A 113,462-nucleotide genomic window follows, 5' to 3' on the forward strand; every position below is an offset into this window, starting at 1 on the left:
AGCGCCGCGATCAGGTCCATCCAGCCTTTTTCCGGCGCGGTGCCGGCGCTGCTGCCCAGCACGATCGCGTCCGCGGCGGACGGCCCGAACAACGCGATCTTGCGGCGCCGAATTTCGTCGCCGGCCAGCCGTTCGGCAGCCTGCCGGCGCACGCCGTGCTTGACGACCGTGACGTTTCCATACGGCGACTGGCGCGCCAGCATGCCTGCCACGTAATCGCTGACCGCGATGGTGTGGTCGGTGGCCAGCCGGGCGCGCAGCACGTTGCCGAAGCTGTCGGCGCGATAGGTGTTGTGCTTGGTGAGCACCACCGCGGGCCGATACCGGCAGCCGAGCAGCGCGAGCATCACCTGCCGGTGATCGGCGGCCCCATTGACATGGATGACGTCGAAGCGCTCGGCGACGATCCGCTGGCGCAGCCGGACGACTTCCTGGCACAGCCGGTTCCAGCGTGGCTTGAATTCCATGTCGAAGATGGCCACGTCGGGACTGTCCTTCAACAGTCGCGACAGGCGGCTGCCTTCCGGCGACGCGACGGTCACGCGATGATGCCGGCTCATCGCGCCAGCGAGATCGCGGACGTAGGTGTCCTGGCCGCCGCCATAGTCGCCGTGGAAGTTGGTGTACAGAATGTTCATCACGATGCCGCCTTTCCTCGCTCAATCATTGGGCAGGACTGCTGAGAAAATAAATGCCCCAGCCCGTAGAAAGCAATGACTCGAACCCGGTGCCGCGTTGCCGATGCGTGATTGCGCATCGACGCCCGGGCGTGGCGGCAACGCGAATCGTTTCAAAATATTACAGAAGCATTACGTGCCGTAGTGTCAAGGTCTGCGCATCTTTGTGAGGATGTGTCGCGATCGCTGGCGGTGTCGTCACGCGGTGTGACGCCGCCGGGGAGGCGGGGGAAGTCCGGCGACGCGTGACCCGTGGCGGCCCTGGCGCGGACGACGATATGGCGCGATTACCCCCAGGTCGCGCAGGAAGCGGGCTGGATCGCGACAAAACCCGCCTTTTCGACGACATCCGGACGCAGATCAACCTGACTGACTTTCAGATTTGAAAGCCGGGGGGCCATTTGCGTTAGAATGCCCCCCCTTGTCCGCCATGGCGACCGCCAACGGCGGACTTGTCGCACCCAGAGAGACGTGGGTTTCGATTCGTAGCCGGGCGCGAAAGATGTGCCAGCCGTTAGCAACATAAGCTTTGTGATTTGGATTACTAATGAAGAAGAAGCACAACATCACCAAGTACATCGTTGTCGCGATGATTCTTGGTATCGCAGTGGGTTACGCCTGTCATAGCGCGTTTCCCGACCCGAACATGGCGAAGGAGGTCGCCGGCTACGTGTCGTTGCTGTCCGACGTGTTCCTGCGCCTGATCAAGATGATCATCGCGCCGCTGGTATTCGCGACACTGACCGTCGGCATTGCGCAGATGGGTGACGGCAGCGCGGTGGGCCGCGTCGGCGTCAAGGCGTTCGGCTGGTTCTTCATCGCATCGTTCACGTCGTTGCTGCTCGGCCTGCTGACCGCAACGATCCTGCAACCGGGCAGCCATCTGAGCCTGCCGCTGCCGGCGTCCGATGCGTCCCTCGGCCTGAAGACGGGCGCCTTCACGCTGAAGGACTTCGTGGTCCACCTGGTGCCGAAGTCGATCGCGGAAGCGATGGCGAACAACGAAATCCTGCAGATCGTCGTCTTCTCGATCTTCTTCGGTACCGCGCTGTCCGCGCTCGGCGAATCGGGCAAGCGCCTGACCGGTGTAATCGACGATCTCGCGCAGGTGATGCTGAAGGTGACGGGCGCCGTGATGTGGTTCGCGCCGGTCGCGGTGTTCGCGGCGCTGGCGTCGACGATCACGACCCAGGGGCTCGGCATCCTGCTCACGTTCGCGAAGTTCATGGCGAGCTTCTATCTGGCACTGGCGCTGCTGTGGGGCGTGCTGACGCTCGCCGGCGTGGTGTTCCTCGGCAAGCGGGCATTCACGCTGATCCGGCTGATCCGCGAGCCGTTCCTGCTGTCGTTCGCGACGGCGAGCTCCGAAGCCGCCTATCCGAAGCTGCTGGACGCGCTGGACCGCTTCGGCGTGAACCGCAAGATCTCGAGCTTCGTGCTGCCGATCGGCTATTCGTTCAACCTCGACGGCTCGATGATGTACTGCACGTTCGCGGTGCTGTTCATCTCGCAGGTGTACGGCATCCATCTGCCGCTGGGCACGCAGATCACGATGCTGCTGATGCTGATGGTCACGTCGAAGGGGATGGCGGGCGTGCCGCGCGCGTCGCTGGTCGTGATCGCGGCGACGCTCAACCAGTTCAACATGCCGGAAGCCGGGTTGCTGCTGATCATGGGCGTCGACATGTTCCTCGACATGGGGCGTTCGGCCACCAACGCGGTCGGCAACTCGATCGCGGCGGCCGTGGTCGCGAAGTGGGAAGGGCAGCTCGACGATCCGCGCGACGATGACGATCCGGGCAACGGACGCGTCATGAAGGTGAAAGTGCCGGAAACCTCGGCATCGGCATGATGCGCGGCAGTGCGGCAGCGCAGCGTTAGTAGCGCGTTGCCTGCCCTTTGAGCATGGATGATCGCCGGCCTGGATTCGATACGGATTCAGGCCGGCGATTTTGTTTGGTGCCGTGATTCCGCCTTGAATGCGGTGGTTTTGCCCGATTCCCTGAAACCGGCATTCGCCGTTTCAATCAGTCGTCGTTGAACGCGCGGCGATATTCCCGCAGGCACGAGCCTGATTTTCTCCTCCCCGATTCGACGTGTAAGTGACCATTCACTGTCGCGCCGTCGCGCGCGCCATCAGCGTGGATGGGCGCGACCGGCAATGCAATCGAAGCCGAACCGGTGAAAAGCGCAACGTCGCGAGCGATTCGCAATTTTTTTCTATTTATATAACGCTATTCTCGCGCTGCGCATTATCGAACGCATGCTGCACGTAATACCGACTGCGCCGGATGATTCAGGGGAAGAATTTACGCATCGCGGTTTTCAAGCCATCCGGCCGGCCCTTCAGGTGAAGGTTCGCACCATTCAGGAGAGCATCCGTCATGGTCGCCAGACAACGGTTTCAGGCTGCGCTTTTCGCCGCAGCGATCGCCGCGATTACCCCTTCCGTTCACGCACGCAACACCACCGACTGGCTGGCGAACACGTACGGCACGCTTGCGGCCCACGTCGGCAACGTCGCGCGCGCGATGTGGGTTGCGCCCGAAGGCGTGATCTATACGGCGTCGATGTGGGACGAGGATGAAGGCGGTGTCGCGATCTACCAGAACGGCAAGGGCGCCGGCTCGATCGGCACGCACTCGGAGTTCCAGGGCAGCGCGATCACAGGCAACGCGACCTCGCTGTTCGTCGCGCTGCAGCCCGGCAAGACCTACGGCAGCGGCGCGGTGGGGCGCTACAACCGCGCGACGAAGTATCGCGACCGCGTCATCCAGGTCAGCGCGGCGACCAACCAGCCGCGCATCGACGTCGTCACCGGGCTCGCGACGGCCGGCTCGCTGCTCTATGCGAGCGACTTCTACGGCAATCGCGTGCGCGTGTTCACCACCGACGGCGTGTGGCAGCGGGACATCAGCGTATCGGCGCCGGGCGCGCTCGCGGTGGACGCGGCGGGCAACGTGTGGGTCGCGCAGAAGAGCGCGGGCTCGATCGTCGGCTTCAGCCCGACCGGCGCGCTGCTGAACACGATCCGGATGCCGGCCGGGTCGCAGCCGTCGGCGCTGTATTTCGATGCGGCGGCCGGGCAGCTGCTGGCGGGCGACGAAGGCCCCGACCAGAACATCAAGCGCTATACGGTGGCGGGCCGGCCCGCGCTGGCCGGCACGTTCGGCGTGCGCGGCGGTTATCTCGACACGACCACGGGCATCAAGGGGCAGGTCGGTGCGCAGCGCTTCACGCGCATCGTCGGGATCGGCAAGGACACCGGCGGCAATCTCTATGTGCTCAACAATCCGTGGGGCGGCAGCTGGGATCTCGGCCGCAACGGCGCGACCGACATTCATGCGTACAGCAGCACCGGCAGCCTGCGGTGGACGCTGCAGTCGCTGAACTTCGAAGGGATCGCCGCGCCGGACCCGGTCACCGACGGCGCGCTGTTCTACGGCGCCACGCACGTGTACGGCGGCGGCGCGGGCGGCACGTTCGTCGCGAACACGGTCGATCCGTTCACGTATCCGTCCGATCCGCGCATCAACATGAGCGACACGCAGCGCGACGAGCATTTCGGGCTGCTCACGTCGGTCGGCGCGAACCGGATCCTCGTCGCGGCCGGCCAGAACCCGCCGGTCTTCTACTTCTTCCACTTCAACGCGGCGAACGGCTACATCGCGATCCCGGACGGCTCGATTCCGGGCCCGGCGTTCAACACGACGCGGCGCGTGACGAGCGGCTTCAGCATCGACAGCAAGGGCGGCGTGTGGGCCGGCCTCGACAAGACCGGCGCGATTACCCACTATCCGCTGACCGGCTTCGACGCGAGCGGCAAGCCGTCGTGGGGGCCGGGCGTCGCGACTCGCGTGCCTGACAGCATCCAGCCGCTCACGCGCATCGTGTATCTCGCGGACAGCGACACGATGGTGCTCGCCCAGGGCGCCATCGGGAGCAACGACTGGACGTCGATCGGCACGCGCATCGAGGTGTATCACGGCTGGAGCGCGGGCAACACGACGAAGCCGGACCCGGTGATCACGCTGCCGCACAGCGGCGCGAAATCGATCGACGCGGTGGGCAACCATCTGTTCGTCGGCTACTGGTTCAGCAGCAGCGGGCCGCTGTGGCCGAACGTCGACGCGTTCAACCTCACCACCGGCAATCTCGACACCACGCTGGTCAACGCGAGCCCGGCAACCGTCGATACCAGCAGCGCGATCGATGCGATGTACAGCATCCGCGCATACCGCCGATCGAACGGCGAGTACGTGGTGATGAAGAACAACGTGAAAGGCAACAGCATCACCGTGTACCGGTGGACGCCCTGACGTTGATGAGGCATGCGCGGCCGCCTCGACCTCGGTCGGCGGCCGGGCTGGCGAAGCCATGATGTGATTCATCGCGGTTTCGCGCGATTTCCATGGCGCTTCCACTGAATTTTCACATCTCACGTTCGTAATGACCGGCGTGCGCAATGCGCGCTTCACCGCCCGCCGGGCGGCTGTCCCCAACCACAAGACGCGAAAAATCGCTTCCGGGCACAATGACAGCGGCACCGGCAGGCACTGCGCGTGCCCATGACGATGAACCGAATCGACTGGATGGTTGCACCGGCGCTTTGCCGCGCCGGAGCATGTGCGCGGCCGTCCCATGCCGCGTTTTTTGAGCCGAAGTGACGAAAAGATGAAGACGAAAACCACACCGAACCGCCTGTTGCTGATCGCTGCGCTGGCTGGCGCGCTGAGCGGTACTGTCCACGCAGAGACGGCAGCGACCACGGCGACCACGGCGACCGTTGCGACGGTCAACGGCACGCCGATCATGCAGGCGGACGTCGATACGTTGCTGCGCGCGTCCGGGCAACCCGACTCGCCGCAGATCCGTCAGGCGATCAAGAATCAGCTGATCACGCGCGTGCTGATTCAGCAGGCGGCCGAGAAGGCGAATTATGCCGACAAGCCCGAGGTCAAGGCGGCGGTGCAGCAGGCGAAAGTGAATGCCGAAGTGCAGCTTTACCTGCGCGACAACGTGAAGCCCGCGCCGGTGACCGACGAGCAGGTCAAGGCGCGCTACGACGAACTCGTGGCCGCGCTCGGCAAGAACGAATACAAGCCGCGCCTGATCGTCGTCCAGGATCCGATGACGGCCGCGACGGTGCTGAGCGAACTGAAGGCGGGCAAGTCGTTCGACGGGCTGGCGCGCCAGTACAGCATGGCGCCGAGCCGCGATACCGGCGGCGAGTTGCCGTGGGTGAGCTTCAACACGCCGGCGACGGAAGGCAAGACGTCCGGCTTGCCGCTGCCGGTCGCGCAGGCGCTCGAGAAATTGAAGGTCGGCGCCGCGACGAACGATTCGATCCCGGTCGACGGCGTGCGGGCGATCGTGAAGCTGGATGCGAAGCGGCCGACGCAGGTGCCGGGCTTCGCGACCGCGAAGCCGGGGCTTCAGCAGCAATTGCAGGCGGCCGCCGTGGAGAAGGCGAGTGCGCAGATGATCGGCAACTTGCTGAAGGACGCGAAGATCACGCAGTAATGCGTCGGCGTCGACACGCCGGACGTCACGCGCGCCAGATCATGCTCGCGCTCGTGTCGGTTTCCGATTCGCTGTGGAAACCGAGCCGTTCGTAGAGCCGCCGCGCCGGGTTGCCGTGCAGCACGCTGAGCGACACGGGCACGTGCGCGTGTGCTGCGTCGTTCAGTAATGCGCTTAGTACGGCTTCGCCGATACCCCGGCCCTGGTGCGCGGGGAGGATCTGGATCTGGTGCACGTGCCACTCATCGGTGGCGCGTGTCACCTTCAGCAAGCCGATGGCTTCGTCGCCTTCGCAGACGATCATCGCATCGTCGAAATTCGCGCGAATGCGCCGGTCGTGCGCTTCGTCATCGGTCGGCGCGCCCACGCGTTGCAGGTGCTCGGTCATCGTGAGGCGACGCAGGTTCAACAGGAACGGCAGGTCGGCGGCAGACGCCGGGCGCAGGCGGATTGCGTGTGTCATCGGGCGGACTCGTTCGTTCGGGAATTCGGGATCGTCGACGGGAAGGTCGCCCCCCGCAGCGAATCATTCCCGATGGCGGGCAGCCGGTCAAAGGGCACAGCGCCAAATCTGGCGCGCATCCGCGGCCGATCATCCGGCGTGCCGGCCGGACGCCTTGTGCGCATCCGCGAGATTGGCAATCAGCGTGTCGATCACCACGCGTTTCAGGCTCGCGAGCGCGGAACGCGCATCGCCTCCACCCGCATGGACGCACACGTCGACTGACGGCAGCGGCGGCAGGCCGTCGCGCTCGCCGAGCTGCCGCAGCGTCGGCGGCACCCCCACCATCGTTCTTGCCGTAATGCCCAGTCCGCCCGCGACGCCGGCCCACAGGCTTTGCAGGCTGCCGGTCGTGTAAGCGAGCCGCCACGGGATCCCGGCGGTGTCGAGCGCATCGGTGCCGGCCTTGCGGAACAGGCACGGCGGTTTGTACAACGCGAGATCCAGCGGCGCGCCGGCGCGCGGACGCACGTCGATGCCATGCGGCCCGATCCACGCCATCGGCAGCGTGACCAGGTGTTCCGCGTCGACGCGATGCCCGCGGCCCATCGCGAGCACGATGTCGAGTTCGCCGCCATCGAGCCGGTCGAGCAACGCGCCGTTGCCGTCGACGACGATGTCGACGCGCACGCCCGGGTGCGTGCGTTTGAACTGGCCGAGCGCGACGGGCAGCCACGATTCGGCGAAGTCGCCAGGCAGCCCGAATCGCACGGCCCCGTCGATCGCCGCGCCGCGAATCGCACCGACCGCCTCGTCGTTGAGTTCGAGAATGCGGCGCGCATAGGACAGCATCAGTTCGCCGGCTTCGGTCGGCACGAGGCCGCGCCCCTGTCGGCGAAACAGCGGCTGGCCGATCTGCGTTTCGAGCTTGCGCATCTGCTGGCTGACCGCCGATTGCGATCGGCCGATCCGGTCGGCGGCGCGGTTGAGGCTGCCGAGCCGATCCGCGGCGATCAGCGTGCGGAGCGCATCCATGTCGAGATTCGGAAGCGTCATGATTCGGTTTTTCTTATAGATCGATTTCGAGTTATCGTATTTATTGCACATTTCCGTCGCTACCATCAAGTGAACCGGTCGTTCCGGTTCACGGGGATGCGCGCGAGACGCGGCTGCGGATGCCTGTGAGGTGGCTTCCCTTCTTTCCGACAAGGACTGTGAATGAACATCCGCTCGATATTCCGCCAGGGCCTTCCCGGCATGCTGCTGGCCGCATCGATGATTCCCGGCGACGCATCGGCCGCGCCGTCGCTCGCGGGGACGTGGACGCTGGTCGCGGCGGACGTACAACATCCCGACGGCACGGTCGGCCGCGACTATGGTGCCGATCCGAAGGGGCTGCTGCTGATCGACATGCACGGGAACTATTCGCTGCAGATCTTCAGGTCGGAGCGCCCGCGCTTCGCGTCGAACGACAAGGCGACCGGCACGCCGGACGAATTCCGTGACGCCGTGCTCGGCTCGAGTACCCACTACGGCAAGCTGACCGTCGATCCGGCGAACCACACGCTGGCATTTCACATCAGCAACGCGTCGTACCCGAACTGGATCGGGCAAACGCAGACGCGAAGCTATCAATTGAAGGATGGTGAGTTGAGCTACCGCGTGCCGCCGCGTGCCAACGGCGACATCCCGATCTCGGTGTGGCGACGGGCGGATTGAATCGGGAGGGCGTTCGACGCGAGTGGCATACGGGTGCGATCGCCGACGTCGCGCAGCAGGGTGAGGACGGACAGGTCGATTTCGAGTGCGTCGCCGTCGACGTGCAGGATGGCGGTGTGTTCCTGCATCTGCACCTGCCGGATCTCGCGCCCGCGCAGCCATTTTAGGGCGGCGAAGAGCCCCTTTCTCGCCCTGGGCGCGGCGATGCCGAGCGCGGTCAGGATCGTGACCGCATTGGCGGGCGCCGTGCCTTCGTTGCCGCTCAGCATGTCGCGCATGCGGCCGAGCAGCGAGGTCGCGAGCGTGAAGTCGATGCCGACGCTGCCGGTCTTGAAGCTGCCGCGCACATTCACTTGCGGCCGAACCTGATTGCCGCACAGCGCGCGGGTCGACGCGTCGAGCAGATCCCCGATGGCAAGCAGCGCGGGCGCGAGTTCGCGCACGTCCATCTCGGACGATTCGAGTGCGGGCCCGTCGTACGTGACGCGGAATCGGCTCATGGCGTCGAGGGGGCCGGGATCGGCCGGGCCGGTACGGTTTTCATCGCGAGCGGTCATGTGGAAAGTTGGCTGATGACGTGGACGATACCCGAAGCGCATGCTTTCGGATGCCTTTCATGTTGGGTGCTAACCACCGGCCGCGGGCGATTTTGGCCGTCCGGCCAAGACGACGCCCGGACGCGTCCCGGCCGTACCCGGCACACGCCGAACTTTTCCGATACTTGCCCGGTCACAACCGCCAGCTTGCGGGCGCGCCGGCACCCGCAATGCGCTTCCGGCCCCGGTATTCCCCGGCCCGCCCCGTCCGCATATCATTCGCACATCGCGCACCTGCCGATCGCAGGCGCAGCACACAGGGATTCTCGATGGACACCAAACGATCGCGGCCGGGCCTCGTCGCCGCGCTGCTCTGGGCGGCGCTGTATCTCGCGACCGGCTACATCTCGCACCAGTTCAACGGCCCCGTCCGGCTGACGGGCTACATCTGGCTGCCGGCCGGCGTGACGGTCGGCGCGTTCATGCTGCGGCCGATGCGCGGATGGCTGACGCTGGCCGGCGCGTTCCTGGTCGGGCAGCTCGCGCTGACCGGGATCGAACACGGCAGCCTGGTCAACGCGGTGCTGTTCACGGCCGACGAGGTCGGCGCGGCCGCGCTTGCGGTGTGGCTCGTCCAGCGCGTGCGCTTTTCGCTCGAAGGGCTGTATTTCCTGCGCTCGGTGATCCTCGCCGGCTTGATCGCGGGCGTGATCGGTGCGATCGGCGGCGCGGCGTGGTACACGATGGTCAAGGGCGCGCCGTTCTTCGACGTGTGGTCGGTGTGGGCCGCGTCCGATTTCGTCGGCGTGCTGCTGGTCACGCCGGTGCTCGCGTCATGGTCGCGCTTTCGCGCGCACCGCTCGGGCGACCACGAGCGCTTCGATCTCGTGCTCGGCCTGGTTTCGTTCGTGCTGCTCGCGATCGTCGCGCTCGTGATCTTCGACGGCGACACGTCGCAGAAATTCGGCACGGGCGCCGGCTTCGCGCTGACGTATATCCCGCTGTTCCTCACGGTCGCGGTGACGCTGCTGCTCGGCGGCCGCGCGGGCTCGTCGTCGGTGCTGGTGCTCGCGCTGATCGTGATCGAGCAGACCGCGCAGGGCGACGGCCCGTTCGCGTCGTTTCACGAGCATTACGGCAGTGCGCTGCTCGAGGCGCAGCTCTATCTGGCGGTCGCGTCGCTGCTGGTGCTGACGGTGAGCACGCTGAAGACGACGCGCGAACGCGTGCACGAACATGCGGCGGTCCTGCAGAACAACATGGAGCTCGCGCTCGCGAGCGCCGGCCAGATCGCCTACGTGCTCGATCCGGAATCGGGGCGGATCGAGTGGAGCGGCGACGTCGAGCGCGTGTTCGGCGTCGGCGTCGATGCGGCACAGATCGCGAGCGTGCCGGGCGTGCTCGAACGCGTGCAGCCGGGCGATCGCGATGCGCTGCGCGACTACTGGAATGCGGAGATCGCCGGCGAGGATCGCGCGTCGCTGTCGCTGCGTATCGTGCAGCGCGACGGCGGCACGCGGACGATCACCGATCACGGCGCGCCGCTGCTCGATTCGAATGTCGACGTGACGGTGGTGGCGGGCGTCTGGCAGATCGAGCGCGTGTGGCCGGCGGACGAATGAGCGGAGACGCGTCATGACGGGCCGCACGGGCGTCCTGCTGATCCACGGGCTCGGCGGCACGCAATACGATCTCGGTTCGCTGCACAAGGCGATGCGGCGCGCGGGCGGCGATACGCACATGATCACGCTGCCGGGGCACGGCACGCGCCCCGAGGATCTGGTCGGCGTGCGCGCGGAAGCCTGGCTCGACGCGGTGACCGGGCAGTATCGCGCGCTGGAAAACGAGTACGACACGCTGCATGTCGCGGGCATGTGCATGGGCGCGCTGGTTGCGCTGCTGCTGTGCCATCGCGTGCAGCATGCGCGCGGCCGGCTCGCGCTGCTGGCCACGCCGGTGTTCATCGACGGCTGGTCGACGCCGTGGTACCGGGCGTTGCGGCATGTGCTGTACCGCGTGCCCGGTGTCGCGGAGCGGATGCGCGTCGAGGAAGGCGATCCGTTCGGCATCAAGAACGCGACGATCCGCGCGATCGTGAAGAAGAAGTTCGAGCGGCAGGACAGTTTCCACTATGCGTGGGTGCCGCTCGCATGCGTGCGCCAGGTCGACCGGATGCGCGACTGGGCACTCGACGCCGCGGCCGGCACGCCGTGCCCGACGCTCGTGCTGCATGCGCGCGAGGACGAACTGACCAGCCTGCGCTCGGCCGATTTCCTGCTGGAAAAGATGCCCGATGCGCGCGGGATCGTGCTGGAGAACAGCTACCACATGATCTGCGCGGACAACGACCGCGACGACGTCGCGCGCCACGTGCTCGAATTCTTCGGGTTCGATCCGGTGCATGCGGTCAGCCCGGCGATGGCGCGCAGGATGGGGCGGCTGGAGACGTGACGGCGAAGCGCCCGGCGCGGGATGCCCGATATCGGCCGCTCCCGGCGCGCATCGGTTGACGCATGCGCGCCGGGGCGTCGCGCATTCAGACCGCTTCCGTCGCGCGGCGAGCCAGCAGGGTCGAGGCGGCCAGCTGGCTGCGTACCGCATCGATGGCCGCGTCGTCTGGCGCATGGCCTTCAAGGTAGATGAAATCCACCGTCGAGATGCCGATGACGGCCAGCACCTGCTTCAGGTACGGGGTCAGGAAATCGGGCTGCCGTGCCGCTGCCCCCGTGCAGATGCCGCCGGAGCGCACCAGCACGAGCACGGGACGATCGGCGAGCAGGCCGAACTTGCCTTCCGGCGTGGACGTGAACGTGCGGCCGATACGCAGCACGTAATCGATCCACTGCTTCAGCACCGCAGGTACCGTGAAATTGTGCATCGGCGTGCTGATCAACAGGCCGTCGCTGCGCTCCACTTCCGCGATCAGTTGTTCGGAGCACGCGAGCGCGGGATCGGAATTCGGCTGCCGCGCGACCAACGCATGCGCATAGGCGGCCGAGATCGCAGGCAACCCGGGTTCGCCGAGGCTGCGCGACACGATCCGTGCGTCGGGGCGGGCCGCCTGCCATTGCGCGATGGCGTCGCGCGCGATGCGCGCGCCCAGCGAATGACTGCCATGCGGACTGGCATCGACAAAAAGAAGGTTGTTCATCAGGGCGCCTGCAGAGACTGGCTGAAATGCATGCCGCGGGACAGCATCCCCTGGCGGAAATAGAAGCGCTGCGCGAGCGCGTTGGACAAGCCGGTATCGAGTATCAGGTACATGCAGCCGTGTTGTCGCGCGTCGTCGCGCACCGCATCGAGCAGCCGCTCGCCCAGCCGTTGACCGCGCGCGTGCTCGGTCGCGACCAGATCGTCCACATAGACGAAGCGGCCGTACACCGTGTTTTCAAGGTGACGGTATCCCGCCAGCGCGACGACCGCATCGTCGGGGCTGGTATCTCGTGCGGTCAGCAGCACATAACCTTGTTCGGCCTGGCGGTGCATCTGCCGCACGAACGCATCGACATCGGTCAGGTGCGGGCGCAGCTCGCGCATCACGTCGAACGCCGACCGGTAATCCTCGTCCGTCACGGCGCGTTTCAAATGGATCTCTGGCATCACGATTGCTCCAAGGTAACGTCGTTACTTTACGAACCGGATGACGTATCCTGAAGGGTCAAAAAATGACTATTTGACTGGGACATGAACTTCGACGATCTGATGCCGGACCGTCATCTCGACATGCCGGTCTATCGGCAGTTGTACCGGCGCTTCCGCGATGCGATCGAGACGGGCAAGCTTGCGCCGGGCAAGCGCGTGCCGTCGGTACGGAGTCTGGCCAGCGAACTCAATCTGGCACGCGGCACCGTCGAAGCGGCCTATCAGATCCTCATCGGCGAAGGGTACCTGGTCGCACGCGGGCCGGCCGGCACCGTCGTGTCGCCCCAGTTGCCGGATGGCCGGCAGCCGCGCGCCCTCGCAGCCAGGCCGGACGAACCGCCGCGCGGCGATCCGGCGGCGCGCGAGCCGAAGCCGTTCCAGATGGGCATTCCCGCGCTCGATGCGTTTCCGCGCATGCCGTGGATACGGTTGACGGGGCGTCATGTGCGGACGATGGCGACCCCGTCGCTCGACTACGCGCCGCCGCAGGGGCTCGACGCGCTGAGGCGCGCGCTGTCCGCCTATCTCGGCGTGTCGCGCGGCATCGACTGCTCGGCCGGGCAGATCTTCATCACCGCGGGGTATCGCGGTGCGCTGGATCTGATCTGCCGGACCCTGCTGCGTCCTGGCGACACCGGGTGGTTCGAGGATCCCGGCTATATCCACGCCCGGCGCCTGCTCGAGCACGCGGGCATGCGGCTCGTGCCGGTGCCGGTCGACGACGACGGCTTGTGCGTGGAAGCGGGGCAACACCGTGCGCCCGAAGCACGTTTTGCCGTGGTCACGCCGACCCATCAAAGCCCGCTCGGCACCGCGCTGTCGCTGCCGAGACGCCTGGCATTGCTCGACTGGGCCCGTCAGCAGCGGGCCTGGATCGTCGAGGACGACTACGACAGCGAGTTCCGTTACCACGGCCGCCCGCTGCCCGCGCTCAAAAGCCTGGATCGCCACGACCGCGTGCTTTACACCGGATCGTTCAGCAAGGTGCTGTATCCGGGCTTGCGGCTGGGCTATCTCGTCGTGCCCGACGCGCAGGTCGAGGCCTTTCGCGACACCGCCGGCTGGCTCGGCGGCAGCGGCCAGATGCTGATGCAATCCGTCGTCGCCGACTTCATGGAACAAGGGCACTTCGCGCGCCATCTGAAGAAAATGCGCGCGCTCTACGCAACCCGCCGCGCGTGGCTGGTCGATGCGCTGGTCAAGGTCTTCGGCGATACGCTGCATGTGCCACCCCGCGCGGGCGGCCTGCATGTCGTGGCGTACTGGCGCACGGCTATCGACGATCGCGCCGTCGCACGCATGGCCGACCTGCAGGGGTTTTCCATCCAGCCGCTGAACGACTGGAGCCCGAGCGGCCGGATGCCGCCCGGCATGTTGCTCGGCTTCACGAACCTGACGTCGGCGCAGCAGGCATTGACCCAGGTTCGACGCCTGCACCGGCTCGTTCGCGCGTGAACTGCGTGTGGCGGTAACGCACCGGTAGGGCGCCGGAGTACGTGCGACTGGCGCCACGGTTTTGTGACTGTGTGACCAAGTTACTGCGACTGCCCTACGCATTGTCGACTACACCTCGTGACGTCGCCGTCCGGATTCATACGTCGTAGGTCGCGTGTTCGCGTAGGGTGCACGGCCGGTACCATGCTGTTCCGACTTTCGACCGAGTCGACGTAACCGACCTGGCTTGCAACTCCGACGGCGGCTGCCGGCCATCTACGGCCGTTCGTCCACGCGGCCACGAGGACATTGGAACGTCGGCTTGACCAACCATAGCGGTCGTTCGTTGGGCAATGCAATTCGACGGCTCGTTTGCCTTAACCGTACCGGCGACGTTACAGCCGGCACCGGTTCAATTTGTCGGGCCACTTGTTCACCATTGCCTTCACGCCATCCTGACGCCGGCGCAGGTTGTGGCGACTGGCTAGCGCGCCGCTATCAGTCATTCTTTGCAGACTTCCAAATCATTGGCTGGATTTTTATCTATTGCGGTGGAACGCGCTGGCACATGTCCGAATGGTAAGCGCCTCGCCAAGGCCGTTTCCCGTTCCGCACGCTTGGCATGCATGATCCCGGGCTAACCTGGGCATCGCATGAGATCGCGTCCACGATCGCCAATCATGGAGACGATCGCGATTTGTCCGCCGGTGTCCGAGCTTGGCCGAGTCCCAGCATTGAAACACATCGCGTTTTCGCCGGAAGCCAATATCGACGAGCGCAAAGAGGCTCTTCGTCTACGCTCCACGGTTTGGCGAGATCCGCGCCGTGTCGTGCATGAAACATATTTCGATTTTCCCAACCAAGCCATAACCAATCGCCGGCTTTTTTTCAATGAAATCAATGCACAAACACGTCGGGCACGCCTATAGCTTGGATACGCAGGCGCCGGGGAGGGGCGAGGGTTAGTGCGTTTGTAGACAAAGCCCGCATACCTCCAGTCAATTGGACTTGATCGGTGCGCGCGTCATGAGCACGACGTATCCGAACAGTCTGTCGGTAGCCTTCGCGGCAGCTTTGGCCCTGGCTGCGACAGATTGCGAGGTGGGCCATGTCCCAGGAAGGGGATCAAGATGGAATCCGCACGCAAAGTAAATAGCGGTGGGCGCTACTACGTTCACCGCGTCCTGATGGCTTTCGCCCTTTTGGCTGTCGCGGCCTTCCAGCCTGCCTCCGCCCAAAGTGTCACCATACAGGACCTGGGCACGCTCGGTGGCAACTCTAGCCAGGCTGCCGGGATCAACAATCGCGGCCAAGTGGTGGGCCAAGCGGACATCGCGAGCGGGGACACGCATGCCTTCTTGTTTGAAGGTGGGGTGATGACCGACCTCGGCACGCTCTCCGGTAGCGGATCCAGCCAAGCTTACGCAATTAACGAGCGAGGCCAAGTGGTCGGAAGTTCGACTATCAGGAGCGTCGGGCCTACGGACGCTTTTCTGTTTGAAAAAGGGGTGATGACCGGCCTGAACATCGCTATTGACAGCCGCGTCGACGCTACCGGCATCAACAATCGCGGCCAGGTGGTCGGCAACTCTGGCCCCAGACACGGTCGTCCACATTCAGCGGCTTTTCTGTATGAAGACGGGGGGGTGACCTGGCTCCCCGGTGCCGCTTTTAGCGTAGCGACCGGGATCAACAACCGCGGTCAAATCGTGGGTTGGGCGGTTTTCACAACCGGGCCCGCACATGCTTTTCTGTTTGAAAGCGGGGTGATGTCAGACCTCGGCACGCTCCCCGGTGGCGCTTATAGCGCGGCTTTCGGGATCAACAACCTCGGCGAGGTGGTCGGCGAGGCGAGCACCGCGAACGGGCCCCTGCACGCCTTTCTGCTTCGCAACGGGGTAATGTCCGATCTCGGTACGCTCCCCGGTGGCACTTATAGCGCAGCTTTCGGAATTAACAACCGTGGTGCGGTGGTCGGCGAGGCGAGCACCGCAAGCGGAGCCTTGCATGCTTTTCTGTTTCAAGGCGGGGTGATGTCCGATCTCGGTACGCTCCCGGGTGGTACCTTCAGCCGAGCTTTGGGGATTAACGATCATGGACAAGTGGTTGGCGTCGCGAATACTGCGAGCGGAGCCATGCACGCTGTTCTCTGGACGCCATAGACGGAAACAGGCTTGCCGGGATGTGCGTGAACACCATCGTGTTGAGCAAGCTCGGTAAGCACCTCACGACGGCCATCCACAACGTGGGTGCGTCGATTGCCCAGAACGGGAAACACGCTTTTCTGTATGACAACGGGGTGATGGCGGACCTGGGCGTGCTGCTCATGACTGGAAGACGGCGATGAACCAGTTCGCCATCCTCTACGAGGATCGATTCGTTCGACCATCCGTGTGAATCTCAACCCGCCTTGAACACGGAAATTCTGACACCCCCAGCGACGGAGTCAATCGCGCGGTGCTATGGAGCCGTTAGCATTTTCGGGGTGCCAGTCAAGATCATTGAACGGCAAAGCGGCCAAGGAGCCGGAGCATGATTGACCCGTCATGACCTAACTGAGCGGCCCCGGTTTTCGTGCCAAAGGCAATGGCAGTCTTCGGCTTTCGTGATCCGCAATTTAAGCGGTTCCGATAAAAGAGATTGCCATTCACTGCGAGCCAACGGCTCGAGCACGCGCCGGCGAATCCAGCAAGCGAATGGCCGCTGTGCCACCGGAAGAGACAGCGAGGCGAGCTGTTGTCGAATGAGCGAGAAGGGTCGACTGCAGCCAATCGGGCGCAACGAAAACCCACTACTTTGGCGCCGCGGTAAACCAATCGCACGAACTCTGACGCTCCGCCCCGGCACCGGTGGCGCAACTGGAAGTAAGTCGCTGATTTTCCGCGCACACCGTTGCCGATACTCTGGCGTCCTACGACACCGGCAACCCGGGCCGCGCACGCCGGTTGTCATCGGCGCGTGACGCCGAGCCGGGGTGACGCCGTTACCCGGCCTCCGGTCGCCGCGCGATCCGGGCGCGGGTGGCAGGCGACGCAAGACAGGTGGCCACCGCTTCGTAGCCGGGTGCGCCGGGGTACGGTGCGACGCGGGCAGGCGGGCTATGGTTGGCGGGACACAGAATGATCGCTTCGTCGGGCCCGACAGCCGACAGATCCAGCATCGCCGACGAGCGGGTCAGCATGAACAGCGGCCGCATGCCGTCGGCCCTGGCGCGTCGGCGAAGGCACGCTATCAGCGCCGCCTGCGTCGGCTGGTCGAGCTCCTGTTCGATCATGTCGACGACCCGAGCGCCGGCGCCGTCCGCCTCGAGGCCGGCGAGCAGCACGGTCAGCGCCGCGGACGGCGTGGCGCCTTCGTCCGCGAGCCATGCCGACGTGCGCTCGACGCGTGCCTTCAGCGCCGGATCGGCCTGCAACGCGGCGAATGCCGCCGCGCCACCGTCGTCCAGCCGGTCCAGCCCGATGAACGCGGCGCCGGGCAATGCCTCGGCCAGCCGATGCGCGAGACGGGTCTTGCCGCTGCCCAGCGAACCGATGATGTAGTTCAACGGACGGATATCGCGCCACTCGAACCATTCGCCGCCCCACGGCCAGGGGAGGCTGAATGCGACGCCAGTGGCCGCCGGATCGAGCAGGCGAGTCAATTCGCCGTCGTCGGGCATCCGGCCGCGCGCGAGATCGGCGCGGATCGCGCGAACCCTGTCGACCTTGCCGACCAGATCCTGAATGCCGCGCTCGAGCGCCGCTTCATGGATCGCCAATGCGTCGCTCAGGCTGCGGGCGTCGCCGTCCAGCACGCTCGCGACCTGGGCGAGACTCAGACCGAGCGCGCGCAGCGCCGCGATTTCGGCCGCACGCGCCAGATCGTCCGGGCCGTAGGCCCGGTATCCGGCCACCGTCCGCCGGGGCGTGACCAGTCCTTGCCGCTCGTACAGCCGCAGCGCCTTGACCGATACGCCGAGCCGCGTAGCGGCTTCCGATGCGCTCAGGCCGCGCGTGACATCGCTCATGGGGCACCTTCGGGTCGTCGATTCGTGACGACCAGCATAAAGGCGATCCCTGGGGCCGGGTCAATCGGGGGCCTGCATGTTTCTGGCCGGCCGCGATGCGGGAGCGCGCGCGTCGAGCCGCCGATGAACGGCGCCGCATATCTGGGAGAATGCGGTTGCGCCGGTTCACGGCCGTCGCGGCAACGGCAGGGGATTCAACAGGTGAAGAATTGACCGACAACGAACAACTTTCGCTCCACCGCGAGAGCCGCTTCTGGCGGCTGTCGCTCGTGAGAGGGTGGATCCAGGGACATGGCCGCGACGGCTATTCGTTCCGCCTGCTGCTGTGGCCGCCGGTGATCGTGTTCGTGCTCGAATTCGTCTGCATGATCTTCGATGCGCTGTACACCAGCATCGCCGTCAGCGCCGTCGCGACGCTGTTCCTCGGCTTCGCCGGGTACCACGGCGCGCAGCGCGAGTGGCTGGTGCCGTCCGCGATCACGCGCGCGCTCGTGAAGGCACGCATGAAGAAGGCGGCCGAGCGGTTCTCGTCGCTCGGCGTGGGCGCGACCGTGCTCGCGATCTTCGTCGCCGCGACGTCGCTGTCGCTCGTGATGTCGGGGCAGCCGGTGCTCGACAGCGTCTCGAAGGATGCGGTGTCGATCTTCATCGCGCTGGTGTTCCTGCCGGTATACGTGTCCGGCGCGGTGCGCAAGCTGGCGATCGCGCGGATCGAGGAAGTGGAGGCGCTGCGCAACGCGACCCTCGGCACCCGCCTGAAATTCGACCGGGCCGGCGCCGTGCGCGCGGTCGTCGTGCAGGGCGCGGCCGGGAAAGGGACGGTGTCGGTGCTGGAGTACACGGTGCTCGGGTTCAACCCGCCGCTCGAACAGGTCGGGCGCGAACCGCGCGCGTGACGGCGTAAAGGCAGGCGGCGTCTCAGGCCGGAAAGCGCTCGTTTTCAGGCGTTGGCGCGAGGTTGTCGGGCCACTGCACTTCGAACAGCGTGCCGCCGGTGCCGGTCGGCACGCAGACGGCTTCGCCATGATGCGCATGGGCGATCGCCGCGACGACGGCGAGCCCGAGGCCGCTGCCGCCCGGCTGCGTGTCGTCGGCGCGCCGGAAGGCCTTGAACACGTGCGGCGCGAAATCGGCCGCGATGCCGGGGCCGTCGTCCTCGACGCGCAGCCGGCACATTCCTGCTTCGATGCGCGTCTGGATCCGGATCGCGCCAGGCACAGCATGGCGGCGCGCGTTTTCCAGCAGCGCCAGCAGCGCCTGACGGATGCGCACCGGGTCGCAGCGCATGGGCCGCGTGTCGAGATCGAGCACCGGATGCTGGCCGGCGGCCTGCAGCGCGTGCGCAAACACGTCGACCACGGCGAGCACCTCGGCGGCCAGATCGGCGTCGCGGATCTCGATGCTCAGGTGGCCGCCATCCGCGAGGCTGACCACGCGCAGATCCTCGATCAGCCGCGTCAGCCCTTCGACCTGCGCGAGCAGGCTGCGGAACTGCGCTTCGTCGGGTTTGAACACACCTTCGGCGAGCCCCTGCAGGCGCCCGCGCAGCACCGTGACGGGCGTGCGCAGTTCGTGCGCGATCGCGGCGTTCCAGATCGCCTGCTCGTTGGTCACGCGCTGCAACTCGTCGGCGAGCGCGTTGAAGTTGTCGGCGAGCAGCGCGGCTTCGTGCAGCGAGCGGTCGCCCGCCACCGCGCGTGCGTCGAGATCGCCGCGCGCGACGCGGCGAATGCTGTCCGTGACCGAGTTCAGCGGCACGAGAATGCGGCGCGCGAGATTGACCGCGACCGCCACCGACAGCGCGAGGCCGGCCAGCGTGGTCGAGATCAGCCACCCCCACTCCGGCGCGGTCGGCATCAGGTTCTTCGTGTCGAAATACGTGGACCAGTAATTGAACGCGATGTAGTAGAAGGTGTACGCGGTCACCACCACCAGCACCGTCACGCCGAACGCCATTCCGGCCATCGTCAGCGCGATCTGGCGGCTCAGGCCGTCGAGCTTCAATCGCCGCTCCACAGCTTGTAGCCGACGCCGCGCACGCTCGCCGGCACGCCCTGCACGCCGAGGTCGTCCAGCTTCTTGCGCAGCTTGCTGACGTGGCTGTCCACCGTGCGTTCCAGCGTATCGCCTTCCGGCAGGCAGGTGGCCATCAGCTCGGCGCGGCTGAACACGCGGCGCGGCGCGCGCGCGAGTTGCGCGAGCAGCTTGAACTCGGTGAGCGTGAGCACGAGCGTGTGGCGTGTGCCGCCGGCCTCGACCGTCGCTTCGTGGTGCTCGAGATCGATCTCGAACGGCGCGACCCGCAGCACGCGCTGTTCTTCCTGGCGCGAGCCAGCCATCGAGCGGCGCAGGACCGCCTGCGCACGCGCGACGACCTCGGCCGGGTTGAACGGCTTGACCACGTAGTCGTCGGCGCCGATGCGCAGCCCGGTGAGCTTGTCGATGTCCTGGTCGAGCGCGGTCAGCATGATGACGGGCGTGTCGCCGCGATGACGGATTTCGGCGAGCACCTTCCAGCCGTCGACGTGCGGCATCTGCACGTCGAGCAGCACGAGGTCGGGCTTGAGTTGCAGGTGCAGTTCCAGTGCGCGGCGACCGTCGCCGGCGTGCACGGTGCGCAGGCCGCCGCGCGCGAGATAGGCGGTCAGGATCTCGGCGATCTCGGGTTCGTCCTCGGCGATGAGGACCAGCGCCTGGGTGTCCTGGCCGGCGCTGGAAGGGGTCAGGAGATCAGGCTGGGCCATTCGTGTAAGTCCGTCGGGGTTTCCATCGAATCGCCATACTACCGCATGGGAAAGGCCGTCGATCAGAGGCGGGGCGGCGGCGCGCGCCGGACCGCGTCAGCGGATTGCTTCGAAGGCGGGGCCTCGCCGAATCCGGCCGGTCGGCTCGCGCTTCAACGGGGTGGCATGCCGGTACCGCGTCACGCGCGATCGCGCTTGCCGTGCATCGCCATGATGGTTTGCCGTGCCGCACCCGCGTTAGTCGCTATTTCCCGATCCGTGGAAACGGCGGCCCACCGCAATTCACCCAATGAATACCCCCGGATTCAGAAAATAAAGTTTAAAAATGCGTCCCCGCCCCCTATGCTGAATCCTTCTGATCTGGCGGGCATGCGATGGCTGAACTTTTTCTGGTACGGCACGGGCAGGCGTCCTTCGGCACGGACGACTACGACCGGCTGTCCGCGGCGGGCGAGCAGCAGAGCGTCTGGCTCGGCGAATACTTCGCGCAGCAAGCGCTCACATTCGACCGCGTGATCTGCGGCACGCTGAACCGCCACGCGCAGACGGTCGACGCGATCCTGCGCGGGATGGGCCGGGAAGGCACGCCGGTCGACCGCCATCCGGGCCTGAACGAATACGACTTCCACGGCCTGTTCGCCGCCGCCGCGCACGACTACCCGGCGCTCGCCCGCCTCGCGGCCGGCTCGATGAAGGAACATTTCCGCGCGCTCCGGCAGGTGCTGCAGCTCTGGTCGGAAGACAAGCTCGGCGATTCGGCGCCCGAGACCTGGGCGCACTTCCAGCAGCGCGTGGCCGAGGCCCGCGCGGCCATCCGCCACGGCGGTGGTCAGCGCGTGCTGGCGGTGAGCTCCGGCGGCCCGATCGCGGTCACCGTTCAGCAGGTGCTCGCGGCACCGCCGTCGAGCGCGATCGCGCTGAACCTGCAGATCCGCAACAGCAGTCTTTCGCAGTTTTTCTTCAACGCCGATGCGTTCCACCTCGCGTCGTTCAACGGCATCCCGCATCTGGAGGATCCCGAACGACACGCGCTGCGAACCTATGGCTGACCCACGAACGATCGCGACGATGACGAACCCTACCCAGCAACTCGACGTAGCCCGCCTCACGCGCTATCTGGAAGCGCACGTGCCGGGCTTCGAAGGCCCGGTCGACACGGAGAAGTTTGCCGGCGGCCAGTCGAATCCGACTTTCCTGCTGCATGCGAAGAGCGGCCGCTACGTGCTGCGCCGCCAGCCGCCCGGCGAACTGCTGAAGTCCGCGCACGCGGTCGACCGCGAATTCCGCGTGCTGAGCGCGCTGTCGGGCACCGCGGTGCCGGTCGCGCGTCCGTATCACCTCTGCGAAGACCGCGACGTGATCGGCAGCATGTTCTACGTGATGAGCTTCGAGGACGGCCGGATCTTCTGGGATCCCGCACTGCCGGAACTGCCGAAGGCCGATCGCGCGGTGTGCTACGACGCGTTGCTGCGGACGATGGCCGCGTTGCACGACGTCGATGTCGACGCGGTGGGCCTCACCGACTACGGCCGCCCCGGCAACTACTTCGAGCGCCAGATCGGCGTGTGGACGAAGCAGTACCGCGCGGCGGAAACGGAGCGCCTCGACGCGATGGAAACGCTGATCGACTGGCTGCCGAAGGCGTGCCCCGCCGACACGGGCCGGCCGACGCTGGTGCATGGCGATTTCCGGATCGACAACCTGATGTTCGCGCGCGACAGCTATCGCGTGCAGGCCGTGCTCGACTGGGAACTGTCGACACTCGGCAACCCGCTCGCCGATCTCGCGTATCTCTGCATGTGCCTGCGGCTGCCGTCCGGCGGGCAGGTGCGCGGGCTCGCGGGCCAGGATCGCGCCGAACTGGGCGTGCCGGACGAAGCGGCGATCGTCGCGCGCTATTGCGAACTGCGCGGCATCGAGCCGATCCGCGACTGGCACTTCTACCTCGCATTCAGTTTCTTCCGGCTCGCGTCGATCGCACAGGGCGTGAAGGCGCGCGCGCTGCAGGGCAATGCGTCGAGCGAGCAGGCGCTGCGCGTCGGCGAGATGACCGGGCGGCTGGCCGAACTGGCCGTCGGCGTGATCGACGCGCATCGCTGACGTCGCGGGTTTCACCGCGCGGCGGCACGACAACACATCAACGGAGGAGCGCAGCAACATGGCAACGAATCTGTTCGACCTGACGGGCAAGATCGCCCTGGTGACGGGCGCGAGCCGCGGCATCGGCGAGGAAATCGCGAAACTGCTCGCGGAGCAGGGCGCGCACGTGATCGTGTCGAGCCGCAAGCTCGACGACTGCCAGGCCGTGGCCGACGAGATCGTCGCGGCAGGCGGCCGCGCCGAGGCGCTGGCCTGCCACGTCGGGCGGCTCGAGGACATCGCCGCGACGTTCGAGCATATCCGCGGCAAGCACGGCCGCCTCGACATCCTGGTGAACAACGCGGCCGCGAACCCGTATTTCGGGCACATCCTCGATACCGACCTCGCCGCGTACGAGAAGACGGTCGACGTGAACATCCGCGGCTACTTCTTCATGTCGGTCGAGGCCGGCAAGCTGATGAAGACGCACGGCGGCGGCGCGATCGTCAACACGGCGTCGGTGAACGCACTGCAGCCGGGCGACCGGCAGGGCATCTACTCGATCACGAAGGCCGCGGTCGTCAACATGACGAAGGCGTTCGCGAAGGAATGCGGGCCGCTCGGCATCCGCGTGAACGCGCTGCTGCCGGGCCTCACGAAGACGAAGTTCGCGGGCGCGCTGTTCGCCGACAAGGACATCTACGAGACCTGGATGGGGAAGATTCCGCTGCGCCGCCATGCGGAGCCGCGCGAAATGGCCGGCACGGTGCTGTATCTCGTGTCGGACGCGGCGAGCTACACGAACGGCGAATGCATCGTCGTCGACGGCGGCCTGACGATCTGAGCGCGCGATGAAGATCGACAGCTACGCCGGACAGGCCGTGATGATCACCGGCGCCGCGAGCGGCTTCGGCGCGTTGCTCGCGAGCGAGCTGGCCGCGATGGGCGCGCGCGTCGCGCTCGGCGACCTGAACGGCGACGCGCTCGAACGCGTGGCCGCGCCGCTGCGCGCAGCCGGCGCCGACGTGATCGCGCAGCGCTGCGACGTGCGCGTCGAGGCTGAGGTGGCGGCGCTGGTGCGTGCGGCCGCCGAGCGTTTCGGCCGGCTCGACGTCGGCATCAACAACGCGGGCATCGCGCCGCCGATGAAGGCGCTGATCGACACCGACGAAGCCGATCTCGACCTGAGCTTCGCGGTGAACGCGAAGGGCGTGTTCTTCGGCATGAAGCATCAGATCCGACAGATGCTCGCGCAGCGCGCAGGCGTGATCCTGAACGTCGCGTCGATGGCCGGGCTCGGTGGCGCGCCGAAGCTGGCGGCCTATGCGGCGTCGAAGCATGCGGTGGTCGGGCTCACGAAGACGGCGGCCATCGAATACGCGCGCCACGGCATTCGCGTGAATGCGGTGTGCCCGTTCTACAGCACGACGCCGATGGTCACCGACAGCGATATCGGCGACCGCCAGGACTTTCTCGCGCAGGGCTCGCCGATGAAGCGGCTCGGTCGGCCCGAGGAAATCGTCGCGACGATGCTGACGCTGTGCGCGAAGGAAAACACTTATCTGACCGGGCAGGCCGTCGCCGTCGACGGCGGTGTCTCGGCCTTCTGACGGAACCGGACGAACGAATTCGAGGAGTCGATCATGGACTTTGGCTACACCCCGAAAGTGGAAGAACTGCGCAGCCGCGTGCGCGCATTCATGGACGCGCACATCGTGCCGCGCATCCGCCAGTGGAACGAGGAAGTGCACGCGGGCCAGTATCCCGTGTCGTTCATGGAGGAACTGAAGGAACGCGCGAAGGCGGAAGGGCTGTGGAACCTGTTCCTGCCGCACCTGAAGGACGACGAGCCCGGCATGGGCCTGACGAACCTCGAATACGCGCCGCTCGCCGAGATCATGGGGCGGGTGGGCTGGGCGTCGGAAGTGTTCAACTGCAACGCGCCGGACACCGGCAACATGGAGCTGCTGCACATGTTCGCATCGCCCGAGCAGCGCGAACAGTGGCTGAAGCCGCTGCTGCGCGGCGAGATCCGCTCGGCGTTCGCGATGACGGAGCCGGATGTGGCATCGTCGGATGCGACGAACATCACGACGCGCATCGAGCGCGTGGGCGACGAGTACGTGATCAACGGCCGCAAGTGGTTCATCACGAACGCCGCGCATCCGAACTGCAAGATCTTCATCGTGATGGGCAAGACCGATCCCGAGGCCGCGTCGCACCAGCAGCAGAGCATGATCCTCGTGCCGCGCGACACGCCGGGCGTGACGATCGTGCGCAACATCACGGTGGTCAATCACTACGCGCCGGAAGGGCACTGCGAGATCACGTTCGACAACGTGCGCGTGCCGGCGAGCAACCTGCTGGGCGAGGAAGGCAGCGGCTTCGCGCTCGCGCAGGCCCGCCTCGGGCCGGGCCGCATCCACCACTGCATGCGTTCGATCGGCGCGGCCGAGCTGGCGCTGGAGCTGATGGTCGACCGCGCGCAGTCGCGCGTCGCGTTCGGCAAGCCGCTGAACAAGCACGGCACGGTCGGCGAATGGATCGCGCGCTCGCGCATCGAGATCGAGCAGGCGCGCCTGCTCGTGCTGAAGGCCGCGTGGATGATCGACAAGGTCGGCGCGAAGGCGGCACGCAAGGAAATCGCGATGATCAAGGCGCTGGTGCCGACCGTCTATACGGACGTGTGCGACCGCGCGATGCAGGTGTTCGGCGCGGCGGGGTTGAGCCCCGATACGCCGCTCGCCGACCTCTGGACCTGGGGCCGCGCGCTGCGCTTCGCAGACGGCCCGGACGAGGTGCACCTGCAGGCGATCGCGCGGATGGAACTCAAGGACGGCGAGCCCGGTTCGACGGCCCCGTACCTGACGCCGCCGCTGCGCGGCTGAGCGTCTCGCCACGATGCGCAGGGCCGTGGACGAACGGGAGGCGCACGCCGTAAGATGCCGGCAAGGAGATCCGGCGATGCGCCTTTCGAAGATTGACCTGAACCTGTTCGTCGTATTCGACGCGATCTACACCAAGCGCAACCTGACGCGGGCGGCCGAGGTGCTGAATCTCACGCAGCCGGCCGTCAGCAACGCGCTGGCGCGGCTGCGCAAGACCCTGAACGATCCGCTGTTCGTCAGCACGCCGGCCGGGATGATGCCCACGCCGCTGGCCGAGAACATCGTCGGCCGCGTGCGCGAGGCGATGCAACTGCTCGATTCGAGCGCGCACGAAGGCGACGTGTTCGATCCGGCGTCGTCGACGCGCGTGTTCCGGATGAGCATGAGCGACCTGACCGAAGCGCTGCTGCTGCCCGCGCTCGGCGAACTGCTGCAGACGCATGCGCCGGGCATGCACGTGCGCAGCTACACGATGGATCGCCGCGAAGTCGCGACCGCGCTCGCGAACGGCTCCGTCGACATCGCGATCGACGCGCCGCTGATCGGCGATCCGCATCTGCACCAGGCGCTGCTCGTGCGCGACCGCTATGCGTGCATGATCCGCGACGATCACCCGTTCAAGGGCGACACGCTCACCATGGACGACTACCTTGCGATGGGGCACATCCACGTGTCGAGCCGCCGCAAGGGCAGCGGGCACGTCGACGCGGAACTGACGCGCCTCGGGCTGCGCCGCACCATCCAGATGCGCGTGCAGCACTACATGGTCGCGCCGCTGATCGCGATGCGCGGCGATCTCGCGCTGACGGCGCCGCTGCGGCTGCTGCAGCGCTATCCGGCGCGCATTCTCGAACTGCCGTTCGAGATGCCGGGCCTCGAATACTTCTGCTACTGGCATCGCAGCGCCGATCAGGACCAGGGCAGCCGATGGTTGCGCGAGCAACTGATGACGCTGATGGGCGGGATCGGCGAACCGCAGTGATGCGCGTGCGGCGGCCGTCGGCGAATTCGACGTCAGCCAGACTGCACGCCGGGTGGATGGCGTGATGGCACGGCAACCGGCCCGCCTGCGATAACCGCGCGTCAACGACGTGCATGCGCGGCCGCTTCGACCGCATCGCGAAATCGCTGCAGCGCGGGCAGGCTGGCCATCGTCGCGAGGTGAATCAGCGCGATTTCCCCCACCGGCATGACCGGAAAACCACCGACCCTCCGGATCACGCCCATGCGCGCATAGTGCAGCACGGCCGACTGCGGCGCGACGGTCAGCGCGCCGAGCGCGTCGGCCATCTGCAGGTTCGTGTGAAACGACATCGATTCGACGAGCGGGCGCGGCGGCATCAGGCCGTGATCGACGAACAGCGCGTCGAACGCGCGGCGGGTATCGGTGCCGGCGTGCGGGACGATCCAGTCTTCGCGCTGCAACTGCTCCGTCGACACGCGTCGCGCATCGGCGAACGGATGCGCGAGCGGGCACGCGATCGCGAGCGGTTCTTCGTACACGGGGAGGATCGTGACGTCGAGCCCGTCGAGCTTCGATAGCGCTTCCGCGTCAGGGCGGCTGATGATGCAGTCGATCCTTCCGGCCGACAGCGCGTCCAGCAGCCCCGAGACGTTCGATTCCATGACCGTGAACCGTGGCGCGGGTGCGTCCCGCGTCAGGTTCCGCATGATCTGCGGCAACAGCGCGACGCTGACCACGGGCAGCATGCCGATGCGCAGCAGCGGCCGGCCTTCGTCGTTGCCGTCGCCGGCCAGCGCGACGTCGAATTGCGCGAGCGCGATCCGCAGGCGCTGCAGGACGGCTTCGCCATCGGCGGTCAGCCGTCCGCCGCGCGCGCCGCGCGTCACGAGCATCGTGCCGAACACCGCTTCCATCTCCTGCAGCATTTTCGTGATCGCCGGCTGCGACAGGTGCAGCACGCGTGCGGCCGCGGCGAGCGAGCCGCCGTCCGCGACCAGCTCAAGCATGCGCAAGTGTCGCAGCCGCAGGAAATTACCCGCATTGCGTCGCCCGGAAATCAGGTCGGGATTCATGTTTTCGGAATGCTGGTTCATGAATCTTCAATTTTCATGAAAGCGCAACCTGCCCACAATAGTGACTCGACCTAATGGAGAGAGACATGCGCAAGGGGTTGGGGCAAGCAGGGGACCGGCAATGGCAGCCGACCGGGGCGTCGACGCGTCGGGCGGCGGCGAAAGGAGCGCGGGCATGACGGCATTCAAACCGCTCGCCGGGATTCGCGTGCTGGATTTCACGCACGTCATCGCGGGCCCGCTGGCGACGTTCCATCTGGCACAACTCGGTGCCGAGGTCGTCAAGATCGAGAATCGCAACGGCGGCGACGTGATGCGCCGCGGCAACGGGCGGATGGGCTTCGTTGCGCTGAACGCCGGCAAGCGCTCCATCGAGCTGGACCTGAGCGACGCAGGCGACCGCGACCAGGCGCTCGAACTCGCGCGCGAAGCCGACGTGCTGGTCGACAGCCTGCGGCCGGGCGTGCTCGACCGGTTCGGCCTGGGCGACGGCGCGCTGCGGGCGCGGAATCCCGGGCTCGTCTACGCTGCGATCAGCGGCTGGGGCAACACCGGGGCGTGGCAGGGCCGGCCGGCCTACGATCATGTCGTCCAGGCGGCGACGGGCATGACGCTGATGGCCGGCCGTGAAGGCGAGCCGCCGGTCAAGACGGGCTTCCCGGTGGTCGATGCCGGCACGGGGCTCGTCGCTGCGATGGCGATCCTGGCCGCGCTGCGCGAGCGGGATGCATCCGGTCTGGGGCGGTATCTCGACGTGTCGATGACCGGCGCCGCGTTGCAGTTGATGTATCCGTTCGCGTGCCAGGCGCTCACGGCCCGCGTTGCGCCGCCGCGGGTCGGCAACCAGGGATACTCGGGCAGTCCGGCGGCGGACCTGTTCGCCACGCAGGACGGCTGGGTCGCGCTTGGCGCCAATACGCCGCGGCAACTGGCGGCCGCGCTCGGGATACTCGGGCGCGCCGACATCGCACGCGATCCGCGCTATTTCGATCCGCCGCTCGATGCCGGCGGGCCGGCCGCGTTCCTGCGCGCCAGCGACCCGGTGGCGTTGCGCACCGCGCTGGCCGCCGCGATCCGTGAATGGCGCGCGGCCGACCTCGAGGCGGCGTGCGCCGGCGTGGGCGTGGCCTGCGCGAAGGTGCGCACGATCGTCGAGTTCGTGGACGACGCGATGAACCACGACGCGCTTGAAACCGTCATGTTGTCCGACGGCGACTGCAGCGTGCTGTCGCCGGGCCTAGGCTATCGCGTGCACGCGGCGCGTCCTGACGGAGGGACGTCCGCATGAACACCGGAGTGGAATGCTCGACGGACGGCGGCGGCATGGCCGCGCGCAGCGAAGCGGAGCGGGTGTTCGCGCGCATCACGAGGCGTCTCGTGCCGCTGTTGTTCCTGTGTTATCTGACCGCGTTCGTCAATCGCAACAATATCGGCCTCGCGAAGCTGCAGATGCAGGGCGCGCTCGGATTCACCGACGCGGTGTACGGCGTGGCGGCCTCGGCATTCTTCGTCGGGGTCCTGATGTTCGAACTGCCGAGCAACCTGATGCTGCGGCGGGTCGGCGTGCGCCGCACCCTGCTGCGGATCATGGTGCTGTGGGGCACGGTTGCGGCCGCGACGCTGTTCGTCAGGACGCCGGGCCAGTTCTACACGCTGCGCTTCCTGCTCGGCGCGTTCGAGGCGGGATTCTTCCCCGGCGTCGTGGTGTATCTCACGTTCTGGTTTCCGCCCGAGCGCCGCGCGAAGGTCATTGCGCTGTTCATGACGGCCGCTGCCGCAGCCGGGCTCGTGACCGGGCCGGTGTCGGGCTGGGTGCTGAACGCGATGAATGGCGTGGCGGGGCTCGCCGGCTGGCAATGGCTGATGCTGCTGGAAGGCGTGCCGAGCATCGTGCTCGGCGTGATCGCGTTCCGGGTGCTGCCCGAAGGCCCCGAACAGGCCCGCTGGCTGTCGCCCGACGAGCGCCGCATCGTGCAGCAGGCGCTGGGCGTGCCTGAGGGCCGGCATGCCGCCCGCCATCCGTTGCGTGCTGCGCTGCGGGAGCCGTGCGTCTATCTGCTGGGCTTCACGACGTTCTCGATGGGGTGCGCGACCAACCTGCTGATTTTCTGGCTGCCGTCCATCATCGAGGCGACCGGCGTCACGAACCTGCAGCACGTCGGCCTGTACGTCGTGATCCCGAACCTGATCGGCACGATCGCGATGGTCTGGTATGGCCGCCGTTCGGATCGACGCCGCGAGCGTCACCTGCATTTCATCGTCGCGGTCGGCGCGGGCATTGCCGGGCTGTGCACGATGGCCGTCTCGCACGGTGCGCTGCCCGGCGTCATGGCCGGCGCCATCCTGGCAACCAGCGGCATCGCGTCTGCGTACCCGGTGCTCTGGGCGATCGCGACCCGCCTGTTGCCGCGCGATGCCGCCGCCGGGGTGGCGCTGATCTCGAGCATGGGCGCGGCATCTGGCGTGAGTTCCGCGCTGTTCGGCGCGATTCGCGTGCGGGCGGGCAACCTCGACCCGGCGCTCTATCTCGTCGCACTCGCGCTCGTCGCCGTGGTGCTGCTGTTTGCCTGTGTCATTCGCCCCAAGGCCGCCGAAGCGGCACTCATCAACCAGGAACTGCGCTCATGAATCAGATGTTCACGGATACGCAGCCGGCGCTCGGGCCGGCACCTTTTTTCGACACGGCGGAACTGCTCGACGAATCGACGCTGAAGCCGGAGATCGTCTCGGATGGCGTGCGCGACAGCCGGCATCGTGCCGGTCGCCGGGTTCGCGTCATCGAGCTGACCTTCACCAGCCAGCAATGGCACGGGCTCGTCTGGCGGCATCCCGCCCGCATCTACGTGCCCGACGGTTATGACGGCGACGGCGCAGCCGGCATCATCGGCACGGAGCGCCAGTGCTTCGAGCCTGGGGAATGGGCCCGGCGCGTCATTCCGGGCACGACGCTCGATACCGAGGGCGAATACGCGGAAGGCACGGCGCTCGACCTCGGGATGCCGATCATGATCTTCGCGAACCCGGCCGATTGCCCGTTCGGCCTCGACGAATCGGATTTCACCGGCTATGCGCTGAAGAAGATGCTGGAAACCGGTGACCTGACCTGGAACGGGTACTACCCGATCGCGAAGGCATATCTCCGCGCCATCACGCTGCTGCATTCGCTCGCGGGCATCGGGACGAAGCGGGCCGTCCTGCTCGGCAATTCGAAGCGCGGGGTCGGCGTGGCCATCGCGTCGGGCGCGGACCCGGACCGGGTGGCGGGCGTGATGGTGTGCGGCTACCACGGCGGGAACAACCTGTATCACCTGGCAACGAAATTTGCCGAGTTCGGGCCGCACGTCGCCGGGCCGTCGGAGTCGCGCGCCGGCCCGGGCTTTCAGGGCGCGGAGACGATGCTGCGCGCGCTCAACAATCCGGTCGGTTTTCGCATGCTGATGCATTTCGATCCGTATCTGTGGCGTGACCGGATCAAGGCCGCCTATCTCATCGCGCTCGGCACGAACGACGAGTTCTTCGCGCTCGGCGCGCCCAACAGCATGATGACCGAGATGCCGGGTGACAAGGCCTATCTCGCCGTCGACAACGTGCGTCATTCGTGGGTCTCCACGAAGCATCTGGCGGCGTGGCGGATGTGGCTGGCCCGCACCTTTGCCGGCCGTCGCGTGCCGCGCATGCCGGTGGTCCGGCACGAGACGGCCGGCGACCGGCTGGCCGTGGCCGCACGCGTCGAGCCGGAGCACGTGTCGGGTGTCAGGCTGTTCCACGCGTTTCACCCGGTCTCGCAGGACTGGCGCAGCGCCACGTGGCAGTCGACGCCGATGGCGGCGCGTGACGGCGAGTGGCACGCTGCGCTGAACCTGCGGGCGGGTCACAACCTCGCGTGGTACGTCGAGGTCGAGCACGACGGCGCTGGCGGGCCGGGATACGTCAGCTCGCTCGTGCAGAACGTCGGGCGGCCGGCAGAGTAATCCAGGAGGGCGGGAATCGGTGCGCGCGGGCACGCGGAGCGCCGATCCCGGTAACAACGTGAAGCGATCGGCAACGAGCATCGATCGATTAATTCGGTATGCGAATCATGAAGTGAGGCAGTGACCAACATATAAAGCCAGGCACTGGCAGGAGGAGACGGATGAGGAAATTCGCATGGATGGCATTGCTCGGCGCGTTGCCGGGCATCAGCGTGGCGCAGTCGAGCGTGACCCTCTACGGGCAGATCGGCGGCGGGATTCGATGGACCAACGGCATGCAGGGCGGGAGCGCCGTGGGGTTCAACAACAACATGATCTCGGGAAACGATTTCGGCATTCGCGGAAAGGAGGATCTGGGCGGCGGATTCAAGGCGCTGTTCGTGCTCGATGGCGCCTTCAGCAGCGGAACCGGCGCGGTGAAGACGGCCGGCACGCTGTTTTCGCAGGCGGCGTACGTGGGTGTGACGGGCGGCTTCGGGCGCCTGACGTTCGGGCGCCAGTTCAATGCGGCGACCGACTTCGGGATCGTCGTGGATCCGGCGGGCGGGCGCGGCCAGTCGCTTGCCATCGAGCCCGGTGTGCTGTGGGTCGGCAATCCGTTCACGCTCGATTCCCGCTTCAACAACACGATCAAGTACATCCGCGAACTGGGCGGTCTGCGTGTCGCGGCGAGCTATTCGCCCGGCGGCGTCGCCGGCAATACGCGCGCCGGAACCAATTTTTCTGCTGCGGCGATGTATCAGTACCAGACGGTGCTCGGCGGTGCGTCCTATGCGAAGACGTACAGCGCGGACGCGTCGCAGTCCGCGCAGACCTGGATGGCGGGCGGGACCTGGCAGATCGGTGCGGGCCGGCTCTATGCGAGCTACTCGGCCCTGGACATATCGAGCGCGAACCCGAGCCGGCCGCACCGTCGCGACAAGATCCCGTCGGTGGGCATCGTCTATCAGGCCACGCCGTTCCTGCAGTTCACGGCCGGCATGTACGACGACATCGGCCGCAATCTCGGTAACCGGCGCGACGCGGACGGGCACAAGCTCACGACCTATGCGGTCGTCGAATACTTCCTGTCGAAGCGCACCGAGATTTATGCGGAGTTCGATCGCAACGGTTTCTCCGGCGCATACCGCACCGATCCGACCAATATCGCGGCCATCGGCTTGCGGCCGGGCGGCAGTGGCGTGACGGGGGCGTCGATCGGCCTGATGACGAAATTCTGAGCGTCGGGTCGACGCCATTTTCCGTGTGTGAAGGGAGACTCCATGAAAGCAGTGCAACGTGTATTGATCGCGACCGCCTTGGCATGCGGCATCGTCGCCGTAGCCGGTCCCGCGCGGGCCGCATCGGACCTTGGGTCGCCAACCCTTGCCAGCGGGGCACCGGCGGACCAGGCGCGCCGGGCCGACGACCGGCGCCTGACGCGCCGTGTCAGCGCCGCACTCGCACGAACACGCGGGCTGAACGCGACGCGCATCGTGGTGCGTGCCCGGAGCGGCGTCGTGACGCTGCGCGGCGGTGTGAGCGACGGTCAGCAGGCCGCGATGGCCGTGGACGCGGCCCGGCAGGTCGACGGAGTGACGCAGGTGACGAATCAGCTGCGCCTGGGCGAGCAGATGCCGTGATCGGCCCGGGCCGCCCCGATGCGGAACGATCGGACGTGGCCCGCGCATCCGGTGAGCGGACGCCGCCGGCCGGGTCGTGCGCATGCCGCTAGCGTGATGGGGTATTGCCGAGCGCCCGCGCCAGCACCTTCGCCACATGCACGACCTGCGTCTGCGCGCCGTCCTGGATCTGATGCCGGCAACTCGTGCCGTCCGCGATGACGATCGCGCCACGCATCCGCGCGGCCCACGGCGCATAACGCGGCAGGTACGCAACGAGCCGTTCACGCAGCGTCGTGCCGTGCTTGCGGTTCCACGCATGCCGCGCCTCGATCTTGAAGCGCGCCATGTCGACCCCGGTCGGGCAATCGCGCTTGCAGCCCTTGCACGACACGCACCGGTCGAGCGCGGCCTTCACGTCGTCGCCGGCGAGGCCATCGGCGCCGAGCTGGCCCGTCACCGCGAGCCGCAGCGTGTTCGCACGGCCGCGCGTCACGTGCTGCTCGTCGCGCGTCACGCGGTAGCTCGGGCACATCGTGCCCGCGTCGAACTTGCGGCAGTGGCCGTTGTTGTTGCACATCTCGACGGCCGACGCGAGCCCGTGAGTGATGTCGGCGCCGGAGCCGGGGGCGGTTTCGTCACCTGTCAGCGGATTGCGCGTGACGTTCCATGCCGACCAGTCGAGCGCCGGTTGCAGCGGCAGCGCCGTGTAGCCGGGCGCGAAACGAAAATGCTCGCGTGCCGGCTGCAGAACGACCTGCCCGGCTACTACAGCCGCAACCAGGAAATCCACGACCGCATCAACGAGGCGGCGCGCAACTCGGCGCTGCGCGCGACGTATCAATCGATCAATCGCCGGATCATGTCGATGCGGTTCCGCTCGAACCAGCATGTCGAGAAGTGGGATCGCGCGGTGCACGATCACGAGGAGATGATCAAGGCGCTGGAGGCGCGCGACGGCAAGGCGCTCGCGGCGATCCTGCGGCGGCATCTGCTGGAGAAGCGCGACGCGGTGTTGCTGCTGCACGCGGAAGTGGACGCGTAATCACACGCCGCGTGCACGCTGTCATGGCGCCTTGATGGCGTGTGTTCAGAACGCCGTGCGCAGGCCGAGCCCAGCCGAATCGCCGTTCCCGTAGCCGCTCGCGCGGTCGCGCATGTACGCGACGTAGACGTCGGTCCGTTTCGACAGCCGGTAGTCGTAGCCGAGCGCCCAGGTCGTTCGCGACGGGCGGTCGCGGCCGTGGCTTTTCGCGGCCATCACCGATGCGAGCACCGTGCCGAAGCCGAGCGGTACCGCCGCGCCTAGTTGCCCGCTATGCGTGCCGAGCCCGCCGCCGTCGATCGCGTCGTGCACGTACTGGTAAAGCGCGGTGAACTTCACGAATTTCAGGTCGTAGCCGACGCCGGCCAGCACGGCGTCCTGCTGCGTGAAGCCGGCGATGGATGCGTTCAGGTCGCCGGGCATCCGGTCGAATTTCGCCTGCTGGAACGCGAGCGTCGCGCTGAACGCGCGGTGCCCGTCGTAGGTGACGCTGCCGCCCCACTGGTTCGCGCCCGCGTGGCCCGGATCGTTGCCGGTCGCATAGATCAGGTTCGCTTGCAGCGCGTACTCGCCGGGTGTCGAAACCAACACCGAATTGCTCCAGCCGTTGTCGCCGACGAGGCCTTGCCCCGCGACGCCCTTGTACATCTGGTTCAGCGCCGGCGAAAAGCCGAACGACGTCGAGAACGGATTGAAGCGCACGACGGAGATGTAATACGGCGTCGTGTTGCGTCCGGCGCGCAGCGCGCCGTACGGCGTCGCGACGCCGACATACGCATTGCGCCCGAAGAACGTATCGCCGCTGAAGCGGCCGGCGCCGCCGTTCGACGGACGCATGAATGCTTCGAGCGCGAACTGCAGCGCGTAGCCGCCGCCGAGGTCCTCACGGCCGCCGATCCCCCAGAAGCTTGTCGTGAAGCCGCCCGAATTCATCGCATACGCGCGCGGCTTGCCGAGACTCTTTTGCGTACCGACGTAGACGTCGGCCAGCCCGTATAGCGACACGGACGACTGGGCCGCAGCTTCGTCGGCGATCGTGCAGGCGATCAGCGAGGCGCCGACGGCCGACAGCAGCCGGCGGTTGACCGCCGGTGCGAGCCGATGGCGCCACCCGTTCTTGTTCCGGTTTGAATGAGTAGGCATACTGATAAAATTGTCTGAAGGAAGTGGCGGCATGCCGATGCTTCGCCGCGTTTCGTTTGTCGAACGACCGACGGCAGGCATCACGCCTGACCGTCAGCCGTCGCGAACGTCAGAACGCGTGACGGATGCCCGCGCGGCCCACCGCCTGTTTCTGGTTGCCCGACGGGTTGAAACCCGCGATCTGCGCGACCGGCGCGTCGCCGGCCGCTTTCTGGAATGCGCCCATGACGTAGACGCTCGTGCGCTTGGACAACGCGTATTCGACGCTCAGGTTGAACTGGTGATACTTCGGCTCCGCGTTCGTCGCGTGGTCACGGCCCGTCGTGTACGTATAGCCTGCGCCGACCGTCACAGCCGGCGTCGGCGTGACGAGCGTCGACAGCTCGTAGTTCTGGAACGTCGCGTCGTGCCCCGCGCTGCCTTGCTGGAAGTTCGTGTTCGTGAAGTCGGCCAGTACCTTCAGCCACTGCACGACCTGGTACGACGCGCCCACGCCGAACACCTTCTGCGCGCGCGCCGCGTCGAGGTAGTTGCCGTAGATCGCGTTCGTGAAGCCCGGATAGTTCTGGTAGCCCTGCGTCGACACGCCCGGGTTGTTGATCCGCAGATAGCCGATGCCGAAGCCGACCGGGCCCGCCGCGTAGCTTGCACCGACGCTGAACGTCGCGTTGTCCGAGAAGCGGCCGGGCTGTCCGCCGAATGCATAGAGGCCGCCGAACGTGATGCCCGCGATCGTCGGGCTGCGGTACTTCACCGCGTTCGAGATCGGGAAGCCGTTGTCGGTGTTGTCCATGTCGTTCGGGTGCGCGAAGTAGTAGCCGCCGATGTTGCCGTTCAGCGTGAACGGCTCGACGTAGTCGACGATCGAATCCCACTGGCGGCCGAGCGTGAGCGTGCCGAGCTTCGTGTCGTTCAGGCCGACGTACGCGTTGCGCGAGAACGCGAGGCCGCTGCCGAGGCGGCCGGAGTTGATGTCGAAGCCGCTCTCGAGCCGGAAGATCGCGCTCAGGCCGCCGCCGAGATCCTCGGTGCCGCGCACGCCCCAGCGGCTGCCGGCCGTCACGCCCGACGCGAGCTGCACGAGGTGCTTGCCCTGCACGTTCGATACGTAGTCGACGCCGTCTTCGACGATGCCGTACAGCGTGACGCTGCTTTGCGCGTGGGCGGTGGCGGCCGCGGCGAGCGGCAGCGCGAACAGGATTTTTTTCATGATGGTGTTCCGGTGCGGGGTGGTTGAAAGGCAGCGAGCGGCGGCTGGATTCGGTTGCGTGCGAACGTGCGAGATGACGGACGTGCCGCGTGCCGCGATCGAACGACGATCGCGGCGGCGGGTGTGGCAGCTAACGGGTGTAACGAAGGAAGGGCGGTGCGTCGCTCAGTCGCGATACGCGCGCAGCAGCGCGTCGGCGGCGCGGAAGTCGGGGGTGAGCGGGCGGTCGCGCTGAAGGAACGCGACCTTCGCGCGCAGTGCGCGGTACAGCGGCTGCGTGGCCGGCGCGAGCGTGAACGACGGCTGCTTGCGCTGGCGCAGGTCGATCGCCTGCGCCGCCTCGATCAGTTCGAGACCGAGCAGCGTGTAGCTCGCGTCGATCTGCTTCTGTACGCGCTGCACGACGTCGGGCGCGTTCGTCGCGACGTCCTCGATGCCGCCGGCGACCGGCAGGTAGTCGAGCGACACGGGCATCGCGAGCGATTTCACCGTCATCGCGAGTGCGGTCGGCGGCTTCTCCATCGCGCCGAACGCGTGCACGGTGTCCTCGGTGCCGAGGAAGCGCGAGAGGCCGGTGAGGTGCGGGTCGTTCAGCTTGACGATGCGCTGCGCGGACGCGAGCGCGTTGTGGCCGAGCGCGAGCCCGAGCTGTTCGAACGCGAGCACCCACGGCAGCGGCTCGAAGTTCGCGCTAGGCAGCACCGCACCGCCGCCGTCGACATAGCCGGCTGCATCCTGCGCGCGGTTCGACTTTGGCGTGACGCCCACCGCGACGCCCGGGTTGTCGTCGCTCGAGTTCAGCTGCACCTGCAGCAGCGCACGCGCTTCGTCGGAGGTGCGATCCTCTTCGCCGAGCAGGTAGACGCCGGAGCGGAAGCTGAGCGGGTCCTGCAGCGGCCGGTCCGGATCGCGGTTCCACAGGCTGCTGCCCGCGAGCAGCGTGCGCAGTGCGGCGCCCGCGCGCAGCGTGGCCGGGAACGGCCGCAGCGCGAGCGTGTCCTCGCGGAACGGCGACACGTTGCCGTTCAGCCCCTGCAGGCTCAGCGCGAACACGAGCTTCGACACCTGCGCGAGACGCGCCATGTCGGTGAGCGCCAGCGCGCCCATGCCGGCCGAGTACGCGTTGGAACTCAGGATCGCGAGCGCATCCTTGCCGTACGGGCGAATCGTCGCGATACCGGCCGACTTCAGCGCATCGGCGGCCGCGATCTTGCGGCCCTGGTAGACCACGTCGCCTTCGCCGAGCATCGCGAGGCCGACGTGGCTGAGGATCGTGATATCGGCTTCGCCGATCGAGCCGTCCGCCGGCATCGCGGGCGTGACGCCGCGATTGAGGAACTGCGCGTACGCATCGACGATCGCGGGCTGCACGCCGGCGCCGCCGTCGAGCATCGCGTTCAGGCGGGCGGCCATCGCGGCGCGGGCCACGCGCACGCTCATGTCGGGACCGACGCTACCGGAGTGCGCGTGGATCAGCCCGATGTTGAAGCGTGTCGACGCGTCGATCACCTCCTGGCTCAGCTTGCCGTGCGCATCGACCATCTCGCGGTCCTTGTTGAGGCCGACGCCCACCGTCAGCCCGTAGATCTGCTGGCCGGCCGCGGCGGCCTTCAGCAGCACGTCGTGCGCGGCGACGACCCGCTGGCGGGCGGCCGGCGCGATCGACACGGCTTCGCCGTCGGCGATGCGTGCGATCGATTCGGGCGTGACGGACCGGCCGTCGAGCGTGACGTCCGCGAAGGCCGGGACGGCGGCGAAAAGCGCGAGCGCGATCGCGCTCCGCATGAGGAAGCGTTGCATGAAGCGGTTCTCCGAATTCAGGCGTGACGTGACGTGGAAGACAGCGCGGCGATCGACGCGAGCGCGATGACGCTCGCGACCATCACATACCAGGCGGGCGCGAACGGGTTGCCGGACCGTTGCGTGAGCCACGCGAGAATCGCGGGCGCGAACCCGCCGAAGATCGTCGTGGCGATGTTGTAGGACAGCGACATGCCGGTTGCGCGCACCTGCGTCGGGAACAGCTCCGACAGCGCGGCGGGCGCGACGCCCGTGAAGATCGCGACCATCACGCAGAACGCGCTCTGCACGACGATCAGCGCGGCCAGCGTGTGCACGTCGGCGAGCCAGTGCAGCAGCGGATACACCGACACGAGCATCAGCACGGCGCCGGCCGTCAGCACCTTGCGCCGGCCGAAGCGATCCGACCAGCTCCCGGCGCACACGCAGGTGACGGCCATCAGGCAGTTGCCGACCAGCGACGCGATGAACGCGTCACGCCCGTCGAAATGCAGCGCGCGCTGCACGTGCGTTGGCATGTAGATCACCAGCGCATACACGCATACGGCCCACAACACCGAGAACCCGGTGCCGACGACGAGCGCACGCGGATAGTCGCGCACGACCTGCAGCAGCGGCGCCTTGCGTTCGGCCGGCGCGTGCGCGGCACGCGCCATCTCCGCGCGGAAATGCGGCGTTTCGTCGAGCGTTTTGCGCAGCCACAGGCCGACCGGCGCGATCGCGAGGCCGAGGATGAACGGGATCCGCCAGCCCCAGTCGCCGATCTGTTCGCGCGACAGCGTGAGCGTCACGCCGGTCGCGACCAGCGCGCCGAGGATGTTCGACGCGGCCATGCTCGCCTGCAGCCACGATGCGTAGCGCCCCTTCTTGTCCGCCGGTGCGTGCTCGATCAGGAACGCCGCCGCGCCGCCCACTTCGCCGCCGGCCGAAAAGCCCTGCAGCAGGCGGCCGCACAGGATCAGCAGCGGCGCGCCGACGCCGATCGCCGTGTACGGCGGCGCGAACGCGATGATGCCGGTGCCGGCCGCCATCACGAGGATGGTCAGCGTCAGCGCGGCCTTGCGTCCCGCGCGATCGCCGTACACGCCGATCGCGAGCGCGCCGAGCGGTCGCGCGATGAAGCCGATCCCGAACGCCATGAACGCCTCGACCAGCTCGGTGCCCGTGTCGCCGCGATGGAAGAAGTTCTGCGCGATGTACACGGCAAAGAATGCGTACACGGAAAAGTCGTACCACTCCAGCGCGTTGCCGATCGACGCCGCGGCGATCGCGCGCCCGGCACTCGAGGTAGGGGGCGACACGGCGTCGGCCGTGTCGAGGGGAACCGCGGTTTGCTTCACTTCGATCTCCTGTCCTGTCGTCGTGCGAGCCGGCCGTTACAGCCGGATATGCGGAATCTGCTTGCGTTGCGCTTCGTCGAGCGCTTCTTCGTAGCCGGCGTCCGCGTAACGGATCACGCCGAGCGCGGTGTCGTTCGTCATCGACAGCGTCAGCCGCTCGTTCGCGGCCGCGCTGCCGTCGGCCACGACGGTGATGCCTGCGCTCGTCATGTAGCCGCTGTAGCCGCCGCCGCCCGAATGGATCGCGACGAGATCGGCCATCGACGAGCAGCTCATCATCGCGTTCAGCAGCGGCCAGTCGGCCACCGCGTCGGAGCCGTCGCGCAGGTTCTCGGTCATGATGTTCGGGTGCGCCATCGCGCCGGCGTCGAGGTGGTCGCGCGTGAACGCGACCGGCCCGGCCAGCACGCCGTCGCGCACCATCGCGTTGACCGCGAGCGCGAGCCGCGTGCGCTCGCCGTGGCCGAGCCACGCGATGCGTGCCGGCAGCCCTTCGAACGGTACGCATTCGCGCGCCTTGCGGATCCAGTTCGTGACGATCCGGTTGTCCGGGAAGTGTTCGAGCAGGTAGTCGTCGATGACGCGGATGTCGTTCGGGTCGTTCGACAGCGCGATCCAGCGGAACGGGCCGATCGCGCGGCAGAACAGCGGGCGCAGGAACGCCTCGGTGAACACCGGGATCTCGAACGCGCGTGCCACGCCGCCGTCCTTCGCATGCGTGCGGATCAGGTTGCCGTTGTCGAACACGATCGCGCCGCGATCCTTGAAGCCGAGCATCGCTTCGACGTGCCGCACGATCGACGCGCGGCTCGCGTCCATCAGCTTCGTGCGGTCGCTGTCGCGCAGCGCACGCACCTCGTCGAGCGTATAGCCCGACGGCACGTAGCCGTACACGAGATCGTGCGCGGCCGTCTGGTCGGTGACGATGTCGGGGACGACGCCGCGCGCGAGGATCGCCGGGAACACGTCGGCCGCGTTGCCGAGCAGGCCGACCGAGATCGGTTCGCGCCGGGCCTGCGCGTCGCGGATCAGCGCGAGCGCCTCGTCGAGATCGCGTGCCTGCCGTTCGAGGAAGCCGATCTGCAGCCGCTTGTCGATGCGCGTCTGGTCGATCTCGACGACGAGCGTCGCCGCGTTCGCCATCCGGCCCGCGAGCGGCTGCGCGCCGCCCATGCCGCCGAGGCCGGCCGTCAGGATGAAGCGCCCGCGCAGGTCGTTGTCGAAATGGCGCTCGGCGATCCGCGAGAAGATTTCGTAGGTGCCCTGGATCACGCCCTGCGAGCCGATGTACTGCCAGTCGCCGGCCGTGAGGCCGCCCCAGCAGATCAGGTTGCGTCGTTCCAGTTCGTAGAAGTGCTCGGCTTTCGCCCACTGGCCGATCAGGTTGCAGTTCGCCATCACGACGAGCGGTGCGCTCGCATGCGTGCGCAGCAGCGCGACGGGCTTGCCGGATTGCACGACGAGCGTCTCGTTCTCGTCCATCGTCTTCAGCGTGCGCACGATCGCGTCGTGCGACGGCCAGTCGCGCGCCGCGCGGCCAAGCGCCGCGTAGACGATCAACTGGTCGGGATCCTCGCCGACGGCGAGTACGTTCTCGAGCAGGCGCAGCAGCGCTTCCTGGCGCCAGCCCTTGCAGCGCAGCGTGGTGCCCGAGGTCACTTCGAAGGTGCGGGTCATCGGGTTCGTCATCGTGCCCCCCGTTCAGCGTGCGAGCGCATAGCCGGCGATCGAGATGCCGAGCGCGGCTTCGACCGGCGGATACACTGCCGGATCGAACACCGACGACGACAGCGGAATGTGCGCCTTCGCTACGCGCAGCACATGAATCTCCATCCCTTCCTTCAACTGGCCCGCGCTGACGGGGCGGCCTTCGGCATCGAGCGTCGTGATCACGTCCGGGTAGGTCGCGATCCGTTCGCCGTGCGCATCGTCCACCGCCATGTGTTCGTTCATCACGTGAATGACCGCGCGCTGCGTGCCGCTGCCGAGATAGACGAGGCCGACGTCGAATGCTTCGCGCGTGTATTCGAGCGTATTGCGCTCGACCTTGCCGCTCGCGATGATCTCGCCGTGCGTGGCCGCGCAGATCGCGTCGATCACCGCGCTGCCGCCGCGCCGCTCGGCGTCGATGATCGCTTCGCCGAGCGCGAGCGCGCGGCTGATGCCGCCGAGCGCCGCATGCTGGCGCACGTACGACGCGCGAATCGGGTTGCGGCAGCTCGCGATGAAGCCGCCGGCCATATCGGCCGCCTTGCGTAGCACCGGCGACACTTTCGCGGTCGCGCCGCGCACGACCACTTCCATATAGGCATGGTGTTCGCGGTTACCGCCGGCCGCGGCCTGGATCATTGGCGCCGTGCTCGACGCGAGGCCGAGCGAGCCCATGTCGCCGGTCGGATGCGCGCGGATGTCGCCCACCGCGTCGACCACCTTGGTGCCGAGCAACGCGGACGGCAGCCACGCGTTCAGCGTGCTCGACATCCCGTTCTGCCCGATGATGAGCCCCGCGAGCGGCGCGCCGAGCGCGTCCTGCACGAGCTGCGCGGCCTTCACGTAATCGGCGCCGAGCATCTGCCAGTCGGTGAGGCCGCCCGGCGCGCCGATCGCGGCGGCCGTGGCGATCCACGCGTCGTCCGGCAACTCGTCGATGCTCACCAGTTCGGGGCGGCCGATCGTGACCGCGAGCGTGCCGAGTTCACGGCCGTGGTCGGCCCAGCCGCCGCCGCCGCATGCGAAAACCGAACCGCCCTTGACGGCGGCTTCGACGTCCTTCGAAGACAGAATGCGTCCCATGTGTCGTTTGTCCTGAGAGGGGAAAAAGGCCCGTACGCGCCGGCCGGAAAGCCTTGTGTGGCGGTACTGTCCAAACGATTCTAGGGACGCCGAATATTGAGCGTTATTGCTATTTTATGGAGACTTCATAACGCAATGTTAAGCGTAGGGTAATCCCGGTGACGCTCGAGCGACGGTTGGCGAACGGCGCAATCCGCCACCGTCGGTACCGCGCCGAAACGCCGGCCGGACAACGGTTTCAGCCTGTTCGGGCAACGAAATTCACGCGGGCGCGGAGAGTGCGTGCAGCGTGTCGATGAACTCGTGCGCGAGGCGTGACAGCGGTGCCAGCACGGGGTGCAGCACGCTGACCGGCGCGGAAATGGTCGGCACGATCGGCTTCACGACGATCTGCGGCCACACGGGCCCCGCGACCGTCAGCTCGTCGATCAGCGCGATGCCGGTGCCGGCCTGCGCGAGCGCGCACGCGACGTGCGCCTGCTGCACTTCGATCTTGACCTGCGGCACGAGCCCTTCGTCGCTGAACAGCCGCCGCACCAGTTGCCCGAGCGGGATGTCGCTGCCATAGCCGATCAGCGGCTGGTCCGCGAGATCGCGCACGGCCAGCGTCTTGCGGCGCGCGAACGGGTGCGACGCGGGCACGGCCGCGACCATCCGGTTTTCATAGAGGCGCTGGCTTTCGACGTTCGGGTGCGTGTCCTGCAGGAACGCGATGCCGAGCTCGACCTGCTGCGTGAGCACCGCCTGCAGCAGCACGCTCGGGATCATCGTGTGCAGGATGATGCGCACGTCGGGAAAGCGTTCGTAGAACGCGGCGATCGCGCGCGGCAGCAGCGATTGCCCGAGATTGGGGCTGCACGCGATGCGCAGGTGGCCCATCCGGTTCTCGATCAGGTCTTCCGCGATTTCGTTGACGCGCTGCACGCCCTGGTACACCGCATTCACTTCGACGAACAGCCGCTGCGCTTCCGGCGTCGGGTAGAGGCGCCCCTTGATGCGCTCGAACAGCGCAAGGCCGAGCCGCTGCTCGGCATACGAAATGAGCCGCGAGACGGCCGGCTGCGAGACGTGCAGCAGCTTCGCGGCGCCGCTGATCGAGCCGGTCAGCATGATGGCGCGAAACACCTCGATCTGGCGCAGGTTCAGACGCACAGCCTTAACTCCATGTTATGTGGGGGTGATAAATCGGCATGAGACATTCTGGCAGAGCGCTGCCTAAACTGCTCGTGATCAAAAAAGCAGGAGGCGCAGATGAGCGAATTCGAACAGGTGGTGCGCGGCCGGTTGGTCGATGCGCGCGAGGTGGTCGACGACGGCTGGCTCGCGATCAGGAACGGGCGGATCGCCGCACGTGGCACGGGTGTGCCGCCGGCGGCGCGCGACACGATCGATGCGCGCGGGCAGTGGGTGCTGCCGGGCGTCGTCGACGGGCAGGTGCATGCGGCCAGCCAGGCGAACCAGGAGGGGTCCGGTCACGCGTCGCGTGCGGCCGCTGCCGGGGGCGTGACGGTGATGGTCGACATGCCGTACGACGATCCGGAGCCGGTCGCGTCGCGCGCGCAGCTCGACCGCAAGATCGCGGAAGCCGAGCGCGATTGCCACGTCGACGTCGCGCTGTACGGCACGCTCAACGCGAAGCACGGCCTGGAAGCGGCGGCCGGGCTGATCGACGGCGGCGTGTGCGCGTTCAAGTTCTCGACGTTCGAGGCGACGCCCGGCCGGTTCCCGCGCGTCGAGGAGGACGTGCTGTACGACGCGTTCCGGCTGATCGCGCCGTCGGGCCTCGCATGCGGCGTGCACAACCAGATGCAGGACATGACGCGCAAGAACATCGCGCGGATGATCGAGGCGGGCGACACGGGCTGGGACGCGTTCCTGCGCGCGCATCCGCCGCTGATCGAGAACCTCGCGACCGCGCTGATCTACGAGATCGGCGCGGAGACGGGCGCCCGCGCGCACGCGGTGCACGTGTCGACGTCGCGCGGCTTCGAGCTGTGCAACATGTTCCGGCAGGCCGGCCATCGCGCGAGCATCGAGACCTGCGTGCAGTACCTGATGCTCGACCACGAAACGCACACGAAGCGCTTCGGCGCGAAAACCAAGCACTACCCGCCGGTCCGGCCGCGCGCCGAGCAGGAGCTGCTGTGGACGCACATCGCGCGCGGCGAATGCACGTTCGTGTCGTCGGATCACGTGAGCTGGGGGCTCGAACGCAAGGGCGACCCGAACGTGTTCCGCAACGCGTCGGGCGGCCCGGGGCTCGAAACGCTGCTGCCCGCGTTCTGGACCGGCTGCGAACAGCATGGCGTTGCGCCGACGCGCGTGGCCGAACTGCTCGCGGCGAACCCGGCGCGGCATTTCCTGCTCGATGACCGCAAGGGATCGCTCGACGTCGGCACCGATGCGGATTTCGTGATCCTCACGCCGGAACGTTACGCATTCGATCCGTCGCGCAGCCTGTCGGCCGTGCAGTGGAGCGCGTTCGAAGGGATGGAATTCACGGTGCGGATCGCCGCCACCTACTGTCGCGGCGCGCTCGTGTACGACGGTGAACGCATCGTCAACCCGGCAGGCTCGGGCCGCTTCCTGAAGCCGCACGGCAGCCGGTCGATCGCTACGCAGGAGCAAGCATGAATCCGACGGATTTCCCTTTCCCGCCGCTGAACGCCGAACGCCTGAACGCGCGCGTCGAGCAACTGGCGCGCTTTACGCGGCCCGACGTCCCGTGGACGCGCCGCGCATTCTCGCCGCTCTTCACCGAAGCGCGCGCATGGCTCGCCGCGCAATTCGCCGAGGCGGGCCTCACGGTGTCGATGGACGCGGGCGGCAACCTGATCGGCCGCCGCGAAGGCAGCGGCCGTTGCACGAAGCCGCTCGTCACGGGGTCGCACTGCGACACGGTGGTCGGCGGCGGCCGCTTCGACGGGATCATCGGCGTGCTCGCGGGCATCGAGGTCGCGCATGTGCTGAACGAGCAGGGGGTCGTGCTCGACCATCCGTTCGAGGTGATCGACTTCCTGTCGGAAGAGCCGAGCGACTACGGCATTTCGTGCGTCGGCAGCCGTGCGCTGTCGGGCGTACTCGACGCCGGCATGCTGTGCGCGACGAATGCCGAAGGCGAAACGCTCGCGCAAGCGTTGCGCCGCATCGGCGGCAATCCGGACGCGCTGCGCGAACCGCTGCGCGCGCCGGGCAGCACGGCCGCGTTCGTCGAACTGCATATCGAACAGGGCCCGGTACTCGAGACGCGCGGCTTGCCGATCGGCGTCGTGACCAACATCGTCGGCATCCGGCGCGTGCTGATCACCGTGACCGGGCAACCCGACCACGCAGGCACGACGCCGATGGACATCCGCCGCGACGCGCTGGTCGGCGCTGCGCACCTGATCGAGGCCGCGCATGCGCGCGCGTCGGCGCTGTCGGGCAATCCGCACTACGTCGTGGCGACGATCGGGCGGATCGCGATGACGCCGAACGTGCCGAACGCGGTGCCGGGGCAGGTCGAACTGATGCTCGAAGTGCGCAGCGACAGCGACGCGGTGCTCGACGAATTCCCCGAGACGCTGCTGGCCGGTGCGGCCGCGCGGCTCGACGCGTTGCGGTTGAGTGCGCGTGCGGAGCACGTGAGCCGCGCACGGCCGACCGACTGCCAGCCGCTCGTGATGGACGCGGTCGAACAGGCGGCCACCCAGCTCGGCTATCCGAGCATGCGGCTGCCGAGCGGCGCGGGGCACGACGCGGTGTACGTTGCGCCGACCGGGCCGATCGGGATGATCTTCATTCCGTGCCTGGGCGGCCGCAGCCATTGCCCGGAGGAATGGATCGAGCCGCAGCAACTGCTCGACGGTACGCGCGTGCTGTATCAAACGCTCGTTGGGCTCGATCGTTCGCTGGCGGGCGCGGTGTAACGGCAGCCCGCCCGCGTGGTGGGGGCACTACGCCGGCCGTTGCCCCTCTCTCGGCCCGTGCCCCGTCCACCGCTTGAACGCGCGCCGGAAGTTGTGCGCATCGCTGAACCCGACTTCATGCGCGACGTCCTCGATCGACAGCCGCGGGTTGCTCAGCAGCGTGAATGCGCGCTTGCGGCGGATCGTGTCGATCACCGTCTGGTACGACACGCCCTGATCGGCCAGCCGCCGCCGCAGCGTGCGCTCGCTCATGCACAGTTGCGCGGCGATCGCCGCGAGCGACGGCGCATGGCGCAGGTCGCGCCGCATGATCCGTTCGATCGATTCGAGAAATTCGGTGCCTTCGGGTTCGGGCGGCAGCGCGTCCTGCAGGAATTCGAGCGCCTGGCGATGCGCGAGCGGATCGTGGGTCGCGATCGGGCGGTTGCCGAGCGCGGCGTCGCATGAAAACAGGTTCTGTTCCTGTTCGAACCGTACCGGGCACGGGAACACGCGCGCGTATTGCTCCGCATAGGCCGGCGGCGGGTAGCCGAGATCGATGACCTTCGGCTGGAACGCGGGGCCGACGAGCGAGCGCCCGATCTTCATGAAGCTGCCGAACGCTTCCTCGACGAGGAACGCCTCGATGTCCGATTCGATCAGCAGGTTGGTCGCGCGGATCGACAGCGTGCGCGCATCCGAGATCACTTCGAAGCGCATCAGCGGCCCTGTATGGCGCTGCAGCTCGATGCCGACCACGATCGCGTCCTTCAGCGTCGGGCTCGTCAGCATCGCGTAGCCGACCAGCCCGATCGACGCGATCGTCTCGCTCGTACCGAGTTCGAGGCCGAGCGCCCGCCCCGGCGCCATCTCGAGCGCGCGGCGGATCATCGTGCTCGCCTGGCGCAATGAAATCCGGCACGACGGATTCGACAGGTCCGCGACGTCGAAGCCGAGCCCCAGGCACAGCCGCTTGGGATCGATGCCCAGTTCCTTGCTTGTCTCCGCGAGGCACCGCAACAGATGGACCGGCAGATTCGCCGTCGTATAACGGTCGGGTTCGTCCATGGATGCTCCGTATTTTTTTCCATGGATTGTACTCGTCCCGCCCGGCCGGAGACCCGGTGCCGCCCCGGCCGCGATCGCCCACATCCGGTGCGGCCCCGCTTCAGAAGTAGTGGCGCAGGCCGACCGTCGCACCGAGCTGCGTGGTGCTCGTGCTCGGCGCCTGCCCGTTCACGCCGACCAGCTGCGCGCCGACCAGGCCGCCGCGATAGATCGCGTAGTCGACTTCCGCATAGAGCATGCTGCGCTTCGACAGGCTGTAGCCGGCGATCACCTGGAACTGGCGCGCGCGGCCGTCGAAGTCCGGCGTGTAGCCCGACTGCGTGGTCCACCACGCGTTGACGGCGGCCGTGAACGCCGACGTGAACTTGTAGGTCAGCCCCGCGAGCGCCATCTTGCGGCGCCGGAACCCGCCGGGCGTCGACGGATCGACCACCTGCGCGGGCGAGATGATGCCGAGCGCGGCGAGATCGGTCGAGCTGAACGGGCCGTTCACGAACGACGTGAAGTCGTTGTCGCGCGCGTTCTCGATATAGCCGGCGTTGACGGTCGCGTTGCCGAGCGTGACGGAGCCGCCACCGCCATAGATGTCGAATTTCGCGTGCGTGACGTCGTCCCAACTGCGCATGAACGACGCGCCGACCGTAAACGGCCCTTTGTCCGGCGCGTACGCGATCGCCGCGCCGGCCTGGCTGCCGAGCACGCCGCCGCCCGCCCGGCCGCCCGGCGCGTACTGCGCGAGCAGGTACAGGCTGCCGAGCTGCGCGCCGTACTGGATCATGTTGCTGGTGCGCGCGCCTGCGAGCATCGTCTGCTCCGGCTTGAACAGGTTGAAGTACGGATCCTGCGGGCCGGCCCACAGGTTCGAGCCGTAGGTCAGCGACACCATCTCGAACGGCACGTTGTACTGGCGGCCGAGCGTCAGCTGGCCGAGCGACGTCGACGTCAGCCCCACGTACGCGACCTGGAAGAAGTTCGGCGAGCCGGCCGGCACGATCGCGCCGCTGTTCGGGCCGAAGTGGCTTTCCACGTTGAACTGCGCGGACAGCCCGCCGCCGAGATCCTCCTGCCCCTTGAGGCCCCAGTAGCTTTCCGTCAGGCCGCCACCGTCGGCCATCGAGATCTTGCGGCCCGTCGATGCCGGCGTGCCGTCGGCGCCGTAGGACACGCCGTGCGTTTCGTAGCGGATGCCCGCATCGATCACGCCGTACAACGTCACGTTGCTTTGCGCGTGCGCGCCGGTACCGGCCAGGACCAACATCGCGCAGCACGCGGCGCGAACGCTATCGTGACGATTCATTCTTCTGGACTCCGCATCGAACAGGGGACGGACGGCTCGCACCGTCGGGAACGAATGTAGAAAGCCAAATTTGCGTGGGCCAAGGCCGCGGCGGCCATTCTCGTGGTGCGTCGCGGCCACGGCATGGCGCACTGCGGTCAGGGCGACGCGCTGGCCACCGCACCGGGCGCCGCGCGGCGCAGCGCGAGCCGCACGAACGGGGCGGCCGCCAGCACGGCCACGCACAGCACGTGGGCGACGCGCGTGCCGCCGAAGCGGCCGAGCAGCGCACCCGACAGCGCGGTGCCGATGCCGGCCGCGAAAAACGTGACGACGAGCGTGCGCGCGACCAGCGAGCCGTCCGGGTCGACATCGGACAGCATCCCGGTGAGAAACGGCACGATCACGAAGAACGCGCTGTTCAGCACGAACTGGCTCAGGAAGTACGCGCTGCCGCTGCGTGCGCTGAAGAACCATTCGATCGATGCGATCATCGCGAGCTGCGCGACCCAGATCAGCGCGAGGCGGTGCCGGTGGCTGGCCGGATGCGACGGAATCGCGGCGCCGACGAAGCCGAGCAGCGACGACACCGACAGCAGCACGCCGATCGTCGTGGGCGACAATCCGGCGCGCTCGCCGACGAAGCCCGCGATCGCCCACTGCGACGCCTGCACGCCGTAGACGAGCGCGGTCACGACCCAGATCGCGATGACCGGCCGCCACGGCAGCGTGCCGGCGCGCACGTGGGTCTGCGCGGGTGCGCTCGCAAATGCGTCGATGCCGCGGATCGCGGGCGCCAGCACGGCGACGACGGCCGCCAGCAGTGCGAACACCCAGTGCCCGAAGCCGGCCGGCAACGCGGAGATCAGCACGAGGATGCCGCCGTTGATGACGCCCGCGAGCAGGTTGATTTGCCCCCACAGGCGGTCGGTCGACGCGCGCTGCGACACGCCCGACGCGACGACGACGAACAGCATCCCTTCGAACAGCCCCGTCAGCCCGCGCGCGACCGCCGCCGACACGATGCCGGGCGCGACCGCGCTGAGCGCCTGGCCGGCGATCGTGCCGGCCAGGCCGGCCAGCGTGAACGACCGCGCGGCGCGCGCGATCCGGTGCGACAGCAGCGCGCAACTGATCGCGATGCCGAGGATCTCGGCGCTGACGAGCGCGGTCGCCGTGCCTTCGTCGAGCCGGAAGCGCGTCATCACGGCCGCGACGAGGAACGGCGACAGGATCAGGCCGTTGGTGGCGGCCGCGAACGCGAGCGCAAGACGGACGACGGCGCCGGTCGACGGATCGGGACGCGACTGCGCGGCTGCTTGCAGGGTGGCTGTGCTCATGAGGCCTCCGGGTTGGATCGCGGCCGATCCTGCGCGACGCCGGCCGTTTCGTGCATCGGGTGTGTCCCTTGGCGGCCCGGCGTGACGCGAGCGGCTGCAACTGCGCTTGCGCTGGCGTGTTGCGGCAGGCCGAACAGCGTGCGCAGGTACGGCGTCAGGAAGCGGCCGTGCGGATCCATCCGTTCGCGCAGTGCGAGGAAATCGTCCCAGTGCGGATAGCACGCCGCCAGCTCGGCGGCCTTCATCGCATGCACCTTGCCCCAGTGCGGCCGCCCGCCGTGATTGCGGCAGATGGCCTGCACGCCCGAGAAGTACGCGTCGAACGGCATCCCGCGATATTGGTGCACCGAGATGCGCACGCTGTCGCGGCCGTAGTCGGGGCTCAGCCAGATGTCGTCGCTGCGCACCCAGCGGTATTCGATCGGGAACATCAGCGGGAAGCTGCGGCGCGAGATGAACGCACGGATTTCGCGCAGCGCATCGGCGCCGCGTTCGGCCGGCACCGACCATTCCATTTCGTTGAAGCGCACGCGGCGCGCCGTCGACAGCATCGCGTAGCTCGCATCGACGTGCCGGCCGGCCGACACGGTCGATGCGCACAGCCGGCTCAGCGCCGGGCACAGCGACGGCACGCGCCGGCCGAGCCCGCACAGCGCGCCGAACACCGTGTTCTCGAGGAACGACTCGGACGCACGGCTCGCCCAGTGCACGGTGTCGGCCGGCTCGTCGGTCATGTTCCAGGCCTTGGTCAGCACGGTATCCGTGTGCGGGAACCAGAAGAACTCGAACGACCGGTGCTTCGCGATCAGCGTGTCCGCTTGCGCGAGGCAGTCGTCGAGACGCATCGCGCCGCGTTCGAGGCGCAGCTTGAACGCGGGCACGAGGCGCAGGCCGATCTCGGTCAGCACGCCGAGCGCGCCGAGCCCGATCCGGCCGCCCGCGAACAGGTCGGGATGCGTGTCGGCGCTCGCACGGATCTCGCTGCCGTCCGCGCACATGAAGGTCAGGCTGTCGATCTGCGTCGACAGGTTGCCGAGCGTGATGCCGGTGCCGTGCGTGCCGGTGCTGGTCGCGCCGGCGATCGACTGCACGTTGATGTCGCCGAGGTTCTCCATCGCGAGGCCGTGCGCGGCGAGCGCCGGGCCCAGCGCCCACAGCCGCGTGCCGGCATGCACGCGCGCGACGCGCCGGTCGCGGTCGACGTCGATCACGCCCTGCATCGCGTCGAGCGACAGGATCACGTCGTCGGTCTGCACGAGCGGCGAGAACGAATGACCGGCGCCGGCCGCGCGCACGGTGGCGCCGGCGGCCGCCGCGCCGCGCAGCACCGCCGCGAGTGCGGCGCGCGACGCAGGCGCCGACACGGTTGCATCAGGACTGCAGACATATCCCGACCAGTTGCGCCACATGGCTTTGTCTCCGTGGTTGTCGTTTGAATGGGATGAACGGGGTGATCGTTTTGAACGACGGGCCGCGCGGCCCGCTAGAAGAAGCTCTTGCCTTCGCCGCGATAGGTGGGCGCCTCGCCGACCACGCGGCCGCCGCGGATCAGCAGCAGCGTGTTGAAGCGTTCGCACAGTTCGCCGGCCTTCGCGTGGCGGAACAGGATCGGCTCGCCGATCGCCGGTGCGACGCCGCGCGGCACGCGCACGGGCGTTTGCACCTCGCCCGCGCCTTCGTTGTCGATCAGCGTGCAGCCGGCCGGCAGCCACGGCCGCGGCAGGCGGCTCTTGCCGGCCGGGCCCGATGCGATATAGCCGCCGCCCGAGCAGGTCACGATGCCCGGCTGCGGAATCCGCACGACCGGCAGCGCGAAGCCGGCGGCCGGCTGCGCATGAAACACCGCGTAGTGATCGAACAGCGCCGGTGCGTAGAGGCCGGAGCCGGCCGCGAGCTCGGTGACCGATGCGTCGCCGAGCGTGCTCTCGAAACTGCCGGTGCCGCCGCCGTTCACGAAGCGCAACGTATGGCCCGCCGCCGTGAGTGCCTGCACGGCCGCCTGGCGGCGCGCGTTGATCTCGCGCGCCGAGCGGCGCTTCAGGTGACGCACCAGCGCGTTGCGCGCACCGCTGCCCGGCTCCGAGTCGGCCACGCCGGCGATCTGCCCTTCATAGCCCATCAGCCCGTCGAGCCGCACGTGCTGCCGTTCGCCGATATGGTTCGCGAGCGCGAGGGCGCCGGCCGCATCGCGCACCGGCGAGCGGTACATGCCGAAGTACAGGCCCGGATACGCGGACGACATGTCGAGATCGATCGCGAGCGGGATCGTCACGCGTGCCTCGTGTGCGAGGCGGTCGATCGCGTCGACCTGCGCGATGGCGTCGACCATCAGCGTGATCGAGCGGCCGCGCCTGAGCTGCGCGGCCACCGCGCGCAGGTCGTCGGGCTCGACGGTCGGATACGCGACGACGATGTCGTCGAACCCGCCGTCCGCGAGCCACGCGGCTTCCGCGGCCGAATAGCACAGCAGCCCCTGCATGAACGGGCCGGCGGCGAGCACCGCGCCGATCAGGTCGCGCGAGCGCACCGACTTCGTCGCGAGCCGGATCGGCAGGCCGCGTGCGCGGCGCTTCAGATCGGCGAGGTTCGCGTCGAGGCAGTCGAGATCGACGAATGCGGCGGGCAGCCGGTGGCCCGCGAGCGCGTCGCGATAGGTCGGATAGTCGTGAACGGCGGCGGGGGCGCGATGCGGCAGGTCTGCACGGCTCATGGAACGGGCTCGGCTGGGTGGGGTGTGCGTCGCGCCGACCGTTCGGCGCGTGTCGGAAATCAGCATAGGGCGGGTCAAAATGACGACCAAGCGCTGAGCGGGTCGTTCGACGGGTCTGATCCGGCCATCCGTATCGGCCACGCGCGTGCACGGCGGTCGTGCGTCGCGCCGCTGGATTGCTGCTTGCTTGGTGTCGCGGTGCCCACGCCACGTGCAGGCCCGAACCGCCGCTGGACGGGCATGGCGCGCGACATCGCGCGGTTGGCCGGGCGACAACGAAATGCGTTTCAAACGTTGTGCCGGACGTGGCTGATGCGAGCAGGTTTAGTGCCTGCGTTCTAGCGCCGCTTTTGACTGCATGCCGGATTCGACCTAGAACCTACTCGCGGATGCAGCGGCGAAGAACGGCATGACGTGACGAGGAGGCGACGTGAAGAAGAACAGGGCACTCTGGCGGCGCACGGGCGCGATCGCGGCGATCGGTGTGGCCGTCGTTGCAATCTGGCGATATGAAGCGGCGACACCGGCGCAAGCCGCGTCATCCGGCACACCGGCCGCGATGGCGAGCACGCAGTCCGTCGCGGCCGATACGTTTGGCACCGGCGTCGCGTTGCCCGGCCCCGAGGAGCGGCGGCTCGACGTCGACGCGCTGCGCCGTAGCCTTGGCGGGCGCCCCGACGCGGATGCCGAAGTGAAACGCATCGTCGCGTTCGCGCGTTTTCGCGATGAGGTTGCCGCGTATGGGGATCGCCACAACAGCATGCCGCAAGCCGGGCGCACCGCGCTCGCGCGCAGGATTCTCGACGAACTGCCCGACCATGTCGCGCGCAACGAGATCGTGCCCGTGCAGGCCGAAGCGCTGAGCGCGGCGCTGCTGACCGATACCGAAGCCGATCCCGCGACGCGCAGTGCGGCGATCCGGTCGATGCGCGCGCAATGGGACACGTATGCGCAGCAGACGGTCGGCCCGTCGCCGGCGCAGGACCCGCGCTATCTCTCGTACGAACAGCAAAGCCGCGACGTCGTCCGGCAGGTTCAGGCGAGCATTCCCGATCCCGACCAGCAACAAGCCGTCATCGCGCAGCGCCTGCAGGCTTTGCGCGTCCAGCTGTTCGACGGCGCTTCACCGTCCGGCGTGCACTGAGCGCCGAATCCGCGACGCCGGGGCGGAGCCCGGCGGCCGCGTCATGTCCATCGACAAGGAGGGGAGATGTCCACAGCACGATGCCTGCTGCGCGCGGCCGTTGCCACGCTGCTCGGTTGCGCGGCACTGAACGGCCACGCGGCCGATACGACGATGCCGGATCCGTCGATTCCCTATTATTCGTGGTACGAAGTGACGTTACCGGAGAGCACCGGTGCATCGTGCGGCAACGGCACGCCGATGCGCTTCTACATCAATCGCGCGCAGTCGGACAACCTGCTGTACATGATGGAACCGGGCGGCGCGTGCTGGGACTACGGCACCTGCACGCAGACGTCGACCGGCGCCGAGGCCGGCCTCGGCGGCTTCAACCCGGACGGCATCCCGCACAACTACATGAACGGCACCGCGAACGAGAGCCTGCTGTCGTCGTTCCTGTCGCCGCTGCTCACGCGCATGGATCTCGCGCACATCCTCGTCGGCGAACCGAAGGTCGAGACGCAGCAGTGGACACAGGTTTTCGTGCCCTATTGCACCGGGGATATCCACATGGGCAGCGCGGTGCGCAACTACACGTCGCCGAGCGGCGACTGGCGGCTACAGCACTACAGCGGGCTGAAGAACATCCAGGCCGTCGCGCAGTGGTTGACGTCGCACGGCTTCGGCAAGCCGAACCGGCTGCTCGTGTACGGGATGAGCGCGGGCGGCTACGGCACGCTCGCGAATTACGCGACGCTGCGTAACACGCTGCAGCCGCAGGCGCATAGTTCGCTGCTCGACGACGCCGGCACGGTCTTCAACACGCCGTTCGATGCGGACGCGGCCACCCATCCGTCGGTCGGCCTGTACGACCGGGTACGCTCCGAATGGGGGATGACGGGCCCCGACGGGATGATTACCGTGAACAGCCGGCTGACCAGCCATTTCGATCCGGGCAACATGGGCAGCGCGTACGCGGCGCTGTCTGCGACGTATCCGCACGATCGCTTCGGTTTCTCGAGCTACCAGCGCGACAAGATCATCGCCGCGTATCACTATCGCGCGTTCGTGCCGGCCGTGATCGCGGCGCCCGACGACACGACCAAGGATGCGCTGTCGCTCACGATGTTCGACCAGGAGCTGGACGGGCTGAAGCAGACGCTGAACCCGCTGCCGAACTTCGGCTACTTCATGCCGTGGGCGCGCAACGACTTCATCGACAACCATCAGGTGACGGCGGTCAGCTTTACCGGGTCGGGGATCCACGAGAACGGCATCGACGCGGATATCGGCACGTTCGTCGACAACCTGCTGAACCAGCAGGACCCGGCCGATACGCCGGTGATGAAGGCGTTCCGCACGCAGCAGTGGTCGGATTTCACGTTCTCGACGTTTCTGGCGTGGATTGACAGCGTGTTCAACCTGACCGGCGAGGCGGGGCCGATCTCGGGGCACAGGGCGTGAGGGGGTGGTTCGCGTGAGCGGGTGGCCGCGACGCAGCGCGGCGGCCGGGTGTCGTGGCCGCCTGCCTGCGCCGATGCGTGGCCGTGCGTCGCGTGATCGCGTCCGGCGTTACGGCTTCACTACCGCCACCGCCGGCGCACCCGCCTCCACGCCCGGCACACCGTTCGACCCGTAGGCCGCTTCGGCGCTCTTGTGCTCGGCGAGCCGCTTGGCAGCCAGACGCTCCTGCGCGGCGACGATGTCGCCCGGATAGTTGTCGCCGTCGCCGGCGGTCGGCTCATAGCCGACCGACTCGAGATCGAACAGCTCCTGGCGCACCTGTGCACGAGTGAGCGTCGAGTGCGACGACTGCGCGTACGAGACAGTCGGTGCGGCGAGAAGAGCGGTGGCGGTAGCGGCAACGGTGGCGATGGTGACGATGATGGATTTCACGATTTCCTCAGACGGTTTCGTTGCGGTTCGGCGTGTTTGCTGGCTGAACCGACGAGACAAGTTTAGGAACCCGGAACGGCCGGATAAACGGCGATTCCTGACCAGCTGTGTTCCTGAATACGTGAGAGTGGGTGACGCGCGATGTCCGGGGTGGCCGGTTGTTGCCTGGTTTTTTAGCGCGGAATGCCGATCGATGAGGGGCGCGCAGCCATTCCGTCAGGCTGGCTACGCATTCGATGTTCGGCGGGCGGACGCATGCCCGCCCGACACGATTAATCGTCGACGCGCGGGAATGCCCGCTGGCGCTTCAGGTCCTTCAGCCAGTCCTTGACGTTGGCCGGATCGTCGAACTCGCGCAGCGTGAGGTTCAGGTCGTGGATGCCGCGCTGAGTGCCCGCGATGTCGCGCGTGAGCATGCGCATGATGGTATCGGGCGCGACCTTGACGGACGGCGCAATCCCGTAAGTCCGCCGGAATCCGGTCTCGACGTCCTGGATCTCCTGATCCAGCTCGCGGAGCTGATCTTCCAGGATGCCGTTGTAGCGCGCGAGCCGATCTTCGCCGAGGCCGTTGATCGCGTGCCGGTCGATCTGTTCGATCTCCAGTTGCAGCTCCAGCAGTTGCAGGAGCTTGCCGTTCGCATAAGCGTGGTTGACCCGCTGCATCAGCACGGTCTTGCGTTCCTGTTCCTGGGGATCGGTCTCGCGATCGGGGTGCAGCGCGCTCGCCAGCTTGCGATAGACCTCGCGGATCGACCGGCTCGCTTCGGCCTGCTCGGCTTCACGCTTCGCCAGCGCGGCCGATTGCCGGGGTGCTTTCTTGCGCTTGGCGCGCTGGGCCTCGCGGGCTGCGTGCTCGGCCATGTCCCGCTCGAACTGTTCGTCCAGTTCGGCCTGCATGCGCGCCATGAGTTCTTCGGGCGACAGCGAATCGAGATCGTCTGCCGCTGTCACGCCGGGCGTCGATTCCGATTCCGCCTTCGGTTCCGGCTCGTCCGCTGCGTTGCCGTCGTGCTCGGCCGCGCTGTGCCGGTCGTGGATGGCCTTCAACTGCGCATCGTCGCTGAAGTCGAGCAAGTCGCGAGCCATGTTGGCAATCATCCCGGAAAGGGTACGCTGCTCGGCCTTGCTCAATCCCTTCTGCAGGTATGCGTCGTCGAGCTGATTGAGCAACCGGATCCGCAGCGCGGTCGACGTCTGTTCGAGCGGCAACAGCTCGTCGACGAATTTCTTCTGGAAGACCGGCATCACGGCTTCCCACGCGCCGAGACGCTCGCGCCGCTTCTCGATCTGCTGGACGAGCGCATTGAACGCTTTCTGGGCTTTCGACAGGCTGGCTGTCTCGTGGCCGGGCGCGATGGCGACCGCTGTTCCGCGACGTGCGGTCATGTGAATGTCCTCCGGCCGCGGCAGGACGCGCAGCAGGCCGGTATTCTAGCCGGATGTCCTGCGGGGTAGCCCGGATGGGCGTTCTCCCCGCAGCGACCGGCCGCGTGTCAGCGCTTCACCGTTGCGACCGCCGGCGCGCCCGAATACGTGCCCGGCGCGCCACTCGACCCGTAGGCCGATTCCGTGTTCTTGCGTTCGGCGAGGCGTTTGGCGGCCAGGCGTTCCTGCGCGGCGACGATGTCGTCCGGATAGTTGCCGCCGTCGCCGGCCGCGGGGTCGTAGCCGACCGATTCGAGATCGAACAGCTCCTGGCGTACCTGGGCGCGCGTGAGCGTCGAGTGCGACGACTGCGCGTACGACGCGGACGGTGCGGCGAGCAGAACGGTGGCGGTAGCGGCAACGGTGGCGATGGTGACGATGATGGATTTCACGATTTCCTCAGACGGTTTCGTTGTGGTTCGGCGCGATTGCGGCAGGCCGGACCGATGGGGTAGGTTCAGGTGCCCGGAACGGCCGGATCCACGGCGATTCCTGGCGAGCTGTGTTGCAGAGCGCGCGAGCGTGTGCGACGCGCGCGCCGATGCGATCAGGCATCGGCGATCGCCGCGATGGCCGTTCCCGCCTGCCCGGCGCCCGACGACCGCGGTGCGGCGAGCGACGGCAGCCTGAAGCGCGCGGCCGTCAGATCGACGAATGCGCGGACCTTGCCGGGCAGGAATTCGCGGCCCGGATACACGAGCGAGACGGTGACGCTGTCGTTCACGATCCGGTAGTCGTCCAGCACGCGGGTCAGCGTGCCGATGCGCAGGTCGTTCGCGACCATGTACTCGGGCAGCAGCGCGACACCGCTGCCGGCCAGCGCGAGCTGGCGCTGCATCAGTGTGCTGTTGACCGTGATCGGCGCGTCGAGCGCGATGGTGTCGATCGTGCCGTTCGGGCCGGCCCACCGGCAGGTGCGTGCACCGGTCGCCAGGCCGACGATTCGGTGCGCGGCCAGATCGACTGGCCGGCGCGGCGCGGCCGCGTTCAGCAGATAGGCGGGTGACGCGACGGCGACGAGCAGTGCATGGACCAGCGTGCGTGACACGACGGAAACCGACGTGATCATCGTGTCGGCGACGATGCCGGCGTCGAATCCGCCGCCGAGCAGGTCGACTTCCGATTCGGTCAGCGTGATGTGCAGCGACACGTCCGGATGGCGCGATTGATAGTCGGCGAACAGGCCGGCGAGCTCCGGCGACATCACGCTGTGCAGCACGACGACGTTCAGGTCGCCCGCGATCCGGCTCGATTCCTGTGTGGCGCGCGATTCGATTTCGGCGAGGTCGCTCAGCAGCGCACGGCACGCTTCCGCGTAGCGGATCCCGATCCCGGTGAGCACCGTCTTGCGTGTCGAGCGTTGCAGCAGCTTGACGCCGAGGTGCGATTCGAGGTCGCCGACATAGCGCGTCACCAGCGACGGCGAAAGATTCAGCTGATGCGCTGCATGAGAGAAATGGTGCGTGTCTGCAACCTTGAGAAAGACCCGCATCGCACTGAACAGATGATTCACGTCGGTTTCCGGGGAGGCGTTGAAGGGAGAGGCGTGGCGTGCCGGCGGCGTCCGCAGCGGGCCGGATGACGCTTGCGGGTTCAGCTACCGAAGTAGACGTTGCAGAAGCTCGCCGGGCCGACGCAGTCGGCATCCGGCGCGGCCGGATGGCTTGGCGGCGCAACGCGAAGCGGAACGATGGTCTTGGTCGCGGCGGTGGCCTGCGTGCCCTTGTCGTCGCTCGAGCGCGCGGCGAGTTGCGCGGTGTAGGCCGGGGCGGCGGGTTGCGCTGCCTGGCGAACCGCCGGCGGAGCCGGTTGCTGCTGCGCGCAGGCGCTGGCGGCGACGCCCGAGAAAGCGATCAATGCAACGGCGAGACGGGTCAGGATAGGATGTGTCATTTAGGATTCCGATAATAATTGGATATGTTCTTCCAGATCGACCTGGTATGCCGGAGCAGTCGAATCGTCCGGTCGATGCCGGGGAGCGTGTCGGACCTTCTGTCGAGTCGGGGCGACGTCAACGACGTCATCGACGTAGCGCGGAAGGTGTCTGCGACACAAGATCCGGAGCCTCGACGCCGGGATTCGGCGCGACCGATTCACCTGGAATCGATAGTGAAAGAATGAAGGAAATCCCTGATCGCGTCCAAGGCGAATTTCCGATCCTGTCGATAAGACAAAACGATGACTCATCCGCATCGGAATCCATTTGATATGGATTGCGAATCGAAATGTATAAAAATGGAAGTGTGGGGTGAAGGTCGTCGCGCTCGTCATGCGAGCGCCGGCGTCAAGCGCTTGTGCGGGGAGTATGCCGGGGCGTCGTCAGGCTGGCGACGCACCCTGCAAGGTCAGGCGTGGTCGAGCGTCGTGATCGTGCGCAGCGACGCCAGGCTGCCGTGCTCGAGCATCTCGTGAACCAGATCGGCGAACGCGGTCGACGCAACGGTGCGATAGGCGCCCTTGCGGCGCAGCAGCGCGACGGTGCGCACCGGGAACGGCGGATCGAGCGGCACGTATTGCAAATCGCGATGCTCGAATTCGATGGTGCCGGGCAGGATCGTCGCGATCTTGCCGCGGCTCACGATCTTCAGTACCGCGCTGATCGAATTCGCCTGCAACGCGACATCGGGTTGCATGTCGTATGTCTGGAAATAGCTGTCGACATAGAAGCGCGACACGAAGCTCGTCGTCAGCAGCGCGAGCGGCGTTTCGGCGAGCTGCAGTGGCGTGACGGGCTCGCGCTGGGTGGTCAGCGGATGCGAGCGGCCGACCACGAGCATCAGGCGCTCGGGAAACAGCGCTTCGGCCTCGATTTCGTCGTTGCGAACATCGACGAACCCGAACGCAAGGTCGACCTGGTCGTCGCCGAGCGCCGCCTCCACCGCGTCGAGCGACATCTCGGTCATCTCGATCACGATGCCCGGATGACGCTCGTGGAATAGCTCGATGACGGGCGCGACCAGGTACTCGGTGAAGGTTGGCGTGAAGGCGATCCGCAGCTTGCCGCGCGACAGGTCGTGCACGTCGTGCAGCGCGCGCTGCGCGGTGAGCAGGTCGTTGTGCGCGCGGCGCACGTATTCGAGGTAGACGCTGCCGAAATCGGTGAGCTGGACCATGCGTCCGCTGCGGTCGAACAGTTGCGCACCGAGCTCGTCTTCGAGCTGGCGCACCTTCTGCGACAACGCCGATTGCGACACGCTGAGCGCCTCGGCCGCGCGTGTGAAATTGCGGTGCTCGTCGATCGCGAGCAGATAGCTGATGTTGCGAAGCAGCGGGCTGCGTTGGGTGAACTTCATTTTTCGCGGAATGGGTCGCGGGTCACGTAGGTCCGGCATCTCGCCATTATGCGCCGGAAGGCGGGCGGCGGAACGCGATGGGGCCGGGTATTCGGCGACGATGTCACGGTTCGTCATTGCCAGCCGCCTCCGAGTGCGAGGAACGTGGTGATCTGGTCGTTGTTCACGTCCTGCCGGGCCGCCGCAACGGCCGTTTCGGCCGCGAGCCAGGTGCGCTCGGCGTCGAGCGCCGCGAGTCCGCCGACCCGCCCACCGCGCCGCAGTTCTTCGGTTCGCGCCATCACGTCGCGCGCCGCGTCGCGCGATGCCTCCAGGCGCTGCAGCCGGTCGAGCGCGCCCGCGTAGGTGTCGAGCGACGTTTCGGTTTCGCGCAGCGCGGTGAGGACGGTTGCATCGAAATGCGCGAGGCTCGCACGGCTGTCGGCCTGTGCGGCGTCGATGCGGTCGCGAATCGTGCTGCGATGGAGATTCCACGTGACCATCGGGCCGATCGCGAAGCGGTTCGTCAGCGGCGTGAAGAACGCGGCCGCGCCGCCGGTCGAGCCGATGCTGGCACCGAGCCTGATGTCCGGATACAGCGCGGTCGTTTCGACGCCGATGCGTGCGGTCGACGCGGCGAGCCGGCGCTCGGCCGCACGGACGTCGGGCCGGCGCTTCAGCAGCGCGCGCCCGTCGCCGGACGGAATCGGCGTCGACAGTTCGAGCGGCTTGTTACACGACAGCAGTGCGCGGTCGTAGTTCTCCGGCGGCTGGCCGGTCAGCGTCGCGAGACGGAACGCCGCATTCAGTCGGCGCGCCCGCAGCGGTGCGAGTTGCGCGCGGCTGTTCTCTATGCCGCCCTGGTCGCGCTGCTGCTCGAAGGTCGGTGCGCGTCCGTTCGAGATCAGCTGGCGGGTGAGGGCGAGGCGGCGCTGCTGGACGTCGATCGAGCGTTGCAGCACGTCGATCTGGTTGCCGGCGTTGCACAGGTCCGAGTACGCACGCGTGACTTCCGCGCTGACGTTCACACGCACGAGATCGCGCGCAGCGGCGACGGCCTCGTTGTCGGCGGACGCCGCTTCGATCCCGCGCCGGATCCCGCCGAACAGGTCGAGGTCGTAGCTCATCTCGAGGCCGATGTTGTAGATCTCGTGCCGTGGCGGCTCGACGTGCGAAAGGACCGACGCCGCCGATTGCTGCGTGTAGTTGGTCGATGCGTCGATGCCGGCGCTCGGCTCGCGCGCGGTGCGCGTCGCCGCGAGCAGCGCATTGCTGCGTTCGAGGTTCGCCTGCGCGGCGCGCAGGTCGACGTTGCTTGCCAGCGCCTTTTCGACCAGGCCGTCGAGCGTCGGGTCGTTGTAGAGGCGCCACCAGCGGTCGGGCAACGGGTCGCTCGACGCAACCGATGCACCCGCAACGAACGCACGGTTGGCGGCCGGTGCGTTCACGAGTGCGTTCGACGGCACGCGATAGTCGGGGCCGACCTCCGCGCACGCGGCGAGCGCGATGCACAGCGCTGCGATGGCAGTCGTACGCAGGCTTACCATGGCAGGCTCCGGTGTACCGTGACGTCGCCGGCCCGTGCATGAATCTCGACCGACGCGGTCTGCCCCGGCACGAGCCGCACGCCGGGCGGCACCGAATCGATCGCGATCCGCACCGGGATGCGCTGCGCGAGCCGCACCCAGGTAAACGCCGGGTTCACGTTCGCGAGCTGGGCGTCGCCTCCTGCGCGCTCGCGGTCCTCGACGCCGCCGGCGATGCTCTGCACGTGGCCGCGGATCTCGCTCGCGACGCCCATCAGATAGATACTGGCCGGATCGCCGACATGAATCGCCGGCAGCTTGGTTTCCTCGAAGTAGCCTTCGACGCGCAGCGACGTGTCGTTCACCAGCGCCATCGCACCCTTGCCGGCGCTCAGATAGACGCCCGGCAGCAGCCCGACGTTGGTCACCGTGCCGTCGATCGGTGCGCGGACGAGCGTGCGTTCGAGGTTCAGCGCGGCGAGGTTGCGTGCGGAGCGGGCCTGCGCGAGCGCGGCGCGCAGCTTTTCGACGCGTGTCGTGCCCTGCTGGGTCGATTCCTCGGCGACCACGTCTGGCATCGCGCGATTGCGGCGGTCCTCGCGAATCGCTTCGTCGAGTTCGGCCTGCTCGCTCGCGATGTTCGCGTCGGCCTGTTCGAGTGCGATCCGGTAGCGCGACGGGTCGATCACGAGCAGAACCTGACCCTTCGTCACTTTCTGGTTGTCGTGTACGCGCACGTCGGTGACGAGCCCGCTGACGTCCGGGGCGATCGGCACCACGTCGGAGCGCACCTTGCCGTCGCGCGTGAGCGGTTCGATCTGGTAGCGGACCCACAGTCCGTAGATCGCGCCGAGGATGCCGAGGATGATCGCGACCGTCAGCACGGTGCGTAACAGGGGGATGATTCGCTTCATGTTCAGGAAAGGAGGCGATACGGGAAATACGCGTCGGCGAGACGGGCGATGCCCCACCACAGCAGGAAGAAGGCCGCCAGTTCGAGCAGCGCCGGTTGCCAGAGCAGCACGCGCAGCGGCAGGCGAAGCAGCACGCCACGCAACAGGAACGTGACGATCAGCGCGACGATGGCCCACGCCAGCGCGGACGGCAGGTAGATGCCGAAAATATGGATCTCTTCGATCATCGCATCGTTCCTTCGACGAGTTGCACATGCGGGAACAGGTTGCAGCGCATGCCGACGAGCGCGAGCAGCGTGGCGTCGTCGCGGCCGGTCGTATTGCGCGCGGCGGCACCGATCGCGCGGTTCAGCGTGCGCATCAGCGATGCGGTGGCAGGCACCGGATGGTGCGCGTCGGCGCGTGCGCGATACAGCGCCGACACGGCCTCGAGCGCAGCCTCGATCGCGACACGCGTCTGCGCATCGCTTCTGTCGAGTCCTTCTCGCACCTGGATGATGTTGCGGCCGATACGCAGGTCGCTCAATCCGTCGACCGCATGCAGCGCATCACCCGGATTCGCGAACGCCATGCGCGCGGCGACCTGGCCGAGCCGGTCGACCGCGCGCGCGGTCCAGGTCGGCGCGTCGAGCGGCCGGTGCGGGTCGGCCATCTGCGCGAGATCGGCCCAGTTCTGGCGCACGATCCGGTAGGCGGTCCAGCGCGTGCTGGCAGAGCGGAACAGTTTGGTCACGACGAGCGTCGTGACGATGCCGCCGACCTGCGCGAGCCCCGTATTGAGGAACAGCGCGAAGTCGGCCTGGAAGCGATCGAGAAAGCCCATGGCGACGATGAAGCAGGAAAACATCGGGAGGGCGCGCGCGGTGCGCGCCGGATCGGCCTGGATGTAGCCCATCCAGATCAAGGCCGGTGCAAGCGTCAGGATCAGCATTCCGGCGCCGTCGACACGCGGCAGGATCACGAACAGGTACAGCGCGGCGAGCGGAAAGGTGACGAGCGTCGAGACGAGGTAGCGGCCGATCACCGGTGCGGGATCGTCCTGTGCCGCGAACGAGCAGGTGACGAGCGCGGCGAACGCGGCGGTTGCCGAGCCGTTTGGCCAGGCAAGCAGGATCCACACCGCGCAGTAGATGATGATCGCGGTGGTCGTCGCGGCACCGGCGAGCAGCGCGAGGCCGTGATCGCGCGCGAGCTTGAAGCGGTGCGTGCCGTCGGCGGGCGGCAGGTGGCGCTCGAGCTCGGCATCGCTTTCCGCGAAGGTACGCACGAGCCCGCGCGCCGCGTGCAGCGTGTCGATGAAATCGGCGGTGCGGTCCAACAGGTTCGCGGCGAGCAGCGACGTCCAGGCCGGGTCGGCCAGGCGCTCGGCCGCCAGCGTGCGGCAACGCGCGGCGAGGCCGACGTCGAGCGCTTCGCCCACTTCCTGCGACGCGTGCAGGTCGTCGATCACCGCATCGACCAGCGCGGCGGTTTGCGCATCGATCGCGTTCAGCGAGCGCAACTGGTCGAGTCGGTTCGCGGCGGCCGATGCGATCGACAGCAACGCCGCGAGGCGATGCTGCAATGCCGTGACGGTGTCGCGCGTGGCGAGCGCGAAGCGCTGGTCGAACGGCAGCGTCGTTGCGATCATCCCGAGTTCGGTGACGTCGGCCGCGAGCTTGCGGCGATGCTCGTGCTCGAGCCGCGTGTGATGCGTGCCGAACGCTTCGGCGGTCCAGCGGCACGCATCGCCGAGAAACGACAGCGCGCGTTCGTGGATGACCGGCCGGCTGTTCGCGGGCTTCAGCAGCATGTGCGTGATCGTCACGCACAGGATCGCCACCGTCATTTCCTCGACGCGCGACACCGCGGTGATGAAGATGTTGGTCGGATCGTCGAGATACGGAAAGCAGATGACGGCCGAGCTGAACGCGGCCATCTGGAACAGGAACGCGCGCGGCGTGCGGTCGAGCACCGCGAGATAGATGCAGAAGCCGATCCACAGCGCGAGGCACAGCACGAGCAACGCCGGCGAATTCTGCAGGTTCGGGGCGACCACCACCGACACGACCGCGCCGGCGGCGATGCCCGCGAGCCGGTAGATCGTCTTCGGACGGAAGGCGCCGGCCATCGGCTGCGAGGTCACGTAGACGGTCAGCAGTGCCCACCACGGGCGCGGGAAGCTGACCGTGAACGAGATCAGCAGCACGAGTGCGGCCGCGATAAACGTGCTGATCGAGAACAGGAGCTTTCTCGGATCGATGGAGAATGGGTCGCGCGGCCGAAGCGGCGCGACAGTGGCTTGCGACACGTCGGGTTCCTTTGGCGAGACTGGCGAAGGGGATTGCAGCGATTGCGCTAGGGCGCGGGAGGCGGTGCGCCGCACGTCATGTCGTGCGGTGCCGTTTTGCGGCGTGTGCCACGCGGGAGGGCGGCGGGGTGCATGGAAAAAAGCGTCCACGCGAAACGGGGTGTTGTGGCAGGCATGTCAAGCACGAGTGCGCGCCTTTTCCTTGTTATTCAAGCACATGGCCACGCGTTGAGGGACGGCGGTTGCCACGGAAACTCGGGTAGGAAGGATCAGGGTTTCATTCGATTGCGATGCCCGAAATTGTGCGCTGCGGCGCGCGCGGCGTCCAAGTCGGATTTCTGACCGGGGCAATCGGTTTTACTTATCGTGCGGCGTGCCGGGGCGCAAGAATGCCGATCAATGTCGACGCGGACGAATCGGCAGACTCATCGCGGGCGCGTGATGGGCGACGTGCGGGGAATCGGTTGTACGCGCAACCGGGGCAGGCCGGATCGCGTTCCGTCAGTCGCCGAACAGCTGCCCCTGTCCGGAGATCACGCGTTCGAAGTCGTCGCGCAGGAACGGCAGGATCGCGTCGGCGACGGGCTGGAGCTGGCGGCTCACGTAGAACGCATGGTCGATCGGCGAGCGCATGGTTTCGAGCGGCTCGGGGCCGGCCGTCGTCATCACGTAGCTGATCCAGCCGCCGCGCTGATATTGCAGCGGCCGGCCCTGTGCCTGGTTGAACTCGTCGGCGATCCGTGCCGCGCGCACGTGCGGCGGCACGTTGCGCTCGTACTCGCGCAGCGGCCGGCGCACGCGCTTGCGGTAGACGAGCTGGTCGTCGAATTCGCCGGCCAGCGTGCGCCGCACGGTGTCGCGGATGAAATCCTGGTACGGCTCGCGGTTGAACACGCGCCGGTACAACTCGCGCTGGAACTGCTGCGCGAGCGGCGTCCAGTCGGTGCGCACCGTTTCGAGCCCCTTGAAGACGAGATCCTCGCCGCCGCCGGCGGCCGCCGCGAGGCCCGCGTAACGCTTCTTGCTGCCTTCTTCCGCACCGCGCACGGTCGGCATCAGGAAGCGGCGGTAGTGCCGCTCGTACTGCAGCTCCAGCGCGCTCTCGAGCCCGAATTGGTCGCGCAGGTGCGCTTGCCACCAGCGGTTGATGTGTTCGACGAGTGCGCGGCCCTTGGCGCCGGCCTCGTCGTCGTCGTGCGCGCGACCGAGCCACACGAATGTCGAATCGGTATCGCCGTAGATCACTTCGTAACCCTGAGCTTCGATCAGCTCGCGCGTGCGGTGCATGATTTCGTGGCCGCGCATCGTGATCGACGACGCGAGGCGCGGGTCGAAGAACCGGCAGCCCGTCGAGCCGAGCACGCCGTAGAACGAATTCATGATGATCTTCAGCGCCTGCGACAGCGGTGCGTTGCGCTGCCGCTTCGCCTCGTCGCGGCCTTCCCATACGCGGCGCACGATATCGGGAAGACAGTGCGCGGTACGCGAGAAGCGCGCGCCGAGAAAGCCGGGCACCGACGCGTCGTCGCCGGAATTCGCGAGCCCTTCGATCAGCCCGGCCGGATCGATCAGGAACGTGCGGATGATCGACGGATAGAGGCTCTTGTAGTCGAACACGAGCACCGAGTCGTACAGCCCGGGGCGCGAATCCATCACGAAGCCGCCGGGGCTGTTTTGCCCCGTCACGTCGCCGAGGTTCGGCGCGACATAGCCGAGCCGGTGCATGCGCGGCAGGTACAGGTGCGTGAAGGCCGCCACCGACCCGCCGGTGCGATCGGCCGCGAGGCCCGTCACGCTCGCGCGTTCGAGTGCGAAGGACAGCAGGTCGGCCTTGTCGAAGATGCGCGTGACGAGCTCGCAATCTTTCAGGTTGTAGCGCGCGAGCGCGGGCTTGTCGTGATCGAAGCGGCGCTGGATCTCGTCCATCCGCTGGTACGGGTTGTCGATCGACTTGCCTTCGCCGAGCAGCGACTGCGACACGTATTCGAGGCTGAACGACGGGAACGTCCACGTCGCGGATTTCAGCATGTCGATGCCGTCGAGGATCAGCCGGCCCGCCGCACCCGCGAAGAAGTGGTCGGGCTGCTGGCCGTGCGCGCGCCAGTCGAGCACGCTGCCGCCGCGCCCGAGCTTCAGCGGCACGCCGTATTGCTCTGCGTGCGCGTGCAGGATGCGCAGGTCGAACTGCACGAGGTTCCAGCCGATCACCGCATCGGGATCGTGTTCGTCGAACCAGTCGTTGAGCCGCGCCAGTATCGCGGGCCGGCTGTCGCAGTAGTCGAGGCGGAAGTCGACGGCGCGGGCTTCGTCGCTCTCGGCTCCGTTCGGCGGGCCGAGCATGTAGACCTGCCGTTGCCCGCAGCCTTCGAGCGCGATCGAATACAGCTCGCCGTGGACGCTGGTTTCGATGTCGAGCGACACGCAGCGCAGCGTCGGGCGATAGCCGGTCGCGGTTTTCAGTTCGGCGCCGGTCAACGTGCCGTCGTGGCCGGGCTGGCCGCGAAACTGCACGCAAGCCGTGATGAAGCGCTCCATCGCGTAGCGGTCGGGCGGCTGCACGTCGGCTTCGTAGACGTCGATGCCGGCCGCCGCGAGGCGCTTCTGCAGCCCGGACAGATGGCGGTAGCGCCGGCAATAGAGGCCGACGACCGGGCGCTGCCGGAAGTCGCGCAGCGCGAGCGGGCGCAACTCGATATCGCGCTCGGCGGCCAGCGCGCGTTCGGCGAGCGCCTGCTGTTCGGCCGGAATGAATGCGACGGCTTCCTGCGGGCGCAACTGTACACGGCGCGGACCGTGTTCGGTTGCCAGCCAGAACTCGATCTCGATGCCGGTCGCGGTGTCCCGCCAGTGGCGGGTGAGGATGAAACCCTGCTCGAACTCCGTCAAAACGCTTGCTCGTCGTGGATGCCCAGGCGGCGGATTTTAGCGCTTGGGCGGGTGGTGTGCCGGAATGGGGGCGATACCGTCCCGGCATCCTGGCCAATGATCGTATGATTCTGAATCGAATGAACCCATCCGGAATCGTTTAATGAAACTCGCGATCGATCGCATCGCACGTGTTGCCGGTTACGTTGTTGCCGCGGCCTGCCTGGGTGGAAACGGGAGCGCGATATTCGCGGCCCCGACATTGAAGGGTCTGCCGGCCGCCACGGAAGCCAACTGGATACAGGCGGTCAAGCGGCATCGCACCAAGGATGGCGCGACGGTTGCCGAAGTGCTCGCCTATGCGGAAAAAATGCGGCCGCGCATCTTCAAGGCCGGACGATTCGACGTGGGTTACAACGGCGCGACCGGGGTTGCCAGCTCGGTTTCGATCGGCTACTGGATCGGATCGAAGCGCGCACCGGACGATGCGTTCGTCGATCTCGGCTATTCGATGTCGCCCGATGGCCGCGTGATGCCGGTCTCGCGCGACGAGCACACGGCAACGGCATTGGAGAACGGGCGGAAGGCATTTCTGCGTGCCGTCGACGATGCCTATCGGGACACATGCCGGTCCGATCCCGATCATCCGCCGGCGTGTTGACAGGCATCGTTCACTGCCGTCGTCGCCCGATTTCACGACCTGATACATGGCGGGTCACGTGCATTCATCGTTCGCATCGCGTTCACCGCCGGCGCCTAAGCGTCGTCGGCAACGCCGCTACACCGACACCGACGCGAAATCCTGCTTCAAATGCTCGACACGCTGCGGACGCTGATACAGGTAGCCCTGCGCGTACTGAATCCCGACCGCATGCAGCGCGCGATGTTGCGCTTCCGTTTCCACGCCCTCCGCGATGATCTTCAGGTCGTAGTGATGCGCAACGGTCGCGATCCCCTCGATCAACCCCGCGTTGCCGCCGTTCAGCGGCGACACGAACTGGCGATCGATCTTCACGTAGTCGAACGGAAAGCGCGACAGCATGTCGAGATTGCTGTGATGCGTGCCGAAATCGTCGATCGCGAACTTCGCGCCTTTCGCTCGCAGCGCATGGAAGATCGCGGTGGTTCGCGCGTTCTTTTCGAGCAGGATGCGCTCGGTGACTTCGAGCACCAGCGTAAAGCCTGGCGGCAGCGCACGAATCGCCTCCTCGACGACGGATACGAACTGCGTGCGCTCGAGGTCCTTCGGCGCGATGTTGATGGCGATGCGCAGCGGCATGGCCGGCGTCAGCGCGGACAGTTCCGACACGGCTGTTCGCAGCACGAATTCCGTCACTTTCGGCAGCACCGCGCTTGATTCGACCTGCGGGATGAACACGGCCGGGCTGATGGCCCCCCACTTGGGATGCTGCCAGCGCAGCAGCGCCTCGACGCCGACGGTCCTGCGCGTCTCGACATCGACGATCGACTGGTACACGACATGCAGTTCGTCGCGCCTGAGTGCGTTGCGGACGGCCTTCAGCAGCAGGCGGCGCGGCGCCATCGCCAGCAGGTAGGCCGCCATCACGAGGCCATCCGCCAGCAGCACGATCGTGATGCCGATCAGCCGATAGTGGTGCTGGATCTGCGACGCATAGTGCGCGGAGGCGGCAACCGACACCGTGAACGGCCAACGGGGCGACGCGATCGTGCTGCCGCCTGCGGGTTCCGCGGCCGATTCCGGCGTGAACGTCCCGTGCTGATCGAGATGGCCCGAACCCGCGATCGACAGCGTCGCGGTTTCCGTCCCGTAGCGGGCGCCGTGCGCGAGCGCGTCCGCCACATAGTCGCCTTCGATCAGGTAGAGCACGCCCGCGCCGGGCGCGATGGCGTAAAACACGGGCAGCACCGGGATGCCTTGCTGGAATGGCGTCTGGCGCAACAGCGTGACGAGCGTCGAGCCCGGTTCCGGTTCGTGTGTGTAGGCGCCGAGCGGCAAGTCGATCGCCCCCAGCGCGGACGAGCACATGACGCGGCCGTCGTTCACCAGCGCGACGGCGCGCAGGTAGCGCAGGCGCGTGCCGATCTCGGCGAGGGTCCGGAATACCGTCGGGCATGGCCGCCCGACGAGCGCGGTGAGTTCGTCCACGTGTCGCAGGCGGGCACCGTCGAGGATGCGATCCACCGATGCCACGATGTCGTTCGCGATCACGCGTTCATGCTGGGTGACGGTATCGCGCGCGTAGCGGTCGGCAAGCACGATTGCGCACGCCGGTACGAGCACGCAAACGATTACGGCGACGCAAAAGACGACTCGCGGCCACGCGCCGCTGCGCTGGAAAACGGGCTTCGAGCCTGGCGTGAACGCCAACATTCCCGCGGTCGCCTTTGGTGTTGTGTGTATGAAGCAGCCAGTCGAACCGGTCGATCCACCCACGTCGCGCATGCGTCATGCCGGGTTCGGGCAACGCGGTGTGCGCGCCGGGTTCGCGATGCGATCGATTCTACGGTCGCGACGGGCATCTGCGGCAGCCCCGTCGCAATCGGCCATGTATTCCGGAAGCTGGCCTCTATAAACATGTGCATGCAGCGCATGGTTATCGACGTAGCACACCGAAAAAACCCCCGGCCGCAGGGTCGTGCGGCCGGGACAAAAAACACCGTCTCTTGGCACGAGGATGGTGCGCGGCAAGTATAAGATGTGACGAGCGATTGTGAAATATTGTTATTCAACAATTGGTGTAGTTTTGTCATTGTGTCTCGACGAGAAACATTCCTGCGAAAGGTTGTTTTCGTCGACCTGCCGCTGGCTTGCAAGCGGTCGCCACTCGTCACGGTCGCGCGTCTCGCCGGCGCGTTGAGATGGAAGAAAACACCGTGCCCACGGTCGTCGTGTCCGACGGTGCGGCCGCAACCGACGGCGGCTCGCTGTGGATCCGGATTGCCGTGAACGGGCAAGCCCACAACTACCTGCTCGATCGCGCGCTCGCTTCACGCGGGACGCCGCGCTACAACACCATCAGCGGTGAGCACGGACCATTTTCGAAAGCTGAACGAAAGATGTTGCTCGCGCTGCTGCGCCGCATTGCCGACCCCGTGATGTGTGCCGGCATCGTCGGCACGTTCGTACAGGTGCTGCAGGAATCTGGCGGTGAATGAACAATGCGGTCGCGGTGCATCGCGCGAGCTGCGAGTCAGAAATCGTTGCGCATCTTGCGGAGCAGATCGCCGGCCGACTGGTGCGTGTCCACCGCGGTGAGGACATCGGTCAGGAACCACGGCAGGTTCAGTTGCGTATTGGAATCGCCGACGCATACGCGGATCGGCGGCGCCTTCGACGGCGAGCGGGCGTCGGGTGTGGCATCGCGGGACGGGACGCAGTTTTTCGCGTGCGCTTGAACGGGAGCCGGCTCGGCGCCGCCGGATGTTGCGCCGGCGGCTGCCGGCAAGCTGATGGCGGCAAGCAGGGTCAGGACAGCGACAGGGGCAACGCGTTTCATGAGATTCTCCGGCGATGCTCGTTCGACCGCGCGGGCGGACGCGAGTTCGTCGGCGGCATGGTGGCCATGGTGGCGCGCCGCGCTCAGCCGCGCGCGACGTTCGCCGCTCGCGCAGGTTGCCGGCTGCGCCACTGCTGCGGCGATTCGCCGGTCCAGCGTCGAAAGGCGCGCGTAAAGGCGCTGTGTTCCGAATAGCCGAGCAGCCACGCGACTTCCGCGAGCGTCAGCCGCGGATCGTTCAGGTGGTCGATCGCGAGCCGCCGCCGCGTGTCCTCGCGCAGTATCCGGAAGTTGAGCCCGAGTTCGGCAAGCCGCCGATGCAGCGTGCGCGACGACACGTGCAGATCCGACGCGATCTGTTCGATGCTCGCTTCGCCTTGCGTCAGCAGGCGCGCGACGGCTTCGCGCACCGACTGTTCGAGATCGTCCGTCTGCCGCAGCTCGGCAAGCAGCGCGCTCGCCTGACGTTCCATCATCTGCAGCAGCGCGTCGTCCGGTTGGCGCAGCGGCTGCGTGAGCAGGTGCAACGGGAACGCGAGCCGGTTCACCGGCTGGCCGAACCGCACCGGGCAGCCGAAGTAATCGGCATACGGCTGCTCGTTGGCGGGGGACGGGTGTACGAAGCAGACTTCGTCGGGCCCGTGACGCGTGCCGGTGATATTGCGCGCGAACTGGACGATGGCCGTCAGCGCGACTTCATCGACGAGCGGGCCGAGCGGCTCGGGTGCGTCGTGCCATTCGATCGCGACCGAGGTTGCTTCGACCCGCACTTCCATGCGCGCGACGTTCGCGATCAGGTGTTCGTATTGCTGCCAGCGTGCGAGGGCGGCGCCGGCATCGCGGCACGCATGCAGCGCGTAGCCGAGCGCACCGAGGTGGGCGGGCGTGATCCGCTGGCCGACGTGCAGGCCGAGCAGCGGATCGTCGAGCGCGCGCACCGCGCATTCGAGGAGGCGCCGCCAGTGCGCGCTCGCGTACAGCGTGAGCCCGCGATCGTCCTCGGGCGGCCGCGCCTCGCCGAGCACGCGCGCGGCATCCTTGCCTTGCTCGGACAGATAGTCGAACAGCAGTCGCACGTAGGTGCTCGAGTAGTAGACGCGCTGCGTCGATAGCGGGGAGGCGGCGGGCATGGCGGAAAGTGTCAAGTAATCGTCCGCAAGTGTCAACGCGGGGCGACCCGTGCGTGACCATACTGCCGGTCAGTTCTTGATCGAGGCCGCGAACATGCCGACCGAGTTGATGACGTGGCTCCACGCGTTCCTGGGGAACGACGTGGACTGGAAGCAGGTGCTGCTGATCGGCATGACGCCGGTCTTCCTGATCGCGTTCGCGATCGAATACGCGGTGATGACCGGGCGCGGCCGTCGCGAGCCGTTTCGCTGGAAGGAGATTGTCGCGAACCTGTCGCTCGGCGCCGGCTATCAGGTGGCCGAGACCGTGATGGGGCTCCTGTTCACGGGCGCGATCTTCGCGTGGGTTTACCGGCACCGCTGGTTCGACGTGCCGGTGAACGGCTTCACGATCGTGCCGATCTTCGTCGTCGTGGAGTTCTGCTACTACTGGTTTCACCGCACGTCGCACCGCGTGCGCTGGTTCTGGGCCGCGCACGTGCCGCATCACAGCGGTGAAGTGATGAACTTCACGACGGCGATGCGGCAGTCGTTGCTGAACGCGTTCGTCGGCGTGTTCGTGTTCTATCTGCCGCCGGTCTGGTTCGGCATCCCGCCCGCTGTCGTGCTGTTCCTGCTCGCCGTCGATCTCGCGTACCAGTACTTCGTGCATACCGAAGCGATCGGGCGGCTGCCGCGCTGGTACGAATACGTGTTCGACACGCCGTCGAACCACCGCGCGCATCATGGCCGCAATCCGCGTTACATCGACAAGAATTACGGCGGCGTGCTGATCATCTTCGATCGCCTGCTCGGCACGTATGTCGAGGAAACGGAGCCGGTCGACTACGGGATCACGCAGCAGATTCGTTCGTACAACTTTCTGGTACTGAACCTGCACGAATTCGTCGACATGTGGCGCGACGTGTTCGCGCCCGGGTCCGTCCTGCAGCGGCTGAGACATCTGTGGATGCCACCCGAGTGGGAGCGGCCGGGGCATCGGCCGATTCATACGTGGAGTGTCGAGCGCAAGGGCGAGGACGCGACTGCGGCAGCAGCGCGCGCCGCGCCTGACGAGGCGGCGCTGGCGCCAGGGCGCAAGATCGTACAAGCCACCCGCACGCGATCCGGCTAACCTGCGTGCTTTCCTCGGCGAAAGGCACGGCGGGCAATGACGAAGAAAGTATTCTGGGACGATCCGTACCGGACCACGCTGGATACCGTCGTGAGCCACGTCGACGGCGCTCGCGTGCGGGTGGACGCGACCATCTTCTTTGCGTTTTCGGGCGGGCAGGAAAGCGACGCGGGGTCGCTCGGCGGCTATCCGGTCGTCCAGGCCGACAAGCAGGGCCTCGATATCGTCTATACGCTGCCGCACGATCATTCGCTGCGCGTCGGCGATCGTGTGACCTGGTGCATCGACTGGACGCGGCGGTACCGGCTGATGCGTCTGCACTTTGCGGCCGAAATGGTGTTGCAGCTGGTCTATCGGCTCAGGCCCGGCATCGAGCGCATCGGTGCGCATATCGGGCAGGACAAGGCGCGCATCGACTTCGCGAGCGACACGAGCGTGGCGCCGCTGTTTCCCGAGATCGAATTGGCCGCGGCCGATCTGTCTAAGCGCGACCTGCGCATCGTGACCGACTTCAGCGATGTCGACACGCAACGCCGATACTGGACGGTCGACGGCTTCTCGACGATGGCGTGCGGCGGCACGCACCCGGCCTCGACCGGCGAGATCGGCATGCTGACGCTCAAGCGCAGGAATACCGGAAAGGGCAAGGAGCGGATCGAGGTGATGCTGGTCGAGCCGGAGAGGGCCGGCGGGCAGCGGGGCGATGCGGATTCGCGTCGTCCCGTCTCCGTGAAAGATCGGTCGAGCCGGGAAGGGGGGCAAGCGACTTTGACGGAGGAAGGTCCCGATTCGGTCGGGCAACCGTCGGATTGCCGCCGGATCGTGGACGGCCGGACGTAGCCGGCCGGTTTGACGGCGTTCAGTGCAGGCCGGCCGATGCGATCGAGTGCACGGTGTCGGTGATGTTCACGCAGCGCGACAGGCCGAAATGCTCGGCTTCGCGGCGCTCCGGTTCGCTGCTCGCGATCGCCACCGCGCGTTCGGGCGGCACGCCGAGTGCCTGCAGCGCGACGTCGAAGGGATGCTGGTTTGATCCGGAGTCCTGCTGATTGGCGTCCGTGACGACGACCGAGAAGCGGTCGAGGTTCGCGCGGCCGAACTGGCCTTCGAACATGTCGCTGAGCCGAGCGGCCGGCAGCGTCGTGACGAGACCGAGTCGATATCCTTCTTCCGATGCTCGGTCGAGCCACTGGATGATCGCGTCGCGTTGATGGCGCGATTCGTGCGAGTCCGGTGTTGCTTCGATTTGCGCGAATGCTGCGTCGAGACGGGTGACGATGGCTTCGATAACCACGGTGATTCCTCTTTAGAGACGTGATGATCCGTTCGCCGACGGGAATGCCACACACCTTAGCGTCGATCCGGAAAACGCGACTAATTAATATTTTTATCCGACCCATACGATTCGGCTAATGAATAGGGTGGCGAGCCAAGGTGGGCGCGGGATGCGTGTCGCACGTCGTATTCCGCGCGAACGGCATCGTATCGACGGTCTTCGATGTGATGCACCAGATTCGCGCACGCAGTGAATGCGTCGCACCGTGCATGTGCATCCAAAAAAACGGCATACCGAGCGATGCACGCCCGATATGCCGTCTTGCGATGCTGCGCGCGAACCGGCGCGATCAGTGCAGCTTGATCGACGGCTGGTTGCGGCTCTGCAGCCAGTGGCTCAGCGACTGGAACAGCGCGCGCTTCACGCCGACCACGCTGAACAGGTGCTTGCGATACAGGAACTTGTACAGCCCTATCGCGGCGAGCCCGTCGACGATCAGCGAGCGCGAGCGCCCGCGGAGGTCGGCCTGGTACGCGGCGCCCGCATGCCCGAGCGACACGACGGTGCCCGCATCGTGAAACGTGAAGCCAGCCACCGGCTTGCCGACGACGCGGCGCGCGAACGCGTTGACCAGGTACACGGCCTGCTGGTATGCGACCTGCGCGCGCGGCGGCAGGAAGCCGCTCGCGCCGGCCGTCGGGCATGCGGCGCAGTCGCCGAACGCGTACACGTGCGGGTCGTCCGGCGTCTGCAGCGTATCGGTCACGATCACCTGGTTCGAACGATTGAGCACGATGTCGCCGATCTCCCGCAGGATCGCGGGGCCCGCCACGCCGGCCGCCCAGATCGTGATGTCGCTTGCGAGCCGTTCGCCGGTCGCGGTCGTCACGGCGTCCGCGCTGACTTCGGCCACGCGTGTATCGGTCAGCACGTCGACGTTCAGCACACGAAGCTGCGCGTGCATCTTGCCGGACAGCCGCGCGTCAAGCGCCGGCAGGATGCGCGGGCCGCCTTCGATCAGCCGGATGTGCACGTCGCGCGCGGACACCAGTGCCTTGAAGCGGTACGTCGTCAGCTGCTGGATCGCGTGCCGCAGCGCGGCGGCCAGCTCGACACCCGTCGCGCCCGCACCGATCACGTTGATGCAGATCGGCGCCGCGCGCTGCGCGGGCTGCTGCTCGGCCAGGTGATTCGCCTTCGTGCACGCCGCGAGGAACTTCCGGCGGAAATCCTCGGCCTGGTCGAGGTTTTCGAGCGGCAGCGCATGGCGCGCCGCGCCCGGCACATTGAAGAAATTCGTCACGCTGCCGACGGCGAGCACGAGGTCGTCATAGCCGAGCTCGCGCTGCGGCAGGATCTCCGTGCCGTCCGCGTCCTGCACGGCCGCGATCGTCGCCGTGCGTGCGGCGCGGTCCACCCGCTGCAGTGCGCCCTGCACGAAACGGAACCCGTGGCGCTTCGCTTGCGCCGCGTATTCGATCGTGTGGGACGCCGGGTCGCGATGGCCCGATGCGGCTTCGTGCAGCAGCGGCTTCCAGAAGTGCGTCGGATAGCGGTCGACGAGCACGACTTCGGCTTGCCCACGGCGTCCGACGGTATCGCCGAGACGCGTGGCGAGGTGCAGGCCGCCGGCGCCGCCGCCGACGATCACGATGCGCGGCAGGCGCGGTGCGCGGTCCGTTGCAAGGTTGGGCGTGGTGTTGTCCATGGTGGGCTCCCGCTAGATGACGATTCGGATGACATTGCTCAAGAACCGACGATATAGTTTCGAACCCACTCGAACAATTTAATGTTTATAAGCGACTCATATGTATTCACTTATAGGAAAGACCGCGACGTTTCGGCAACTGAAGGCGCTGGACATGATTGCGCGGCTCGGCAGCGTGTCGCGAGCGGCCGAGGAGCTGAACCTGACGCAGCCGGCCGTGTCGCTGCAGGTTCGCCTGCTCGAGGAGGCCGTGGGCGCCGCGTTGCTGCAGCGGGTGGGGCGCGGCGTGCAGCTGACCGCGGCCGGCGAGATCGTGTCGCGCTATGCGCGCGAGATCCTGCATCTGTGGACCGAGGCCGGCGACGAAGTGGCCGCGTTGACGGGCGATCTGGGCGGCACGCTGCGGATCGGCGCGATCACGACGGCCGAATACCTGATTCCGCCACTGCTCGTGAAATTCACCGCGACGCGTCCGCATGTGAAGACGTACTTCAAGGTCGGCAATCGCGACGACATCATCCGCATGCTCGCGACGCATGAAATCGATCTCGCGGTGATGGGCAGCGCGCCGAAGGAGCTGCGCACGCACGCGGTCGAGTTCGCGAAACATCCGATGGTGTTCGTCGCGGCGCCCGGCCATCCGCTGATGCAGCGCAAGCGCGTCGCGCTGAAGGATCTCGAATCCGCGCACCTGCTCGTGCGCGAGCGCGGCGCGGGTACGCGCTCGACCGTCGAGAGCCTGTTCAAGACGGCCGGCTACCGCTTCCATGTGGGCTCCGAACTGTCGAGCAACGAGGCCATCAAGCAGATGGCCGAAGCCGGGCTCGGCATTGCGTTCCTGTCGTTGCACGCGTGTGCACTCGAGCTGCGCGCGGGGCTGCTCGGGCAACTGCCGTTCCCCGGCAACCCGATCGAGCGCGAATGGTATGTGGTCACGCTCGCCGACCGGCGGATCTCGCAGGTCACGGGGCTGTTCCGGGATTTCCTGATCAAGCAGGGCGCACCGGTGATCGACGGCGCGACGGTGGCGCCGCACGAGCGGCGGCGCAAGTAGGCGGCGTACCGGGTCGAACGACGCCGGCCGCGTGGCCGGTCAGACGAGCCCGAAATCGTCGTTGCTGTCGGGGATCGACGCGAGCAGTCGTTCGAGCCGGTACCAGCCGACGATGCGCAGGCACCAGGCGGCGATCGTGGCGCGGTCGTTGCGGGAGCGGGGGCCGGATGACGGGCGGGGAGCGGCGGAAGGCGAGGACGCAGTGAGCGCGACGCGTTGCGCAAGGCACGGATGGGGCATGACGGTCTCCGTAGGTGTCGGATGGGGCCATCGTAAGCGGCGCCGCGCCCGCCGGCGCACACGGAAGGATGGCCCTGAGCAGAAACGGATGATCTTTTTCTGCTCGGCCCGGGCGTGCCCCCGGCAGGCCCGGCAGGCGGCCCGAAAACGCGTCACAATGCGCGTTCGACATCCCCATCCACGGGAGGAAGGCCATGAGCGATGCGATTCTCGCGGCGCCGACGGACAACGGCGTCCCGGTCAGTCTGCGCACCAGCCGCGGGCTCGGCTGGCAGGGCTTCGGCGCGTCGCTGCTGGAGATTCGCGCGGGCACCTACCGGATTCCGGCGGCCGACCATCACCGGATCGGCGTGCATATCGGGCCGCCCGTCCGCGCGGATTGCGTGTGCGACGGCGAGCGCGTGTCGCGCATCCAGGCGCATGGCGACGTCGACGTGATTCCGGCCGGCTTGCCCGGCCAGTGGACCGACAGCGCCGACTGCCGGATCCTCCATATCGCACTCACCGACACGTTCGTGCGGCGGACCGTCGAACAGCTCGAGCTGAAGCCGTCGCAGGGGCAGATCCGCCGCCGGCTGCAGGTGCGCGATCCGCGCCTGCAGCACATCGCGTGGGCGATGGCCGCCGAACTCGAAGCGGAAGACGCGTCGGATCCGCTCTATGCGGAAAGCCTGTGTACGGCGCTCGTCGCGCGGCTGGTCGACGGCCAGCCGGCGTTTCGCGAGCGCCGCCGCACCCTCGCGCCGAAAGCGGCCGCGCGCGTGATCGACTATGTCGAAACGAACCTCGACCAGCGCATGACGCTGGCCGAACTCGCGGCGCTCGTGTCGATCAGCGTGCCGCATTTCAAGGTGCTGTTCCGCGAAACGCTCGGGATGCCCGTGCACCAGTACGTCGTGCGGCGCCGGGTCGAGCGCGCGAAGGCGTTGTTGCTCGAAGGCCGGCTCAGCATCAGCCAGGTCGCGCTCGAAGCCGGGTTTGCACACCAGAGCCACATGGCAAACTGGATGAATCGCGTGCTGGGTGCGACGCCGACCGAGATTGCGCGGTCGGGCGAGCGGGGCGGGCTGCGGCTGGCTTATGACGGCGCGGGCAGCGGGAGTGGGGCATAGCGGAGCGATGGCGCCGCGCCGGATATGCGTTGTCGCTTCGGATCCCGGGTCATTGTCCAACAGGCTGTTGGACAATGACCGCGTTCGTCCTCGTCCAGAAAGCGCTGCACCGTCCTCGGTCTCGACGGGCCTCCTGAAGCGCAGCGCCTTGGGCGTGAGCGGCTCATCCCTCACCAGGGTGTCGTTGCCCGTCATCGGCGGACCGCAGGACTCGAAGCGACTAGCAAGGCGGCGGACGATTCGCATGGCCGCCGCCCAATCCATCATCCTTTCCTGCTGGTTTCATCCCTCCCTGCGCGCCGTTCCCTCCGCCCAACCCGACAATCACCCCACCTTCACCCCCTCAGGAGCGAATCGTGTTCGTGATCTTCGGTGCATCCGGCAACGTCGGCCAGTCGACCGTGACGGCCTTGCGCAATGCCGGCCATCCCGTGCGCGCGGTGTTGCGCGACGCACGCCATCGTGAACGTTTCGCGCAGCTCGGCTGCGACGTCGTGATCGCCGAGCTGACGGACGCGAACACGATCGCATCGGCGATCGACGGCGCGCGGGCCGTGCAGATACTGTGCCCGGTACCCGTCGCCGACCCCGATCCGGCCGCGACGATGACGCGGACAATCGATGTCGCGACCGCCGCGCTCGCCGCCAACCCGCCGCCGGTGCTGCTCGCGCTGTCGGACTACGGCGCGGAGCGCGACGGCAATACGGGCATCACCCGCCTGTTTCATGACTTCGAGGAACGGCTGAAGGCGATCCCGACACACCTGACGCTGCTGCGTTCGGCCGAGCATCTGCAGAACTGGTCGCGCATCCTGCCGGTCGCGCTCGGCACGGGCGTGCTGCCGAGCTTTCATCATCCGGTCGACAAGGTGTTCCCGACGGTCTGGGCGCCGGATGTGGGCATCGTCGCGGCGCGGCTGTTGCTCGATGCGCCCGAAGGCGGTGACGGGCCGCGCATCGTCAGTGTCGAAGGGCCGCGGCGGGTGAGCGTGACCGCGATTGCCGATACGCTCGGCGCAGCGGCCGGCCGGGCAATCGTCGCGCATGAACTGCCGCGCGACACCTGGGCCGCGACGCTGCTGCGCGCGGGCCTCAGCGAACGCCATGCGCAGTTGATCGTCGATCTGTACGACGTGCACAACGCCGGGCAGATCGACGTCGAGGACGGTGTGTCGGAGCGGCTTTACGGGACGACGACGCCGACTGACGCACTCGCGCAACTGGTGCGCCAGCACGCGCGGTAGTGGCAGTGGCGACTGGTGTTGCGCATCACGCCGGTCGCCGCACCTTGTTCAGTACCGCATACGAAAGCGACCCGATCACGATTCCCCAGAACGCGGAGCCGAGCCCGAGCCACGTCATGCCCGACGCGGTCGCAAGGAACGTGATCAGCGACGCCTCGCGGTGGTTCTCGTCCTCGAAGATCCCGTGCACGTTCGCGCCGATCGCGCCGATCAGCGCGAGCCCCGCGAGGATCGCGACGAATGCCTTCGGCAGCGCGAAGAACACCGTGACGATCGTGCCCGCGAACAGCCCGCCGATCAGGTAGATCGCCCCGTTCGCGAGTCCGGCGATGTAGCGCCGGTCCGGGTCCTCGTGCGCGTCCTTGCCGGTGCACAGCGCGGCCGTGATCGCCGCGACGACGATCGTGATCCCGCCGAAGCACGCGACCGCGAGCGACATCACGCTGGTCGCCGTGATGATCGGCCGCGCAGGGGTGTGATAGCCGGACACCCGCAGGATCGTCATGCCCGGCAGGAACTGGCCGGTGAGGCTGACGACGACGAGCGGCAGCGCGAGGCTGAGCGTCGTGCCGAGCGTCCATTCGGGCGCGATGAAGATCGGGTGCGCGAGGCTCGCGGACACGTTGCCGAGATGCGTCATCCCGAGCAGCGTCGCGAGCGCGGCGCCCGTGAGCAGCACGAGCACGATGCTGTAGCGCGGCAGCAGGCGCCTGAAGATCACGTAGGCCGCGATCATCCCGAACGCGAGCGCGGGCTGCTCCGACGCGGCGGCGAACGCATGCGTGCCGAACGGCAGCAGGATGCCGGCCATCATCCCGCACGCGATACCGCGCGGAATATGGCGGACGAGCCGGTCGAAATAGCCGGTCACGCCGATCAGCAGGATGATCAGCGCGGCCGTGAGGTACGCGCCGACGGCCTGGTTGAGCGTCAGTTGCGGAAACAGGCCGACGAGCAGCGCGGTGCCGGGCGCCGACCACGCGGTGATGATCGGCACCTTCAGCTTCCAGCTCGCGAACAGGCCCGATACGCCCGCGCCGATCGAGATCGCCCAGACCCACGACGACACCATCGCGTCGGACACATGGGCGGCCTGTGCGGCCTGGAAGAAGATCGCGAGCGGGCCCGCATAGGAAATCAGCACCGCGAGAAAGCCCGCGGTAATCGCGGAAACGGACCAGTCGTTGCCGATCGCGCGGATCGTGCCGGGCGGGGTGTTCGGTTGCATCGTCGTGGGGAAGTGCGGCGCGCGGCCGGGGGCAGAGCCGGGGCGAATGATTGTTGGAAGCCCCGGACGAGCCGTCATTCTGGGCATTGCCGACGCAATTGGCAATGCGCGGGTGCGAGCGGGGTCGTCGGTATCTTGTAAGGTTTCGGTCGTTAGCGAGCCGGATCGACGGAGATCGAATCGACTTGCTCCACGACCTTGACCGCCTGTGTCAGATCGCCTTCGAGCGTGCGACCGTGGCTGTCGTAAAAGATCTGGGTCGTGTAGATCGTCAGCGTGGCGGGAATCGGCTTGCCGTGATCGCGCCAGTCGACGGGCACCGTGTAGGGGCCGATTCTCGCGCCGGACAAGCCGGGAATCGCTGCACCCGAGATGCGAATGCCGACCGCGGCGCCGCGCATCTCGAAGGTTGCCAGGACGAAGCGCTCCAGCGCCGGCTTGTTGCGGAACAGGGGCAGGATGTCGTCGCGGAATCCGACCGTGCCTTCCGCGAATCCGGTCAGTGGAAGCAGGGTCAGCAGCAGGGCCGCCAGGACGCGCCGGATCCCGTTACGCGTGCGTGATGTCGATTCTGGTGCGTGCATGCTTGTCGTCTCCTCCTGCCGGATGTCCGTGGCCCGTTTTCCCGGTGAAGACTGTACCGGAAGCGGCGGGGTCGGCGCGTTTTCGCCGCGGCGACGAGGATCGCTCCGGGGTCACGTACTGACCTGCAACACCTCGTCGACCACGGCCACCTTCACGCCACGCCCCGTCGACAACGACGCCGTGCCCTGCTCGAACGGATGCACGGGCGTATCGGTCGGCGTCCACGCATGGCGCGCCAGCAGTTCGCGATACCCGCCGCGAATCACGAAGCCGCCGCATTTCTCCGCATACGCGTCGCGGCGCATCCGGTACGCGCGCGGCAGGTCGTACCACGGCAGCTTCGGCAGGTCGTGATGGACGAGATGGTAGTTGTTGTTGAGATACAGCAGCCGCATCGCGAAGCCGGCTTCATTGATCGCGATGCGGGCCTTCGGATGGGGCGCGGCGCGGTGCTCGTACAGCGAGCGGATCATCGCGATCGACAACGCGGGCCACGTGATCACGAGCAGGTAATACCACCACGGGATGCCGATCGCCCATTGCAGCCACGCGAGCAGCGCAACCACGCAGGCGACGTGCGTCGCCCACATCGGCAGGTAGCGGAAATCGCCGCGCCGGAACGCGGCAAATGCGTCGACGCCCATCGCGGCGATGCTCAGCGGCGGCCCGGCGATGAAGCGTCCGACGAAGGTCTTGCGTGCGAGCGTCAGCATGCGGCGCCAGCGCGGCAGCCGCGCCCAGTGCTCGCGCGTGACGTAATTCGTTTCGGGATCGACGCCCGGCACGGTCAGGTCTTCGTCGCGATGATGGTCGAGATGCGTGTCGCGATACAGCGTGTACGGATACCAGACCGTCAGCGGCGGATAGCCGAGCAGCTTGTTCACACGCGCGGAGCGCGTCGGGTGGCCGTGCAGCAGTTCGTGCTGCAGCGACAGGTGCCATGCGCCGAGCAGGATCAGCGGCGCCGTCGCGGCCGCGAGCGACAGGGTGCCGCCGCGCACGAGCAGCAGCACGGCGAGCCAGCCGCCGTAGATCGCGACGACCAGCAGCCAGGTCGGCCACTCGGTGCGGGCGGTGAAGCGGGTGTCGAGCGCGGCGATCGCACGCGCGTGGTCGACGTCGAAGTATTCGGCCATGGCGTTGAGGCGGGATTGAACGGGCGGTGCGGGGAACGCGCGGTTGAACCGGCAAGCTCGGCCCGGGTGTGCAGGTGTCTCGCGGATCACGGTCGGCCTGTCCGGCATCACGCGCGGTGGCGATGCGCGAGCAGGCATCAGGACGGTACCGGGATCGCACCGCGCGGCCAACCAATCGATTCGGATTTGCTTATCGTCGCGGGGCCGATAAGCTTCGGGCGTGCCGCGCCACGTTCAGCCCCTGTTTTGGCGCGATCGAACCGGGTTCCGCTACGCGAGCGTCGATGCGTAGAATGCCCGCATGAGCTCATGGATCGCCGCCCTGCCGATGTACAACGTGACGCCGCGCCACGACGCACTGTGGCGCGCACTGCTGCGCGATGCACTCGATGCGTTCGCAAACGCGGGCGGGCCCGCCGCCGATGTCACGCTTCCCGATGAATCCTTCGACGATCTTCACGCGCTGTGGCGGCGCGACGATCTGCTGCTGTCGCAGACCTGCGGCTATCCGTACCGGATGCTGGGCTTGCGCGATGTCGTGCGACTGATCGCGACACCCTTGTTCGACGCGGACGGTTGCGACGGCGCGCACTACAGCAGCGTGCTGGTCGTGTCGGCACGTGCGCATGCGGCCGGCGCGACGACGCTCGCCGCATGCCGGGGGCTGCGGGCCGCGTTCAACGGTCGAGATTCGCACAGCGGGATGAACGCGCTCCGGCATGCGGTCGCGCCGCATGCGCGCGACGGACGATTCTTCGGATCGGTGGCGGCGTTCGGCTCGCACCTGAACGTACTGCGTGCGCTGGCTTCGGGCGACGCCGATTGCGCAGCGATCGACTGCGTGACGTTCGCATACGTGAGGGATGCACTGCCCGAATTGCTGGAGGACCTCCGGATCGTCGGGATGACGGCATCCGCGCCGGGGTTGCCGTTCATCGCATCGCGAGCACTCCAAGACACACAGGTCGCTGCATTGCAGGATGCACTCGATCACGCCGTGACGGCCGATGCGGAGCGGGCGCGCGTGTTGCGGCTGAAGGGATTCGAACGGCTGTCGCCAGCCGACTACGACATGATTGCGCGGTTCGAGCAGCAGGCGGCCGCGCACGGTTATCCCGCGCTGGCCTGAGCGCCGCGAGCGCGTGTTGAAGCGCTAGAACGGCAGCGTGCCGGGCGGCGCGTTGCGCACGACGGCGAGCGTCGTGCCGATATGGTCTTCGAGCGCGAGCGCCGCGCGCGCATCCGCGCGCCGCATCGCGGCGTCGAACAGGCACTGGTGCTCCGCATGCACGTCGCGTTTCGAATCGCCGAGCCCGATGCACACGCGCCGGTAACGTTCGCTTTGCTGCGACAGCATGCGCAGGATCAGATAGGTCCACGGCGTCGCGGCTGCCGAGATCAGCGCTTCGTGAAAGCGCCGGTTGCACGCTTCCCACGCGGTCCGGTGTTCGATCGATACCGGCTGCTCCCAGGCCGACAGCATCTCGAAGCTCTGCCGCACCCGGTGTTCCCACGCATCGTCGCCGCGCCGCACGGATTCGCGCAGCGCGTCGACCTCGATATGGATGCGCAGCCGCGTGATCGCTTCGAGATCGTCGACCGACATCGGCGTGACGCGAAACCCGCGCTGCCCTTCGGCGACGACCAGCGCATCGCTGACCAGCCGCGTGAGCGCCTCGCGCAGCGTGCCCGCGCCGACGCCGTACACGTTCTTCAGATGCTCGACGCGCAGCTTCGCGCCGGGCGGGTAGTGCCCCTCGATGATGTGCTGGCGAAGCTGGTGGTACGCATGCTCGCTGAGCGTGCGGGCATGCGGTTCGACTGCGTCGTCGGCGGCCGGCTCGATCGCAGGCGCGGAGTCGTCGGGCAGCGCGTCGGCGAACGGGTGGGTGGGCAGGATGGTGTTCATTTCACGCGTCCTCCGAATCCTGTTTGCGGTTGAGGCGATAGCTGAGTTGCGCGCGCGTCAGCCCGAGCAGGCGGGCGGCGGCCGACAGGTTGCCGTTCGCGCGATCGACGGCCTCGTGCAGCAGCGCGCGCTCGAGGCCGTCGAGCCCGCCGCCACCCTGCAACTGGTCGAGGATCGTCGCGCAGTCGATCGATAGCGCGGCGGCCGGCTTGATCTGCCCCGCACGATCGACGCTCGCGCCGCCGGGCAGCCCGACGCCGGGGAACAGGTCCTTCGCGTCGACCGGCCGGTTCGGACGCGACAGGATCACTGCACGCTCGATCAGGTTCTCGAGCTCGCGCACGTTGCCGGGCCACCGGTAGCCGCGCAGCGCGTCGTACGCGTAGTCGGTCAGCGTGGGCGCCGGCTTGCCGTGCAGCGACGCGAAGCGTTCCAGCATCGTGTCGGCGAGCAGCGCGATGTCGTCCTGCCGGTCGCGCAGCGGCGGAATCAGCACCGGGTAGACGTTGATCCGGTAGTAGAGGTCGGCGCGGAAGGTGCCGTCGCGCACGGCCTGTTCGAGATCCCGGTTGGTCGCCGCAACGACGCGCACATCCACCTTCCTGCCGTCGGTCGCGCCGAGCCGTTCGACCTCGCCTTCCTGAAGCACGCGCAGCAGCTTGGCCTGCACGTCGAGCGGCAGCTCGCCGATTTCGTCGAGGAACAGCGTGCCGCCGTTCGCGCGCTCGAAGCGCCCGGCACGCGCGACCTGCGAGCCCGTGAAGGCGCCTTTCTCCGCGCCGAACAGTTCCGACTCGATCAGCGCGTGCGGAATTGCCGCGCAGTTGATCGCGACGAACGGCTTGGCGGCGCGCGGGCTGAGGCTATGCAGTGCGCGCGCAAAGCGCTCCTTGCCGACGCCCGTCTCTCCCGTGAGCAGGACGGCCACCTTGGTCGGCGCGGCCGTCTCGAGCAGTGCATAGGCGGCGCGAAACGCGTCGGAGCGTCCGACGAGCCGCGTGCGGCCATCGTCGGGTGCGATCTCGAGGCGCAGCGACTCGACCTCGGTCTGCAGGTCGCGGATGGTGTTGATCAGCGAATCGGCCTTGAACCACGACGAGATTTCCTCGGCGTCGGGCCATTCCTCGGCCGGCTTGCCGACGATCGTGCAGTGCGGGTCGTGCATGCCGACGCAGCTCGTTTCCTTGAACAGGATCGTCCGGCCGATGAAGGCGCTCGTATAGCCGGTCGCATAGCCGATCAGCATCCAGCACACCGGCTCGGGCTGCGGCCCGAACGTGCGGCGGTGCACGTCGGCCTCCCATGAATGTTCCCAGCGGTATTCGCAATAGAACGCGCCCGTCGCGGGATCGGCCTCGAAGCGCAGCGGCGTGACCTGCACGGCGCCTTCGAGCATGTGCAGCTGCGGGCCGACATGGAACATGTCGAACAGCGACGCGCCGCTGCGGATCTCGCGGGCGAGCGCGGCGTCCCGTTCGCCGGCGGCGAAGCCGACGCGCGTGAAGAACCGCCGCGTCTGCGCCGGCCCGACGCTTTCCATCAGCTCCTGGCGCAGCGTCGCCAGCGCGCCGGCATGGAGCAGCACCATCCGCTGTCCGGCGAGCCAGATGCGGCCGTCGCTCGCCGAAAAATGGATCAATTTGCGCAGGTCGGTGTCCGGCGGCAAGGGGGGCAGGCTGGGCCGCGTCATGTCTCCTCCGTCGAGATTTCTCGTGATTTTCGAAATTTCCGCAAGCGGCGCCCCAACCCGGGCAACCGTTTGATCATTTCATCAAATGCGTGCTGCCGGGTTGCTCAAATGATGAAGAGGGCCGCCGAATCAGGCGTTTGGCGCAGTGGCTCGGGCGCGTTTTCCCTTCTGGTTAACCGCCATTGTGGATCGCGAATTTGAACTTTGCGTCAGGGCTTTCCCTGAATTATCGAGATTTTTTGCGGAACCGGCCGCGCGTGGCACGGATGCTGCATTGAAGGACGGCATGGAGGCGACACCGATCATGAATCCAACCGACACCGATCTTTCCCCACTCGACCCGGGCCGCAAATGCGTCCGTGTCACCGGTACAAACCCGCGCGGCTTCGTCGAATTCGAGTTGTCGATCGGCGGTGCGCCGGAGCTGTGCGTCGAACTGACGTTGCCTCCTGCCGCCTTCGACGCGTTCTGCCGCGAACAGCAGGTCACGCGGCTGGACGTCGAAGCGAACCCATGACCTTGAGGAGCAAGAAGTGACCATCGAGCTGAAGACAGTCGACATCAAGCCGCTCCGGCACACCTTTGCGCACGTGGCGCAGAACATCGGCGGCGACAAGACGGCGACGCGCTACCAGGAAGGCATGATGGGCGCGCAGCCCCAGGCGAACTTCCATTACCGCCCGACGTGGGATCCCGATTACGAGATCTTCGATGCGTCGCGTTCGGCGATCCGGATGGCGAACTGGTACGCGCTGAAGGACCCGCGCCAGTTCTACTACGCGTCGTGGGCGACCACGCGGGCGCGCCAGCAGGACACGATGGAAGCGAACTTCGAGTTCGTCGAGTCGCGCCGGATGATCGGCCTGATGCGCGACGACGTCGCCGCGCACGCGCTCGACGTGCTGGTGCCGCTGCGCCATGCGGCCTGGGGCGCGAACATGAACAACGCGCAGGTCTGCGCGCTCGGCTACGGCACCGTGTTCACGGCGCCCGCGATGTTTCATGCGATGGACAACCTCGGGGTCGCGCAGTACCTCACGCGGCTCGCGCTCGCGATGGCCGAGCCCGACGTGCTCGACACCGCCAAGGCGGCGTGGACGACCGGCGCCGCGTGGCAGCCGCTGCGGCGTTATGTCGAGGACACGCTGGTGATTGCCGATCCGGTCGAACTGTTCGTCGCGCAGAACCTGGCGCTCGACGGGCTGCTGTACCCGCTCGTGTACGACCGCTTCGTCGATGAACGAATCGCGCTCGCGGGCGGCACGGCGGTGGCGATGCTGACCGCGTTCATGCCCGAATGGCACACCGAATCGAACCGCTGGATCGATGCCGTCGTGAAGACGATGGCGTCGGAATCCGACGACAACCGCGCGCTGCTGGCACGCTGGACGCGCGACTGGTCCGCGCGGGCCGACGCGGCGCTCGCGCCGGTGGCGGCGCTGGCGCTGCAGGACGACGGCCGCGCCGCGCTCGACGAAGTGCGGGAACAGTTCCACGCGCGTGTCGCGAAGCTCGGCCTCGCGTTCTGACGCCGGGCCGCCCACCTTTCATCCAGGAAACCAGCATGTCCAACGTATTCATCGCCTTCCAGGCCAATGAGGAGTCCAGACCGATCGTCGAGGCGATCGTCGCCGACAACCCGCTCGCGGTGGTGGTCGAGTCGCCCGGCATGGTCAAGATCGATTCGCCCGACCGGTTGACGATCCGCCGCGAAACGATCGAGGAACTGACCGGCACGCGCTTCGACCTGCAGCAGCTTCAGGTGAACCTGATCACGCTGTCCGGCCACATCGACGAGGACGACGACCAGTTCACGCTGAGCTGGTCGCACTGAACGCCGCGCCACGCGCACCGACAACACCGGAGACACGAATGGACACGCCAACGCTCAAGAAAAAACTCGGCCTGAAGGACCGCTACGCGGCGATGACGCGCGGCCTCGGCTGGGAGACGACCTACCAGCCGATGGACAAGGTCTTCCCGTACGACCGCTACGAGGGCATCAAGATCCACGACTGGGACAAGTGGGTCGACCCGTTTCGCCTGACCATGGACGCGTACTGGAAATACCAGGGCGAGAAGGAAAAGAAGCTGTACGCGGTGATCGACGCGTTCACGCAGAACAACGCGTTCCTCGGCGTGACCGATGCGCGCTACATCAACGCGCTGAAGCTGTTCATCCAGGGCGTGACGCCGCTCGAATACCTCGCGCATCGCGGCTTCGCGCACGTCGGCCGGCACTTCACCGGCGAGGGCGCGCGCATCGCGTGCCAGATGCAGTCGATCGACGAATTGCGGCACTACCAGACCGAAACGCACGCGATGTCGACGTACAACAAGTTCTTCAACGGGTTCCATCACTCGAACCACTGGTTCGATCGCGTCTGGTACCTGTCGGTGCCGAAGTCGTTCTTCGAGGATGCGTACTCGTCGGGGCCGTTCGAATTCCTGACCGCCGTGAGTTTCTCGTTCGAATACGTGCTGACGAACCTGCTGTTCGTGCCGTTCATGTCGGGCGCGGCCTACAACGGCGACATGTCGACCGTCACGTTCGGCTTCTCCGCGCAGTCCGACGAATCGCGCCACATGACGCTCGGCATCGAGTGCATCAAGTTCCTGCTCGAACAGGATCCGGACAACGTGCCGATCGTGCAGCGCTGGATCGACAAGTGGTTCTGGCGCGGTTACCGGCTGCTGACGCTCGTCGCGATGATGATGGACTACATGCAGCCGAAGCGCGTGATGAGCTGGCGCGAGTCGTGGGAAATGTACGCGGAGCAGAACGGCGGCGCGCTGTTCAAGGATCTCGCGCGCTACGGCATCCGCGAGCCGAAGGGCTGGCAGGACGCATGCGAAGGCAAGGACCACATCAGCCACCAGGCATGGTCGACGTTCTACGGCTTCAACGCGGCGTCCGCGTTCCACACGTGGGTGCCGGCCGAGGACGAGATGGCGTGGCTGTCCGCGAAGTATCCCGACTCGTTCGACCGCTACTACCGCCCGCGCTTCGACCACTGGGGCGAACAGGCGAAGGCCGGCAACCGCTTCTACATGAAGACGCTGCCGATGCTGTGCCAGACCTGCCAGATCCCGATGCTGTTCACCGAGCCCGGCAACCCGCGAAAGATCGGCGCGCGCGAATCGAACTACCTCGGCAACAAGTTCCATTTCTGCAGCGATCACTGCAGGGAAATCTTCGATCACGAACCGCAGAAGTACGTGCAGGCGTGGCTGCCCGTGCACCAGATCCACCAGGGCAACTGCTTCCCGCCCGATGCGGACCCGAGCGCCGAAGGCTTCGATCCGCTCGCCGCCGTACTCGATTACTACGCGGTGGGCATGGGCCGCGACAACCTCGATTTCGAAGGCTCGGAAGACCAGAAGAACTTCGCGGCATGGCGTGGCCAGGCCACGAGTAACTGATCGATACGCAACACCTACGCAACCTTGAACGAGACCGGCGTGCGCGCGAACGCGCGAACGCCGGCCGACAGGAGACAAGCATGGCCGTCATCGCGCTCAAACCCTACGACTTCCCGATCAAGGACGCGGTCGGGAAGTTTCCGGCACCGCTGCTCTACGTGTGCTGGGAAGACCACCTGATGTTTCCGGCGCCGTTCTGCCTGCCGCTGCCGCCGGACCTGCCGTTCGGCGCGCTCGCGCGCGACGTGCTGCCGCCCGTCTACGGCTACCACCCGGATTTCGCGAAGATCGACTGGGATCGCGTCGAGTGGTTCCGCTCGGGCGAGCCGTGGGCGCCGGACGCGGCGAAGAGCCTGGCCGGCAACGGCCTTGGGCACAAGGACCTGATCAGCTTCCGCACGCCGGGCCTCGACGGCCTTGGCGGCGCGAGCTTCTGACCGCTACGCGGACGGGCGAACCATCATGAGCCACCAACTAACCATCGAGCCGCTGGGCGTCACGATCGAGGTCGAGGAAGGACAGACGATGCTCGACGCGGCGCTGCGCCAGGGCATCTACATTCCGCACGCGTGCTGTCACGGGCTGTGCGGCACCTGCAAGGTCGCGGTGCTCGACGGCGAGACCGACCTCGGCGACGCGAACCCGTTCGCGCTGATGGACTTCGAGCGCGAGGAAGGCAAGGCGCTCGCGTGCTGCGCGACGCTGCAGGCCGACACCGTGATCGAGGCCGACGTCGACGAGGAGCCCGACGCGGAGATCATTCCCGTCAAGGACTTCGCGGCGGACGTCACGCGCATCGACGCGCTCACGCCGACCATCAAGTCGATCCGCCTGAAGCTGTCGCAGCCGATCCATTTCCAGGCCGGCCAGTACGTGCAGCTCGAGATTCCGGGGCTCGGGCAGAGCCGCGCCTTCTCGATCGCGAATTCACCGGCCGACGTGGCCGCCACCGGCGAGATCGAGCTGAACGTCAGGCAGGTGCCGGGCGGGCTCGGCACCGGTTACCTGCACGAGCAGCTGGCGACCGGCGACCGCGTGCGGCTGTCGGGCCCGTACGGCCGCTTCTTCGTGCGCCGCTCGGCCGCGTTGCCGATGATCTTCATGGCCGGCGGATCGGGCCTGTCGAGCCCGCGCTCGATGATCGCGGACCTGCTCGCGAGCGGCGTCACCGCGCCGATCACGCTGGTCTACGGCCAGCGCAACGCGAAGGAACTCTATTACCACGATGAATTCCGCGCGCTCGCCGAGCGTTATCCGAACTTCACGTACGTGCCGGCGCTGTCCGAAGGGGCGGCCGATGCCGGCGGCGGGATCGCACAAGGGTTCGTGCACGACGTCGCGAATGCGCATTTCGACGGCGACTTCTCGGGTCACCAGGCGTACCTGTGCGGGCCCCCCGCGATGATCGACGCATGCATCACCGCGCTGATGAAGGGCCGTCTGTTCGAGCGCGACATCTATCACGAGAAGTTCATCTCGGCGGCCGACGCGCAACAGACGCGCAGCCCGCTGTTCCGGCGGGTGTGACATGGACGCGGGCCGCGTGTGCGCCACGGTGACGATCGCGCAGACCGACGAGCGCTATGCGTGCGCGTCCGGCGAATCGTTGCTGGCCGGGATGGCGAAGCTCGGCCGGCGCGGCATTCCGGTCGGGTGCCTGAACGGCGGCTGCGGCGTGTGCAAGGTGCGCGTGCTACGCGGCGCGGTGCACCGGCTCGGGCCGATCAGCCGCGCGCACGTGAGCGCCGACGAGGAGCGCGACGGCTATGCGCTCGCGTGCCGCGTCGCGCCGGACGGCGACGTCGAGCTGGAAGTGGCGGGCCGGCTGAAGAAGCCGTTTTTCTGCGGCCCGGCGTGCGCCGGGACGCCGGATTTCAACAAGTAACCAAGGAGGAGACTCACCATGGGTGTGATGCGTATTGGTCATGTCAATCTGAAGGTGATGGACATGGAGGCGGCGTTGCGTCACTACATCCGCGTGCTCGGCATGCAGGAGACGATGCGCGACGCGGCCGGCAACGTCTACCTGAAATGCTGGGACGAATGGGACTGGTATTCGCTGATCCTGTCGCCGTCCGATCAGGCGGGGCTCAAGCATGCGGCCTACAAGGTCGAGCACGACGCCGATCTCGACGCGTTGCAGCAGCGTATCGAGGCGTACGGCATCCCGACGGAGATGTTGCCGGAGGGCGCGTTGCCGGCGGTGGGCCGCCAGTTGCGCTTCCTGCTGCCGAGCGGGCACGAGTTGCGCCTGTTCGCGAAGAAGGAGCTGGTCGGCACCGCGGTCGGGTCGCTGAATCCCGATCCGTGGCCCGACGACATTCCGGGCTCGGCTGTGCACTGGCTCGACCACTGCCTGCTGATGTGCGAGCTGAACCCGGAGGCCGGCGTGAACCGCGTCGAGGAGAACACGCGCTTCATGGCCGAGTGCCTCGACTTCCACCTGGCCGAGCAGGTCATGGTCGGCCCGGGCAACACGATCCAGGCCGCGACGTGGATGTTCCGCAGCTCGACGCCACACGACATCGCGTTCGTCGGCGGCCCGCGCAACGGGCTGCATCACATCGCGTTCTTCCTCGACGACTGGGCCGACGTGCTGAAGTCGGCCGACGTGATGGCGAAGAACAAGGTGAAGATCGACGTCGCCCCCACGCGGCACGGCATCACGCGCGGCACGACCATCTATTTCTTCGATCCGAGCGGCAACCGCAACGAAACCTTCGCGGGGCTCGGCTATCTCGCGCAGCCCGACCGCCCGGTCACGACGTGGACCGAGGACGAACTCGGGCGCGGGATTTTCTTCCATTCCGGTGAACTGAACGAAGCGTTCACGACCGTCTACACCTGACCCGCGCAAGGAGCACAGCGTCATGGCTTGCAACGATTCGACCCGCAGCGTCGTCACGCGCACGATCGACTGGCCCGCCGCGTCGCGCGCCGCACAGGCGGCGGCAGAGGCCGCCGAGCGGCTCGGCGTGCGCGTGAACGTCGCCGTCGTCGATGCGGCCGGCCTGCTCGCGGCATTCGTGCGAATGCCTGGCGCGCCGCTGCATTCGATCGACATCGCGATCGACAAGGCATACACGGCCGCGAGCTTCGGCTTGCCGACCGGTGCGTGGCACGACGCGCTGGCCGAGCATTCGGCGGCCGTGCGGCAGGGGCTCGTGTTGCGCCCGCGCTTCGTCGCGTTCGGCGGCGGGCTGCCGATCGTCGACGACGGTGTGCTGATCGGCGGCATCGGCGTGTCGGGCGGCAGCGAGGCACAGGACGAACGCTGTGCCCGCGCGGGCCTCGACGCGGCCGGCTTCGGCGGCGGGTGACGGGCGACAGACGAAACACGGCATGCGGCGCGCGGACGTTCTTGACGAACGTCGTTCGCGACCGCACCGGATCACGGATTCACGACTATCGGCAACCACATCATGTACGACACGGAACCTCTTGCCGCGACACGCGGCCCCGCCGGCGGGCAGCCGGAACCGCGGCGCGTCCGCAACTTCATCGACGGCGACTATCGCGCGGGCGATCGCTGGTTCGACAAGCGCTCGCCGCTCGACAACGCCGTGATCGCGCGCGTGGCCGAAGCGAGCCGCGCGGACGTCGACGCGGCCGTGCTGGCGGCGCGCGCGGCGCTGTCGGGGCCGTGGGGCGGCCTGACCGTCGCGCAGCGCGTCGAGATCCTGTATGCGGTGGCCGACGGCATCACGCGCCGCTTCGACGATTTCCTCGAAGCCGAAGTGGCCGACACCGGCAAGCCGGTCAGCCTCGCGAGCCATATCGACATCCCGCGCGGCGCGGCGAACTTCAAGGTGTTCGCCGACGTCGTGAAGAACGTGCCGGGCGAAACCTTCGAAATGGCGACGCCGGACGGCGCGGGCGCGCTCAACTATGCGATCCGCCGCCCGGTCGGCGTGGTCGGCGTGATCTGCCCGTGGAACCTGCCGCTGCTGCTGATGACGTGGAAGGTCGGGCCCGCGCTCGCGTGCGGCAACACGGTGGTCGTGAAGCCGTCGGAGGAAACGCCGCAGACGGCCGCGCTGCTCGGCGAAGTGATGAACGCAGCGGGCGTGCCGCGCGGCGTCTACAACGTCGTGCACGGCTTCGGGCCCGGGTCGGCCGGCGAATTCCTGACGACCCATCCCGGCGTGAACGCGATCACGTTCACCGGCGAGACGCGCACCGGCGCGGCGATCATGAAGGCGGCGGCCGATGGCGCGCGGCCCGTCAGCCTCGAGATGGGCGGCAAGAACGCGGCGATCGTGTTCGCCGACTGCGATTTCGACGCGGCCGTCGAGGGCACGCTGCGCTCGTGCTTCGCGAACGCGGGGCAGGTGTGCCTCGGCACCGAGCGCGTGTATGTCGAACGTCCGCTGTTCGAGCGCTTCGTCGCCGCGCTGAAGGCCGGCGCCGAACGGCTGCGGCCGGGCCGCCCGGACGCGGAGACGACCGGCATCGGCCCGCTGATCAGCCAGGAGCACCGCGACAAGGTGCTGTCGTACTACCGCCAGGCGGCCGAACTCGGCGCGACGGTCGTGACGGGCGGCGGTGTGCCCGACATGCCGGACGACCTGCGCGACGGCGCGTGGGTGCAGCCGACGATCTGGACGGGCCTTGGCGACGATTCGCCGATCGCACGCGACGAGATCTTCGGGCCGTGCACGCTCGTGATGCCGTTCGATTCGGAAGCCGAGGTGATCGGCCGCGCGAATGCGAACGCGTACGGGCTGTCGACCGCGATCTGGACCACCAACCTGTCCCGTGCGCATCGTGTCGCCGCGTCGATCGACGTCGGCATCGCGTGGGTCAATTCGTGGTTCCTGCGCGACCTGCGCACCGCGTTCGGCGGCGCGAAGCAATCGGGCATCGGCCGCGAAGGCGGCGTGCATTCGCTCGAGTTCTATACGGAACTGCGCAACGTCTGCATCAAGCTCTGACCCACCCGTTACTGATCGGAAGACTCTTATGGACTCCACGTTGATTACCACGCTGGGCGACCGGCTGTACGACGCAATGACCTCGCGCACGCCCGTCGCACCGCTGACGTCGCAGCACGAGGACCTATCGGTCGACGACGCGTACCGGATCCAGCAACGCTTCGTGCAGCGTCGCCTGGACGCCGGGGAAACCGTGATCGGCAAGAAGATCGGCGTCACGTCGAAAGCCGTGATGGACATGCTCGGCGTGTACCAGCCCGACTTCGGCTACCTGCTGTCGGGGATGGTGTACGGCGACGGCGCGTGCATCGCGCTCGACACGCTGATTCAGCCGAAGGCGGAAGGCGAGATCGCGTTCGTGCTGAAGCGCGACCTGCTCGGGCCCGGCGTGACGAACGCGATGGTGCTGGCCGCGACCGAATGCGTGATGCCGTGCTTCGAGATCGTCGATTCACGGATTCGCGACTGGAAGATCCGGATTGGCGACACCGTGGCCGACAACGCGTCGTGCGGCGTGTTCGTGCTTGGCGACCAGGCGGTGAGCACGCGCCGCGTCGATCTCGCGACCTGCGGGATGGTGCTCGAGAAGAACGGCGACGTGATCGGCACCGGCGCCGGCGCGGCCGCACTCGGCTCGCCGGTCAACGCAATCGCGTGGCTCGCCAATACGCTCGGCCGGCTCGGCATTCCGCTGAAAGCGGGCGAAGTGATCCTGTCCGGCGCGCTCGCCGCGATGGCGCCGGCCGGGCCCGGCGACAACTTCCGCGTGTCGATCGGCGGGATCGGCGCATGTTCGGTGCGGTTCGCGTGAGCGGCGCCGTTCCCCTTTACTGGCAAACGAGGAATTCCCCATGACCCGAAAAATCCGCTGCGCGCTGATCGGCCCCGGCAACATCGGCACCGACCTGCTCGCCAAACTCATGCGCAGCCCTGTGCTCGAACCCGTCTGGATGGTCGGCATCGATCCCGATTCCGATGGCCTGAAGCGCGCGCGCGAACTTGGGCTGAAGACGACCGCCGACGGCGTCGACGGCCTGCTGCCGCACGTGGAGACCGACGGCGTGCAGATCGCGTTCGACGCGACGAGCGCCTACGTCCACGCGGAGAACAGCCGCAAGCTCAACGCGCTCGGCGTGCTGATGATCGATCTGACGCCGGCCGCGATCGGCCCGTACTGCGTGCCGCCCGTCAACCTGATGGACCACATCGGCTCCGGCGAGATGAACGTGAACATGGTCACGTGCGGCGGCCAGGCGACGATCCCGATGGTGCGCGCGGTGTCCCGCGTGCAGCCGGTCGCCTACGGCGAGATCGTCGCGACCGTGTCGTCGCGTTCGGTCGGCCCCGGCACGCGCAAGAACATCGACGAATTCACGCGCACGACGGCGGCGGCAGTCGCGCAGGTCGGCGGCGCGAAGGAAGGCAAGGCGATCATCGTGATCAACCCGGCCGACCCGCCGCTGATCATGCGCGACACCGTGCATTGCCTGACCGAGACCGCACCCGACGAGGCACGCATCGTCGAATCGGTACACGCGATGATCGCCGACGTGCAGCGCTACGTGCCCGGCTACCGGCTCGTCAACGGGCCGGTGTTCGACGGCAACCGCGTGTCGATCTACCTCGAAGTCGAAGGCCTCGGCGACTACCTGCCGAAATACGCGGGCAACCTCGACATCATGACGGCCGCCGCCGCGCGCACCGCCGAGATGTTCGCCGAGGAACTGCTGGCCGGCCGCCTCGCGCTCCAGCCGACCGCGCAGGCCGCTTGACGCGCGCGCATCCCACGACCGGACGAACAAGGAAACGGCAATGAATCTCAAAGGCAAGCGAATCACCGTCCACGACATGACGCTGCGTGACGGCATGCACCCGAAGCGTCACCAGATGACGCTCGACCAGATGCGCGCGGTGGCAACGGGGCTCGACGCGGCCGGCGTGCCGCTGATCGAAGTCACACACGGCGACGGGCTCGGCGGCTCGTCGGTCAACTACGGCTTTCCCGCGCACACCGACGCCGAATACCTCGGCGCGGTGATCCCGCTGCTCAAGCGCGCGAAGGTATCGGCGCTGCTGCTGCCGGGCATCGGCACCGTCGACCATCTGAAGGAGGCGCACGCGCTCGGCGTGCATACGATCCGCGTCGCGACGCACTGCACCGAGGCCGATGTCTCCGAGCAGCACATCGCGATGGCACGCAAGCTCGACATGGATACCGTCGGCTTCCTGATGATGAGCCACATGAACAGCCCGGAAGGGCTCGTGAAGCAGGCGAAGCTGATGGAGTCGTACGGCGCGAACTGCATCTACATCACCGATTCCGCCGGCTACATGCTGCCCGACGACGTGAAGGCGCGCCTCGGCGCGGTGCGCGCCGCGCTGCAGCCGGATACGGAGCTCGGTTTTCATGGCCATCACAACCTCGCGATGGGCGTCGCGAATTCGATCGCCGCGATCGAGGCCGGCGCGAACCGGATCGACGGCGCGGCGGCCGGGCTCGGCGCGGGTGCGGGCAATACGCCGCTCGAAGTGTTCGTCGCCGTGTGCGAGCGGATGGGCATCGAGACCGGCGTCGACGTGTGGAAGATCCAGGACGTCGCGGAGGATCTCGTCGTGCCGATGATGGACTTCCCGATCCGGCTCGACCGCGACGCGCTGACGCTTGGCTACGCGGGCGTGTACGGCTCGTTCCTGCTGTTCGCGAAGCGCGCGGGCGACAAGTACGGGATCCCGGCACGCGACATCCTCGTCGAGCTCGGCCGGCGCGGGATGGTCGGCGGGCAGGAGGACATGATCGAGGACACCGTGCTGACGCTCGCGAAGGCGCGCGCGGCGCAAGCCAAGCAGGAGGCCGCATGAATCTGACTACCGATATCGTCGAATCGCTCGCCGCGCATCTCGACGGCTGCATGCGCGACGCGCGCGACACGCCGAAAATCACCGACCGTCATCCCGAGATGGACTGGGACGATGCCTACGCGGTGCAGGACGCCATCCGAAGCCGGCAACTCGGGCGCGGGGCGCGGATCGTCGGCTACAAGGCCGGCCTGACGTCGCACGCGAAGATGCGCCAGATGGGCGTCGACACGCCCGTGTTCGGCTTCCTCACGGACATCTACGACCTGCCCGACGGCGGCGAATGCGACACGTCGGCACTGATCCATCCGAAGGTGGAGCCCGAGATCGCATTCGTGACCAAGGCCGAGCTGAAAGGGCCGGGCTGCCATATCGGTGCGGTGCTCGCCGCGACCGATTTCGTCATCGCCGGCATCGAGGTGATCGACAGCCGTTACCGCGACTTCAAGTTCGACCTGAAGAGCGTGGTGGCCGACAACACGTCGGCCGCGCGCTTCGTCGCGGGCGGGCGGCCGCTCGCGGTGGAGGGCGTCGACCTGCGCACGCTCGGCGTCGTGCTCGAGAAGAACGGCTTGCCGGTGGCGTTCGGCGCCGGCGCGGCGGTGCTCGGGCATCCGGCCGCCGCGGTCGCGATGCTCGCGAACCACCTCGGTGCGCGCGGCGAATCGATTCCCGCGGGCAGCCTGATCCTGTCCGGCGGCATCACCGAGGCGGTGGCCGTCGAAGCCGGCGACAGCGTGACGCTGCGCGTGCAGGACATCGGCTCGATCGGCCTGCGTTTCATCTGAACGAAACACGACCAAACAGGAGGCCATCGTGCCGGTTGCTCATCTCTACATCCTCGAAGGCCGCGACGACGACAAGAAGGAACGCCTGATCGCCGAGGTCACGCAGGCCATTCATCGCTCGCTCGATGCGCCGGTCGAATCGGTGCGCGTGATCATCACCGAGATGCCGAAGGCGCATTTCGGGATCGGCGGGCAGAGCGCGAAACAGCGCGGGCGGTAACACGCCACGTCCCCATGAATCGACTGAAGGAGCGTCATGTCATCCAATCCTGAAATCGGCCGCCGGATCGTCGCCGGCGGCATCGACACGAACTATCACGACACCGGTGACGGGCCGCCCGTGCTGCTGATCCACGGCTCGGGGCCAGGCGTGACCGCCTATGCGAACTGGCGGCTCACGATGCCCGCACTTGCGCGGCAGTTTCGCGTGATCGCGCCGGACATGGCGGGATTCGGCGAAACCGAGCGCCCGGCCGGATACCGCTATTCGATGGACCACTGGGTCGATCACGCGCTCGGCCTCCTCGATGCGCTCGACATCGAGCGCGCGCACGTGGTCGGCAATTCGTTCGGCGGCGCGCTCGCGCTGGCACTCGCGATCCGGGCGCCCGAGCGGGTCGGCCGGCTCGTACTGATGGGCGCGGCCGGTACGCGCTTCACGCTGACCGAAGGGCTCGATGCGGTGTGGGGCTATACGCCGTCGATCGCGAACATGCGCGCGCTGCTGGACATCTTCGCGTTCGATCGCACGCTCGTGAACGACGAACTCGCGAAGCTGCGCTACGACGCGAGCGTGCGGCCCGGCTACCAGGAGGCGTTCGCGAACATGTTTCCCGCGCCGCGCCAGCGCTGGGTCGATGCGCTCGCAAGCGATGAAGCGAAGCTGCGCGCGCTGATGCACGACACGCTGATCGTGCACGGCCGCGAGGACCGCGTGATTCCGCTCGAAAGTTCGCTGAAGCTGCTCGATGTATTGCCGAATGCCCAGCTCCACGTGTTCGGCCGGTGCGGGCACTGGACGCAGATCGAGCACGCAGCACGCTTCAACCAGCTCGTCATCGACCATTTCAGCGCGTAGTCCATTGGCAGGACGGGTTGCCGCCGCGTCGCGCGCATCGGCGCAAGCGGCGGCAACGCGGGTGCTCATGAAAGCGCCTCTATAAAAAATCAATTCAGTAGAACGAATATTGGAGACATCGATGAAACGGAAGTCTGCATTCGGGTTGTGTTCGCTCGCCCCATGCGCGGGCCTCGCATTGAGCACGGGCGCATGGGCGACGGAGGGCGGCGGCGACACGATCGGCGAGGGCGCAGAGGCGTTTTTTGCCGGCGCACTGCCGCCGGCCGGACTGTATGCGCTGCTGTACTACACGCATTACCACGCGTCGCGCTTCAACGATTCGCACGGCAACGGTTCGGTGCCGGGCTTCAAGCTCGATGCCGACGTGCTGATTCCGCGCGTGGTCTGGATGTCGAACCTGTCGGTGCTCGGCGGGCGCTATGGCGCGTATGCGGTGCTGCCGATGCAGCATCTGGCGCTGGATGCAGGCGGCGCGTCGTTCGACCGCACCAACCTCGGCGACCTGATCGTCAGCCCCGCGCTGATCGCGTGGGGTTCGGGCGCGCTGCGCACGGTCGCGGCGATCGAATTCGTGTTTCCGACCGGACAGTACGACGCGCATTCGGCGCTGAACACCGGCAAGAACTATTACACCGCGCGGCCGGTGTTCGGCGTGTCGTGGCTGCCGAACGACAAGGTCGAGGTGTCCGCGAAGATCACGTACAGCTTCAACTCGCCGAACAACGACACCCACTACCACTCGGGGAACCTGTTTCACGTCGACTATTCGGCGAGCTATGCGGTCACGCCGAAGGCGCGGGTCGGCTTGTCGGGCTACTTCGTCAAGCAGACCACGGACGACATGCAGAACGGGCAGCCGGTCGCGGGCGACGGCTTTCGCGGCCAGACGTTCGCGATCGGGCCGGGGTTTCGCTACCAGTTCAGCAAGATCAGCGTGGAAGCGCGCGTCGTGAAGGAGTTCTTCGTGCGCAACCGGCCGGCCGGGGAGGCCGTGTGGGCGAAGGCCGTCATTCCGTTCTGACCTGACGGCGCGGCGCCGGTTGCGCGCGTGACGCCGCCGTTGCGGGGCCGGGGCGTCACGCGACACGGCGTCGTGCGTTACCGCGCGAGCGCCGCGAGACGCGGGAACAGCGGCAATGCGTTCGCATGGTTGATCGCGGCGTGCCGGTCGGCGCCGAGCGCCGCATACGCATCCTGCGCGAGGGTGAACGATGTGCTGACGGCGGGCGGCGCGTACGGGAAGTCGCTGCCGTACAGCACGCGATCGGGTTGCGCAAACGCGGTGAGGCTCGGCAGTGCGGACGGCGACGACAGCGCGGTATCGAAGTAGAACGTGCGCAGCAGGTCGAGCAGCCCGTCGCGATTCGGCACGTCGTTGCGCACGCCCGGCGCGAGTTCGGCAAAGCGGTACGCGGTGTACGGCAGGAAGCCGCCCGCGTGCGACAGGATGATGCGCACGTTCGGATGCCGCGCGATCACGCCGTTCAGCACGAGCTGGACGGCCGTGCGCGTCGTATCGAACGGATAGTCGAGCAGCGGGCCGGGCATCCCGGGCACCGCGTCGATCGCGGGCTTCGCCGGGTGGATGAACACGACCGCGCGGCGGCGGTCGAGTTCTGCCCAGACGGATTCGAAGGCCGGATCGCCCAGATAGACGCCGCCGTAGTTGCTGAGCAGCACGACGCCGTCGGCTTTCAGCGTGTCGAATGCGTGGCCGATTTCGGCGAGCGTGCCGTCGACGTCGGGCAGCGGCAGCGTCGCGAAGTTGCCGAAGCGGGTCGGCCGTTGTGCGACGAGGCCGGCCACGTATTCGTTGACCTGGCGCGCCATGTCGCGCTTGGCCTGGCCGTTCCAGCCCTGGACGCCGGGCGCCGTCAGCGACAGCACGCCGGTCTGGATTTCCAGCGAATCCATGAACGCGATCGCGCTTTCCGGGCTCCAGGTGGGGCTGCCCCAGCCGGACGGGTCGCCGCCGTGGGCGGGCAGCGCATCGGCCCAGAACGGCGGGACGACGTGTTGGTGGACATCGATACGGTTGCGGTCGGACATGACTCGGCTCCTGTGGAAGTGCGCTGCGGTGCAACGTCTGACCGTCAGGATGCGCATGGTTGATTTTTCGATCAAATAGATTAAATTTCAGGATTGATTGTTTTCAGTGATGAATCGACCGTATGGACCTTCGCCATTTGCGCTACTTTCTCGCGGTTGCCGAAGAGGGGCATTTCGGCCGTGCGGCGGAGCGGCTGCATATCGTGCAGCCCGCGCTGAGCATGCAGATTCGCGCGCTCGAGGAGGAACTCGGTACCGCGCTGTTCGAGCGCAGCACGCGCAAGGTGGCGCTGACGGACGCCGGCCGGCTGCTGGTGACCGAGGCGCGACACACGCTCGAGCAGGCCGAGCGCGCGAAGACGCTGGTGCAGCGCGCGGCACGCGGCGAAACGGGTGTGGTGCGGATCGGCTTCGTCGGCAATGCGGTCGCGACGGGGCGGCTGTCCGACGACCTGACTGCGTTTCATGCGGCGTGGCCGGAAGTGACGCTCGACCTGCACGAGATGGCGCCGGCCGCGCAGCAGGACGCGATCCTCGCGGGCCGGCTCGACATCGGCTATTGCCCGGCTTTCGGCACGGCGTTCGATCCGAAGCTGGCCGTGCGGACGGTCGGCAGCTGGGCGTGGGACGTGATGATGAGCGACCGGCACGCGCTGGCGAAGCGGCGCACGGTGAGTGTCGCGGCACTCGCGGACGAGCCGTTCATTTTCTACGCGGCGGACGGTGACGACGAAGGACAGCTTGCGATCCTGCGGCGGGTGCTCGGCAAGACGCCGCGCATCGCACACAAGGTGAGCAGCACGCTGTCGGTGCTGGCGTTGACGGGGGCTGGCCTCGGCGTGGCGCTGGTGCCGTCGCCGCTGAGCCGGATCGCGGCGCCGAACATCGTGTACCGGACACTCGCCGGCAGCGTGCCGGGCTCCGAACTCGTCGCACTCAGCCGGATCGGCGGGGAATGGGGGGCGGTACAGCAGTACCTGGCGATGCTGGGCGAGCGCGCCGCGTGAGGGTCGCGGCGCGCTTCGGTATTACTCTTCGTCCATCAACCGGACCTTGACCCGCTTGCCCTTGATCTTCCCTGCATTGAGCTTGCGCAGCGCATCGCGCGCCACGCCGCGCTCGAGCGCGACATAGGTCGAGAACTCGGTCACGTTGATCTTGCCGATCTGCTTGCCGTCGAACCCGGCGTCGCCGGTCAGCGCGCCGAGCACGTCGCCCGGGCGGATCTTGTCCTTGCGCCCGCCGAGGATCTGCAGCGTTTCCATCGGCGGCGTCAGCACGCCGTCATCGGCCGGCTTCAGCTCCGCGAGCGGATGCCATTCGACGTCGCGCTTCTGCGCCTGCTCGATCGCACCGACGCGGCCCATCTCGTCCATGCTCGCGAGGCTCAGCGCCCAGCCGTCCTGATCCGCGCGGCCCGTGCGGCCGATACGGTGCACGTGTACTTCGGGGTCGGGCGTCACGTCGACGTTGATCACCGCTTCGAGTTGCGCGATGTCGAGCCCGCGAGCGGCGACGTCGGTTGCCACCAGCACCGAGCAGCTGCGGTTCGCAAACTGGATCAGCACCTGGTCGCGTTCGCGCTGGTCGAGTTCGCCGTGCAGCGCGAGCGCGTGGAAGCCCTGCGCGTGCAGCACGTCGAGCAGGTCGCGGCACTGCTGCTTCGTGTTGCAGAACGCGATCGTGCTCACCGGCCGGTAGTGGTTCAGCAACTGGCCCACCGCATGCAGCCGCTCGTCTTCCGTCACTTCATAGAAGCGCTGGCGGATCTTGCTGTTGTCGTGACGCTCTTCGAGCTTGATTTCCTTCGGGTTGCGCAGGAACTGCTGGCTCAGCTTCGCGATGCCGTCCGGATAGGTCGCGGAGAACAGCAGCGTCTGGCGCGTGGTCGGGCACATCCGCGCGACCTTTGCGATGTCGTCGAAGAAGCCCATGTCGAGCATCCGGTCGGCTTCGTCGAGTACCAGCGTGTTCAGCGCGTCGAGCTTCAGGTTGCCGCGATCGAGGTGGTCCATGATGCGGCCCGGCGTACCGACGACGATATGCGCGCCGTGCTCGAGGCTCTGCGCCTGCGGGCGCATCGGCGTGCCGCCGCACAGCGTCAGCACCTTCACGTTCTCTTCGGCGCGCGCGAGGCGGCGCACTTCCTGCGCGACCTGGTCGGCGAGTTCGCGCGTCGGGCACAGGATCATCGCCTGCACGTCGAAGCGGCGTGCGTCGAGGCGCGCCAGCAGCGCGAGCGAGAACGCGGCGGTCTTGCCGCTACCCGTCTTCGCCTGCGCGATCAGGTCCTGGCCGGCCAGCGCGACCGGCAGGCTCGCGGCCTGGATCGGCGTCATGTCGACATAGCCGAGCTGCGCGAGGTTGGCAAGCGTGGCGGGCGTCAACGACAGCGCGCTGAACGGCGTGGCGGTCGGCTGGCTCATTCCAGGTCTCCGAGGTAAGGGCGGCCTTCCATCTGCTCGTAGACGACCTTGCCTTCGTCGTCTTCGAAGCGTTCGAGGTAGTTGCGCGCGCCGCACAGCGGGCAGCGGAACAGCAGCCCTTGGCCTTCGTCCTTGATGACGACGTCGGACTGCTCCCACTGCGTGCCGCAGCTCTGGTTTCGGCAGGTAAACACGGTCGTTCTCCAGCTGAATTCGGTTGATGGCGCGCCCGGGCGGGCGCGGCAACGGCGGGCGGCGCTCGCGCGGCTTGGGCGCGGGCCGCACCGGGCGTCGCTTGGATTGCGTCGATGCGGATGATGGATCGGGCGGCGACAGGGTCGCGCGTGCCGCAATTCTAGCGGAAGCGGGCGACCGGCTGGGCGGTTCCGCCCGGGGCCCGCCAAGAAAAACGGCCGCCCCGGGGGGCGGCCGTGTCATGCGGCGCAACGGTGTCGCGCGGCGCCTGGCGCGTTACAGCGCCATGTCGGCCGAGGCCTTCGCCGGGCGGGCCGGCGCGGTGCCGGTGGCCTGCGACGGCGTGTTGACGTCGATCTTCGGCGGCGGCGACAGCTGCAGCACGTCGCTGGTGTACGTCCATTCCTCGACGACCTTCGCCGGGCTGTCGTTCAGCTTCGTGCCGTAGCTCGGCACGATCTGGCGGATCTTCTGCTGCCACTCGGGCGTCGCGACCTTGTCCTTGAACACCTTCTTCATCAGGTTCAGCATGATCGGCGCGGCCGTCGACGCGCCCGGCGATGCGCCGAGCAGGCCCGCGATGCTGCCGTCCTGCGACGCGACGATCTCGGTGCCGAGCTTCAGCACGCCACCCTTCACCGGGTCGCGCTTGATGATCTGCACGCGCTGGCCGGCTTGCCACAGGCGCCAGTCTTCCTTCTTCGCGTTCGGGAAGTATTCCTTCAGCGCGTTGAAGCGGTCGTCGTCGGACAGCATCAGCTGGCCGGCGAGGTACTGGACCAGCGGGAATTCGTCCACACCCACGCGCATCATCGGCGTGACGTTGTGCGTGTTGGTGCTCTTGAGCAGGTCGAAGTACGAGCCGTTCTTCAGGAACTTGGTCGAGAACGTCGCGAACGGCCCGAACAGGATGATCTTCTTGCCGTCGATGATCCGCGTGTCGAGGTGCGGCACCGACATCGGCGGCGAGCCGACCGACGCCTTGCCGTACGCCTTCGCGAGATGCTGCTTCACGACTTCGGGGTTCTCCGTCACGAGGAACGAGCCGCCGACCGGGAACGCGCCGTAGTCCTTCGCCTCGGGGATGCCCGACGCCTGCAGCAGGTGCAGCGCACCGCCGCCCGCGCCGATGAACACGAACTTCGCGTCGACCGATTGCGCCGGTTCATCCGAGTGCAGCTTGACCCACGTCACGTGCCACGTGCCGTCGGCATTGCGCGTGATCTCGCGCACTTCGCTCGACAGCGACAGCGTGAAGTTCGGCTGCGTCTTCAGGTAGCCGACGAACTGGCGCGTGATCTCGCCGAAGTTCACGTCGGTGCCGATCGGCGTCCACGTCGCCGCGACCTTCTGGTTGCGGTCGCGGCCTTCCATCATCAGCGGCACCCACTGCTTGATCTGGTCGTAGTTTTCCGAATACTGCATCCCGCGGAACAGCGGGCTCGCCTGCAGCGCTTCGTAGCGCTTCTTCAGGAAGCGGACGTTGTCGTCGCCCCACACGAAGCTCATGTGCGGCGTCGAGTTGATGAACGAGTGCGGGTTCTTCAGCACGCCCTGCTTGACCTGCCACGCCCAGAACTGGCGCGAGATCTGGAACGACTCGTTGATCTCGATCGCCTTCGAGATGTCGATCTTGCCGTCCGCCTTCTCCGGCGTGTAGTTGAGTTCGGCGAGTGCCGAGTGGCCGGTGCCGGCGTTGTTCCAGCCGTTCGAGCTTTCCAGCGCGACGCCGTCGAGGCGCTCGACCATCGTCATCGACCAGTCAGGTTGCAGCTCGTGCAGCCAGACGCCGAGCGTCGAGCTCATGATGCCGCCGCCCACCAGCAGGACGTCGACCTTCTTCGTATCGGCGGCGTGCGCGGACGACGCGGCGACGCACAGCGCAAGCGCCGACAGTATTACCCGTAACGTTTTGATCACAGCAGATCCCTTTTTCAACTTGGATGCATCGGTTTGCCACGCCGCCCGGCGCGTGTGTCGATCGCGGCGACACGCGGGTCCGGAGATCCGGATCGCGAATCCGGAATTCCGGATCGACGCCGCGCGCCGTTGCATTTGCGCACGCGAAGCCGTCGGCAAGGACACCTTCGGATCGGCTTCCTGCGGGCAGGCAAGCGCCTGCGTCACAGTGGCGCGCGACGCGCCCGGGCCCTTGCGGCAAGCCTGAGCGGAAGGCGCTTCGGGCTGCGTGGAAAGAGGCCGCGCGCGACGCGTTTTGCGGGGGCGGGGTGGCAAGGGGCGCGTAATGTAACCGAACTCGTTTGCTGTGTCACAAACGAAAAATACCGTTGTTTTCGTGGGGTTTTTTGTGTGTCCGGGTTTCCGGAATGACGGTCGCGGGAACCGGGAAAGATGGGGATAACTGCGCGGGATCGGGAGGGGTTTTCAACGGGCGCTGCGTCGTGTCGCGGCAGCGCGCCGCGACACGATCGCGTGACGTCACGTCACTTTACTTCGCGGCACCGTTCCGGCAGAACTGGTCGTACGCTTGCGCCGAATTCGCGAAGCCCTTCTGTTTCGCGAGTTCCCACGGGCGCTCGCATTGCTGCGTTGCTTCGCACCACGAATAGCCGGCCGAAGGGATGCAGCCGTGCGCATCGCGATCGCTACCGGGCATCGGCGGTACGGCCGGCGCCGACGATTGAGCCGGCGGCGTGGATGGCGCGGCACAGGCGCTCAGTGCGAACGCGCAGGCCAGCGTGGCGGCCAGCGACACCGAAGGGAGGAAACGCTTCATTGGGTAGTGCTCCATGGGATGAGTTTCGGAGAGTCGGGCGGCGGCCTGCACGTTCGCCGCATCGTTCAGTCGCCTGGCACCGGCACGCGCGACGAGAACTTCACTTCGCGCAACGCGAGGCTCGACTGGATCGACGACACCCCGGCCTGCTTGCGCAACACGCGCTCGACGAATTCCGCATACGCGTCGAGATCGGCCGCGACGACCTGCAGGATGTAGTCGGCCGCGCCGGTGATCTTGTGGCAGGACGTCACTTCGTCGTGACGCCGCATCACGTCCTCGAAGTGATCGGAATCCTGGTCGGAATGCATGTTGAACGTCACCTGCACGAACGCGAACACGTTCATGCCGAGCGCGCGCCGGTCGAGATTCGCCTGGTAGCCGGTGATCACGCCCTCGTCCTCGAGCCGCTTGCGGCGCCGCCAGCAGGGCGTGACGCTCAGCGACAGCTTCTCGCCGAGCGTCGCGTTCGACAGCGCGCCGTCGTCCTGCAGCAGGCGCAGCATGGCGCGGTCGACGCCATCCAGTTCGGCCGACGCGCGATTTTTGCTCATTTCGTGGATTCCGTAGGCGGTTTTCTCAAAATTGTATAAAAGCCGCGCGTCGAAAGCAAAACTATTGCCGGTTGCCGTCAATAAACTGTTGCCACCCTCACCGCAACAGTTAACCATGCTCACGGTCTACAGCAGCGATCACCAACTGCATCGCGGCGTCGAACTGAAGGACGGCGCGATCACCGATTCGTTCGAAAACCCCCTTCGCGCCGAAACGGTGCTCGCGCAGGTGCGCGCCGCCGGCCTCGGCGACGTGATCGCGCCGAAGCCGTTCGACCGCGCCCGCTACGCGGCCGCGCACAGCGCCCGCTATGTCGATTTCCTCGCCGGTGCGTGGGACGAGTGGGCCGCGACGGGCCGCACCTGCCAGGCGCTGCCGCTCGTGTGGCCGGTGCGCGCGATGCCGGCCGCCGCGACGCCGCCCGCGTTCATCGACGGGAAGCTCGGCTTCTACGCGATGGACGCCGGCGCGCCGATCAACGCCGGCACGTGGGATGCCGTGAGCGCGAGCGCGAACTCGGCGCTCACCGGCGCCGACCTGCTGTCGAGCGGCGCGGCGCGCGCGGCGTTCGCGCTGTGCCGCCCGCCCGGCCATCACGCGGGCCGCGAGTACATGGGCGGCTATTGCTACCTGAACAACGCGGCGATCGCCGCGCAGCACTGCATCGCGCAGGGCGCCGCGCGCGTCGCGGTGCTCGACGTCGATTTCCACCACGGCAATGGCACGCAGGACATCTTCTACGACCGCGCGGACGTGCTGTTCGCGTCGATCCACGGCGAGCCGCCGGTGTCGTACCCGTACTTCTCCGGCTATGCGGAAGAACGCGGCATCGGCGCGGGCGAAGGCTTCAACCTGAACCTGCCGCTGCCGAAGGGCACGCTGTGGGATACCTATTCGGCGGCGCTCGACCACGCGGCCGCCGCGATCGCCGCGCATGCGCCCGACGCGCTCGTCGTGTCGCTCGGCGTCGACACCTTCGAGCACGACCCGATCAGCCATTTCCGGCTGCGCTCGCCCGACTACCTGCGCATCGGCGCGGCGCTCGCGCGCCTGAACGTGCCGACGCTGTTCGTGATGGAAGGCGGCTACATGGTCGACGAGATCGGCATCAACGCGGTCAACGTGCTGCTGGGATTCGAAGGGCGTGCGTAACGCGCGGCGCCGACCGTTTCAACGGCGGCCGTGCCCCGTGCCGGCCGCCGCAACCGTGGAGCAAGGGCATGACGCGATACCTAAATGTGACGAGCGTGTCGACGCTCGTGGCCGAAGTCGGGATGACGCAGATCCTGACGACGATGGCCTCGACTATCGAGCAGGACTACCGGCGCTGGGAGACGTTCGAGAAGACCGCCCGCCTCGCCAGCCATTCGACCGACGGCGTGATCGAGCTGATGCCGACGTCGGACGCGCGGCTGTATGCGTTCAAGTACGTGAACGGCCACCCGAAAAACACCAAGGCCGACCTGCTGACCGTGATGGCGTTCGGCGTGCTGGCCGACGTCGATACCGGCTATCCGCTGCTGTTGAGCGAGATGACGCTGACGACCGCGATCCGCACCGCCGCGACCTCCGCATTGGTCGCGCGCTTTCTCGCACGTGCCGATGCGCGTTCGATGGCGCTGATCGGCAACGGCGCGCAGAGCGAATTCCAGGCGATCGCCTTCCACGTGATGCTCGGCATCGACGAACTGCGCGTGTTCGACATCGATCCGGCCGCGACCGACAAGCTGATTCGCAACCTCGCGTCGTTCGAGGGATTGCGCGTGATCCGCTGCGCGTCGGCGGCGGACGCGGTGCGTGGCGCGGACATCGTGACGACGGTCACGGCCGACAAGACCAACGCGACGATCCTGACGCCCGACATGATCGAGGACGGGATGCACGTGAACGCCGTGGGCGGCGATTGCCCGGGCAAGACCGAGCTGCATGCGGATGTGCTGCGCCGCGCACGCGTCATCGTCGAATACGAGCCGCAGACGCGCATCGAAGGAGATATCCAGCAGATGCCGGCGGATTTCCCGGTGATCGAGTTCGCGCGGATCGTGTCGGGTGCCGAACCGGGCCGCGAATCGGATGCGCAAGTGACGGTGTTCGATTCGGTCGGCTTCGCCCTCGAGGATTTCTCGGCGCTGCGCTATCTGAACGCCGCCGCGCGCGAGCGCGAGATCGGCATCGAGCTCGACCTGATTCCCGCGCCGCGCGATCCGAAGGACCTTTACGGCGTCGCGACGCGCGGCGAGTCCGCCGTGCTGCCGGCCGGGATCGGCCGAGCGGTGCGGGAAGCGCTGCATCACTGACCGTCCACGCTTCGTCATCCGAACCACAACACGTCCCGCATTGAACGGGACCCACAAGACTGACCAGGAGACAGACATGCTTCGACATTCCATGACGGCATTCGCGGCAGCGGCGGCGCTCACGTGCGCGCTGTCCGCACACGCGGACGAAATCGTGCGCATCGGCCACGTCGCGCCGCTGACCGGCGCAATCGCGCACCTCGGCAAGGACAGCGAGAACGGCGCGCGCCTTGCGGTCGAGGAAATCAACGCGAAGGGCCTGACGATCGGCGGCAAGAAGGTCACGCTGCAGCTCGACGCGCAGGACGACGCGGGCGATCCGCGCACCGCGACGCAGGTCGCGCAGCGGCTCGTCGACGACAAGGTCGTCGGTGTCGTCGGCCATCACAATTCGGGCACGTCGATTCCGGCGTCGCGCGTTTATCGCGACGGCGGCGTCGTACAGATCTCGCAGGCCGCGACCAACCCGACGTACACGCAGCAGGGTTTCAAGACGACCTACCGCGTGGTTGCGACCGACGCGCAGCAGGGGCCGGCGCTCGCGATGTATGCGGCGAAGAACATGGGCATCAAGACGGTGGCCGTGGTCGACGATTCGACCGCGTACGGGCAGGGCCTCGCGACCGAATTCGAGAAGGCCGCGAAGGCGGCCGGGATGAAGGTCGTGTCGCGCGACGCGACCAACGACAAGGCGATCGACTTCCGCGCGATCCTCACGAAGATCAAGGGCGCCAACCCGGACGCGATCATGTACGGCGGCATGGACGCGACGGGCGGCCCGCTCGCGAAGCAGGCGCGCCAGCTCGGCATGCGTGCAAAGATCCTCGCCGGCGACGGCGTGTGCTCGACCGACCTGCCGAAGCTCGCGGGCCCGGCGTCAGACAACGTCGTGTGCTCCGAGGCCGGTATCGCGCTCGAGAAGATGCCGGGCGGCGCGGCGTTCGCGAAACGCTATGAGGCGCGTTACCACCAGCCGATGCAGGTGTACGCGCCGTTCTCGTACGACGCCGTCTACATCATCGTCGACGCGATGAAACGCGCGAACTCGACCGACCCGGCGAAGGTGCTGGCCGCGATGCCGGCCACCGACTACAAAGGCGTGATCGGCGAGACGAGCTTCACGCCGCAGGGCGACCTGAAGCATGGGGCAATCTCGGTGTTCACGTACAAGAGCGGCAAGAAGGCGCTGCTCGATATCGTGAAGATGTAACGCAGCACTGCAAGCCGGTATCGCGCGCTGACCGCAGGCGCGGGCCTCAGGCCGCGATACCGGCGAACACGTCGTGGTCGACCACCCCTGGTACGAGGCGGGGCTGCCGCAGCCAGTCGAATGCAAGCTCGACGATGAGCGGTGTCGGGGCTGATTCGAGCGCTGGCCGGGCACACGCGCCGCTTACATCCGTTGCGCCTGCGTGCTGTCCGTGCGGCGCTCCGCGTCGTGCACGATGTGCAGCTCGCGCGTACGGATCGGCAGCGTGCAGCTCGCGTCGGCGAGCGTCTTGCGCACCTGGCGCGCGAGGCGCCAGCGCATTGCCCAGAACTTGTCGGTGTGCGTCCATACGCGCATGTTCGCGACGACCGTGCTGTCGTCGAAGCGCATCACCATCACGTCCGGCGCGGGATCCTGCAGCACGTCGGGATCGGCCGCGGCCAGCCCGCGCAGCGCGTCGAGCGCGCGATCGATATCGTCATGCACCGAGACTTCCACTTCGAGATCGAGGCGGCGCGTCGGGTTGCGCGTGTAGTTGCGGATCGAGCTGCCCCACAGCGCGCTGTTCGGCACGTATTCGCAGATGCCGTCCGGCTTCGTCAGCCGCGTCATGAAGAGCCCGACCTCGTCGACGGTGCCCGCGACGCCCGTGCCGCCGTCGATATAGTCGCCGACCTTGAACGGCCGCAGCAGCAGAAGCATGATGCCGGCCGCGATGTTCTGCATCGTGCCCTGCAGCGCGAGGCCGATCGCGAGGCCGGCGGCGCCGAGCACCGCGACGATGCTCGCGGTTTCGATGCCGAGCTGCGACAGCGCGCCGACGATCGCGACGATACGGATGCCCCACACGGCGACGTCGCAGAGGATCGGCCGCAGCGTGTCGTCGACGCGCTCCTTGTTCGAGAGCAGACGGTTCAGCCAGTTGCCGATGCGTTTCGACAGCCACCAGCCGGCGACGAGCAGCGCCAGGCCGGCGCACAGCTTGATGGAGAGCGTGGACAGTGCGTTCCACAGGAACGTCCAGCGTTCCGGATGCAGGTGATCGAGCAACATGACGGGATTCCGGTTTGGAGAAGCGGTGCGCGGCGCGTCGCGTGCCTGCCGTGGTCGGGCAAGCTTGCGCTTACGTGCCGGCAGCGTTCGACCGTACTCGGGGCGAGATGGTTCGCGCGAATGGGTGGGGGCGAATGCCGCATCGCCGTGCCGCCAGGCCGCGAAATCGCGAATTCGATTTAGTACGAAGAGGCTTTTCCATCAAATAGGACTTGTCCTATTCAGCCATTTCGATCACGCCGATACACTCGTTTTCACGTTGCCGGGTCGCGATGATCGTTCCTCCGCGTTACCCGGTTCTCTCCCGATTTTTCACTGACAGACAGCGAGTGACGACGTCATGCGGTTAGACCTGCGTTTCCGTCTCGCACGCGAACAAGGTCAACCCGCGCAGCGCGGCGTTCACGCTTTCCCGATGCGCCGCGCGCTGCTGCGCGGTGTCATCGCGGCGGCCTGTGTGGCCGGCGCACCGGGGGCGGTGGCCCACGCGTCTCACGACGCCGCGCCGTTTTCGCCCGTGATGGCTGACCTTGTCGACGTGCCCTTTTTCAATGCCGCGCGCACCACGTGGGGCGGTTTGCACGCATCGACGGCCGCGCCGCTCGACGTTGCCTATGCGTCGCATGCGTTGGCCGTGCCAACGACCGGCGAACGCGACGACCCCGTTGCGCGCTTCGGTGCCTGCGTGGCTTACCGCGTGCTGTGCGATGCGGCGCGCGTGGCGGT

The 113,462-nt window shown here is 67.2% G+C and carries 105 protein-coding genes and 4 pseudogenes (2 of these 109 running past the window's edge); 57 read left to right on the forward strand and 52 right to left on the reverse strand.

The features are described from left to right. A protein-coding gene (locus tag QZM67_RS16590) for a glycosyltransferase family 4 protein (RefSeq protein WP_301805348.1) crosses the window boundary here: on the reverse strand, positions 1-638 show its 5' portion. The gene continues 508 nt to the left of window position 1, outside the view; 638 of the gene's 1,146 nt are visible here — the first part of the coding sequence; it begins with the start codon at positions 636-638; the stop codon falls past the left edge of the window. Positions 639-1,224: 586 nt separating this feature from the next. Here QZM67_RS16590 and QZM67_RS16595 point away from each other — a divergent pair. The 3 genes from QZM67_RS16595 to QZM67_RS16605 all read left to right on the forward strand — a co-directional run bounded on the left by QZM67_RS16595 (position 1,225) and on the right by QZM67_RS16605 (position 6,200). Further along, the gene (locus QZM67_RS16595; protein ID WP_301804908.1) at positions 1,225-2,529 is read left to right on the forward strand and encodes a dicarboxylate/amino acid:cation symporter; all 1,305 of its coding nucleotides are present in this window, start codon (positions 1,225-1,227) and stop codon (positions 2,527-2,529) included. A gap of 532 nt (positions 2,530-3,061) precedes the next feature. Continuing rightward, positions 3,062-4,996, forward strand: coding sequence for an SMP-30/gluconolactonase/LRE family protein (locus QZM67_RS16600; RefSeq protein ID WP_301804910.1), 1,935 nt, complete (start codon positions 3,062-3,064; stop codon positions 4,994-4,996). A gap of 355 nt (positions 4,997-5,351) precedes the next feature. Next, on the forward strand, positions 5,352-6,200 hold the full coding sequence (locus QZM67_RS16605) for a peptidylprolyl isomerase (RefSeq protein ID WP_301804911.1): 849 nt from the start codon (positions 5,352-5,354) through the stop codon (positions 6,198-6,200). Positions 6,201-6,225: 25 nt separating this feature from the next. On the opposite strand, the gene QZM67_RS16610 is transcribed toward QZM67_RS16605, so the two are convergent. Continuing rightward, on the reverse strand, positions 6,226-6,663 hold the full coding sequence (locus tag QZM67_RS16610) for an N-acetyltransferase (protein WP_301804913.1): 438 nt from the start codon (positions 6,661-6,663) through the stop codon (positions 6,226-6,228). A 129-nt stretch (positions 6,664-6,792) separates the two neighbouring features. Next, complete coding sequence (locus QZM67_RS16615) at positions 6,793-7,698, reverse strand: LysR substrate-binding domain-containing protein (RefSeq protein ID WP_301804915.1); 906 nt, start codon at positions 7,696-7,698, stop codon at positions 6,793-6,795. A gap of 162 nt (positions 7,699-7,860) precedes the next feature. On the opposite strand from QZM67_RS16615, the gene QZM67_RS16620 reads away from it, so the two are divergent. Beyond that, positions 7,861-8,361, forward strand: a complete 501-nt coding sequence (locus QZM67_RS16620) for a lipocalin-like domain-containing protein (protein WP_175022636.1) — start codon at positions 7,861-7,863, stop codon at positions 8,359-8,361. Between the two features lie 44 nt (positions 8,362-8,405). Here QZM67_RS16620 and QZM67_RS16625 read toward each other — a convergent pair. Next, a pseudogene (locus QZM67_RS16625) lies at positions 8,406-8,918 on the reverse strand (hypothetical protein); the annotation flags it as partial. A gap of 308 nt (positions 8,919-9,226) precedes the next feature. Between QZM67_RS16625 and QZM67_RS16630 the strand changes: the two are divergent. Both QZM67_RS16630 and QZM67_RS16635 read left to right on the forward strand, forming a co-directional pair. Further along, entirely contained in the window at positions 9,227-10,519 is a 1,293-nt protein-coding gene (locus tag QZM67_RS16630) for an MASE1 domain-containing protein (RefSeq protein ID WP_301804918.1), read from the forward strand. 13 nt (positions 10,520-10,532) lie between these two features. Beyond that, on the forward strand, positions 10,533-11,348 hold the full coding sequence (locus tag QZM67_RS16635) for a carboxylesterase (protein WP_175022638.1): 816 nt from the start codon (positions 10,533-10,535) through the stop codon (positions 11,346-11,348). An 85-nt stretch (positions 11,349-11,433) separates the two neighbouring features. On the opposite strand, the gene QZM67_RS16640 is transcribed toward QZM67_RS16635, so the two are convergent. Together QZM67_RS16640 and QZM67_RS16645 are read right to left on the reverse strand one after the other, a co-directional pair. Next, positions 11,434-12,048 (reverse strand): FMN-dependent NADH-azoreductase, encoded by a 615-nt coding sequence (locus QZM67_RS16640; protein WP_301804919.1) that lies wholly within the window; start codon positions 12,046-12,048, stop codon positions 11,434-11,436. Continuing rightward, positions 12,048-12,497, reverse strand: coding sequence for a GNAT family N-acetyltransferase (locus QZM67_RS16645; protein WP_175022640.1), 450 nt, complete (start codon positions 12,495-12,497; stop codon positions 12,048-12,050). Before QZM67_RS16645 ends, QZM67_RS16640 begins: the two co-directional genes overlap by 1 nt. Before the next feature lie 84 nt (positions 12,498-12,581). Between QZM67_RS16645 and QZM67_RS16650 the strand changes: the two genes are divergently transcribed. The 4 genes from QZM67_RS16650 (at position 12,582) to QZM67_RS16665 (ending at position 16,320) form a co-directional block, all read left to right on the forward strand. Continuing rightward, positions 12,582-13,994 carry a PLP-dependent aminotransferase family protein gene (locus QZM67_RS16650; protein ID WP_301804920.1) on the forward strand — a complete coding sequence of 471 codons (1,413 nt, stop codon included), beginning with the start codon at positions 12,582-12,584 and terminating at the stop codon, positions 13,992-13,994. A gap of 659 nt (positions 13,995-14,653) precedes the next feature. Then, positions 14,654-14,902, forward strand: a complete 249-nt coding sequence (locus tag QZM67_RS16655; RefSeq protein ID WP_175022642.1) for a hypothetical protein — start codon at positions 14,654-14,656, stop codon at positions 14,900-14,902. A 201-nt stretch (positions 14,903-15,103) separates the two neighbouring features. Beyond that, positions 15,104-16,135, forward strand: a complete 1,032-nt coding sequence (locus QZM67_RS16660; RefSeq protein WP_235995997.1) for an HAF repeat-containing protein — start codon at positions 15,104-15,106, stop codon at positions 16,133-16,135. Positions 16,136-16,155: 20 nt separating this feature from the next. Next, complete coding sequence (locus tag QZM67_RS16665) at positions 16,156-16,320, forward strand: hypothetical protein (protein ID WP_301804921.1); 165 nt, start codon at positions 16,156-16,158, stop codon at positions 16,318-16,320. A 636-nt stretch (positions 16,321-16,956) separates the two neighbouring features. Here the strand turns inward: QZM67_RS16665 and QZM67_RS16670 are convergent. Continuing rightward, the gene (locus tag QZM67_RS16670; RefSeq protein WP_301804922.1) at positions 16,957-17,982 is read right to left on the reverse strand and encodes a MerR family transcriptional regulator; all 1,026 of its coding nucleotides are present in this window, start codon (positions 17,980-17,982) and stop codon (positions 16,957-16,959) included. Between the two features lie 209 nt (positions 17,983-18,191). On the opposite strand from QZM67_RS16670, the gene QZM67_RS16675 reads away from it, so the two are divergent. After that, on the forward strand, positions 18,192-18,878 hold the full coding sequence (locus tag QZM67_RS16675) for a hypothetical protein (RefSeq protein WP_301804923.1): 687 nt from the start codon (positions 18,192-18,194) through the stop codon (positions 18,876-18,878). Positions 18,879-18,900: 22 nt separating this feature from the next. Here the strand turns inward: QZM67_RS16675 and QZM67_RS16680 are convergent, their stop codons facing one another. Beyond that, positions 18,901-19,986, reverse strand: coding sequence for an ATP-binding protein (locus QZM67_RS16680; protein WP_301804925.1), 1,086 nt, complete (start codon positions 19,984-19,986; stop codon positions 18,901-18,903). Then, complete coding sequence (locus tag QZM67_RS16685) at positions 19,983-20,726, reverse strand: response regulator (protein WP_301804927.1); 744 nt, start codon at positions 20,724-20,726, stop codon at positions 19,983-19,985. The genes QZM67_RS16680 and QZM67_RS16685 overlap by 4 nt, the downstream gene beginning before the upstream one ends. A 374-nt stretch (positions 20,727-21,100) precedes the next feature. Here QZM67_RS16685 and QZM67_RS16690 point away from each other — a divergent pair, with 374 nt between their 5' ends. The 6 genes from QZM67_RS16690 (at position 21,101) to QZM67_RS16715 (ending at position 26,675) form a co-directional block, all read left to right on the forward strand. Then, a complete protein-coding gene (locus QZM67_RS16690) occupies positions 21,101-21,775 on the forward strand; it encodes a histidine phosphatase family protein (protein ID WP_301804929.1) in 675 nt (224 codons plus the stop codon). 19 nt (positions 21,776-21,794) lie between these two features. Beyond that, positions 21,795-22,826: a phosphotransferase gene (locus QZM67_RS16695; RefSeq protein ID WP_175022649.1), complete on the forward strand. Its 1,032-nt coding sequence runs from the start codon at positions 21,795-21,797 to the stop codon at positions 22,824-22,826. A gap of 58 nt (positions 22,827-22,884) precedes the next feature. After that, positions 22,885-23,649, forward strand: a complete 765-nt coding sequence (locus QZM67_RS16700) for an SDR family oxidoreductase (protein WP_043179052.1) — start codon at positions 22,885-22,887, stop codon at positions 23,647-23,649. A 7-nt stretch (positions 23,650-23,656) separates the two neighbouring features. Further along, positions 23,657-24,415, forward strand: coding sequence for an SDR family NAD(P)-dependent oxidoreductase (locus QZM67_RS16705; RefSeq protein ID WP_301804931.1), 759 nt, complete (start codon positions 23,657-23,659; stop codon positions 24,413-24,415). A 33-nt stretch (positions 24,416-24,448) separates the two neighbouring features. After that, positions 24,449-25,693: an acyl-CoA dehydrogenase family protein gene (locus QZM67_RS16710; RefSeq protein WP_301804933.1), complete on the forward strand. Its 1,245-nt coding sequence runs from the start codon at positions 24,449-24,451 to the stop codon at positions 25,691-25,693. A gap of 76 nt (positions 25,694-25,769) precedes the next feature. Beyond that, on the forward strand, positions 25,770-26,675 hold the full coding sequence (locus QZM67_RS16715; protein WP_175022651.1) for a LysR family transcriptional regulator: 906 nt from the start codon (positions 25,770-25,772) through the stop codon (positions 26,673-26,675). A gap of 101 nt (positions 26,676-26,776) precedes the next feature. Here the strand turns inward: QZM67_RS16715 and QZM67_RS16720 are convergent, their stop codons facing one another. Then, positions 26,777-27,751: a LysR substrate-binding domain-containing protein gene (locus QZM67_RS16720; protein WP_301804935.1), complete on the reverse strand. Its 975-nt coding sequence runs from the start codon at positions 27,749-27,751 to the stop codon at positions 26,777-26,779. A 154-nt stretch (positions 27,752-27,905) separates the two neighbouring features. Here QZM67_RS16720 and QZM67_RS16725 point away from each other — a divergent pair, with 154 nt between their 5' ends. From QZM67_RS16725 to QZM67_RS16745, 5 genes are all read left to right on the forward strand, one after another. Then, complete coding sequence (locus tag QZM67_RS16725; RefSeq protein ID WP_175022653.1) at positions 27,906-29,018, forward strand: CaiB/BaiF CoA-transferase family protein; 1,113 nt, start codon at positions 27,906-27,908, stop codon at positions 29,016-29,018. After that, positions 29,015-30,358 (forward strand): MFS transporter, encoded by a 1,344-nt coding sequence (locus QZM67_RS16730; protein WP_301804938.1) that lies wholly within the window; start codon positions 29,015-29,017, stop codon positions 30,356-30,358. The genes QZM67_RS16725 and QZM67_RS16730 overlap by 4 nt, the downstream gene beginning before the upstream one ends. After that, a complete protein-coding gene (locus QZM67_RS16735) occupies positions 30,355-31,701 on the forward strand; it encodes a PhoPQ-activated protein PqaA family protein (protein ID WP_301804939.1) in 1,347 nt (448 codons plus the stop codon). Before QZM67_RS16730 ends, QZM67_RS16735 begins: the two co-directional genes overlap by 4 nt. 161 nt (positions 31,702-31,862) lie before the next feature. Further along, on the forward strand, positions 31,863-32,921 hold the full coding sequence (locus tag QZM67_RS16740) for a porin (RefSeq protein ID WP_301804940.1): 1,059 nt from the start codon (positions 31,863-31,865) through the stop codon (positions 32,919-32,921). 42 nt (positions 32,922-32,963) lie between these two features. Continuing rightward, positions 32,964-33,323, forward strand: a complete 360-nt coding sequence (locus QZM67_RS16745; protein WP_205821207.1) for a BON domain-containing protein — start codon at positions 32,964-32,966, stop codon at positions 33,321-33,323. Positions 33,324-33,513: 190 nt separating this feature from the next. On the opposite strand, the pseudogene QZM67_RS16750 reads toward QZM67_RS16745, so the two are convergent. Continuing rightward, a pseudogene (locus QZM67_RS16750) lies at positions 33,514-34,044 on the reverse strand ((Fe-S)-binding protein); the annotation flags it as partial. Here QZM67_RS16750 and QZM67_RS16755 point away from each other — a divergent pair. Next, positions 34,033-34,347 (forward strand): annotated as a pseudogene (locus tag QZM67_RS16755) (FCD domain-containing protein); the annotation flags it as partial. The pseudogenes QZM67_RS16750 and QZM67_RS16755 overlap by 12 nt on opposite strands. 45 nt (positions 34,348-34,392) lie before the next feature. On the opposite strand, the gene QZM67_RS16760 reads toward QZM67_RS16755, so the two are convergent. The 7 genes from QZM67_RS16760 to QZM67_RS16790 form a co-directional block, all read right to left on the reverse strand. After that, positions 34,393-35,490 carry a porin gene (locus QZM67_RS16760; protein WP_301804941.1) on the reverse strand — a complete coding sequence of 366 codons (1,098 nt, stop codon included), beginning with the start codon at positions 35,488-35,490 and terminating at the stop codon, positions 34,393-34,395. Positions 35,491-35,599: 109 nt separating this feature from the next. Beyond that, positions 35,600-36,700 carry a porin gene (locus QZM67_RS16765; protein ID WP_301804942.1) on the reverse strand — a complete coding sequence of 367 codons (1,101 nt, stop codon included), beginning with the start codon at positions 36,698-36,700 and terminating at the stop codon, positions 35,600-35,602. A gap of 165 nt (positions 36,701-36,865) precedes the next feature. Further along, positions 36,866-38,500: a histidine ammonia-lyase gene (gene hutH, locus QZM67_RS16770; protein WP_301804944.1), complete on the reverse strand. Its 1,635-nt coding sequence runs from the start codon at positions 38,498-38,500 to the stop codon at positions 36,866-36,868. A 17-nt stretch (positions 38,501-38,517) separates the two neighbouring features. Then, a complete protein-coding gene (locus QZM67_RS16775) occupies positions 38,518-39,840 on the reverse strand; it encodes an MFS transporter (RefSeq protein WP_011356606.1) in 1,323 nt (440 codons plus the stop codon). A 36-nt stretch (positions 39,841-39,876) separates the two neighbouring features. Further along, positions 39,877-41,517 carry a urocanate hydratase gene (locus tag QZM67_RS16780; protein WP_301804947.1) on the reverse strand — a complete coding sequence of 547 codons (1,641 nt, stop codon included), beginning with the start codon at positions 41,515-41,517 and terminating at the stop codon, positions 39,877-39,879. Positions 41,518-41,541: 24 nt separating this feature from the next. After that, complete coding sequence (locus QZM67_RS16785; RefSeq protein ID WP_301804948.1) at positions 41,542-42,633, reverse strand: DUF917 domain-containing protein; 1,092 nt, start codon at positions 42,631-42,633, stop codon at positions 41,542-41,544. 261 nt (positions 42,634-42,894) lie between these two features. Beyond that, positions 42,895-43,785 (reverse strand): LysR family transcriptional regulator, encoded by an 891-nt coding sequence (locus QZM67_RS16790; RefSeq protein ID WP_174939643.1) that lies wholly within the window; start codon positions 43,783-43,785, stop codon positions 42,895-42,897. Positions 43,786-43,884: 99 nt separating this feature from the next. Between QZM67_RS16790 and QZM67_RS16795 the strand changes: the two genes are divergently transcribed. Both QZM67_RS16795 and QZM67_RS16800 read left to right on the forward strand, forming a co-directional pair. After that, on the forward strand, positions 43,885-45,267 hold the full coding sequence (locus tag QZM67_RS16795; protein ID WP_301804953.1) for a dihydroorotase family protein: 1,383 nt from the start codon (positions 43,885-43,887) through the stop codon (positions 45,265-45,267). Continuing rightward, the gene (locus tag QZM67_RS16800; RefSeq protein WP_301804957.1) at positions 45,264-46,541 is read left to right on the forward strand and encodes a Zn-dependent hydrolase; all 1,278 of its coding nucleotides are present in this window, start codon (positions 45,264-45,266) and stop codon (positions 46,539-46,541) included. The genes QZM67_RS16795 and QZM67_RS16800 overlap by 4 nt, the downstream gene beginning before the upstream one ends. A gap of 27 nt (positions 46,542-46,568) precedes the next feature. Here the strand turns inward: QZM67_RS16800 and QZM67_RS16805 are convergent, their stop codons facing one another. The 5 genes from QZM67_RS16805 to QZM67_RS16825 form a co-directional block, all read right to left on the reverse strand. Then, positions 46,569-47,588: an AraC family transcriptional regulator gene (locus QZM67_RS16805; RefSeq protein WP_301804960.1), complete on the reverse strand. Its 1,020-nt coding sequence runs from the start codon at positions 47,586-47,588 to the stop codon at positions 46,569-46,571. Between the two features lie 100 nt (positions 47,589-47,688). Then, positions 47,689-48,885 carry a porin gene (locus QZM67_RS16810; RefSeq protein WP_301804963.1) on the reverse strand — a complete coding sequence of 399 codons (1,197 nt, stop codon included), beginning with the start codon at positions 48,883-48,885 and terminating at the stop codon, positions 47,689-47,691. 137 nt (positions 48,886-49,022) lie between these two features. Beyond that, entirely contained in the window at positions 49,023-50,204 is a 1,182-nt protein-coding gene (locus QZM67_RS16815) for an MFS transporter (RefSeq protein ID WP_301804965.1), read from the reverse strand. Next, complete coding sequence (locus tag QZM67_RS16820; RefSeq protein WP_301804968.1) at positions 50,201-51,613, reverse strand: D-arabinono-1,4-lactone oxidase; 1,413 nt, start codon at positions 51,611-51,613, stop codon at positions 50,201-50,203. The genes QZM67_RS16815 and QZM67_RS16820 overlap by 4 nt, the downstream gene beginning before the upstream one ends. A gap of 74 nt (positions 51,614-51,687) precedes the next feature. Then, positions 51,688-52,914 (reverse strand): amino acid deaminase/aldolase, encoded by a 1,227-nt coding sequence (locus QZM67_RS16825; protein ID WP_301804971.1) that lies wholly within the window; start codon positions 52,912-52,914, stop codon positions 51,688-51,690. Between the two features lie 430 nt (positions 52,915-53,344). Between QZM67_RS16825 and plcR the strand changes: the two genes are divergently transcribed. Both plcR and QZM67_RS16835 read left to right on the forward strand, forming a co-directional pair. Further along, on the forward strand, positions 53,345-54,058 hold the full coding sequence (gene plcR, locus QZM67_RS16830) for a phospholipase C accessory protein PlcR (RefSeq protein WP_301804974.1): 714 nt from the start codon (positions 53,345-53,347) through the stop codon (positions 54,056-54,058). 66 nt (positions 54,059-54,124) lie between these two features. Beyond that, on the forward strand, positions 54,125-55,501 hold the full coding sequence (locus QZM67_RS16835; protein ID WP_301804976.1) for a pectin acetylesterase-family hydrolase: 1,377 nt from the start codon (positions 54,125-54,127) through the stop codon (positions 55,499-55,501). A 108-nt stretch (positions 55,502-55,609) separates the two neighbouring features. Here the strand turns inward: QZM67_RS16835 and QZM67_RS16840 are convergent, their stop codons facing one another. From QZM67_RS16840 to QZM67_RS16890, 11 genes are all read right to left on the reverse strand, one after another. Continuing rightward, on the reverse strand, positions 55,610-55,933 hold the full coding sequence (locus QZM67_RS16840) for a DUF4148 domain-containing protein (RefSeq protein WP_175022664.1): 324 nt from the start codon (positions 55,931-55,933) through the stop codon (positions 55,610-55,612). 272 nt (positions 55,934-56,205) lie between these two features. After that, entirely contained in the window at positions 56,206-57,321 is a 1,116-nt protein-coding gene (locus tag QZM67_RS16845; RefSeq protein WP_301804979.1) for a J domain-containing protein, read from the reverse strand. A 107-nt stretch (positions 57,322-57,428) separates the two neighbouring features. Beyond that, positions 57,429-57,752 (reverse strand): DUF4148 domain-containing protein, encoded by a 324-nt coding sequence (locus tag QZM67_RS16850; protein WP_301804982.1) that lies wholly within the window; start codon positions 57,750-57,752, stop codon positions 57,429-57,431. A gap of 155 nt (positions 57,753-57,907) precedes the next feature. Next, a complete protein-coding gene (locus tag QZM67_RS16855) occupies positions 57,908-58,873 on the reverse strand; it encodes a LysR family transcriptional regulator (protein WP_301804984.1) in 966 nt (321 codons plus the stop codon). Positions 58,874-58,953: 80 nt separating this feature from the next. Further along, on the reverse strand, positions 58,954-59,253 hold the full coding sequence (locus QZM67_RS16860; RefSeq protein ID WP_301804986.1) for a hypothetical protein: 300 nt from the start codon (positions 59,251-59,253) through the stop codon (positions 58,954-58,956). Positions 59,254-59,705: 452 nt separating this feature from the next. Continuing rightward, on the reverse strand, positions 59,706-60,653 hold the full coding sequence (cynR, locus tag QZM67_RS16865; RefSeq protein ID WP_235996004.1) for a transcriptional regulator CynR: 948 nt from the start codon (positions 60,651-60,653) through the stop codon (positions 59,706-59,708). Positions 60,654-60,766: 113 nt separating this feature from the next. Next, the gene (locus tag QZM67_RS16870) at positions 60,767-62,179 is read right to left on the reverse strand and encodes an efflux transporter outer membrane subunit (RefSeq protein ID WP_301804991.1); all 1,413 of its coding nucleotides are present in this window, start codon (positions 62,177-62,179) and stop codon (positions 60,767-60,769) included. After that, positions 62,173-63,072, reverse strand: a complete 900-nt coding sequence (locus QZM67_RS16875; protein WP_043179007.1) for an efflux RND transporter periplasmic adaptor subunit — start codon at positions 63,070-63,072, stop codon at positions 62,173-62,175. Before QZM67_RS16875 ends, QZM67_RS16870 begins: the two co-directional genes overlap by 7 nt. A 2-nt stretch (positions 63,073-63,074) precedes the next feature. Beyond that, entirely contained in the window at positions 63,075-63,299 is a 225-nt protein-coding gene (locus QZM67_RS16880) for a DUF1656 domain-containing protein (RefSeq protein ID WP_175022669.1), read from the reverse strand. After that, positions 63,296-65,362: an FUSC family protein gene (locus QZM67_RS16885; protein WP_301804995.1), complete on the reverse strand. Its 2,067-nt coding sequence runs from the start codon at positions 65,360-65,362 to the stop codon at positions 63,296-63,298. Before QZM67_RS16885 ends, QZM67_RS16880 begins: the two co-directional genes overlap by 4 nt. 501 nt (positions 65,363-65,863) lie before the next feature. After that, positions 65,864-68,248, reverse strand: a complete 2,385-nt coding sequence (locus tag QZM67_RS16890; protein WP_301804998.1) for a DNA polymerase II — start codon at positions 68,246-68,248, stop codon at positions 65,864-65,866. A 142-nt stretch (positions 68,249-68,390) separates the two neighbouring features. On the opposite strand from QZM67_RS16890, the gene QZM67_RS16895 reads away from it, so the two are divergent. Next, on the forward strand, positions 68,391-68,888 hold the full coding sequence (locus QZM67_RS16895; protein WP_301805001.1) for a hypothetical protein: 498 nt from the start codon (positions 68,391-68,393) through the stop codon (positions 68,886-68,888). A 117-nt stretch (positions 68,889-69,005) separates the two neighbouring features. Here QZM67_RS16895 and QZM67_RS16900 read toward each other — a convergent pair whose 3' ends face one another. Next, positions 69,006-70,580 (reverse strand): EAL domain-containing protein, encoded by a 1,575-nt coding sequence (locus QZM67_RS16900; protein WP_175022674.1) that lies wholly within the window; start codon positions 70,578-70,580, stop codon positions 69,006-69,008. Between the two features lie 503 nt (positions 70,581-71,083). Between QZM67_RS16900 and QZM67_RS16905 the strand changes: the two genes are divergently transcribed. Continuing rightward, on the forward strand, positions 71,084-71,365 hold the full coding sequence (locus tag QZM67_RS16905) for a hypothetical protein (RefSeq protein WP_301805004.1): 282 nt from the start codon (positions 71,084-71,086) through the stop codon (positions 71,363-71,365). Positions 71,366-71,400: 35 nt separating this feature from the next. Here QZM67_RS16905 and QZM67_RS16910 read toward each other — a convergent pair whose 3' ends face one another. Both QZM67_RS16910 and QZM67_RS16915 read right to left on the reverse strand, forming a co-directional pair. Beyond that, the gene (locus QZM67_RS16910) at positions 71,401-71,706 is read right to left on the reverse strand and encodes a hypothetical protein (RefSeq protein WP_089454082.1); all 306 of its coding nucleotides are present in this window, start codon (positions 71,704-71,706) and stop codon (positions 71,401-71,403) included. 83 nt (positions 71,707-71,789) lie between these two features. Beyond that, positions 71,790-72,851 carry an AraC family transcriptional regulator gene (locus QZM67_RS16915; protein ID WP_301805007.1) on the reverse strand — a complete coding sequence of 354 codons (1,062 nt, stop codon included), beginning with the start codon at positions 72,849-72,851 and terminating at the stop codon, positions 71,790-71,792. 79 nt (positions 72,852-72,930) lie between these two features. Between QZM67_RS16915 and QZM67_RS16920 the strand changes: the two genes are divergently transcribed. Together QZM67_RS16920 and QZM67_RS16925 are read left to right on the forward strand one after the other, a co-directional pair. After that, the gene (locus tag QZM67_RS16920; protein ID WP_301805351.1) at positions 72,931-73,950 is read left to right on the forward strand and encodes a sterol desaturase family protein; all 1,020 of its coding nucleotides are present in this window, start codon (positions 72,931-72,933) and stop codon (positions 73,948-73,950) included. Between the two features lie 36 nt (positions 73,951-73,986). After that, positions 73,987-74,622: pseudogene (locus tag QZM67_RS16925) on the forward strand (alanyl-tRNA editing protein); the annotation flags it as partial. Positions 74,623-74,809: 187 nt separating this feature from the next. On the opposite strand, the gene QZM67_RS16930 reads toward QZM67_RS16925, so the two are convergent. Together QZM67_RS16930 and QZM67_RS16935 are read right to left on the reverse strand one after the other, a co-directional pair. After that, positions 74,810-75,244 carry a phosphatase gene (locus tag QZM67_RS16930; RefSeq protein ID WP_301805010.1) on the reverse strand — a complete coding sequence of 145 codons (435 nt, stop codon included), beginning with the start codon at positions 75,242-75,244 and terminating at the stop codon, positions 74,810-74,812. A gap of 331 nt (positions 75,245-75,575) precedes the next feature. Next, positions 75,576-76,934 carry an NAD(P)/FAD-dependent oxidoreductase gene (locus tag QZM67_RS16935; RefSeq protein WP_301805013.1) on the reverse strand — a complete coding sequence of 453 codons (1,359 nt, stop codon included), beginning with the start codon at positions 76,932-76,934 and terminating at the stop codon, positions 75,576-75,578. A gap of 100 nt (positions 76,935-77,034) precedes the next feature. On the opposite strand from QZM67_RS16935, the gene QZM67_RS16940 reads away from it, so the two are divergent. Next, positions 77,035-77,988 carry a LysR family transcriptional regulator gene (locus tag QZM67_RS16940; RefSeq protein ID WP_043178984.1) on the forward strand — a complete coding sequence of 318 codons (954 nt, stop codon included), beginning with the start codon at positions 77,035-77,037 and terminating at the stop codon, positions 77,986-77,988. 39 nt (positions 77,989-78,027) lie between these two features. On the opposite strand, the gene QZM67_RS16945 is transcribed toward QZM67_RS16940, so the two are convergent. Continuing rightward, entirely contained in the window at positions 78,028-78,228 is a 201-nt protein-coding gene (locus tag QZM67_RS16945) for a hypothetical protein (RefSeq protein WP_175022680.1), read from the reverse strand. Positions 78,229-78,422: 194 nt separating this feature from the next. Here QZM67_RS16945 and QZM67_RS16950 point away from each other — a divergent pair, with 194 nt between their 5' ends. Both QZM67_RS16950 and QZM67_RS16955 read left to right on the forward strand, forming a co-directional pair. After that, positions 78,423-79,340: an AraC family transcriptional regulator gene (locus QZM67_RS16950; RefSeq protein ID WP_301805016.1), complete on the forward strand. Its 918-nt coding sequence runs from the start codon at positions 78,423-78,425 to the stop codon at positions 79,338-79,340. 356 nt (positions 79,341-79,696) lie between these two features. Further along, on the forward strand, positions 79,697-80,584 hold the full coding sequence (locus tag QZM67_RS16955) for an NAD(P)H-binding protein (RefSeq protein WP_301805018.1): 888 nt from the start codon (positions 79,697-79,699) through the stop codon (positions 80,582-80,584). A 25-nt stretch (positions 80,585-80,609) separates the two neighbouring features. Here QZM67_RS16955 and QZM67_RS16960 read toward each other — a convergent pair whose 3' ends face one another. The 3 genes from QZM67_RS16960 to QZM67_RS16970 all read right to left on the reverse strand — a co-directional run bounded on the left by QZM67_RS16960 (position 80,610) and on the right by QZM67_RS16970 (position 83,533). Continuing rightward, positions 80,610-81,812 carry a benzoate/H(+) symporter BenE family transporter gene (locus QZM67_RS16960; protein WP_301805019.1) on the reverse strand — a complete coding sequence of 401 codons (1,203 nt, stop codon included), beginning with the start codon at positions 81,810-81,812 and terminating at the stop codon, positions 80,610-80,612. Between the two features lie 152 nt (positions 81,813-81,964). Then, the gene (locus QZM67_RS16965) at positions 81,965-82,396 is read right to left on the reverse strand and encodes a hypothetical protein (protein ID WP_175022684.1); all 432 of its coding nucleotides are present in this window, start codon (positions 82,394-82,396) and stop codon (positions 81,965-81,967) included. Positions 82,397-82,507: 111 nt separating this feature from the next. Beyond that, positions 82,508-83,533, reverse strand: a complete 1,026-nt coding sequence (locus QZM67_RS16970) for a fatty acid desaturase (RefSeq protein ID WP_301805021.1) — start codon at positions 83,531-83,533, stop codon at positions 82,508-82,510. A gap of 301 nt (positions 83,534-83,834) precedes the next feature. On the opposite strand from QZM67_RS16970, the gene QZM67_RS16975 reads away from it, so the two are divergent. Further along, positions 83,835-84,662, forward strand: coding sequence for a phosphate/phosphite/phosphonate ABC transporter substrate-binding protein (locus tag QZM67_RS16975; protein ID WP_301805024.1), 828 nt, complete (start codon positions 83,835-83,837; stop codon positions 84,660-84,662). Positions 84,663-84,686: 24 nt separating this feature from the next. On the opposite strand, the gene QZM67_RS16980 is transcribed toward QZM67_RS16975, so the two are convergent. Both QZM67_RS16980 and QZM67_RS16985 read right to left on the reverse strand, forming a co-directional pair. Next, a complete protein-coding gene (locus QZM67_RS16980) occupies positions 84,687-85,442 on the reverse strand; it encodes a GntR family transcriptional regulator (RefSeq protein ID WP_301805026.1) in 756 nt (251 codons plus the stop codon). 1 nt (position 85,443) lies between these two features. Beyond that, entirely contained in the window at positions 85,444-87,132 is a 1,689-nt protein-coding gene (locus QZM67_RS16985) for a sigma-54-dependent Fis family transcriptional regulator (RefSeq protein WP_301805028.1), read from the reverse strand. A gap of 145 nt (positions 87,133-87,277) precedes the next feature. Between QZM67_RS16985 and QZM67_RS16990 the strand changes: the two genes are divergently transcribed. The 17 genes from QZM67_RS16990 (at position 87,278) to QZM67_RS17070 (ending at position 101,235) form a co-directional block, all read left to right on the forward strand. Further along, the gene (locus tag QZM67_RS16990) at positions 87,278-87,649 is read left to right on the forward strand and encodes a phenol hydroxylase subunit (RefSeq protein WP_230624119.1); all 372 of its coding nucleotides are present in this window, start codon (positions 87,278-87,280) and stop codon (positions 87,647-87,649) included. A 16-nt stretch (positions 87,650-87,665) separates the two neighbouring features. Next, positions 87,666-88,661: a phenol hydroxylase gene (locus tag QZM67_RS16995; RefSeq protein ID WP_301805030.1), complete on the forward strand. Its 996-nt coding sequence runs from the start codon at positions 87,666-87,668 to the stop codon at positions 88,659-88,661. Positions 88,662-88,696: 35 nt separating this feature from the next. Next, positions 88,697-88,966, forward strand: coding sequence for an MmoB/DmpM family protein (locus QZM67_RS17000; RefSeq protein ID WP_043178963.1), 270 nt, complete (start codon positions 88,697-88,699; stop codon positions 88,964-88,966). 38 nt (positions 88,967-89,004) lie between these two features. Further along, a complete protein-coding gene (locus QZM67_RS17005) occupies positions 89,005-90,555 on the forward strand; it encodes an aromatic/alkene/methane monooxygenase hydroxylase/oxygenase subunit alpha (RefSeq protein WP_175022690.1) in 1,551 nt (516 codons plus the stop codon). Positions 90,556-90,635: 80 nt separating this feature from the next. After that, the gene (locus QZM67_RS17010; RefSeq protein ID WP_175022691.1) at positions 90,636-90,992 is read left to right on the forward strand and encodes a phenol hydroxylase subunit P4; all 357 of its coding nucleotides are present in this window, start codon (positions 90,636-90,638) and stop codon (positions 90,990-90,992) included. Between the two features lie 25 nt (positions 90,993-91,017). Further along, a complete protein-coding gene (locus QZM67_RS17015) occupies positions 91,018-92,082 on the forward strand; it encodes an NADH:ubiquinone reductase (Na(+)-transporting) subunit F (RefSeq protein WP_089453926.1) in 1,065 nt (354 codons plus the stop codon). Between the two features lies 1 nt (position 92,083). Then, the gene (locus QZM67_RS17020; RefSeq protein WP_301805036.1) at positions 92,084-92,440 is read left to right on the forward strand and encodes a 2Fe-2S iron-sulfur cluster-binding protein; all 357 of its coding nucleotides are present in this window, start codon (positions 92,084-92,086) and stop codon (positions 92,438-92,440) included. A gap of 18 nt (positions 92,441-92,458) precedes the next feature. Continuing rightward, positions 92,459-93,403, forward strand: a complete 945-nt coding sequence (locus QZM67_RS17025; protein ID WP_301805039.1) for a catechol 2,3-dioxygenase — start codon at positions 92,459-92,461, stop codon at positions 93,401-93,403. Positions 93,404-93,425: 22 nt separating this feature from the next. Continuing rightward, positions 93,426-93,875 (forward strand): heme-binding protein, encoded by a 450-nt coding sequence (locus tag QZM67_RS17030; RefSeq protein WP_301805040.1) that lies wholly within the window; start codon positions 93,426-93,428, stop codon positions 93,873-93,875. Positions 93,876-93,977: 102 nt separating this feature from the next. After that, on the forward strand, positions 93,978-95,489 hold the full coding sequence (locus QZM67_RS17035) for a 2-hydroxymuconic semialdehyde dehydrogenase (RefSeq protein WP_301805045.1): 1,512 nt from the start codon (positions 93,978-93,980) through the stop codon (positions 95,487-95,489). Positions 95,490-95,517: 28 nt separating this feature from the next. Then, positions 95,518-96,300, forward strand: a complete 783-nt coding sequence (gene dmpE / locus QZM67_RS17040; protein WP_043178951.1) for a 2-oxopent-4-enoate hydratase — start codon at positions 95,518-95,520, stop codon at positions 96,298-96,300. A gap of 40 nt (positions 96,301-96,340) precedes the next feature. Further along, the gene (locus tag QZM67_RS17045) at positions 96,341-97,261 is read left to right on the forward strand and encodes an acetaldehyde dehydrogenase (acetylating) (RefSeq protein ID WP_301805048.1); all 921 of its coding nucleotides are present in this window, start codon (positions 96,341-96,343) and stop codon (positions 97,259-97,261) included. A gap of 40 nt (positions 97,262-97,301) precedes the next feature. Next, positions 97,302-98,348, forward strand: coding sequence for a 4-hydroxy-2-oxovalerate aldolase (gene dmpG / locus QZM67_RS17050; RefSeq protein ID WP_301805051.1), 1,047 nt, complete (start codon positions 97,302-97,304; stop codon positions 98,346-98,348). Beyond that, a complete protein-coding gene (dmpH, locus tag QZM67_RS17055) occupies positions 98,345-99,133 on the forward strand; it encodes a 2-oxo-3-hexenedioate decarboxylase (protein ID WP_175022697.1) in 789 nt (262 codons plus the stop codon). The genes dmpG and dmpH overlap by 4 nt, the downstream gene beginning before the upstream one ends. Before the next feature lie 28 nt (positions 99,134-99,161). After that, positions 99,162-99,353 carry a 2-hydroxymuconate tautomerase gene (locus tag QZM67_RS17060; protein ID WP_043178943.1) on the forward strand — a complete coding sequence of 64 codons (192 nt, stop codon included), beginning with the start codon at positions 99,162-99,164 and terminating at the stop codon, positions 99,351-99,353. Between the two features lie 36 nt (positions 99,354-99,389). Continuing rightward, positions 99,390-100,211, forward strand: coding sequence for an alpha/beta fold hydrolase (locus QZM67_RS17065; RefSeq protein ID WP_301805056.1), 822 nt, complete (start codon positions 99,390-99,392; stop codon positions 100,209-100,211). A 121-nt stretch (positions 100,212-100,332) separates the two neighbouring features. Next, a complete protein-coding gene (locus QZM67_RS17070; RefSeq protein WP_301805059.1) occupies positions 100,333-101,235 on the forward strand; it encodes a transporter in 903 nt (300 codons plus the stop codon). Between the two features lie 77 nt (positions 101,236-101,312). Here QZM67_RS17070 and hndA read toward each other — a convergent pair whose 3' ends face one another. Then, positions 101,313-102,263 carry a 2-hydroxy-1-naphthoic acid nonoxidative decarboxylase gene (gene hndA, locus QZM67_RS17075; RefSeq protein WP_301805062.1) on the reverse strand — a complete coding sequence of 317 codons (951 nt, stop codon included), beginning with the start codon at positions 102,261-102,263 and terminating at the stop codon, positions 101,313-101,315. A gap of 122 nt (positions 102,264-102,385) precedes the next feature. Between hndA and QZM67_RS17080 the strand changes: the two genes are divergently transcribed. Beyond that, positions 102,386-103,270 (forward strand): LysR substrate-binding domain-containing protein, encoded by an 885-nt coding sequence (locus QZM67_RS17080; protein ID WP_301805065.1) that lies wholly within the window; start codon positions 102,386-102,388, stop codon positions 103,268-103,270. 21 nt (positions 103,271-103,291) lie between these two features. Here the strand turns inward: QZM67_RS17080 and dbpA are convergent, their stop codons facing one another. From dbpA to QZM67_RS17105, 5 genes are all read right to left on the reverse strand, one after another. Beyond that, positions 103,292-104,689, reverse strand: coding sequence for an ATP-dependent RNA helicase DbpA (dbpA, locus tag QZM67_RS17085; RefSeq protein ID WP_301805066.1), 1,398 nt, complete (start codon positions 104,687-104,689; stop codon positions 103,292-103,294). Next, a complete protein-coding gene (locus tag QZM67_RS17090; RefSeq protein WP_039344264.1) occupies positions 104,686-104,883 on the reverse strand; it encodes a hypothetical protein in 198 nt (65 codons plus the stop codon). Before QZM67_RS17090 ends, dbpA begins: the two co-directional genes overlap by 4 nt. A 277-nt stretch (positions 104,884-105,160) precedes the next feature. Beyond that, positions 105,161-106,822 (reverse strand): malate dehydrogenase (quinone), encoded by a 1,662-nt coding sequence (gene mqo, locus QZM67_RS17095; protein ID WP_301805070.1) that lies wholly within the window; start codon positions 106,820-106,822, stop codon positions 105,161-105,163. Positions 106,823-107,333: 511 nt separating this feature from the next. Then, complete coding sequence (locus QZM67_RS17100) at positions 107,334-107,621, reverse strand: hypothetical protein (protein ID WP_089453916.1); 288 nt, start codon at positions 107,619-107,621, stop codon at positions 107,334-107,336. 65 nt (positions 107,622-107,686) lie between these two features. Continuing rightward, the gene (locus QZM67_RS17105; RefSeq protein WP_175010758.1) at positions 107,687-108,175 is read right to left on the reverse strand and encodes an Lrp/AsnC family transcriptional regulator; all 489 of its coding nucleotides are present in this window, start codon (positions 108,173-108,175) and stop codon (positions 107,687-107,689) included. A 115-nt stretch (positions 108,176-108,290) separates the two neighbouring features. On the opposite strand from QZM67_RS17105, the gene QZM67_RS17110 reads away from it, so the two are divergent. The 3 genes from QZM67_RS17110 (at position 108,291) to QZM67_RS17120 (ending at position 111,683) form a co-directional block, all read left to right on the forward strand. Next, the gene (locus QZM67_RS17110) at positions 108,291-109,328 is read left to right on the forward strand and encodes a histone deacetylase family protein (RefSeq protein WP_122948568.1); all 1,038 of its coding nucleotides are present in this window, start codon (positions 108,291-108,293) and stop codon (positions 109,326-109,328) included. 68 nt (positions 109,329-109,396) lie between these two features. After that, positions 109,397-110,473 carry an ornithine cyclodeaminase gene (locus QZM67_RS17115; RefSeq protein ID WP_175026544.1) on the forward strand — a complete coding sequence of 359 codons (1,077 nt, stop codon included), beginning with the start codon at positions 109,397-109,399 and terminating at the stop codon, positions 110,471-110,473. A gap of 76 nt (positions 110,474-110,549) precedes the next feature. Next, entirely contained in the window at positions 110,550-111,683 is a 1,134-nt protein-coding gene (locus tag QZM67_RS17120) for a branched-chain amino acid ABC transporter substrate-binding protein (protein WP_175026543.1), read from the forward strand. Positions 111,684-111,866: 183 nt separating this feature from the next. Here the strand turns inward: QZM67_RS17120 and QZM67_RS17125 are convergent, their stop codons facing one another. Continuing rightward, positions 111,867-112,736 (reverse strand): mechanosensitive ion channel family protein, encoded by an 870-nt coding sequence (locus tag QZM67_RS17125; RefSeq protein WP_301805081.1) that lies wholly within the window; start codon positions 112,734-112,736, stop codon positions 111,867-111,869. 340 nt (positions 112,737-113,076) lie between these two features. On the opposite strand from QZM67_RS17125, the gene QZM67_RS17130 reads away from it, so the two are divergent. After that, positions 113,077-113,462, forward strand: the start of a protein-coding gene (locus tag QZM67_RS17130) for a M23 family metallopeptidase (RefSeq protein WP_301805084.1). The gene runs 979 nt beyond the window's last position; 386 of the gene's 1,365 nt are visible here — the first part of the coding sequence; the start codon lies at positions 113,077-113,079; its stop codon lies off the right edge, out of view.

This window comes from Burkholderia sp. AU45251, from assembly GCF_030482905.1.
GTDB classification, from domain to species: domain Bacteria; phylum Pseudomonadota; class Gammaproteobacteria; order Burkholderiales; family Burkholderiaceae; genus Burkholderia; species Burkholderia aenigmatica.

What these genes read in the sequence shown, in the direction of transcription:
- QZM67_RS16595 (WP_301804908.1), top strand. Translation starts at nt 1,225, where the DNA reads ATGAAGAAGAAGCACAACATCACCAAGTACATCGTTGTCGCGATGATT.
- QZM67_RS16600 (WP_301804910.1), top strand. Translation starts at nt 3,062, where the DNA reads ATGGTCGCCAGACAACGGTTTCAGGCTGCGCTTTTCGCCGCAGCGATC.
- QZM67_RS16605 (WP_301804911.1), top strand. Translation starts at nt 5,352, where the DNA reads ATGAAGACGAAAACCACACCGAACCGCCTGTTGCTGATCGCTGCGCTG.
- QZM67_RS16610 (WP_301804913.1), bottom strand. Translation starts at nt 6,663, where the DNA reads ATGACACACGCAATCCGCCTGCGCCCGGCGTCTGCCGCCGACCTGCCG.
- QZM67_RS16615 (WP_301804915.1), bottom strand. Translation starts at nt 7,698, where the DNA reads ATGACGCTTCCGAATCTCGACATGGATGCGCTCCGCACGCTGATCGCC.
- QZM67_RS16620 (WP_175022636.1), top strand. Translation starts at nt 7,861, where the DNA reads ATGAACATCCGCTCGATATTCCGCCAGGGCCTTCCCGGCATGCTGCTG.
- QZM67_RS16630 (WP_301804918.1), top strand. Translation starts at nt 9,227, where the DNA reads ATGGACACCAAACGATCGCGGCCGGGCCTCGTCGCCGCGCTGCTCTGG.
- QZM67_RS16635 (WP_175022638.1), top strand. Translation starts at nt 10,533, where the DNA reads ATGACGGGCCGCACGGGCGTCCTGCTGATCCACGGGCTCGGCGGCACG.
- QZM67_RS16640 (WP_301804919.1), bottom strand. Translation starts at nt 12,048, where the DNA reads ATGAACAACCTTCTTTTTGTCGATGCCAGTCCGCATGGCAGTCATTCG.
- QZM67_RS16645 (WP_175022640.1), bottom strand. Translation starts at nt 12,497, where the DNA reads ATGCCAGAGATCCATTTGAAACGCGCCGTGACGGACGAGGATTACCGG.
- QZM67_RS16650 (WP_301804920.1), top strand. Translation starts at nt 12,582, where the DNA reads ATGAACTTCGACGATCTGATGCCGGACCGTCATCTCGACATGCCGGTC.
- QZM67_RS16655 (WP_175022642.1), top strand. Translation starts at nt 14,654, where the DNA reads ATGGAGACGATCGCGATTTGTCCGCCGGTGTCCGAGCTTGGCCGAGTC.
- QZM67_RS16660 (WP_235995997.1), top strand. Translation starts at nt 15,104, where the DNA reads ATGGAATCCGCACGCAAAGTAAATAGCGGTGGGCGCTACTACGTTCAC.
- QZM67_RS16665 (WP_301804921.1), top strand. Translation starts at nt 16,156, where the DNA reads ATGTGCGTGAACACCATCGTGTTGAGCAAGCTCGGTAAGCACCTCACG.
- QZM67_RS16670 (WP_301804922.1), bottom strand. Translation starts at nt 17,982, where the DNA reads ATGAGCGATGTCACGCGCGGCCTGAGCGCATCGGAAGCCGCTACGCGG.
- QZM67_RS16685 (WP_301804927.1), bottom strand. Translation starts at nt 20,726, where the DNA reads ATGGCCCAGCCTGATCTCCTGACCCCTTCCAGCGCCGGCCAGGACACC.
- QZM67_RS16690 (WP_301804929.1), top strand. Translation starts at nt 21,101, where the DNA reads ATGGCTGAACTTTTTCTGGTACGGCACGGGCAGGCGTCCTTCGGCACG.
- QZM67_RS16695 (WP_175022649.1), top strand. Translation starts at nt 21,795, where the DNA reads ATGACGAACCCTACCCAGCAACTCGACGTAGCCCGCCTCACGCGCTAT.
- QZM67_RS16700 (WP_043179052.1), top strand. Translation starts at nt 22,885, where the DNA reads ATGGCAACGAATCTGTTCGACCTGACGGGCAAGATCGCCCTGGTGACG.
- QZM67_RS16705 (WP_301804931.1), top strand. Translation starts at nt 23,657, where the DNA reads ATGAAGATCGACAGCTACGCCGGACAGGCCGTGATGATCACCGGCGCC.
- QZM67_RS16710 (WP_301804933.1), top strand. Translation starts at nt 24,449, where the DNA reads ATGGACTTTGGCTACACCCCGAAAGTGGAAGAACTGCGCAGCCGCGTG.
- QZM67_RS16715 (WP_175022651.1), top strand. Translation starts at nt 25,770, where the DNA reads ATGCGCCTTTCGAAGATTGACCTGAACCTGTTCGTCGTATTCGACGCG.
- QZM67_RS16720 (WP_301804935.1), bottom strand. Translation starts at nt 27,751, where the DNA reads ATGAACCAGCATTCCGAAAACATGAATCCCGACCTGATTTCCGGGCGA.
- QZM67_RS16725 (WP_175022653.1), top strand. Translation starts at nt 27,906, where the DNA reads ATGACGGCATTCAAACCGCTCGCCGGGATTCGCGTGCTGGATTTCACG.
- QZM67_RS16730 (WP_301804938.1), top strand. Translation starts at nt 29,015, where the DNA reads ATGAACACCGGAGTGGAATGCTCGACGGACGGCGGCGGCATGGCCGCG.
- QZM67_RS16735 (WP_301804939.1), top strand. Translation starts at nt 30,355, where the DNA reads ATGAATCAGATGTTCACGGATACGCAGCCGGCGCTCGGGCCGGCACCT.
- QZM67_RS16740 (WP_301804940.1), top strand. Translation starts at nt 31,863, where the DNA reads ATGAGGAAATTCGCATGGATGGCATTGCTCGGCGCGTTGCCGGGCATC.
- QZM67_RS16745 (WP_205821207.1), top strand. Translation starts at nt 32,964, where the DNA reads ATGAAAGCAGTGCAACGTGTATTGATCGCGACCGCCTTGGCATGCGGC.
- QZM67_RS16760 (WP_301804941.1), bottom strand. Translation starts at nt 35,490, where the DNA reads ATGCCTACTCATTCAAACCGGAACAAGAACGGGTGGCGCCATCGGCTC.
- QZM67_RS16765 (WP_301804942.1), bottom strand. Translation starts at nt 36,700, where the DNA reads ATGAAAAAAATCCTGTTCGCGCTGCCGCTCGCCGCGGCCGCCACCGCC.
- hutH (WP_301804944.1), bottom strand. Translation starts at nt 38,500, where the DNA reads ATGCAACGCTTCCTCATGCGGAGCGCGATCGCGCTCGCGCTTTTCGCC.
- QZM67_RS16780 (WP_301804947.1), bottom strand. Translation starts at nt 41,517, where the DNA reads ATGACCCGCACCTTCGAAGTGACCTCGGGCACCACGCTGCGCTGCAAG.
- QZM67_RS16785 (WP_301804948.1), bottom strand. Translation starts at nt 42,633, where the DNA reads ATGGGACGCATTCTGTCTTCGAAGGACGTCGAAGCCGCCGTCAAGGGC.
- QZM67_RS16795 (WP_301804953.1), top strand. Translation starts at nt 43,885, where the DNA reads ATGAGCGAATTCGAACAGGTGGTGCGCGGCCGGTTGGTCGATGCGCGC.
- QZM67_RS16800 (WP_301804957.1), top strand. Translation starts at nt 45,264, where the DNA reads ATGAATCCGACGGATTTCCCTTTCCCGCCGCTGAACGCCGAACGCCTG.
- QZM67_RS16805 (WP_301804960.1), bottom strand. Translation starts at nt 47,588, where the DNA reads ATGGACGAACCCGACCGTTATACGACGGCGAATCTGCCGGTCCATCTG.
- QZM67_RS16810 (WP_301804963.1), bottom strand. Translation starts at nt 48,885, where the DNA reads ATGAATCGTCACGATAGCGTTCGCGCCGCGTGCTGCGCGATGTTGGTC.
- QZM67_RS16815 (WP_301804965.1), bottom strand. Translation starts at nt 50,204, where the DNA reads ATGAGCACAGCCACCCTGCAAGCAGCCGCGCAGTCGCGTCCCGATCCG.
- QZM67_RS16820 (WP_301804968.1), bottom strand. Translation starts at nt 51,613, where the DNA reads ATGTGGCGCAACTGGTCGGGATATGTCTGCAGTCCTGATGCAACCGTG.
- QZM67_RS16825 (WP_301804971.1), bottom strand. Translation starts at nt 52,914, where the DNA reads ATGAGCCGTGCAGACCTGCCGCATCGCGCCCCCGCCGCCGTTCACGAC.
- QZM67_RS16835 (WP_301804976.1), top strand. Translation starts at nt 54,125, where the DNA reads ATGTCCACAGCACGATGCCTGCTGCGCGCGGCCGTTGCCACGCTGCTC.
- QZM67_RS16845 (WP_301804979.1), bottom strand. Translation starts at nt 57,321, where the DNA reads ATGACCGCACGTCGCGGAACAGCGGTCGCCATCGCGCCCGGCCACGAG.
- QZM67_RS16860 (WP_301804986.1), bottom strand. Translation starts at nt 59,253, where the DNA reads ATGACACATCCTATCCTGACCCGTCTCGCCGTTGCATTGATCGCTTTC.
- cynR (WP_235996004.1), bottom strand. Translation starts at nt 60,653, where the DNA reads ATGAAGTTCACCCAACGCAGCCCGCTGCTTCGCAACATCAGCTATCTG.
- QZM67_RS16870 (WP_301804991.1), bottom strand. Translation starts at nt 62,179, where the DNA reads ATGGTAAGCCTGCGTACGACTGCCATCGCAGCGCTGTGCATCGCGCTC.
- QZM67_RS16875 (WP_043179007.1), bottom strand. Translation starts at nt 63,072, where the DNA reads ATGAAGCGAATCATCCCCCTGTTACGCACCGTGCTGACGGTCGCGATC.
- QZM67_RS16880 (WP_175022669.1), bottom strand. Translation starts at nt 63,299, where the DNA reads ATGATCGAAGAGATCCATATTTTCGGCATCTACCTGCCGTCCGCGCTG.
- QZM67_RS16895 (WP_301805001.1), top strand. Translation starts at nt 68,391, where the DNA reads ATGAAACTCGCGATCGATCGCATCGCACGTGTTGCCGGTTACGTTGTT.
- QZM67_RS16900 (WP_175022674.1), bottom strand. Translation starts at nt 70,580, where the DNA reads ATGTTGGCGTTCACGCCAGGCTCGAAGCCCGTTTTCCAGCGCAGCGGC.
- QZM67_RS16910 (WP_089454082.1), bottom strand. Translation starts at nt 71,706, where the DNA reads ATGAAACGCGTTGCCCCTGTCGCTGTCCTGACCCTGCTTGCCGCCATC.
- QZM67_RS16920 (WP_301805351.1), top strand. Translation starts at nt 72,931, where the DNA reads ATGCCGACCGAGTTGATGACGTGGCTCCACGCGTTCCTGGGGAACGAC.
- QZM67_RS16935 (WP_301805013.1), bottom strand. Translation starts at nt 76,934, where the DNA reads ATGGACAACACCACGCCCAACCTTGCAACGGACCGCGCACCGCGCCTG.
- QZM67_RS16940 (WP_043178984.1), top strand. Translation starts at nt 77,035, where the DNA reads ATGTATTCACTTATAGGAAAGACCGCGACGTTTCGGCAACTGAAGGCG.
- QZM67_RS16945 (WP_175022680.1), bottom strand. Translation starts at nt 78,228, where the DNA reads ATGCCCCATCCGTGCCTTGCGCAACGCGTCGCGCTCACTGCGTCCTCG.
- QZM67_RS16950 (WP_301805016.1), top strand. Translation starts at nt 78,423, where the DNA reads ATGAGCGATGCGATTCTCGCGGCGCCGACGGACAACGGCGTCCCGGTC.
- QZM67_RS16960 (WP_301805019.1), bottom strand. Translation starts at nt 81,812, where the DNA reads ATGCAACCGAACACCCCGCCCGGCACGATCCGCGCGATCGGCAACGAC.
- QZM67_RS16965 (WP_175022684.1), bottom strand. Translation starts at nt 82,396, where the DNA reads ATGCACGCACCAGAATCGACATCACGCACGCGTAACGGGATCCGGCGC.
- QZM67_RS16970 (WP_301805021.1), bottom strand. Translation starts at nt 83,533, where the DNA reads ATGGCCGAATACTTCGACGTCGACCACGCGCGTGCGATCGCCGCGCTC.
- QZM67_RS16975 (WP_301805024.1), top strand. Translation starts at nt 83,835, where the DNA reads ATGAGCTCATGGATCGCCGCCCTGCCGATGTACAACGTGACGCCGCGC.
- QZM67_RS16980 (WP_301805026.1), bottom strand. Translation starts at nt 85,442, where the DNA reads ATGAACACCATCCTGCCCACCCACCCGTTCGCCGACGCGCTGCCCGAC.
- QZM67_RS16985 (WP_301805028.1), bottom strand. Translation starts at nt 87,132, where the DNA reads ATGACGCGGCCCAGCCTGCCCCCCTTGCCGCCGGACACCGACCTGCGC.
- QZM67_RS17000 (WP_043178963.1), top strand. Translation starts at nt 88,697, where the DNA reads ATGTCCAACGTATTCATCGCCTTCCAGGCCAATGAGGAGTCCAGACCG.
- QZM67_RS17005 (WP_175022690.1), top strand. Translation starts at nt 89,005, where the DNA reads ATGGACACGCCAACGCTCAAGAAAAAACTCGGCCTGAAGGACCGCTAC.
- QZM67_RS17010 (WP_175022691.1), top strand. Translation starts at nt 90,636, where the DNA reads ATGGCCGTCATCGCGCTCAAACCCTACGACTTCCCGATCAAGGACGCG.
- QZM67_RS17015 (WP_089453926.1), top strand. Translation starts at nt 91,018, where the DNA reads ATGAGCCACCAACTAACCATCGAGCCGCTGGGCGTCACGATCGAGGTC.
- QZM67_RS17020 (WP_301805036.1), top strand. Translation starts at nt 92,084, where the DNA reads ATGGACGCGGGCCGCGTGTGCGCCACGGTGACGATCGCGCAGACCGAC.
- QZM67_RS17025 (WP_301805039.1), top strand. Translation starts at nt 92,459, where the DNA reads ATGGGTGTGATGCGTATTGGTCATGTCAATCTGAAGGTGATGGACATG.
- QZM67_RS17030 (WP_301805040.1), top strand. Translation starts at nt 93,426, where the DNA reads ATGGCTTGCAACGATTCGACCCGCAGCGTCGTCACGCGCACGATCGAC.
- QZM67_RS17035 (WP_301805045.1), top strand. Translation starts at nt 93,978, where the DNA reads ATGTACGACACGGAACCTCTTGCCGCGACACGCGGCCCCGCCGGCGGG.
- dmpE (WP_043178951.1), top strand. Translation starts at nt 95,518, where the DNA reads ATGGACTCCACGTTGATTACCACGCTGGGCGACCGGCTGTACGACGCA.
- QZM67_RS17045 (WP_301805048.1), top strand. Translation starts at nt 96,341, where the DNA reads ATGACCCGAAAAATCCGCTGCGCGCTGATCGGCCCCGGCAACATCGGC.
- dmpG (WP_301805051.1), top strand. Translation starts at nt 97,302, where the DNA reads ATGAATCTCAAAGGCAAGCGAATCACCGTCCACGACATGACGCTGCGT.
- dmpH (WP_175022697.1), top strand. Translation starts at nt 98,345, where the DNA reads ATGAATCTGACTACCGATATCGTCGAATCGCTCGCCGCGCATCTCGAC.
- QZM67_RS17065 (WP_301805056.1), top strand. Translation starts at nt 99,390, where the DNA reads ATGTCATCCAATCCTGAAATCGGCCGCCGGATCGTCGCCGGCGGCATC.
- QZM67_RS17070 (WP_301805059.1), top strand. Translation starts at nt 100,333, where the DNA reads ATGAAACGGAAGTCTGCATTCGGGTTGTGTTCGCTCGCCCCATGCGCG.
- hndA (WP_301805062.1), bottom strand. Translation starts at nt 102,263, where the DNA reads ATGTCCGACCGCAACCGTATCGATGTCCACCAACACGTCGTCCCGCCG.
- QZM67_RS17080 (WP_301805065.1), top strand. Translation starts at nt 102,386, where the DNA reads ATGGACCTTCGCCATTTGCGCTACTTTCTCGCGGTTGCCGAAGAGGGG.
- dbpA (WP_301805066.1), bottom strand. Translation starts at nt 104,689, where the DNA reads ATGAGCCAGCCGACCGCCACGCCGTTCAGCGCGCTGTCGTTGACGCCC.
- QZM67_RS17100 (WP_089453916.1), bottom strand. Translation starts at nt 107,621, where the DNA reads ATGAAGCGTTTCCTCCCTTCGGTGTCGCTGGCCGCCACGCTGGCCTGC.
- QZM67_RS17105 (WP_175010758.1), bottom strand. Translation starts at nt 108,175, where the DNA reads ATGAGCAAAAATCGCGCGTCGGCCGAACTGGATGGCGTCGACCGCGCC.
- QZM67_RS17110 (WP_122948568.1), top strand. Translation starts at nt 108,291, where the DNA reads ATGCTCACGGTCTACAGCAGCGATCACCAACTGCATCGCGGCGTCGAA.
- QZM67_RS17115 (WP_175026544.1), top strand. Translation starts at nt 109,397, where the DNA reads ATGACGCGATACCTAAATGTGACGAGCGTGTCGACGCTCGTGGCCGAA.
- QZM67_RS17120 (WP_175026543.1), top strand. Translation starts at nt 110,550, where the DNA reads ATGCTTCGACATTCCATGACGGCATTCGCGGCAGCGGCGGCGCTCACG.
- QZM67_RS17125 (WP_301805081.1), bottom strand. Translation starts at nt 112,736, where the DNA reads ATGTTGCTCGATCACCTGCATCCGGAACGCTGGACGTTCCTGTGGAAC.